The organism is Bacillus sp. OTU530, from assembly GCF_038440375.1.
Genome location: NZ_JASATP010000015.1, coordinates 1 through 115,343, shown reverse-complemented (window position 1 = coordinate 115,343; position 115,343 = coordinate 1). Strand labels below are relative to the sequence as shown.

Below are 115,343 nucleotides of genomic sequence, written 5' to 3'. Positions count from 1 at the left end.
CAAAATTTGCATCCGTGTTTGCATAACAGGTAGCAGATCAGGCAACAATTTTTTTGCATGTTGAATCCATGAATTCATGTTCTTTTCCTCGCAATACTTACCTTCGCTAAATGGTCAATATACGTCCCGTGGTGACGTATTTTGTCCCACCTGCTATAAAAAAAAGAATTCCTGCTACAGATAGTATTGTAACAGGAAGCAAACATTTATTCAACACCTGAAAACATTGTTAAGCGCTTTCTTATCACATCTTTCTGAATAATTCCACATTGGATTTCTTTCCCATCAATTTCGACTACAGGAATCATGATCTGATATTTTTCAAGTAGAGCGTCATCCTTATAAATGTCTACTTCTTCTACTTGAAATGAGAATTCCTTCTGCAACTCCCGCAAAATTGCCTTTGCGTTATCACAAAGACAGCACTCATCCTTTGAATACAACACCACTTTCATTTGTCACACACCTATCCAATCGTTTTTCGAAGCGAGGATGCAGGAATATGAAGCTGTTCCCGATACTTCGCTACCGTTCTTCTTGATACTAAAATATCATACTGCTGCGTAAGCAAATCGCAAATCTTTTGATCTGAAAGCGGCTTTTTCTTATTTTCTTTATCTATAAGCGTCTGAATAAGCCCTTTTACCCGCTTAGATGAAATACCTTCTTCTCCTGCTGATACAGCGTTGCTGAAGAAATATTTCATCTCCATTAAGCCATACGGAGTTTGCACGTATTTACCGCGTGCCGCCCGACTAATCGTCGATTCATGAAACCCAAGCTCCTCAGCCACTTCCTTTAACTGCAACGGTTTTAAAAAAAGCGGTCCATTCAAAAAGAATTCACGCTGCCTATCAACAATTACATCCATCACCTGAAGCAGCGTCCGTTTACGTTGCTCCAAGCTGCGTACAAGCCATTGCAGCTGCTGATGCTTCTCTGATATGTAAGAGGCCACCTCGTGCTCCGCTTCTCGCAGCAACGCGCTGTATTGTACATGCGCCTCAATCTTCGGCATGTGCTCCTCATTCAATTGAATTACAAGCTGATTATTTATCTTTGTTACATTTAAGTCAGGTACAATGTAAAATGGCTTTTCTGTGGAAAACGCCAGCCCAGGCCTCGGTTGAAGAGCCATTATACACTGTACTGCTCCCTGCAAATCCTCCGTTGTGCATTTTAACGCTTGCACTAGCTGCTTCCAATCCTTTTTTGCAAGAAGATCAAAGTAGTTTTCAATAATACATTCAGCCATTTCGCTTCCCTTTTGTAAACGCTTCAATTGGATTGTAAGACATTCCTGCAGCGTCCGTGCACCTACCCCTGTCGGCTCTAACTTCTGCACAAGCTGGATACAATTCTCGATTTCTTCTACAGAAACAGACAACCACTTCGCCATCTCGTCTGTTCCCTCTTGCAAGTATCCATTTTCATCAATATTAGAAATCACAAAAGAAGCAATCCGTTTCTCAGCAGAGCTTAATTTCCAATCATGAAGCTGCTCAAGTAAATGCTGCTGAAGACTTACAGAAACATCCCCATAAATTTCAATACTATTCGCTATTTGCTTATGCGTTTTTCTTCGTTTATCACGGTCAAAACTCTTCAACTCAATAAGAGGATTATCAAGCGATTGTTCATATAAAAACTCTGTTAATTCCTGTGCGTTATATTGCAACATCGTAATTGCTTGTCTCAATTCTTGTGTCATCGCTAAACGCATTGTTTGTTCCTGTAAAAGCCCCATCTTCACTTCCATCTCCCCCTTGCTTCCTATTGTACAATATATTTTCCACAAACAAACTGTAAAAAAGTTCCCCTACAGAACTGATTATTTTATTCTTATTAAGCAAGAAAAAAAAATACGACAAAAATATGTAAAAAAGACTGTCCTAAAGATGACAGCCTTAGATTCGACAAACTATTGCAGCTGATAATATGATCAGTTCCGCAGAACCTCATCTCTTCCGTCAGCAGCCTCATCATCAACTATGAAAAGCCTCCTTGCACCATTTTGATTTGTCCCATTGAAAATACGTAGGGCTGATCCATATGGTGGTGCTGACGCAGGGAAAGTATCGACACCTCCAAAGTTACTTGGCTGGAACTTTACACCTTAATTAAAGTGCAACAAAAAGACCCCTCATCCGAAATAATTCTCAGATGAGGGGTCTTAAAATGCCGTTGTATCAAACTAGGACGCGCTCGGAGGGACTCGAACCCCCGCAAGACGTGGTACCGGAAACCACCGCTCTATCCGACTGAGCTACGAGCGCATATTACATACACTGCAAACAACAAAGGTTCGCATGTGACACATGAAATATTATACCCTTTCTTCTCACTATACGCAAGGGGGGCATGCAGGAAAAAATATTCTTAACACTGTCATATAAAAGTTTAAAAACTTCATACATATAGTGTGTATATCTTTGATTAAAAAGAAATAGATCAGGCAATGATGAAAAGTGTTCTAAAGAAAACTCGCCGATTGGCGAGCCGGCAGGCGAAGACAGAGGCGTAGTTGCACTTATACTGTATTCCTAAAATTTCTCGCTACGTCGAATTGGCTTCCTGCTAGAAATTTATACTTTTACAGTGTAAAGAAAACTCGCCGATTGGCGAGCCGGTAGGCGAAGACAGAGGCGTAGTTGCACTTATACTGTATTCCTAAAATTTCTCGCTACGTCGAATTGGCTTCCTGCTAGAAATTTATACTTTTACAGTGTAAAGAAAACTCGCCGATTGGCGAGCCCTGCCTTTAGGTGAAGACAGAGGCGTAGTTGCACTTATACTGTATTCTTAAAATTTCTCGCTACGTCGAATTGGCTTCCTGCTAGAAATTTATACTTTCTTGAAGTGCAATAAAGAAGGTAATTTTCCTTTTACAACGAATACAAAAAGTATGGCTTAATTATTTCAGATGAGCCATAAGTGTTTTTATTTGACCTTTCTTGACCATAATTGTATCATAAAAAGTAAGTTCTAAATAAGGAGGAATACATAATGAATTTAATTCCTACAGTTATTGAGCAAACAAATCGTGGTGAACGTGCATACGACATTTACTCCCGTCTTTTAAAGGATCGCATTATTATGCTTGGAAGCGGAATTGACGATAACGTTGCAAACTCCATCGTTGCGCAGCTCCTATTCTTAGAAGCGCAAGATCCTGAGAAGGACATCCATCTATACATCAACAGCCCAGGCGGTTCCATTACAGCCGGCATGGCGATCTATGATACGATGCAATTTATTAAGCCGCAAGTTTCTACTATCTGCATGGGCATGGCAGCGTCTATGGGCGCTTTCTTGCTAGCGGCAGGTGCAAAAGGGAAGCGTTTGGCCCTGCCAAACAGTGAAGTCATGATCCACCAACCGCTTGGCGGCGCACAAGGACAAGCGACAGAGATCGAAATTGCAGCAAAGCGTATTCTATTCTTGCGTGATAAATTAAACACGATTTTAGCTGAAAGAACAGGCCAGCCGCTTGAAGTAATTGAGCGCGATACAGAACGTGATAACTTTATGACTGCTGAGAAAGCAAAGGAATATGGTCTTATCGACCAAATTGTTACTGAACGTAAATAATAAAAAACAAGCAACCGAATTCGGTTGCTTGTTTTTTATTGCGGAGCGAATTTATCTAGCTATTCTTAAGACGTCCTGGTTCCTTCTCCATTTTAACTATTATAAGCAAGTACCGCTCCATTCCTCATGGCATACGATCCTTAACGATGTTTAATCCACTCCAACACTTTGCTCTATCCTTCTTTTTTTACATATTTTACGAGAGCATCTAAGGCTTCCACCTCATCAGATCCCTCTGTCACAATAGTAATGGTAGTGTTGGCACTTACAGCTAAGCTCATTAAACCCATGATGCTTTTTGCATTTACTTTCTTTCCGTCTTTTTCAATAAAAACATCTGATTGAAAACGGTTTGCTTCCTGAACAAACAACGCAGCTGGACGAGCCTGCAATCCGGACTTTAATAAAACCTCTACTTGCTTCTGAACCAATTTCGTTTCCCCCTTTATTAATTTCCTTATATTTCACCAGCCCGCAATTTATCAGCAATCTCATCGATTTTACGCAAACGGTGATTAATACCTGATTTACTAATTTTTCCGCCTGATACCATTTCTCCGAGCTCCTTCAAAGTTACATCTTGAAAGTTTACTCGTAGCTCAGCAATTTCACGCAGTTTCCCTGGAAGAAAATCCAGTCCGACAGTGCGGTCAATGTAACGAATATTTTCAATCTGACGCAATGCGGCTCCAATCGTTTTATTTAGGTTCGCTGTCTCACAGTTCACGAGACGATTCACAGAATTACGCATATCGCGTACAATACGAATGTCCTCAAAACGAAGCAGCGCATTATGTGCACCAATAATATTCAGGAATTCTGTAATTTTTTCTGCTTCCTTCAAATACGTAATATAGCCTTTTTTTCTCTCCAATGTCTTGCTATTTAAGTCAAACTCGTTCATGAGTTCACATATCGCATCGTTATGTTCCTTGTACAGGGAAAAGATCTCGAGGTGATAAGAAGATGTCTCCGGATTGTTAACCGATCCTCCCGCCAAAAATGCGCCGCGCAAGTAAGAACGCTTGCAGCATTTCTTTTTAATAAGCTCCTTTGAGATATCATGGATGAGGGTAAAATCGTTGTGGATAATATGCAAGTCTTCCAAAACCTCTTTTGTCTTTTCAACAAGGCGGACGATATAGACATTATTTTTCTTCAGACGCATTTTCTTTCGAACAAGCAATTCTACCGTAACTTCATAACTTTTTTTCAAGAGCGTATAAATACGGCGAGCAATAGCTGCATTTTCCGTTTGGATATCAATCACAAAGTGTCGGTTGGAAAATGAAAGGGAACCGTTCATGCGAATTAACGCCGATAGCTCCGCCTTCACACAGCAGCCCTTACTTTCTAAATTTGTTAATTCCTTTTTTGTTTCAGATGCAAAGGACACCTCACTTACCTCCTGCCTCTTATGAGTTACACACGAGAGACAGCAATGCATGTGCTATAGCAGCGAACATAAAATAGATGCAAGCCTTAACGTGTCATGACGAACAACATCATCATCATACTTCACGAGCTCCGCTTCAATAATGTCAATTCCAAGCTGCTGCAGACGCTCGCTGTCGCATAAAACCGGCGTTGATAATTCTTGTTTATATTTCTCAAGCAATTCTTCCGGGATGTCTCCATTATTTACAATAATCGTATTCACAAAATTTGTGCCAAGATGGTCGTGCAGTGCCTGAACATGGTCGGCTGCAGTATAGCCAAGCGTTTCTCCTGCCTGTGTCATCACATTACATACATACACTTTTTTCGCTTGTGCCTCCACAACTGCCTGCCCGATTTTTTCGACAAGCAGATTTGGCAGGATGCTTGTATATAAGCTTCCAGGACCACACACAATTAAATCTGCTCTTCGTATTTCATTCAATGTTTCGTTCAGAGGCTCGACCTGCTCTGGTGTTAAAAATACTCGATGAATACGTTTTCCAAAATAAGGAATTTTCGATTCCCCTGTTACAATTCGGCCATCCTCAAGCTCCGCATGCAGGACGGTACTCTGATTTGCCGCAGGAAGCACACGCCCCCGCACATTGAGTACCTTACTCATTTCTGTAATCGCATGAAAAAAATCACCTGTAATGGAAATCATGCCTGCCAGCAGCAAATTACCGAGTGCATGACCGGACAAACCATCTCCAGTCTTAAAACGATGCTGAAAGAGCGCTTCCACGAGAGGCTCAACATCCGACAGCGCAACAAGTACATTGCGCACATCACCCGGCGGCGGGATCTCCAGCTCGTCGCGAAGACGCCCAGAGCTTCCACCGTCATCTGCCACTGTGACGATAGCTGTAATATCGACTGGATACTTTTTTAAACCTCTTAACAAAACAGATAGCCCTGTACCTCCGCCTATAATGACAATTTTCGGCTTTCTATGTCGCGTTCTCTCCATCTATTAATGTCCCTTTCTTTTTTCCACATCACGGTGAGATATATGCGTTTTATAGTCATTCCCCAATTTTTTCGCCAGGTATTCAGCAAGCGTGACAGAACGGTGCTGTCCTCCAGTACAGCCGATGGCAATAACAAGCTGGCTTTTTCCTTCTCTTTTATAATGCGGCAACATAAAGGAAAGTAAATCCGTTAGCTTTTCCAAAAACTTATGAGTTTCATTAAATTTGAGAACATAAGAGGATACTTCTTCATCAAGCCCCGTTAACGGCTTCATGTTAGGAATATAGTACGGATTTGGTAAAAAACGCACATCAAACACAAGATCCGCATCAATAGGGATGCCGTATTTGAAGCCAAATGACATTACGTTTACACGGAATGTATGCTGATCATTTGTAGAAAACTGCTCTGTAATTTTTTCACGTAGCTCCTTTGGCTTTAAATCAGATGTATCTAATACCAAATTAGCACGTGCCTTCATATCAGCTAATAACTCACGCTCCAGTTCGATCCCCTTTAAAGGAAGGCCTGTAGGAGCAAGCGGATGGGACCGTCTCGTTTCCTTATAGCGTGACACAAGAGTGCTATCCTTTGCGTCAAGAAATAAAATGTTGGGGATAATCCACGTGCGTTCTGTTAAGTCATCAAGCGCTCCCCACAAATGGTCAAAAAACTCACGACCGCGTAAATCCACACCAAGTGCTACCTTATCCATTTTATTAGTTGTTTCGCTCATGAGCTCCACAAATTTCGGAAGGAGTGTAGGCGGCAAGTTGTCTACACAAAAGTAACCTAAGTCTTCGAAACTTTGCAACGCTACTGTTTTTCCAGCGCCAGACATACCTGTAATGATGACCATTTTAATATCATTTTGCTGTTTCATAACCGATTCCCTCCTTTTTAGACTCAACTAGGGTCTAAGCGATATGACAGCAGTTCAAAATTAGGCGTATATACAAACGTTCCATAAATCATGCCGCTTCCTTGAAGCAAGTAATCAATAATATGATAATCACCCGGAGCCATCGGCAAGGAGTCAACATCAGCCAAAAGATGCCACTGCAGAATCCCTTCCTCGCTTTGCGGCTTGTTCCCGCCAGTAAAATCAGTAGCAAGAAAGGAAAACATCATCCACTCCGAGACAACCTTATCGTTCTCCTTGATAACAAATGTGAATACACCCTTTAAAGAAGGATTCTTTAAATAGATACCGGTTTCCTCCCTGTATTCACGCACGACAGCTTCACGAATGGTTTCACCGCGCTCCATCTTTCCTCCCGGAGCCACCCACCAGTTGCGGCGCGGCTTTTGCAGCAAAAGTATTTGATTGTCTTTTAATAATACGCAGTTCGCTACTCTTTGCAAGCTCATTCACCTCAGTTGTATAAGCGGCAAACCGCACCGCTTTCTGCCTATGCTTACGTTCCATTATACTATCAATTCCGGTTTGTCACAATGAATGGAGAGGGTACCGAGAGAATAAGTAAAAATGCAAATAAATATAAAAATTGAACATTTTCTGCTTAATATGTAATTGTACCCCTCACTTTCAAGCAAGCTCCCGATAAAATTGTAAGATAATAAAGAAAACTCGCCGATTGGCGAGCCCTGCCCTTGGGCGAAGACAGCGGCGTAGCCCTACTTATACTGTATTCCTAAAATTTCCGACTACGTCGAATTCACTTCCAGCTGGAAATTTATACTTTCTTACAGTGTTAAAGAAAACTCGCTAATTGGCGAGCCCTGCCCTTGGGCGAAGACAGCGGCGTAGCCCTACTTATACTGTATTCCTAAAATTTCCGACTGTGTTGAATTGGCTTCCAGCTGGAAATTTATACTTTCTTACAGTGCAAAAAAAAAAGAGCATAAGCGTTATTGCCTATGCTCTGCATATAATAAAATAAGTGGGGGTACTTGCCATCTATACTATACCCTATTTATATTGCGTTACATTTACAGCAGCATGATAGAACTATTACCAATATACTACTGTTTCGTTACTTTCAATTCTTCCTTAAGCTCTTCAATATAATGTTGCGCTGTCTGTGCCGCGATGCTGCCATCGCCTGTTGCTGTTACAATTTGACGAAGTGCCTTCTCACGCACATCTCCCGCCGCAAAAATACCTGGTACACGTGTTTCCATGCGGTCATTTGTTTCGATGTAGCCATTTTCATTTGTAATACCTAACGCTTCAAACGGCTTGGATAGCGGCAGCATGCCAACATAGACAAACACACCGTCCGCCTTGAATTCTCGTTCTGCTCCCGTGTTAACATCTGTTAATGTGAGGCTGCCAACCTTTCCGCCCGCTTCGTTGATTTCCTTGACAGTATGATTCCAAACGAAGGAGATTTTGTCATTGGCAAAAGCGCGGTCCTGCAAAATCTTTTGCGCACGCAGCTTATCGCGACGATGGACAATTGTAACCTTTGTTGCAAAGCGTGTTAAGTACACACCTTCCTCAACAGCAGAATCCCCACCGCCAACAACAACAAGCTCTCTTCCTTTAAAGAATGCACCGTCGCATACTGCGCAATACGATACCCCGCGACCTCCTAGCTCTTTTTCACCAGGAACACCGATTTTCTTATACTCTGCACCACTTGTGATAATCACCGCACGTGCCTTATATTCTTTCTTGCCTGCAACCACGGTTTTATATTCCTTACCGTCGATGATTTCCTTCACATCACCGTAGCCATACTCCGCACCGAATTTTTTCGCATGCTCGAACATTTTGTTCGACAACTCCGGTCCTAAAATATGATCATAGCCAGGATAGTTTTCTACTTCCTCTGTGTTAGCCATTTGCCCGCCTGGAATACCGCGTTCAATCATTAATGTAGACAAATTCGCCCGGGACGTATACAGCGCAGCAGTCATTCCTGCTGGTCCAGCTCCGATAATAATAACGTCATAAATCTTTTCTTCAGCCACTTTGTTCACTCCTTATTCCGACATCAAGGTCATACACTTCTTCTGTGCTCTCCATTTACAGGTTCATTATACTGCCATGCCATATCTTTTTTCTACTGATTTGTCTCCCTAAAGACCTGTTTTAACGCCTGCACATATTTACGGACAGTTGATACTGACACATTATATATATTTCCAATTTCGGCTTGCGTCATGTTTTTCTTTTGGTCACTGCGTACAAGATACTCAACAGCGGCTGACCAGGCAGATGCATTAGACACTCTTGTACTCTTCTCATAAAGATGCAAAAACGTATAAAACCAAAACTGCAAGCACTCCTCAATTAACTCATCATCTTTTCGTGTATAGCTGTATAAGACATTCGCAACCTGTGCACACTGCTCAAACATTTCTAAATCTCTATCTACTGTTTGACCAACCGTCTTTAAGAAGAAATAATGTGCCCACCGAGAAAGAATCCCAAATTCAGAAGATAATTGTGCAATACGCAAAAAAACATCCGCCTTTTCTTCCGTCTGCAGCTCATTCATTAAATAGAGTGCAAGCATTTTCCCCTGCGTCGTTTCCTCTTCCTCAAACGAATATTTCAGCTGCATGAGTAAAGCCTGCTGGTGAGGTCCGTCCTCTGTAAAATCGGCGGCTCTCCAAGGCTCCTTGCCTTCTCTTTCCGGATACAGGTCAATCACCTGCTTCCATACCTTTTCAGCCATCTGCTCATCGCCAACCATATAAGCGGAATATGCAAGCCAGTAATAATAGCTAACATCTCCTTCATAACCACGACGTCTGAGCAGCTTCAACCATTTATATGCAAGCTCAAAATGTCCGATTGTCGCAAACGTTGTTCCTAATTTAAAGCGATGCTCCGTCAAAATCGGGTACACACGCTCCAGTCCCTTCGCCAGTTCCTCAACCTGCTTTTGACGGCCGATGGCATAAAAGAAAATAACGTTATTGCACAAAGCATGCAAATTCCCCGGATTTTTTTCCAATACTTCCTCGCAAATTTGAAGTGCTCCCTCAACATCCCCAAGCTGAAAGCGAACGATCGCCAAGTTGTTATAAGCAGCCCAAAATTCCGGATATCCAGCGATGATATCCTGTAAAACCGCAATCGCCTCCTCTAACCTTCCATTGCGGATATATCCATTTGCTTCTTCCTGCATAAGAATAAGCTCGTCCTCGTCCTCGAACTCTGCTCCGCCTTCTTCCTCAGCAATCAAATCGAGCAAATCCAATGCTTCCTCGACGAATTCTTCCTCTTCCGCCGTCTCCAAATAACGCTGAGCATATTTCTTTGCCTGCTGAAACAACCCAAGATATGCATAATTATTTGCCATAAAATAATGGCATTCCTTCACAGTAGAATCCGCACGTAACACCGCCGAGAAAATTTGATTAGACTCGTGGTACTCTCCAACCTCGGATAAAGTAATGGCCAACTGACATAACATAAATGGCTCCTTCTTCACGTCCACTGCTCTCTTTAAATATTTAACTGCCTCTTGCAGATTATTGCGCCGATATGCTTTCATGCCTCTTTCATAAAAAAATTCGGCAGACTGATGGAAGGTCACAACTTGTCCCTTCACTTCTCGCACTCTTTCATTTTTCCCCATAAAACCTCCACTTTTCTCTTTGTCCCACACGAAATCCACAGTATCTTTAATTATAAGTATAAACGATTCCTAAGAAAACAAAACAATATATTATATACAGATTATGGAGTTTTATACAATACGTGCAGATACCGCCCTAGGAGGCTCTTTTACCTCACTTCGTCGAATCGTCCCCCGGCTAAAAATGTATCCTCTCAGAAAATGATAAAAGCAATCGACTACCTGCCGATTGCTTTATTATGTACGCCTAGCCATCTCTTCTCTTGTATAAATGATTTGCATCGGATTCCCGCCGACAAACGCTCCTGCTGGAACATCCTTATGTACAAGTGTACCAGCTGATACAACAGCGCCGTCACCAATCACGACACCCGGCAAAATCGTTGTATTCGCTCCAATCATTACCTCATCGCCAATGATTACATCTCCCAGACGATATTCGGTCACTAAATACTCATGCGCCAAAATCGTTGTATTGTAGCCAATGATTGTATTGCGGCCAACCTTAATTTTTTCTGGAAACATCGTATCAGGCATAGCCATAAGCGCAAAGGCTGTTTGCTCACCAATTTCCATACGCAAGAAGGTGCGGTACAGCCAGTTTTTCACATTCAAAAACGGCGTATACCGCGCTATTTGAATAATGATAAAGGTTTTGACCACCTTCCAAAAGGATACAGTTTGATATATCTGCCATAGCGAGTTCGCACCATTTACAGGGTACCGCGTCGTCCGCCTCACAGCCTTCTCTCCTCGTTATAAAATAGTCAACAAGTCGCTCATTTTCTCCAGCATATAATCCGGCTTATACGCAGCTAGATAATCGCGCCCTTTAATTGTCCAGGCTACACCCGCAGTTTTGGTACCAGCGTTTTTGCCTCCTAAAACATCATGATGATTATCCCCAACCATGAGCGTAGTAGCAGGATTGGCATCCAAAAGACGCAGTGCCTTTTCAATCGGCTCCGGATGCGGCTTCACATGCTCGACATCATCAATCGTGACAATGACATCAAAAAATTGATGTAACTTTGTCAAATTCAAGCCCATTTCTACCGTTTTTCGCGCTTTTGTTGTAACAATACCTAGCTTATAGCCTTGTTTTGCGAGCTGCTCTACTGTTTCATAGACCGTCTCATACTCTTGCACAAGCTCATCATGATGCGCATGATTGAATTCGCGGTACGCCTGAATCATTTCCTCTGTACGCTCCAGATCCATAGATGAAAAAGTTTCACGCAGCGAAGGACCGATAAATGCGAGCACATCCTCCCGTTTATATGTATCCGGATAATACGTATCCAACGTATGCAAAAATGAAGCAATAATCAACTCATTCGTATTAATCAACGTTCCATCCAAATCAAATAATACAGTATTAATTTTCATAAGCCCATTCCTTTCATTCAACTCTTCTTCAGATGATTGAAACCAAAATCTTGCGTACAATTGCTGTAAAACTTAAAGAAAACTCGCTGATTGGCAAGCCGCCACACGCAGACAGAGGCGTAGCCCTACTTATCCTGTATTCCTAAAATTTCTCGCTACGTCGAATTGGCTTCCGGCTAGAAATTTATACTTTCTTACAGTGTAAAAAAACATAGCACCCTCTACAAGGCGCTATGCTCACTCGAATGCATCTCCCGCGGACTTACGCCTCTAGGTAACGTTTATTAGCATACCCCATTTTCCTGCGAACGAAGATGAGTACAATAGCTAAAACAATCAGCACGATCGACATCACCTGCGCAATGCGGAGCGGACCAAGCATTAAACTATCCGTTCGCAGCCCTTCAATGAAGAAACGACCAGCAGAATACCAAATCAAATATGTTAAAAACAGCTCGCCGCGGCGAAGGTTGGCTTTTCGTAATAATAATAAAACAATGACCCCTGCAAAATTCCAAAGTGATTCATATAAAAAGGTCGGCTGATAATACACACCGTCAATATACATTTGATTAATAATAAAGTCAGGTAAATGTAGACCTTCCAAAAACCCGCGCGTCACTTCCCCGCCGTGCGCTTCCTGATTCATGAAGTTGCCCCAGCGGCCTATCGCCTGTCCTAGCAAAATGCTCGGCGCTGCAATATCAGTCAGTTTCCAAAATGACAAACCTCTCATTCTTGCAAAAACAACACCGGTTATCATGGCACCAATTAAGCCGCCATGAATCGCCAGGCCGCCCTGACGGATATTAATAATTTGACTAGGGTTAGCAGAATAATAACTCCATTCGAACAACACATAATACGCACGTGCACATAAAATCGCAATCGGTACCGCAAACAATACAACATCAACAAATGTATCCTTTGGCAAACCCCGTCTCTCCGACTCCCGAACAGCAAGCCATAACCCAAGCAGTACACCTGAGCCAATAATTAGACCGTACCAGTAAATCGGAAAAGGCCCGAGCTGAAGGGCAACGCGATCTAAATGCGGAATACTTCCAAGCAGCATCTTCTCCGCTCCTCTCTCTTTCTCGGTTTGTGATTAGGCTTAAGACGAGACAGCTCGTCCCCAGACCGAATCAATCCTGATTGCTCATCTCAATCGCACTCATAAGGCGTTCAGAAAATTGCTGCGCTGCGTTGACACCCATGCGTTTCAAACGGAAGTTCATCGCGGCCACCTCGATAATAACTGCAAGGTTTCGACCTGGACGAACAGGAAGCGTAATTCTTGTTACTTCCGTATCAATAATTTTCATTTTTTCCTCATCTAGACCAAGACGATCATAGTTCTTCTTTTGATCCCATAACTCAAGATTGATAACTAACGAAATACGTTTATGATTGCGGACTGCTCCTGCTCCGAACAATGTCATAACATTAATGATGCCCAAACCGCGAATTTCAAGCAAATGCTCGATTAACTCTGGCGAACTACCAACAAGTGTATCATCATCCTCCTGACGAATCTCCACACTGTCATCGGCAACAAGACGATGTCCGCGCTTCACTAGCTCCAGCGCTGTTTCACTTTTTCCGACACCGCTTGAACCCATAATAAGTACGCCAACCCCGTATATATCAACCAATACACCATGAATTGCTGTTGTTGGCGCAAGCTTGCTTTCTAAATAATTTGTCAGTCGGCTGGACAACCTTGTTGTTTTCAAAGAAGACTGCAAAATTGGTACATCCGTCTCACGCGAAGCTGTAATCAGCTCCTCTGGCACTTCCTGACCGCGCGTAACAATAATGCAAGGTGTTGTTGGTGTACAAAGCGCGTTCATCCGCTCCGCCTTTTGCTCTGGACTAAGCGTATGAAAGAACGTTAACTCCGTTTTCCCAAGCAACTGTACACGCTCCGCCGGATAATATGTGAAGAAGCCGGCCATTTCAATCCCCGGTCTCGATAAATCGCTCGTTTGAATTGGGCGGTTTACACCCTCTTCTCCGCTGACAAGCTGCAGCTGAAATTGCTCAATTAAATCTCTTGCGCGAACCTTCGGCATATCGCTACCTCCATCTTAAGTATACGTTGTTCATTGTATCATTTTTTTGAAGAAACAAAAAATAAAGATTGGATAAAAATAAGGAACACTACCATTTAGGAAAATAAGCCGCTTCTCACTTCAGCTGCCGGACAACTGCTCCTTAGTCTGCTGGTTAACTCGAAATCAGCTAGCCTTGCTTACTCCATAATTACAATGCTGCCTCTAGACTAGATCCTTTCAGCTGTTCTTCCTCTATGCTTAGTCCTTCCTTGAAAGAGGCTCTACTATCACCTTATCAATAAGCATATTCAAAACAGAGATGCATACAGCTACCGCTACCGCTGTGCCGAAGCCTTTAATATCAAAGGATGCCCCAAGAAGGCTGTCCGCAATCTTTAACGTAATCGCATTAATAACAATGAGAAATAGTCCAAACGTAACAACTGTAATCGGCAGTGTCACTACAATGAGCAGCGGTTTAATAAACGCATTCAAAAGAGCCAATACAATACTCGCTGCGACGGCCGTCGTAACATTTTCTATATAAAAAGAAGACGGCACCAAAATTTTAAAAATCCCTGCTATCACAATGAGTACAATGCTGTTGCTTATAATTGAGATGATCCATCTCATTCTTTTACACATCCTTTAAAACTTATGTATGGAAAAGCTCCAAAAGAAAAGCTTTTCTTTTGGAGCTTTTTGTATGGATAGGAAGGTATAAATTCCTAATTAAGAACCATTCGACACAGTCAGAAATTTTAAGAATATAGTATAAGAGCACTACGCCTCGGGCTTCGCCCAAGAGCGGGACTCGCCAATCGGCGAGTTTTCTTTACAAGATAAGAAAGGATAACTTTTCGGGGTGACGTCTAGCTCCCAAGACCCCAAATGGCAGACTCCGGTCCGCCCCTACGCTGCCATAAAAGGCGGGCCTTGTCCGCTTTTCTTACACTGTAGGAAAGTATAAAATTCCAGCTAGAAGTGAATTCGACGTAGTCGGAAATTTTAGGAATACAGTATAAGGGCAACTACGCCTCGGGCTTCGCCCAAAAGCAGGGCTCGCCAGTCGGCGAGTTTTCTTTATCTACTTCATCAATTCGACTTCCTCTACCCGCTGCTTCATCCGGGCCTTATCACGTTCTAAAATCGTTTTTAAATACTTTGCCGTATACGACTTCTCCTCGTGCATTACCTGCTCAGGCGTACCGGTCGCAACAATTTGTCCTCCCTTGTCACCGCCTTCTGGGCCGAGGTCAATGATATAATCTGCAGCCTTGATCACATCCAAGTTATGCTCGATTATAAGTACCGTGTCCCCATTTTCTACAAGCCGCTGCAGCACTTTAAGCAAACGTGCGATATCATCCACATGAAGACCTGTTGTCGGCTCATCTAAAATATAGATCGTACGCCCGCTTGAACGACGATGCAGTTCTGATGCCAGCTTCACACGCTGCGCCTCACCGCCCGAAAGTGTTGTTGCCGGCTGGCCTAGCTTCATATAATCAAGACCAACATCAGCAATCGTCTGCAGCTTCCTTCTAATCTTAGGAATATTTTCAAAGAACACAAGCGCATCCTCAATCGTCATATCGAGTACGTCAGCAATATTTTTATCCTTATATTTTACTTCCAGCGTTTCACGATTATACCGCTGGCCATGACAAACTTCACACGGTACATATACGTCCGGCAAGAAATGCATCTCAATTTTGATAATACCGTCACCTCGGCAAGCCTCACACCGCCCGCCTTTGACGTTAAAGCTGAAGCGCCCTTTTTGATAGCCACGCACCTTCGCTTCATTTGTTTGCGCAAATACATCGCGAATATCATCGAACACACCTGTATAAGTAGCAGGATTTGAGCGCGGTGTTCTGCCGATTGGTGATTGGTCAATATCAATGACTTTATCAAGATGCTCAAGACCTTTAATATCCTTATGCTGACCAGGCTTGCTTTTCGCATGATGCAGCTTTTGTGCGAGCGTTTTGTAAAGCACCTCATTAATCAACGTACTTTTCCCGGAACCGGACACACCTGTTACTGCAATAAACGTACCGAGCGGGAAGGACACCTTCACACTCTTTAAATTATTCTCCTTCGCACCAACAATTTCAATTTTGCGCCCATCGCCTTTGCGACGTTCCAGAGGTATCGGAATGAATTTTTTACCAGCTAAGTATTGTCCTGTCAGCGAGTTCTCATCCTCCATCACTTCACGAGGCGTACCAGCTGAGACAACCCGTCCGCCGTGAATGCCTGCACCTGGCCCGATATCGATCAGATAATCCGCCGCCATCATTGTATCCTCATCATGTTCTACAACAATGAGGGTATTACCAAGGTCACGCATATTTTGCAGCGTTTGAATGAGACGGTCATTATCCCGCTGATGCAAACCGATTGAAGGTTCATCAAGAATATATAATACTCCCGTTAATCGAGAGCCAATTTGTGTGGCTAGACGAATGCGCTGTGCCTCTCCACCTGACAGTGTGCCTGCTGATCGGTTTAACGTTAAGTAATCTAATCCAACATTCAGTAAAAAACTGAGACGTTCTTTAATTTCTCGCAAAACTAACCGGGCAATCGCTTCTTGCTTATCTGTTAGCGACAATGTATTAAAAAATTCATAAGCTTCTGTTACTGAGAACTTAGTTGTATCCGCAATCGTATTGCCGCCGACAAACACAGCAAGAGTTTCCGGCTTTAAGCGGGCACCCTTACATTTCGGACATGGCTGCTGCGCCATGTATTTTTCCATTTGCTCACGAATGTAGTCAGAGCTTGTCTCGCGATAGCGGCGTTCAATATTCGGGATCACACCTTCAAAGAAGATTTCGCCTTCCTTGAGTTGGCCAAAGTCGTTTACATAGCGGAAATAGACCTTCTCATCCCCGCTTCCATATAGCACCTTATCCAACAAATGCTTTGGAATGTCCTTCACCGGGATATCCATTTCAATGCCGTAATGATTACAAACTGCTTCAAGCAGCTGCGGATAATATTGTGAGCTGGTCGGTTCCCACGGTGCAATTGCATGATTGCGCAGCGTCAAATCCGGATTCGGAATCACGAGCTCGTAATCAACCTCAAGCTTCGCGCCAAGCCCATCACAAGATGGACATGCTCCAAATGGACTGTTGAAGGAGAACATCCGCGGCTCCAACTCACCAATGGAAAAGCCGCAAAGCGGGCAAGCATGATGCTCGCTAAACAGCAACTCCTCCTCTTCGATAACGTCGATCAACACACGCCCTTCTCCAAGCTTAAGAGCTGTTTCAAGCGAATCTGCAAGACGAGAGGCAATGCCTTCCTTCATTACGATGCGATCCACTACAACCTCAATCGAGTGCTTTTTATTTTTATCAAGCTGAATATCATCAGATAGCTCGCGCATTTCCCCATCAATCCGAACGCGTACATAGCCCTGCTTTTTAATATCCTCCAGCACCTTGACATGTGTTCCCTTTCGTCCTGAAACAATTGGCGAGAGCACCTGCAGCTTTGTTCGCTCCGGATACTCCAAGATGCGGTCGACCATCTGCTGAATCGTTTGGGATGTAATTTCGATGCCATGATTCGGACAAATCGGGGTACCAATGCGTGCAAACAACAAACGCAAATAATCATAGATTTCTGTCACTGTTCCGACTGTGGAACGCGGGTTGCGGCTCGTTGTTTTTTGGTCAATGGAAATTGCAGGCGACAACCCTTCAATTGCATCTACATCCGGCTTATCCATTTGTCCGAGAAACTGGCGGGCGTACGCTGAAAGGGATTCAACATAGCGCCGCTGCCCCTCTGCATAAATCGTATCAAATGCGAGAGAGGACTTTCCCGAACCGGACAATCCCGTTACAACAACAAGCTCATTTCTCGGGATGGTGACATCAATATTTTTTAAATTATGGGCTCGTGCACCCTTTACAATAATTTTATCGTTCATCCTTGTCACCCCTCTGCTTTTAATTCCAACAGCAAATCACGAAGCTCGGCAGCACGTTCGAAATCGAGTGCTTTGGCCGCTTCCTTCATTTCGATTTCGAGTCTGGCAATCATATTGACGCGCTCTTCCTTTGTCATTTTCTTACGGGACAGCTGTTCTGCTTCATATGACGGTGTTTCCTCAGCAACCTGCGTTGCACGGATAATGTCGCGTACCTCCTTGCGAATCGTCTGCGGCGTAATGCCATGACGTTTGTTATACGCCTCTTGAATTTCTCGGCGGCGCTGCGTCTCAGTTATGGCAATCTCCATGGATCTCGTAATTTTATCAGCGTACATAATGACGCGGCCATTCTCATTCCGCGCAGCGCGGCCAATCGTCTGAATGAGCGAACGTTCCGAACGAAGAAAGCCTTCCTTATCGGCATCTAGTATGGCGACAAGCGACACTTCAGGAAGATCAAGGCCCTCCCGCAAGAGATTAATGCCAACAAGCACATCATATTTTCCTAACCGCAAATCGCGGAGAATTTCGATTCGTTCAAGCGTCTTAATTTCCGAATGCAGATAATTGACTTTAATCCCAATATCCTTTAAATAATCCGTTAAATCCTCGGACATTTTTTTCGTGAGCGTCGTAATTAACACCCGTTCATTTTTCTCGACGCGATCTCTGATTTCGCCGATTAAATCATCAATTTGCCCCTCAATCGGACGGACATCGATGTTTGGATCCAACAGGCCAGTCGGGCGGATAATCTGCTCAACAGGCTGCGGCTCATGCTCCAGCTCATAAGGTCCTGGTGTCGCTGAGACGTAGACCAGCTGATGCGTAGTTCTCTCAAACTCATCAAATGTTAACGGACGGTTGTCGAGAGCAGACGGCAAACGAAAGCCATGGTCTACAAGCACCTGCTTGCGCGCTTGGTCACCATTATACATGGCACGAACCTGCGGAAGCGTCACATGCGATTCGTCAATCACCATCAAAAAGTCTTCCGGAAAATAATGAAGCAATGTGTATGGTGTCGATCCAGGAGGCCTTAATGTCAAATGCCGTGAATAGTTTTCAATGCCCGAACAAAAGCCCATCTCACGCATCATCTCTAAATCATAACGCGTTCGCTGCTCCAGGCGCTGTGCTTCCAGCAGCTTTCCGTTCTCACGCAGCTTCTTTAGCTGCTCATCAAGCTCTTTTTCAATATTTTCAATCGCAACGGTTAGCTTTTCTTCCCTTGTGACAAAGTGAGATGCTGGAAAGATCGCAACATGCTCACGCTCTGCAAGCACTTCGCCTGTTAATGCATCCACCTCACGGATACGGTCAATTTCATCGCCAAAAAACTCGATGCGAATGCAGTGCTCATCACGAGAAGCAGGGAAAATCTCCACCACATCGCCTCGTACGCGAAACGTTCCCCGCTGAAAATTTATGTCGTTGCGCGCGTACTGCACATCTACAAGCTGACGAAGCAGTGCATCACGTCCCTTCTCCATCCCAACGCGAAGGGAAACTACAAGCTCCTTATACTCCTCCGGTGAACCTAAGCCATAAATGCATGACACACTCGCTACAACAATAACATCCCTTCGCTCAAATAACGCGGATGTCGCAGAGTGGCGCAGCTTATCAATTTCATCGTTCGTCTGTGCATCCTTTTCAATATACGTATCCGTCTGCGGCACATATGCCTCTGGCTGATAATAATCGTAATAACTAACAAAATACTCAACAGCGTTATTCGGAAAAAACTCTTTGAATTCGCTGTACAGCTGCCCGGCAAGTGTTTTATTATGAGCAAGCACAAGCGTAGGCTTGTTCACCTCTTTGATCACATTAGACATTGTAAAAGTTTTTCCTGTACCTGTCGCACCGAGCAGCACCTGATGGCGTTTTCCTTGCCGAATTCCCTCCGTTAGCTGTTGAATCGCTTTCGGCTGATCGCCTTGCGGAGAGTACGATGAAACAACTTCAAATGGACGTTCCAGCATGTCTAACCTCCAGAAAACAAATTTACCCTTATTGTACCATGAAGACAGGAAAAAACACCAAGAAAACGAACAAGTATTCGATAAGAGTTTTGAAGTTTAGGGGCATAAAAACAGTTTAATTAAAATGAATCAAATCTACTCGGTTCTAACTTTTCTTTGAGTAGAATTTCTAGAGCGGATAATATGTGCAGTGATAAGCTGTTAATTAATAAAAGTATACAATATGATGAACAATGCAAAGCTGGACAAGGACGCCTTCATCAATAAATCATATATGAACCTGGAGGCAAACAAAAACACGGGCGAAGCGATGTTCACCCGTGCTGACAGTTCGTTATTCTTCATATTCTTTTTCGTACTTAGCTGATCGGATGTCCTGTTCCTCACCAAATTCGGTTCCATATGCCAGTCTTGGATTAAAGACAGCTGATTGTCTATCTCTTGTCTCTCGCTCAGGGGAAATATGGTCAAGAAGACGCGCATGAACGAAAATTTCCGCGGCTCCTATAATCACTGCCGATAAAATACTGCCCCAAGCAATTTGGATATAGCTGTGCAGGAGCACACTGCCAAAAATCCAGACACTTAAATACACTAAAAGGAAATCCACCACAGTAGCGGCTGCACGTCCCCAGTTTGGCAGGACAATTCTGTCTCCTAGCATATACGAAACAACAGTAACGAACAAACTGAATGACAGAATGTCAACAATGTTCGCATCAAAAAATAAATCTAAACCAACCGCAAAAGCAATGATGCAGCTTATAAATTTAACAAGCAATACAGTTATATGCTTCATACTTTAAACCTCCCTCTCTTCTCTAGTTTGAATAAAAAGAGGCAGATTCATACATGCAGTGCCCAAATTTTCAGGAATTTATTTCCGAAATCGATAATTATTTTCCCCTCTTTTCTTCGTCTGATGCATTACAGCATCCACATGCTTCAACAGTCCCCCATATCTATCATGCTATCCCGATTGCCGGTCCCAAATCAGCACTCCATCCTGGATGAGGTGCGCCGGGCTTAACACAACAAAATCAGCAAGGGCAGATAGTTCTTCCTCGGAGCCAACGCCGCATAATACACTAATGCCACAGCCTGCACCGCTATTTTTCGCTAACTGTAAATCCTTCTCCGTATCTCCTACAATAGCCACCTCATGCGGCTGTAATCCAAACTGCCTGCAAAAGGCGTACACTACAGCAGGATCCGGCTTTTTTGGATATAATTCAGCCGTGCCAACAAATGAAATATACTCTTCAATATGAAGTGCCTCGATACAAAGCCTTGTAATTTCATTATCATCAGACGTAGCAATACCAATCGTGAGCCCCTTTTCCTTCATCTGCGAAAACAGCGTCTGTAAGTCACATGTCGGCTGCACATTCTGAATGTGTTCCTTCGTCTTTAGAGTAGCTTGCTCCATAAGCCACCCGTGCAAGTCGGGGATATCATAAGGAAGCACAGCTTGAAATGCACGTGAAATATCGAGAGAGGTACCGCTGGCAAAGTATCCTTTCTCATCTACCTGACCATTATGGAGGCCAATGGAGGCACATAACGCCTCCTTCAGCTCATTATTTCTTGCTTCTCCCACTTTTTCCAGCAATGCATCAATTACTTCATATTCAATTGCCACCCACAGCATGCCAAAATTTAAAAGCGTACCGTCCTTATCGAATAAAACTCCTTTAATCCCCATTTCCTGAACCACCGCTTTCTTTGCTAATAGCTCCATCATACACGCAGTAGTATGCTCCACAAAATCATTCAGCTCCATTTTCACTCTCTTTTCACCATTCGTCCGTATAGTAAAACCTGTAGCAAATAAAGAAAACTCGCCGATTGGAGAGCCCTGCTCTTGGGCGAAGCCAGAGGCGTAGTTGCACTTATACTGTGTACCTAAAATTTCCGGCTACGTCGAATTCACTTCCAGCTGGAAATTTATATATTCTCACAGTGTAAGAAAAGCGGACAATGCCCACCCTTGGGCGAAGACAGAGGCGTAGTTGCACTTATACTGTATTCCTAAAATTTCCTGCTACGTCGAATTCACTTCCAGCTGGAAATTTATACTTTCTTACAGTGCAACGAAACCACATACACATACATATCAACACTATAGGAGGAAAAGGTCATGAAAAGACGCACATTAGGAATCGTAGCTGCAGGAACTCTCGCCTTCGGAATCGGACTTGTAAACGGTATGCCGGCATTTGCAGCGCAAAGCACTACAACGCAAACAACACAAGCAGCGGAACAGAAATATGGTCATGGAAAAGAACTAAGCACGGAGGCTGTTACACAAAAGGCAAAGGAATTAGGAATTGCAACAGATGGTAAAGATACACAAACTTTAGCTAAAGAAGTGCGCGATGTCCAGTTAAAGCAGGAAGCAAAGGAGCTTGGCATTTCCACTGACGGTAAAGACAGTGAAACACTCCAAAAAGAAATTCGTGATACAAAGGTGAAGGCTGAAGCAAAGGAGCTCGGCATTTCCACCGACGGTAAAGACAGTGAAACACTCCAAAAAGAAATTCGTGATACAAAGGTGAAGGCTGAAGCAAAGAAGCTTGGCATTTCCACCGACGGTAAGGACAGTGAAACACTCCAAAAAGAAATTCGTGATACGAAGGTGAAGGCTGAAGCAAAGGAGCTTGGCATTTCCACTGACGATAAAGACAGTGAAACACTCCAAAAGGAAATTCGTGATACAAAGGTGAAGGCTGAAGCAAAGGAGCTTGGCATTTCCACCGACGGTAAGGACAGTGAAACACTCCAAAAAGAAATTCGTGATACAAAGGTGAAGGCTGAAGCAAAGGAGCTTGGCATTTCCACCGACGGTAAAGACAGTGAAACACTCCAAAAAGAAATTCGTGATACAAAGGTGAAGGCTGAAGCAAAGGAGCTTGGCATTTCCACCGACGGTAAGGACAGTGAAACACTCCAAAAAGAAATTCGTAATACAAAGGTGAAAGCTGAAGCAAAAGAGCTCGGCATCTCTACTGACGGCAAAGACACAGAAACTTTAGTCAGTGAGGTGCGTGACGCGCAGGTGAAAAAAGATGCAAAAGAGCTTGGCATCTCCACCGATGATAAGGACACCCAAACATTAGCTAAGGAAGTCCAAGATGCGAAAGTGTTAAAGGCAGCAAAAGAGCTCGGTATTGATACAGCCAATAAAACAACAAAAGAGCTTATGAAGGAGATTTCTACTAAATCCCCTGAAACAGCAAAAACATTATTTCAAGATAACTATCATAACTTTGGCTATGATAAGGGAATAGGCGGCAAAGGCAGAGGAATGCGTTAATCTTCTGATAGCCTATGTATAAAAAGGGATTTCAAACAGACCGATACGGTCTTTGAAATCCCTTTTGCATATGTTTATCTCTCACATTTTGCAGCCTTTGTATACATATGTTGAAAATTTTTTGCTTTTCTCTCCCGGTAGTTTAGAATTCCCTTTAGTTTTTTATAAAGAAAACTCGCCGATTGGCAGGCTCTGCCCTTGAGTGAAGACAGAGGTGTAGTTGCACTTACACTATATTCCTAAAATTCCGGACTGCGTCGAATTTGCCTCCGAAATTTATACTTTCCTACAGTGTAAAAGAACTAATAATTTGTCGAATATTGGTTTATTTTATTCAGAATACGTGATAAATTATATTTAAATTTATTGAAAAGCGGATTTTCCAATTGTTTTACATGAATTTAGGAGCAATGTCACGCCACCTTGCAGCGTTAATTTGCAGCAGGAAAAATGAAATCTAAATAGGGCAAACTCGTCGAAAGTCGAGGACGCAAAGCCTACAGATCTACGGCAGTTGTGCTATGATGGCTGGGTTGCATAAATTTTTTGTTTACGCCCTATTTATGTCTATATAGGGTGTTTTTTGTATTTGCCAGTCCGCAAAATGAAACGGTTCCTAAATAATACATAAGTTAACGCCCATATAGATATATAGCATATTTAAATCGTGATACGAAGCGTTATATTTTTATGTCCTAAAGTACTGATAATAAATTTTAATTCGTAACAGGAAACAGCTAAATCTATATGAGGCAAACCCGTCCCAAGTCGAGGACGTAAAGCCTACAGGTCTACGGCAGTTGTACTATGATGGCTGGGTTACATAAATCTTTATTTTCACCCCATTTATGTCTATACAGGGGTTTTTTTATATTTGCTGAATCTCAAGCGAAAGGAATTTTAATGACATGAGAAAAGTTGCAGAAATCCTTGCTATTAATCTTAAGAATATGGGTGTACGTCATGCATTTGGTGTTCCTGGAAAACCTATTGTTCCAATTTTACTCGAATTAGAGAACCATGGTATTCAATTCAATCTAACTAGGCATGAAACTGGAGCTGGTTATATTGCTTCTGGTTATTCCTTAATGAATGATTCTATTGGAGTCGCAATAGGTACTTCTGGTCCAGGCGGCACCAATTTGCTGACGGCTGCGGCACAAGCAAAAGCATGGCATTTACCAGTTGTTTTTATTACAGGGCACCCCTCTGCTAAAGATATGGGTAAACCGTTTGGACAAGACTCTTCAGCATTTGGGACAGACTTAATAAAAATGTTTGAGCCAGTAACAAAATTTAGCGCACGCATAGACCGAGCTGAATCATTTAAAAGTATTTTTTCTCATGCTATTGAGAGCGCATTATATGGAGTGAAGGGACCTGTTCACCTTTCACTCCCTATGGATGTATTGGATGAGCAGGCAGAATCTTTTATTTTAGACATACCCGATGAAGCTCCACATGTGATAGCGACCCAAAAGGAGTTACAACAAGCCTTAGATTGTATTTTAACTTCTAAGCGGCCTGTCATGATTTTAGGAAAAGGTGTGCATTCCTCCAGAGCCTATGAGGAAGTCATTCGTTTAGCGGAAACCTTTAACATACCAGTCATGACAACACCTGGCGGAAAAGGAACATTTCCAACAACACATGATCTGTCCCTAGATGGGTTTGGACTAGGCGGCTCTGCAAAAGCTAGTGAGTATTTAAAGAATAAGAGTGATCTCATAATTGTAATAGGATCTAAGTTATCTGATATGTCTATTGTTGGACTGGATCCCGCTTTGTATCCAGATAAAATTATTCATTTTGATTACGACTATACGTTTATTGGCAAATCAATTCCTGTTGCAACACAGCTTGTTCTTGGTGACGCTAAGCATAATCTTGAGAGTTTATTAAAATTAATTAAGACAGATAGATTAGCTAAACCTTTTTCAAAGCCGCAGATACATATTAGTGCAGAGCTACAAAAGGAAACACCGATTACAGTTGAAAGGCTACTAGCAAAGCAAGTCATTGCTGCCCTAAGAGAGAATTTTCCCGCAGATACTGTTTTCTTTGGTGATGATGGCAGCCATTCCTTTTATGCTATTCAGCACCTAACACTGACAAAGCAGGCCACATTCTATTTTGATGATGTTTTTGGCGCAATGGGACATGCTATTGGTTTTAGTATTGGTGCGAAGTTAAGCAATCCTACTAAGCCTATCGTCTGTTTAACAGGTGATGGATGCTTTTTTATGCATGGAAATGAGGTTTCAACAGCAGTTGACAGCAATGCAGCTACTATCTTTATTGTTTTGAATAATGGAAGACTTGATATGGTCGATAAAGGTATGTCAAACAATGCTGGAAAAGCTGTTGGCACTATTTTCAAAAATGAACTCAACGTTAAAAAATATAGTGAAGCAATGGGAGCATTATCCTTTAAGTGTTGGACTATTGAAGACTTACACCTGGCTCTCAAGGAAGCTCTGAACAATCACAACGGACCGACAGTAGTTGAGGTAATGGTTGATCAAGAAGAAATCCCACCAACGCTGTTGAGAGGATAGCACTATAAGAAGATGAAACGAATGCTTAAAGCATTAAGAAAAGCAGACAAGGCCCGCCTTTTATGGCAGCGTAGGGGTGGGCCGGAGTAAAAGACGCTTTTTTCCTTTTGCGGAGGTTCAGCCCTATGCTGCCACTTTGGCCTTGGGAGCTAGACATCGCCCCGAAAAGTTATCCTTTCTTACAGTAACCGATTGGCAAGCCGTTAGGCGAAGACAGAGGTGTAGTTGCACTTATACTTTGTTCCTAAAATTTCTCACTACGTCGAATGGTCTTCCTGCTAGAAATTTATACTTTCTTAAAGTATAAAAAAAATCCCCCCAAACGGAGGGACAACAATTTATATTAAATAAGGGGGGTAAGGCATAACATGAGAAAGGGTTTAGCTAAGTCGAGCAGCTTGTCCTTCCTTAGGACTTCGCTGCTTTTAACTGTTCCAATTGCTGTTCCACTTCAGCCTGCAAGAGGGGGTTCATGCTCGGTTGATGTGGAGCTGCAATTTCTTGGCTTGCTTTTGCTTCAGCTTCTAACGCCCAGATGCGCTCTTCCATTCTGGCAAAGCCGCGCATTGCGTTATCTGCACTAAAAGACGCAATTGTTGTATTGATTTCCTTCACAGCCCTCGCAGCATGCGCTCTGGCGATCAGCTCCTGCTGCTTCAGCTTCAGCTCTTCATACTTTTCCTGCAGAGCCTTTACCTTTTCATACAAATTAGTAGTTTGTACTTGCATCGCTTCATACTGTTGCTTGTACGATGCTAGCTTGCGTTCCTGTACAATCTTATCCTGCAGCGCTAATTTTGCAATTTCGTCCTCATTTCGCTCCACTGCAAGGTTTGCTTGTCTAAGGCGCTTTTCAACAGCTTCCTGCGTTTGCAAAGTAAGCATTTCATACTTTTTCTCCAAAAACAGCTGCTCAGACAGTGCCTGCTGCGCCTTTACGAGCTGCTCCTCCATCTCGCGCAAGTATTGCTTGATCATGCTGAGTGGATCTTCCGCTTTATCAAGCACACCATGCACATCAGCAAGTGCGATATTTTTTATTCGTCTAAAAATCCCCATCTTACTGCTCCTCCTTATGGATTTTATTTTCCCATTCGTCTAAGTAATCAAGTTTATGTGAATCCAAGCTAGAAACGCCTGCTGCTTCTGCTTGTACATAATTTGCAGAAGAGGCGTCCTCATTTCGGCCGTTTTTATAAGCAAGATAAGCTGCTACAAGAATAATCGGAAGAATCAGCACCTTTGGCAATAACAGAATAGCTGCCCATACCATGAGTGCAATTCCAATCCATTTACGGATTCGATTGCCCGCGGCAAGCTTCCATGTTACCCATCCGATTATGAAAAGACCGGCTTGTATCAGAATATGGATAATCCCAAATCCATGCATATGACCATGTCTACCCATTCCAGAAGAAAACTCTGTGCCGCCACGGAAATGTCCTCCTGGAGCAAATCCGCCGCCTTGGAACTGATGCATGCCTTGTGATCCGAGGCCTCCTCCAAACACGTTAAGCTGCTGGAATGTGATGCGCGCAATTACAAACACTGCTACAGTAATAAACGCCCACACAAGCCATTTTCCTTTTTTCATCACTGTCACCTCCTTTTCGATAAGCTACCTTGTCTACACTTTGAATTGTAGTAGAGAAAAGAGAAAATACAGTGAAAATCCTAAAGAACATAAATATTTTCTTAATAAAAAAAACTCGCCGATTGGCGAGCCCTACCTTTGGGCGAAGACAGAGGCGTAGCCCTACTTATACTGTATTCCTAAAATTTCTCGCTACGTCGAATTGTCTTCTAGCTAGAACTTTATACTTTCTGAAAGTGTAAAAAAGAAAAAAGCTACAGTAACGAGGAATCGTACGTAGCTTTTTTGATAAGTATATTTACCTCTGCCAGGATTCTAAACTTTTATCACCAAGCACAAAATTACACCGCTTCTATATCCAAATCATAATCACGCTGTACAAAAATAATCCCTAGCTCATGGTGGTCATTCTCGAAAATGGCGCGCTGCAGGATACGCGGCTCGGCGTTGACATCAATCACCTCAAGCTTGCAAAAAGCTCCCGATGTATTGTGCTGAAGCGCTTGATAAAACTCGCGAAGCGATTTTGGTACAACACCGTTTACCTTTGAGATAATCTCTCCTGGCTTAAGGCCCATTTCCTCAGCAGGCGAATTCGGAAGCGTATCTAAAATCATTAAGCCGGCACCTTTCGGCGAGAAGAATGCCGGATGTTTTTCATCCTCTATTTGCTCGCGAATCGTAATGGAAAGCCGGCCAAGCATTGCGGCACCTGCAGCTGCAATCGCAATCCCCGGCAGCCAGTAACTAATGACCGCTAACAGTAGCACAAAAAGGCCTAAACCAGCTACACGTCGTCCAGTATAAAAGATTGCCCGGCTAGGAAGCTGTCCTTTTATCGATTTAGAAAATCCGATGCTAAATGGCACAAGGAAAAGAGAAAACACATTAGTATCAATCGTGATTACCGGCCACCAAGCAAACACCTTCGTCATTGCATCCCCTGGCACCAAGATAAAAATCGGGACGAACCAAAGCCTCTTGCAAACATGCATGCCAATAGACATACCACGCTTTCCTTTTAAGACCTTTGGCGTAGAGATACGCGAAGCTCGTCCTAAAATGAGCAGACCCTCTACAATAAGCAGAGACGCCATTAGCACCGCAAGCGCCGTTAAATTGGTAGCGCTGCTGTCTGCCAGCCATGCATCCAACAGAGGCTGCCCTGTCTTCCATGATGGAGAAAGCAAAAAATAAAAAATAGCAATGCCAAAGCTGTAGGCTGCTGATAAATAACGATATTGCGTGAGAAGCGCAAACAAAACGGTCCAACAAGCGATGATGAGAAGACTTGCTTTCGAAAGGATGATACCGACGCCAATAAAGATAACAGATATTATCATCCCAAAACCAATACCTGACGTGGCAGATGTACGAAGCTCGTACCAAACATCATACACTTTAAATGAAAAATCCTTGCGCTCCCGCTTTACGCGCCAATACCCAGCTAATAAGCTGCTGATAAAGAATATATAAAAAACAGGATGCATAAAAAAGCGCCCAAATGCGTTGAGTATCTCTGAAACAACTATACTCATTGCTACACCACCTTACTTATAAGCTTTCTTTTTTAATTTTATCATACTCACGGCTTTTTTCGTTTTTGTTCATACAAAAAAGTATACAGACACTCTGTCTGTATACTTTTCGACAATTTCTATGAAATCCCTGTCTTACTTCGCCAGTAATTTCACTGCTGCTTGCAGCTGTAAGTCATTTTCACTGGAGCGAATTTTTTCTATTACTTTGTTTTGAATCGCTTCTGCCGTCTGTTTATCAATTTTACCAGTTGCTTCGAGCTTATTTGTCTGCTGGAATGTTTTCACCGCTGATTCTGTTTCCTTGCTAAAGTAGCCGTCCTTGCGTCCTGTCTCATAGCCAAGATCATTTAAGAGCTGCTGTGCACTTTTCACCTGCTCATTGTTATCGTTAAAGGACAAGGTCTTTTCAAACTGAATTGGTGTAGCATAGTAGTAGGCAGGCTGCTTCACTTCCAGCGTCGGCTCAATTCCCTTTTGATGAATCCAATTTCCGTCTGGTGTCAGCCATTTGAACATTGTAAGCTTAATATTGCTGCCATCAGCCATCGGCACTGCCTGCTGAACCGTTCCTTTTCCGAATGATTTTACGCCAATAAGCGGGTAGCCTTCCGCTTCCTTGAGCGCTCCTGCTAAAATTTCGGATGCGGATGCGCTGCCGTTATCAATTAAGACAGCAATTGGATATGGCTTACGTTCTTTTAAATCTGTAAAATACTTTTGCTTCTTACCGTCTCGATCTTCGATTTGCAGCATTGGCTTTTTATCCGTTACAAGCTCCTTCAAAATCGATTCCACACTTTCTAAATATCCGCCTGGATTCCCGCGCACGTCAATGATAAGACCTGAGATATCCTTCTTTTCCAGTGCCCCAAGCTTGCTTGCAAATTCCTTCGCTGTATCTTCTGAGAAGGAGGTAATTTGCAGGTACCCGATATCCTTTCCATTCTCCTTCTTAACCGAACTAAACACTGTTAGCATTGGAATTGTATCGCGTTTAATTTTAAACGTAATTGTCCCATCTGTTCCTGGACGTTTAATATCAAGGGTCACAAAAGTCCCTTTCTTCCCGCGGATTTTGAGTACGGCCTCTTCGCGTGTTAAATCGGCTACGCTTTTTCCATCTACCGCTACAATTTGATCATTTGGTTTGATCCCCGCCTTCTCAGCAGGTGAATCCTTAATAGGAGAAATAATAATAAGCTTGTCGTCAACCTTGTTCACCTCTGCACCGATGCCTTCCAGCGATGAATCTAAAGATTGCTGGAATTGAGTCGCTGTTTCCTTATCCATATAAGCAGAGTATGGATCCTTCAGCGTTCCAAGCATCCCCTGAATAGCCCCTTCTACAAGCTTACGATCATCCACATCCTTTACATACCGGGAATCAATGAGGTCATATGCCTGTTCAATCTTCTGTAAATCAGATTCCTTGGTCGCCGAGTCGGATTGACCCAATTGTCCTGCTCCAAGCCAATAACGTCCGCCGGCAAACATTCCGCCTGCTCCTAACAAAAATGCCGCAATAATCCAAACGATAGCCACTTTACGTTTCAATGCGGAACTCTCCTTTCCGGTTCGCATAATATTTCGGTCCTTCAACCGCATTTGTAGATACGAGAAAAATTAGCCGAGTAATATGTATGTGTATGAAAAGGCATCACACTACTGTGCGATGCCCAACCTATACCTACTATATGATAAGCTTGTACGAAATATGTTTGCAACTTTTTTATCGAGTCATTGTTACACTTTCAAGAATCTGCGTACCGACATTACACTTCCCCACATCCCAATAACCGCACCAATCAACAGAAGAAGCGCAGAAAGTTGGAACACAAATGGGTTATAAGGAAGCATTTCAAAAATTGTACCTGTTAATTTTTCATTCAGCACACTAAGCGCAGAATTGTATGCCGTTAAAATTAAGGCAATCGGAAGGATTGAACCAAGCACACCGAGGAACAAGCCTTCAAGCAAAAATGGCCAGCGAATGAACCAATTCGTCGCACCGACAAGCTTCATAATCTCAATTTCTGTACGTCTTGCATAAATTGTAATCTTAATTGTATTTGAAATCAAAAACATAGCTGTGAACAACAAACCGGCAATTAAAACCACTCCGATGTTACGCCCGATTTTCACTGTGCTGAAAAGCTTTTCAACCTGACCTTTACCATACTGTACCATGCTTACAAATTGCATCTTTTCGATTTTTTTGGCTGCTTTTACTGTATCAGTAGGTTTCTTCGTTTTTAAAATATATACATCCTTCAGCGGATTGTCCTGTTCAAATAGCTCAAACGACTTGCCGCTATCTCCAAAACTTTTAATTACACGTTTTAATTCATCTTGTTTAGAAGAAAACTTGATAGAATCAACTTCTGGGAGGCTTTGAATACTTGCTTTTAAGGCCTCCTGATCCTCCTTAGTGGCAGCCGGATCAATGTGCACACGAATCTCTACATCCTTTTCAACCTTTGAAGCAAAGTGGTTCATATTCATAATAACTGCCAAAAATACCCCGACAAGTAAGAGTGTAATCGTCACAGCACTGATAGAAGCAAATGTCATCCAGCCATTTCGTGCCAGACTTTTCGCTCCCTCACGCAAGTGCCGGGAAAAGGTTTTAATCTTCATAGCCGTATCCTCCCTCAGCCTCATCGCGCACAATTGTTCCGCCTTCGATTGCAATTACGCGGTGGCGAATTGTATTCACAATATCAGCATTATGAGTTGCCATAATAACTGTTGCACCTTGTTCATTAATCTCTTTAAAAATATCCATAATCTCCCAAGAGGTATTCATATCCAAGTTTCCTGTTGGCTCGTCCGCAATTACAACCTTGGGTTTATTCACAATAGCGCGGGCAATCGCTACGCGCTGCTGTTCGCCTCCAGAAAGCTCAGTTGGAAAAGATTGCACTTTATGTTCAAGTTTCACGAGCTTTAATACTTCCATCACGCGTTTTTCAATCACTGCTGGCTCCTCTTCAATAACCTCTAAGGCAAATGCCACATTTTCATAGACTGTCATTTTTGGAAGAAGACGATAGTTCTGAAAGACTACGCCAATTTGACGACGGAAATGTGGAACATCCCGCTCGCGCAGTGACTCTATTGAAATAGTATTTACATTAATAGAACCCGTGGTCGGCTTTTCCTCACGGTACATCATCTTAATAAAGGTTGATTTCCCTGCTCCGCTCGGTCCGACTACATAAAGAAATTCACCCTGCTTAATGTTCACGGAAATCCCATTGATAGCTTTTACGCCGTTTGAATATGTTTTATATACATTGTTCATTCTTATCATTTACATCACCCGATCAAACATATTTTCCCTTCGACACTGTTCAAATCTATACGACAAATTCCCTGAAAATCTACGCAAAAAAATAAACGCTTTTAGCTACGCTCCTCATTGTAACATCATTATTTTTCAAATGTGTCTACATTTTTATTACATTTTTGTTACAAACAAGAAAAAGAGTACCTTTTGTCAGATATAGAAAACTCGCTGATTGGCAAGCCGTTAGGCGCAGACAGAGGCGTAGTTGCACTTATACTTTATTCCTAAAATTTCCGACTACGTCGAATTCGCCTCCAGCTGGAAATTTATACTTTCCTAAAGTGCATAGAAAACTCGCTGATTGGCGAGACGTTAGGTAAAAACAGCAGCTTCATTACATTTAACATCTCTACTACGTTGAATGGTTTCTGAGGTGGAAATTACACTAAAAGAAGTGACTTAAGCCTAGAGAGGGTATATAGAACCTTCTGCTCTAAGCAGCAAAAGGTTCCTGCGTCTTTATTTTTTTTGGGAAAGCCATTCTGCAAGCTTCGTTGCATCCTCGCCCTCAACAACTCCGGCCGGCATACTGCCGCGTCCATTTAAAATAATTTTCTCAATTTCTTCTTGGCTGTATTTATTGCCAACCTTCTGTAGGTTTGGTCCAATCTGCCCTTGAAGATCATTGCCGTGACAGCTTGCACAGCTTTGCTGAAACACCTTATCCGGATCTGCACCACTACTTGCCGTTTGATTGGAGTTTGAATTAGAAGATGTGTTTTCTTCTGTTTTTCCACATGCACCTAAGCTTAAAAGAAGAGTTGCCCCTGCCACAACAGCTAACAATTTCTTATTCATTTTTCTCACCTCCTACTTGGAAAGAATTTCATACCATTTTTTATTATAATAACCCTTCCGTGATTTGGAAAAAAATTATGCTCTGCTAAAGCCTTCCCCAAGTACCTCTGAGGCATCCATTACGATAACAAAGGCTGAAGGATCAAGACGTCGCACAAGTTGTTTCAATTTTGTGAACTCCCTTTGGTGTACAACGCACATCAGTACAGGACGCTCATCATCTGTAAAGCCGCCCTTCCCTGGAAACGTTGTTACACCGCGGTCAATTTCCTCAAAAATACCGCGCCGCACTTCCTGCTCGTGATTCGTAATAATCAGCGCTGTTTTCGAGCGGCTAAAGCCGACCTGGATAATATCAATTGTTTTGCTTGTCACATATAAACTCAATAGAGCATACATTCCACTCTCTAGACTAAATACAATTGCAGACGTTACTACAATCAAGCCATCGATGACCGCAACACACATCCCCAAGCTCAGCCCTGTATACTTATGAACAATTTGTGCCGCTAAATCCGTTCCGCCTGTAGAAGCCTTCCCGCGAAAGACAATCCCAAGGCCAATGCCAACTCCAACACCGCCAAATAAAGCGCCAAGCAATGGTTCATGTGTCGCTGGCTGCCAATCCCGTGTTAAATACACAACAAAGGGTAAAAACAAAGTGCCTATAAGCGTTTTGGCGCCAAACTTCTTACCAAGAAAGATAACCCCGGCAATAAACAAAGGAATATTAAAGCACCATTGTACATAAGCAGGCTGCCAGTTAAATACTGCATACAAAATCGTACTAATGCCGCTTACACCGCCTGAAGCAATTTTGTTTGGCAATAAAACTACATTAAAAACAATTGCAATAACCGCCGAGCCAAGAAGAATGTACAAATATTCTAAGATGATTCCTACACTTGGATGATAATCTACTTCGTTCCGTTTCACTTTTAAATCCCCCAAAACACGCTATATCTTTTTTTATTTACAGTAATACTTTTCTATTTTCTGTACTATCGAAAGCAAACATTATAAGAAGGGTTTTTATAAGCCCTCTCTATATATTCCTTAATTTTCGACTTTTTACAGCAAATATGTATATCGATTATGATATACATGCCATTCATAAAAAGAGAAGCTGCTATACAACTTCTCTTCCCCTTATATTCCCCAATAGAGAGAATACAAAGACATTCTCCGTTTTCTCCCCATTCGCCAACATCGCGTTGGCATTTTTTTATACTGTAGGAAAGTATAAATTTCCAGCAAGAAGTGAATTCGACGTGGTCGGAAATTTTAGGAACACAGTATAAGTAGGGCTCGCCAATCGGCGAGTTTTCTTTATGATCTTTAATCTTTCCTCAGCCTTATGAAGTGGCAGCCTAAAGCTAGGTGAAAGAGTCTCATCTATAGAGATTCCTTATTCATAAGAGAACCCCGCCACCAAAAGAAAACTACCTTTTGTGACGAGGATCATAAGGGCTACTTCCCTGCATTATCTTTTGCAGAACCACATGTTTTGCTTTTATGCCATGCGGGAACGCAGGTATGCGTCAATAAATGTATCAATTTCTCCGTCCATGACTGCCTGTACGTTTCCAATCTCGGTATTTGTACGATGATCCTTTACAAGGGAGTATGGATGGAACACGTAGGAGCGGATTTGGCTGCCCCAGCCGATCTCCTTTTGTTCACCGCGAATCTCGTCCAGTTCCGCCTGCTGCTCTTCTAATTTCTTTTGATAGAGCTTCGCCTGGAGCATTTTCATCGCACGCTCACGGTTTTTAATTTGAGAACGCTCTGTCTGACATGTTACAACCGTGTTTGTAGGAACGTGTGTAATCCGAACAGCAGAGTCCGTCGTGTTAATATGCTGTCCACCCGCACCACTTGCTCGGTACGTGTCAATTTTCAAATCCTCAGTGCGGATGTCAATTTCAATACTGTCGTCAAACTCCGGCATAACCTCGCAGGATACAAATGATGTATGCCGGCGGCCCGAAGAGTCGAATGGAGAAATACGTACAAGGCGGTGTACACCTTTTTCGGCTTTTAAATATCCATACGCATTATGCCCTTTGATTGAAAGCGTGACGCTCTTAATACCTGCTTCATCACCCGGCAAGTAATCCAGTGTTTCTACTTTAAAGCCGCGTTTTTCTGCCCAGCGTGTATACATACGCAGCAGCATACTGCCCCAGTCCTGCGACTCTGTTCCACCTGCACCTGGATGCAATTCTAAAATCGCATTATTTTTGTCATATGGATCGCTTAGCAGCTGCTGAAGCTCGAATTCGTTCATGCTTTGTAAAAGCGTGCGAACCTCACGCTCAAGCTCCTGCTTCAGTTCTTCATCGTATTCTTCTTTCACAAGCTCATGTGTTACTTCCAAGTTTTCGTGCATTTCATTCATTTCGTTAAACTGCCCAACCTGTTCCTTTAACACATTCGCTTCATTAATAACAACCTGTGCGCTTTTTTGATCATCCCAAAAGCTAGGGTCAGACATCATTTCATCTAGTTCTTCAATACGCTGCTCTTTGCCAGCGAGGTCAAAGAGACCCCCTAAAGTCCGCTAATCGCTTAGCCATTTTCTCTAACTCTTGTCGAATTTCTGTTAATTCCATGTTATCCACCTCTATATTGTATTTGAAGATAGCTTATTCACAAAGCAAACTCTCTCTGCCTAAGCAGAGAGAGTTTGCCCGCATGACGTGTATATGTTGTATCTTCCCTCAAATCCCTGCTTGAAGTCAACCATTCATATAAGAAAAGCGAGAAAAAGCTGACAGCACCCAAAAAGGAATGCTTTCTTAATCTAAGGAACAAGGGAGATTAGTCCTAATTTTATTCAAATGCACCGTGACAAGCCTTATATTTCTTACCACTGCCACATGGGCATGGAGTATTGCGGCCAACTTGTTCACCCTTCACAACAGGCTTCTTCTTTACGTCAGCGCCGTCATCTTTTGGATGAACAGCCTCTCCTTGTGCAACCTCTTGACGCTCTAAGTTGTTCTCAATTTGCGCCTTCATAATGTAACGAGATACTTCTTCCTCGATAGCCGCAACCATTGCTTCGAACATCGCGAACCCTTCCATTTGGTACTCACGAAGCGGGTCAATTTGGCCATACGCACGCAAGTGAATGCCTTCGCGTAAATGATCCATCGCATCAATATGCTCCATCCACTTTGAATCAACAACGCGCAGCACAACTACCTTCTCGAATTCACGAAGCTGTTCATATGGAAGCTGCTCCTCTTTCGCATCATAATGCTCTTTCACCTTTTGGGTGATGACCTCGCTCATCTCCTCCGGAGCGAGGCGGCGCAGCTCGTCCTCTTTTATATCGCCTTCTTCAAGAACCGTTGTCTCAAGGAAAGTAATTAAACCTTTTATGTTCCATTCTTCCTCAAGATCTTCTGCCGTATGAGCTGCTACGGATCTTTCGATCGTACCCTGCATCATCCCTTCAATAATCGTACGAAGATTTTCTGCTTCAAGTACATCTTGACGCTGCTTATAAATCACCTCGCGCTGCTGACGAAGCACATCATCATATTGTAATAGCTGCTTACGTGCATCAAAGTTATTTCCTTCTACACGTTTTTGGGCCGATTCTACTGCACGAGAAACCATTTTACTTTCAATCGGCTGTGTATCATCCATACCAAGACGATCCATCATCGCTTTCATATTATCAGAGCCGAAGCGGCGCATAAGCTCGTCCTCCATGGACAAGTAGAACTGGGTGACACCTGGGTCACCTTGACGCCCCGAACGACCGCGCAGCTGATTGTCAATACGTCGGCTTTCATGGCGCTCTGTACCAATAACCGCAAGACCGCCAACTTCCTTCACGCCTTCTCCTAGCTTAATATCCGTACCGCGCCCCGCCATATTTGTTGCAATGGTTACGGCTCCCTTTTGTCCAGCATCCGCAATAATATCAGCTTCACGCGCATGATTTTTGGCGTTTAGGACGTTGTGACGCACGCCCTTGCGCGTAAGGATTTTGGAAATCAGCTCCGATGTTTCAATTGCAACTGTACCAACAAGAACAGGCTGTCCTTTACGATGGCGCTCCACAATGTCCCCCACAACAGCGTTAAACTTGCCCTCCATAGATTTGAAAATCAAATCTGGACGGTCATCACGCTGCACATCGCGATTCGTAGGGATGACAAGGACGTTCATATTATAAATATTACGGAATTCCTCTTCTTCCGTCTTCGCTGTACCAGTCATACCAGCAAGCTTTTCGTACATCCGGAAGTAGTTTTGGAATGTAATCGTCGCAAGCGTCATGCTTTCATTTTGAATTTCGACGCCTTCCTTTGCCTCAATTGCCTGATGCAAGCCTTCGCTATAACGACGCCCTTTCATTAAGCGGCCTGTGAATTGGTCAACAATTACAATTTCACCGTCCTGCACCACGTAGTCAATATCGCGCTGCATGACAACATGTGCGCGAAGCGCCTGATTAATATGATGCAGCAGCGTTACATGTTTTAAATCGAATAGGTTTTCAATATGAAACGCCTTTTCCGCTTTTGTGATGCCCTCTTCTGTCAGCATGACATTTTTTGTTTTTTCATCGTAAGAAAAATCGGCTTCCTTATTGAGCGTGCGCACAAATGCATTCGCGAATATATACAGATCTGCTGACTTTTTCGCTTGTCCGGAGATAATAAGAGGTGTACGTGCTTCGTCAATTAAAATTGAGTCTACCTCATCTATAATCGCAAAGGAAAGCGGGCGTTGTACACACTGTTCCTTGTACAGCACCATGTTATCGCGCAAATAATCGAAACCAAGCTCATTATTTGTCGTATACGTAATATCAGCTGCATAAGCCACTTGCTTTTCCTCACGAGATAGCGAGTTCAGGTTTAGACCAACTGTCAGGCCAAGAAACTCATGAAGCCTTCCCATCTCGGTTGCATCACGATGTGCTAGGTATTCATTGACCGTCACGACATGCACGCCTTTTCCTGTTAAAGCATTCAGATATACCGGGAGCGCAGAAGTTAAGGTTTTCCCTTCCCCTGTTTTCATCTCAGCGATGTTTCCTTCATGAAGGGCAAGGCCCCCCGTGAGCTGAACCTGATACGGACGCATACCAAGTACGCGCTTCGCAGCCTCACGAACAACTGCGAAAGCTTCTGGAAGCAAATCATCCAACGTTTCACCTTTTGTGAGACGCTCCTTAAATGCTGGTGTCTTTGCCTGCAGCTGTTCATCGGATAAGGCAGAAATCTGCGGCTCTAATTCTTCTATCTGATCCACGATTTTTTGCATACGGTTAATTTGACGTTGATTCGTATCAAATACCTTTTTTAAAATCCCAATCATGGCATACGCTCCTCTTTTACCGAAAAATTTTTCAAATGAACTGAAAATGCTATTTCATTATTGCTTTCATTATAGAAAGCCTAAAACTTTCTTAGTAGTTCTTTATTTATATACATAATACGAGGACTTTTAAAAGTAAGAAAGAAAAGTCAAGATAGGCTAATTGTAACACTTGCATTATAAATATGCCAATACTATAGCAAAAGGACAGACACGAGGGCAGGGCGGGGAGCCTCTCTAAGATTAACAATTTGCAGAACTGGGCGCGCACACAAAAGGCACGATCCGTTCGGAACGCGCCTCGCATAAATCATTATTTTGTCTCAATTAAGCCGTATTTTCCATCCCTACGTGTATACACAACACTTGTTTCATTTGTTTCAGAATTTGTAAACACGAAGAAATTATGTCCTAGCATGTTCATTTGTAAAATGGCTTCCTCAATGTCCATTGGCTTGAGGTCAAATCGCTTCGTACGCACAAGCTCAATATCATCCTCATCAAGAACGTCTTGGGATGGGGCTTCTGTCGCTGCCACGGCAACCTTTTCACGCACTTTGCGATTTACTTTTGTTTTATGCTTGCGAATTTGTCTCTCTAATTTATCAACGACCAAATCAATTGCTGCGTACATATCTGTGTGAGCTTCCTCGGCACGAAGCAATAAATCTGGAAACGGAATATTCACTTCCACACGCTGCTGATCAGAGTACACCTTAAGATTTACTTTGATTTCCGGAAAGGTATCAAAATAGCGCTCAAGCTTGCTGAGCTTCTTCTCCACATACTCTCTTAGTGCTGGAGTTACCTCAATATTTTCACCGCGAATGTTGAATTTCATAGATGAACTCCTCCTTTCAAGCTATGTAGTACTATATTCGACGGGATGTCGAATATCCCTTCCACAAATCGCAAAATGTAGAAAAAAACACTTCCTTTTTCACGAATTTTGTTGAAAGAGAGAGTGTACCTGACACTTATAGTATATCCCTCAGACAAAGCAAAAGCCAAACCAAAATATGAATAATTCGTTACATGTGAAGAAAAGCGGCTTTCAATGATTTGACCACACTAGAGGAGTATGATAAATTTACCTAGGTAACTAATTTAACAAACAGGGAGAGATATCATGTCAAATCATCACCATTTATTTCACTCTATTAACCAGTTGTCCCGACAACTGACAAAAAGAATAAACGAAGCCTTACAGCCTTTCGGATTGTATAGCGCACAATGGTCCGTTTTGTACACTCTACATATCAAGGGCACACTAACACAAACGGAGCTATGCGAATATTTATCTGTAGAAGCCCCTCCTATGACCCGGACCATTCAGCGGCTCATTAAGCAAGGGTACGTAAAGCAAATTCCCTGCAAGGACAAACGTGCGAAGCAAATTGTGCTAACGGACGAAGCAATTGCATCTTTTCCGGAGTGGGAGCAGGCTGTTCTTCATACACATCAATCACTGCTTAACTCTCTGTCCGGTCTTTCACAAACGCAGCTACAAATGCTTCTCTCTGATTGGCTTAAGGATCTCATGCTTGAGGAGGAGAGAATGTGAACTCAGAAAAGTTATGGACAAGAAACTTTATTAGCATTTCCGCCAGTACATTGTTTTTGTTTTTAACATTTTACTGCTTGCTTGTCATTTTGCCGCTGTATGCGCTAGAAGACCTGCACGGTCAGGCGACAGATGCAGGTCTTGTTGTTACAGTGTTTCTGCTTGCAGCTATTCTGATCCGGCCGATTGCCGGTCAGTGGCTTGGACGAATCGAAAAACGATCACTGCTGCTCCTCTCTTTATGTCTATTTCTAATCTCTGACCTATTTTATTTCTTTATGCATTCTATAGGCAGCCTGCTCGTACTCCGCTTTATGCATGGCATTAGCTTTGGAATTGTAACCACGGTATGCGGCACAATTGTGGCTGATTTAATTCCAAATTCGCGCAAAGGGGAAGGTATGGGCTATTATGCCATGGCAATGAACCTGGCGATGGTTATTGGCCCATTTGTCGGGCTCACTACCTTTTATAAATGGGGCGCAACCACTTCCTTTATCATAAGCAGCATCTTTGCGCTTTTCGCCTTGATTCTCGGCGGCTCCCTCCGATTGCCCAAGGAACAACAGACTGTAGCGACGAAAACACAAGCAGCCTTTCACATTAAGCAATTATTTGAGGTCTCCGCCGTCCGCATCTCCGTGACCGCAGCCTTTTTCTCATTTGTGTATGCCTCCATACTTTCCTTTGTATCGGTATACGCAAAGGACATTGGTTTAGCAAAAGCAGCGAGCTACTTTTTTGTTGTCTATGCCGTTGTTATGCTGCTATCGAGACCGTTTACGGGAAAACTGTTTGACAAGCGCGGTGCAAATGTCATTATTTATCCGGCGATTATTTTCTTTGCAATCGGCATGCTGCTGCTTAGTATGGCACATACAACCTTTCTGTTTCTGCTTTCGGCAGCTTGTATCGGTCTCGGATGGGGCACGCTATTCCCATGCTTTCAAACAATTGCTGTTCAAAACGCTGCTCCCCAGCGAAGAGGAGTGGCTACCGCAACCTTTCTTTCCATCTTTGACAGCGGAGTTGGTCTTGGTTCATTTGTAATCGGCTTGGCTGCGGTTCATATTCATTTAAGCTCTTTATATTTATACTGTTCTCTTCTTGTTTTGATCGGCGTTGGCGTCTATTATACATTGAACAGGGATCACGCTGCTGCATCCACTCGTTCAAAACAGTATGGGAACGAAAATCCTAGCGGCCAGCACAATCAAGCTGTTTAGAAATTTTATTAGCTGTCTGAATAAGAAGCTTTACTAGCTTTCGGTATACTGATTGATGCGCTGCATCGGGCCGGCTAGAAATTTATACTTTCTTACAGTGAAATATGAAAAACCCCCGTTTTGCAAAACGGGGGTTGGTGTGCTTTTTCCCTGATTTATGTAAAGCACGAGCTGCTTATAAACGGGTTATTATAGCTTTACTACGTTCGCTGCTTGCGGACCGCGTGCGCCTTCAACGATATCGAATTCTACTTCTTGGCCTTCTTCTAAAGACTTGTAGCCGTCTGTTTGGATTGCAGAGAAGTGTACGAATACGTCGTCTCCATTTTCACGCTCGATAAAACCAAATCCTTTTTCTGCATTAAACCATTTTACTTTTCCTTGCATGCCTTCCATTCCCTTCAATCTTAAATCTTGTGGTTTAGCCCACAACTTGAATATAATGGATTAACCATCAAAAAGTCAAAAATGGACTCCATTTTTCTGCAAATAACCAGAGCTCTATACAAATGCACTAGTAATTGTTATAGCTTTACTACGTTTGCTGCCTGTGGGCCGCGTGCACCCTGTACAATTTCAAACTCTACCTTTGCACCCTCTTCTAGTGTTTTAAAGCCTGATCCTTGAATCGCACTGAAATGAACGAAGACATCGTCTCCGCCCTCAACTTGAATAAACCCGAATCCTTTTTCGGCATTAAACCATTTCACTGTACCTTGTTGCATGCTTTCCCATTCCCTTCAATCGTAAACTCATATACCAATGCATACCCTAACTATAATATATAAAAAAGCTTAGTGTCTAAGTTATTTCATCGTAATTTTATCTAAAGATTCGACATGTATATCATCAATATAAATCTTTAAGACAATCACATGTAAACCCTTTCATTTTTCCTCACTCTTCGGCCTCAGCTAAGTATGCTGGGGATTCAATTCTTATTTCACCCACAAAAAGCAAGCGCTTACGATAAAACCTCCATTAAAGAATGGAGGTGGCATTGCGTTTCCCTATTTTATATGAAGCGTATGCCGCTTATAAACTGGGCTCTTATAGCTTCACAACGTTTGCAGCTTGTGCGCCGCGGTTTCCTTCTGTAACATCGAAGGATACACGTTGTCCTTCTTCTAGTGTCTTGAAGCCATCTGTTTGAATCGCAGAAAAGTGTACAAAGATATCTTCTCCACCTTCTACTGTGATAAAGCCATATCCTTTTTCTGCGTTAAACCATTTTACTGTACCTTGTTGCATGATTCCCATTCCCTTCAATCATAAACTCGTGGGAAAAACCCCACAATTTGACTATAACGGATAAAGAGAGGGAAAGTCCAAACTGTCTTGTCGTGTTTTTATGCCATTATTCGACATTCGAAAGCGATTTCTGTTGATTTTTAAAGAAAACTCGCCGATTGGCGAGCCGTTAGGCGAAGACAGAGGCGTAGTTGCACTTACACTGTATTCCTAAAATTTCCGACTACGTCGAATCGACTTCTTGCTAGAAATTTATACCTTCTTACAGTGTAAAGAAAACTTGCTGATTGGCGAGCCGTTAGGCGAAGACAGAAGCGTAGTTGCACTTACACTGCACTCCTAAAATTTCTAACTACGTCGAATCCACCTCCATCTGGAAATTTACACCTCACTAAAATACAAGGATAGTAGATATATACTTTCACTATCCTGGCAATTTTCATCCCCGAAATACAGTCAAAGCGTACACAGCAGCTGCTCCCTGTTCCCGCAACACCTTTCCTATTTGGCGTAACGTTGTACCTGTCGTGTATACATCATCAACCAGCAAAATATGCTCACCTTCCAATTGAATACGGGAGGACAACAAAAATGGGGACTGTGTCTGCAGACGCTCCATCCGAGTCTTTTTGCTTTGTTTTTCAGTGTGAACACGCGTAATAAGAGGTGATTTCATGTACGGTAAGCAAGCTGCAAGCAGCTCAGCCTGATTAAAACCGCGCTCATATTGCCTTTCGCTGCTAAGCGGCACTGGAATTACCCGGCAGGATTGCGGGAGATGCTTATACAGCTGCCGTATCTCCTTGTGAAAAATTTCAGAAAGGATCGCATCGCCGCGAAACTTATAGCGGGCCAATACCGCCTTCGCCCAATCATCGTAGACATATAAGGAGCGATTTTGCAGCAATGCTCCCCGCATCGGCCCCTCCTCCCAGCGCAAGCAATCCTTGCACATCCCTTTTTCTTGATGCGAAGGGGCAAGGCGTTCCAGCGAACGTCCACATATTGCGCACAGCTCTCCCTCTATCCTTTCAAATTTCTCTTCACACTCCTGGCAAATCAGCTGTTCTTCTCCCTTTACGAGAAATGAAAACCAGCCAAGGGCGTATGACAGATTCTCAAAGCAAAGTAAACAATGTCCTGTCATACAAGCCATCCCTTTCGCTCGGCTTCTTTATTCATTGTTTCAATATGCCGCCTCGCCGCTGCCATTTCCTCTGTTTTGCCGTAGTGAAAATAAATCACATCCCCCTTCGGGTAAGCTGCATTCCGCCCAGCTCTTCCCGCAATTTGCACAAGCGCACTTTCCGTAAACACATTCTCCTCAGCTCCAAGTACAGCCACCTGCACATCAGTTATTGTAACGCCTCGCTCTAAAATAGTTGTCGTAACTAACAGCGGAATATCCCCTGTCCGAAATAAACGAATCTTTTCTTTTCTCAGCGGGTCCTCTGCATGCACGCCTTCGATTCGGTTATCTAGCTGCTTTAGAATAGCTGCAACAGGCTCAACCTGCCGAATATGCGGCACGAATAACAGGATGGGACGCCCGGCAGCTGCATGCTTCTCTATCCAATGCATAATGTTTTTCGGAAGCACGTGCCTCTTGAGCTTCCCCTTCCAGTTGCCGCACCAAGAGAAGGAGGGAATCGGCAAAGGATGGCGATGATATCGCACTGGAATAATAACAGCCTTCCGCGTTCCAGCTCGCGCTTCCTTCTTCCAGCGCCGATTCGGTGTAGCCGTCACATAAATAATAGCTGCAGCTGCTTTTTTCGCGTTCTCTACCGCATATTGCAAAGAGGCATCAGCCGAATATGGAAATGCATCTACCTCATCAATAATGACTGTATCAAAGGCATGGAAATAGCGAAGCAGCTGATGTGTTGTAGCAATTGTTAACGGAGCTTGCGTATGTCGATCCGAACTGCCGCCATATAATGCTGCGATCGGAATATTCGTAAACACCTGCCTGAGCCGCGGTTCGAGCTCCAGCACAACATCCGTACGCGGCGTCGCAATACAAACACGCTCTCCCTTTGCAAGAGAAGCATAGATACCGGCAAATAGCATCTCTGTTTTCCCGGCACCGCACACTGCCCAAATCAGACACTCCTCCTTATGCTCAATTGCATGTAAGACTGCTTCTGAAGCGGTACGCTGTCCATCTGAAAGAACACCCTTCCAGACAAACTTTACCTGCATCCCTCCCCTGTCTGCTGATGGCCCTTTCCAGTAAAACAGCGGTGTGCATTCACTCGTTCTGCCCATCGTGATGCAGCGACGACAATATGTACAAATTGTTTGGCAGCGCGAACAAGAAAAACGCGCGAAAAACAGTGAATCTCCATTACCGCACCGTGTACAATGATATCCCTGGTTCACCCGTTTTACACTTGACTCTGCTGCAAGAAACCCCTCTCTTTGATGCTGACGCAGTAATTCCTCTGAAAAAGGCAGTTCTCCCGGCAGAAGCCGTCTTCCCTCCAAAAATGCGCAAAGCTCAGCTGAGTACATGTTAATCCCCCTTTTTCTGCCCATTGTAGCAATGCCAGCTAAAGCTGGCAAAACGCAAAAAAGCTGATAACCCGCTATGAAAATAGCAAGTTATCAGCTTAAAGTGTGCTGTTTCATTGGAAAGCCTGTTTATTTTTAGAATCTGCCGTACCCTAGGAGGTGTGATTGATTATAGCTGCTGCTAAGATTAGAATATGCAATGCCACTATCGCCTGCATGAATCATTGTGTTGTTTCCAACGTAAATTCCGATATGAGATGGACCAGGTTTATATGTATTTTGGAAAAAGATAAGATCTCCTGGCTGTAATTGATCACGGCTAATGCGAGATACAGAATTCCAGTAGCCACTTACGTCCGTACGTGCTTTACCATATACATAAGAGATGAATCCACTGCAGTCAAAACCGCTTGGAGATGCGCCGCCGAATACATAAGGAACACCTAAGTATTGCTGTGCCTTAGCTACAACACCGCCTGATGTTGGCGCTGGAGCTGGTTTTGCCGGTGCTGGTTTTGCCGGTGCAGTCTGTGCCGGTGCAGTCTGCGCTGGTTTTGCCGCTTCCTGTGCTGGTTTTGCCGCTGCTGTCTGTGCTGGTGCCGCTGCTTCCTGCGCTGGTGCTGCTGCTTCCTGCGCTGGTGCCGCCTGTTCATCTGTAGTAATAGACGTTTCATTAGCCATACGCTGTGCAAACATAGCTGCTTCTTCTAGTTCTTTTCTTGCTTTCTCATCTAGGTCTTCTTGAACAAGCTGTTGAATTTTCCCTTCAAGCTCATCAACAGCCCCTTGCTTCGCTTGGCGAGCTGCCTCTATTTCCGCACTTACCTTATCTAAAGAAGCAGCAACCTCAGTAAGCTCTTTTTGTTTTTGCACAACAAGTTCTTGCGCTGCCTTCACTGCATCTTCATCACGCTGCTGTGCTTCTAAAATATCCTTGTCCGATTGGAAAATTAAACTTACAGAACTGATGCGGTCGAGCAAATCTGACAAACTCTCTGCGTCTACAATAACGTCCGTTACCATATTTGATCTCTGTTGAGATTGAAGTGCAACCAGACGATTTTTAATTACATACTCACGCTGCTCAATCTTCTTCTCAAGCGCTGCAATTTCCTCATTTTTTTGCACAATCAGCTGCTGCGTTTCTGTTAAGTTCTTTTGCGTTTCCGCTTTCTTTTGCTCATTCTCAATCCGGTCTTGTTCGTACTTTTCAATTTCTTTCTTCACGTCACTAATTTGCTTTTGATACTCTTGAATCTGCTGCGCTCTCACAGTGGACTCTACTTGGATGTTGTCTTCGGCCATTACTGCTGGAGCTGTTGTCGTAAATATCATCAATCCTGCGGCGATCGCGCAAGATACGGCTTTCCAATTGTTCATAATATTCACACCTTCCCTTTCCCAAATAAATTTATACCATATTTACCAATAAAATTTGGCGTTGTTACAAATTTGTAAAATAAATGTAACACGTAGATTGTAGAATCATGAAATATTGCTCCTAACCTTGTCAATCTATGTTGAAAAGCGCTTACATAGTAAGCGCCTCTCGACATTCTCTTATAAATTACCAGTATATGTTTGTTACAATTTGTCGTAAAAAAACTCGCCGACTGGCGAGCCCTGCCCTTGGTGAAAACAGCGGCATAGCTGCACTAATACTGTATCCCTAAAGTTTCTGACTACGTCGAATCCACTCCCGGATGGAAATTCATACCTTTTTACAATGTAAAAAAGGTGTAACAAAATGCGAACATTTTGTTACACCTTCACAAACTCCTCTTATACCCATTGCTCTGCCCATTTTTGCACTTCCTGCATAACGGTTTCAAGAGCTGTTCCTTTTTCGGATAATGCGTACTCAATACGTACCGGAACCTCTGGATATACCGTTCGCACGACAATTCCTTCAGTTTCCAGCTCCTTTAATCTCTCAGACAGCATCCTATCACTCATATTCGGAATGATATCCGCCATTTCACGAAAACGCTTCGGCCCCGCCAACAGCGATTGGATAATTAAGCCCGTCCATTTCTTGCTAAGAAGCGTAAAGGCAGACTCAAATTTCGGACATAACGCTGAATTGTGTTCCATATGCCTTCACCTCCATTTCATTATAAAATAGCTTCTTATAAAAAGTAAGTAGGAGTATATGATAAATTATATCCAAAATAAGCTGTTTTTTACAAAAACAAAAAAAATTATCTTCCATTTTTACATTGACTAAAAGATACTACGGTTTGAAGGGAAGCCAGCTTCTCAGGCCATGCATCCACCGACCGTATTACTTCTTATACCATCCTAAGCCAATCGTTCCCTCGCCTAAATGAGTACCAATCACAGCTCCAAAATAGCCTACACCCACTTCAACATGCGGATAGGCTTCCCTTAGCTGCTGCGCAAATTCCTGTGCCTCTTCCTCTCGGTTGGCGTGAATCACAACGGCCTCCATCGGCAAACCTTGACGGGCATCCTCGTCAAACAATTCTATCACTCGCTTTAGTGCTTTTTTACGTGTCCGGATCTTTTCCAGCGGTACAATCACTTTATTTTCGAAGTGCAGTAACGGTTTGACTTGAAGCAAACTCCCGATGAATGCTTGTGCACTGCTTAAACGTCCTCCCCGCTGCAGGTGGTTTAAATCATCCACAACAAAAAGCGCATTAGCTGATTGTTTTATCTCGTCCATACGCGGCAAAATTTCCTCCGGCGTCTTGCCTGCTATGGCCATTCGCGCTGCTTCCAATACATAGAACGCTTGGATCGCACAGCTAATTTCTGAATCATATGTATAAATGCGTGCACCGTCCACCATTTGAGCAGCTGCCGTAGCAGTTTGATATGTCCCACTAATCCCGCTTGATAAATGAATGCTGATAATGGCGTCATACTCACGGGACAAATCCTCAAACAACTTAACAAACAAACCGATTGCAGGCTGTGAGGTTTTCGGAAGTGCCGCCTGCTCATTCACCTTTATATAAAATTGATCAGCCTGTAATTCCAGCTCCTCCTGATAAGAAGCATCGCCAAAAATAACATTCAGAGGGATCATCTGAATGTCCAGCTGCCGCCTTATTTCTTCCGGTATGTATGCTGTGCTGTCCGTCACAATCGCGGTTCTCATCATGTTACCATCCTTATAAAGCAAATTTCCCTTCATTCTGTACATTGTACACGAAAATAAGAAAAGCGGACAAGACCTGCCATTTTGGGTCTTGGGAGCTAGACGTCACCCGGAAGGTTATACTTTCTTAATATTGCCAAAAAGAAGTATCTTCCCTGGGCAGCGAAAGATACACATTATAATGATTTATTTTGCAAGTTTCAACAAAAAATATAGAATCCTTCGATATTTTCACTTCATTCGACTGACAAAAAATGAGAAAATGTTTGAAACTCGAAAAGTTCCCTTTTAGAATAAGGCTTATAGGTAATTTTAATGAATAGGGGCGTATAGCATTGTTAGCACAATACTTTACTGTTAAAGGGTACGGAGAACATGAAATTATTATAGAGAAATCCCGCTTTATTTGCTATGTAGGCCGTGCGACTACCGAGGAAGAAGCACAGAGCTTTATTCAAGAAATAAAAAAGAAACATTGGAACGCTAACCACAATTGCTCCGCTTATTTAATCGGGGCGCACGATCAGATTCAAAAAGCAAATGATGACGGTGAGCCGAGCGGTACAGCTGGTGTTCCTATGCTAGAGGTATTAAAAAAGCGCAAACTAAAAGATACCGTTGTTGTCGTTACCCGTTACTTCGGCGGCATTAAGCTCGGGGCTGGCGGCTTAATACGGGCTTACGGCAAAAGTACAAGTGAAGGCTTGAATCATACTGGAATTGTCGAGCGAAAGCTGATGCGCGTCATGCAGACAAAGGTGGACTATACACTGTTGGGGAAGATCGAAAATGAATTGCGCCAGTCTCACTATACAATCAAGGATATTCACTATTTGGAGGATGTTACCTTTGATGCTTACGTAGAGGAAGGCGGAAAGGAAGCATTCCAGGAATGGATCGTAGAACTAACAAATGGTCGCTGCATAATTGCTGAAGGAGACATGCTATACCTTGAACAAGATGTATCGGCTGCTTCAATCTAAGCTTAAAGGAGTTGCCTTATGAAGGATCGTCATCAATATATACAAGAGCGCAAGAGGGTGAAGCGGAGAAGGCGGCGCATAGCTCTTGTAACTATTCTACTCTTAATCATTGGCGGAGTAGGATACGGTGCTTATTCCTACCTTCGTCCGTTCTTATCCTTAGCTAATATTTACAGCGGGTCAGATCGGGAAAAATCAAAGCTTCGGACAGAAGAGGCGGAAATTACAAAAAAACCGTTTAGTATCCTGTTAACAGGTGTTGAGGATTATGCTACAGGCGGAAAGAATGGAAGAACTGACTCGATTATCTTTGCTACCATCAACCCAAAAACAAAGCATGTCACAATCCTAAGTATTCCGCGTGATACACGCGTAAACATCTCAGGGCGTGATAAGCTTGATAAAATTAACGCTGCCCATGCCTACGGCGGCATAGATATGACAATGAACACCGTAGAGGACTTTTTAAACGTTCCAGTCGATCATTATGTTGAAATTGGCTTTGAGGGCTTTAAAAAAATTGTCGACGCTGTAAATGGTGTTACAGTAGACGTTCCATTTGATTTCGTCGAGGGCTCTGATTTAAACCCAAGAAAAGGGATTTCCTTCCACAAAGGATCGCAGCACTTAAACGGGGAAGAAGCGCTCGCCTATGTAAGAATGAGAAAGCATGATCCAATGGGCGACTTCGGCCGCGCACAGCGACAACGACAAGTCTTAGGCGCCCTCGTTGAGAAGCTGAATTCCCCTTCTGTCGTGACAAAGCTAGACGACATTGCCGAAATTATTGGAAAGCATGTAAAAACCGATATCCCAGTTTCTGACGGCTTGGCTTTATATCAAAAATTCTCTGGCTTTAAAGCATCCAGCATTGAAACACTTCGCCTTGACGGTGATGATGACTATATTAACGGAATTTACTACTATATTCCAAAAAAAGAAAGCCAACAGGAAATACACGATAAACTATGGAAAACACTTGACTTGCCACCAGAGAGTTCAAGTTCGAGTTCGAGTTCGAGTTCGAGTTCGAGTTCTTCAGATGACTCTGAATCAAACGAGGAAGAATAAAAAGCTTGGGACACAGCTCCCAAGCTTTTTATTTTTAGAAGTTGAACAAACTGATTTTTACTGCTCCTATAGAGGAGATATACGATCAAGTACTGTCTCAAATAGGCATTACAGCATACTCCAGAGAAGGCTGCATTCTATAGCAATGCTATTCAAGATTGCTTCATTACAAGCTTTCGCAATAGGCTCAGTATTGGCTGCCTTCGCTTGCCAATAAGTCCGACAATTTCAGCAAACAGCTCCACCAGCACTAAAAAGATAATAAATAGCACAACCGCAGAACGGTAATTATCATACGGAAAAAAGAAGGCGAACACGCCTGACAAAGCGCCCACTCCGTACAAAATCAACACGCTCGTGCGGTGGCTGTAGCCTAGCCTCATCAAGCAATGATGAAGATGAAACTTGTCAGGTGCCATAATATTTTGGCGGTTTAACAAGCGCCGAATGACAGCAAAAAACGTATCTGACAATGGAATAGCTAAAATAATAATCGGAACAAGCACGCTTGTTAAAGCAATCCCTTTAAAAAAGCCGACAATGGAAATAAGCGAGACGGAATATCCTAAAAAAAGGGAGCCCACATCCCCCATGAAAATCTTAGCTGGGTGAAAATTAAATACAAGAAAACCTAGGTTGCTTGCCATTAAAATAACGATATAGCCGATGAGGAAATACTGCTGTTGCGCGACTGCGATGGACAGCATAATAGTAAGCGCAATTGTTGATACACCAACGGCTAAGCCATCGAGACCATCAATGAGGTTGATGGAATTGGTAACAAGAATAATCCAAAGAAATGTAATGATATAGCTTGTTACATCCAAATTAATTTCCCCATAAAATGGAAGCATAAACTTATTAATCGAGATGCCAGATGCAATCGGCACAACCGCAGCAGCCATCTGTCCAATTAGCTTATATAAGGCGGGAAGCGTATATATATCATCAAGCAGCCCCGTCGCAATAATAATAATGGACCCTAACAAAATACCGGAAAATCCGGGAAATGAAATCGGCAAAAACAACAGTCCAGCTACAGCGCCCGCTAAAATAGCCAATCCCCCTATGCGCGGCATCACACGCGTATGCACCTTCCGCTCATTCGGCTTGTCTACGATTCCCAAGCGGCATGAAAGCCAAATCACGAAAGGAGTCGCAAAAAAGGCGATAAGAAAACAGAGAATAAATGCCTCCGCATATATAGAAAATGAAAGCATCGTCACACCTACTTTTACAAAAATACGTATCGTTATTTTTCTTCAAACGTCCTGAATTATGCTCCTCTCTTTACGTATAATATCAAAAAAGCACGGATCTGCTCCTCATTGTTAGCGCTATCCTATCAGAAGTGAAAAAAACACCGCTGCTCCATTGGCAGTGGTGTTTTTAGATGTGTATGAAATGAGTACAGTATTACAAAGCGGACGATATTACACCGAAATCTGCCTGCGTAGCACCGGTACACGTCCGATCGAATAATAATCTATCGCATATTGCCTTACCCTCTCCAGCTCAAAACAATTTCGGCCATCAAATATGACAGGCTGCCTCATAAGCTCCACATATTGCTCTAACGGATACTGCTTAATTTCAGCCCACTCTGTCACAAGAAATACAGCATCTGCCTCTGAAATTGCCTCATCAATGCTGCCGACATATTGAATATGAGGTAACAGGAGCTTTGCATTTTCCTTAGCCTGTGGGTCATATGCAACAACATATGCTCCCTCTGTAAGCAGCTGATCAGCAATTACGAGCGAAGGTGCTTCCCGCATATCATCTGTATTTGGCTTAAATGCCAGCCCAAGCATCGCAATCCTTTTTCCACTTAGATCCATCAACTGCTTTGCCTTCTGCACAAGCGAGGTCTGCTGCTTATTGTTTACTTCAATCACTGCCTTTAGCAGCTGAAAATCATGCTTCACATTACCAGCAATTTGGACAAGCGCATCGGTATCCTTTGGAAAACATGAGCCGCCGTAGCCAATGCCCGCCTTCAAAAACTGACTTCCAATCCGCTTATCAAGCCCCATCCCGGCTGCTACATCCTCAATATTGGCATGAAGCTTCTCGCATATATTTGAAATCTCATTAATAAAGCTTATTTTTGTTGCCAGGAACGCATTAGAAGCGTATTTAATCATCTCCGCGCTACGAATATCGGTTTTAAAAATAGGAATTGCGAGCGGTTTGAACAGCTCTTCAAGCACACTCGCTGTCGGCTCATCAGCTGTTCCGATTACAATACGATCTCCCTGAAAAAAGTCATGCACACCTGAGCCCTCCCGCAAAAATTCAGGGTTAGAAGCCATACTAATCGCTACATCTGAGCATAGATGCCGCTCGATGGTTTCCTTTATATAATCATTTGTCCCAACAGGAACCGTGCTTTTTGTTACTACAATCATATCCTGCCTGGCGTACATTCCAATCTCAGCGCATACTTGCGTAATATACGTTAAATTTGCGGACCCATCTGGGTTTGACGGCGTTCCCACCGCAATAAAAACAACCTTTCCCCTCGCATACGCCTCCTGCGCATTTGTTGTAAACGTAAGCAATTCTTGCGCCATTTGCTCCCTCATCAATTCAGCAAGACCAGGTTCGTAAATTGGCACCTCTCCACTTTGCAGACGCGTCACCTTCTCCTTATCAATGTCCAGACAGGTGACGCGATGTCCGATTGTCGCCAGCCCGACTCCCGTCACAAGACCAACATACCCTGTTCCCACAACTGTAATGTGCATCTTACACCTCTCTAAAGGAAGTTATTTTCTTTACTGGATTCTACCACATTTTCTCCGTCCAACTATGTTGCTTGTTTCGCTTTCCTTCTAGAGTATAAGGAACCTTAGCCCAGTACAACAAAACAGAGGATATTTTACCTAATCTTTACACAATCCACTCCTTGGCTGGCGGAGCTGCACCGATATTGCCTTCTCGAAATTGACATCTCCTTAAAGCATAAAGAAAACTCGCCGATTGGTGAGCCCTGCCTTTGGGCGCAGACAGAGGTGTAGCCCTACTTATACTGTGTTCCTAAAATTTCCGACTACGTCGAATTTTTTTCCAGCTGAAAATTTATCCTTTCTTACAGTGCAAAAAACCCTCTTTACACAAGAGGGTTAATATTTTCTATAGGGAATAGGGGGAAAGCAATGTTTTTTCATTAAACAGCTGTTTACTTCGCTGCTTTTAACCGTTCCAATTCTTGTTCTGCCTCAGCCTGCAAAAGGGAATTCCCGCTTGGCTGAAACGGTGCGGCAAGGGCTTGGCTTGCCTTTGTTTTAGCCTCTAGCGCCCAGATACGTTCCTCCATTCGTGAAAAGCCTTGTACCGCACTGTCGGCACCAAAAGACGAAACGGTTGTTTGAATCGCTTGTACTGCTTGTGCCGTATGCGCCCGAGAAGCTAATTCGTGCTGTTTCAGCTTTAATTCCTCATGCTTTTCCTGCAGAGCCTTCACCTTGCTTTGCAAGTCGGCTGTTTGTGCCTGAACTGCTTCATATTGCTGCTTATATGCTAACAGCTTGCGTTCATTTACAATTTTATCCTGCAATGCTAGCTTCGCAACCTCGTCCTCATTGCGCTCGATCGCGAGGTTTGCTTGCTGAAGACGCTTCTCCACAGCAGCCTGCGTTTGGGAGACAAGGGCCTCACATTGCTTTTCTAAGGCTAGCTGATCTACTAAAGCCTGCTGCGCCTTTACAAGCTGCTCCTCCAGATCACGGATATACTGCTTCAACATACTTACTGGATTCTCCGCCTTATCCAGCACCTCATGAACATCCGCAATTGCAATACGTTTCAATCGTTTAAAAATACCCATTGTATTTAACACTCCTTTATTTATCCATTCTGTTTTTCCCATTCATCTAAATAATCAGCTGTATGTGAACCAAAGCCGGAAGCATCCGCCGTAAAAGACGCGGCTGAAGCTTGTCCGTTTCTCGCAATTTTGTAAGTAAAGTACGCGATCGTAAGGATAAACGGAACAAGCAGGATCTTCGGCAGCAAAAGAGCGGCTCCCCACACCATCAAAAGCGCACCTAGCCATCTGCCGAGTTTATTGCCCGTTGACAGCTTCCAGACCACCCAGCCGATTATGAAAAGGCTGGCTTGTACAAGGAAGGAGTCCATACTTAAGCGCCACATATATCCATCATGTCCGAGACCTCTCATCTGGCGGGAACCATCAAAAATTTGCTGCATCGACTCTTTTGCCGGTACATTTGCAAACCAGCCTTGTACATCCGGGATCATGCTCTTCACATGCAATAGCCCTCCCTGTACATCAGGAACGAAGCTCTGAAGATTTGAGAGCCAGCCTTGCACATTAGGGATAAAACCCTGAATGCTCAGAATTGCACCTTGAAGATTGGAAGCTATCCCTCGAAAGCTTGCAGCTACACCCTGCATGCCCAATCCGCCAAGCTGCCGAACGATAGCATAAGCCGCAAACACAACTGCAGCCGCAAAAAGCGCCCAGAGTAACCATTTTCCTTTTTTCATTCTTTCACCTCCTTATTGATAAGCTATCCTCTCTACACTTTGCATTCTAATGAGCAAAAGAGAAAATACAGTGAAAAAGGACCCACTAATTTGTGGGTCCCTCAAAAAAGAAAATTCCTAGCAATAGGAAGTATGAACTTTTATCTAGCTTATTGCCCGTATCCATCCGGATGAGCTTGGTGCCAGTTCCACGCCGTTTCAATCATTTTTTCCAGAGAATACTTTGCCTTCCAACCAAGCTCTTTATAAATCTTCTCTGAAGAGGCAACCAGCTGCGCGGGATCCCCAGCGCGACGCTCTGTATACACAATGCTGGCTTGCTTGTCAGTTACTTTCTCACACACCTCAATGACTTGCTTGACAGAGAAGCCTGTTCCATTGCCCAAATTATAGATTTCGTTTGTTTTTGATCCATTGCGCAGACTTTCCAGCGCTAGAATATGTGCTTCTGCCAAGTCTGTTACATGGATATAATCGCGGATACATGTTCCATCCGATGTAGGATAGTCTGTTCCGAAGACAGAAATCGTTTCCCGCTTCCCTAGCAAATGCTGTAAAACAAGCGGAATTAAATGGGTTTCCGGGCTGTGATCTTCACCAATCTCTCCTGATTCATGCGCACCTGCCGCATTAAAATAACGAAGAATCACATGCTTCATACCGTACGCATCATAGAAGTTTTGCAAAATCTGCTCAATCATAAGCTTGGAACGACCGTACGGATTGATCGGATTCGTTGGATTTGATTCGTCAATCATATTCGTTTCAGGTATACCGTATGTAGCTGCGGTAGAAGAAAAAATGAATTTATCCACTTGATGTTCCATCATCTTTTCAAGCAGCGTTAGTGTTGCGGCAACGTTATTTTTATAATACTTTAACGGATTGCTGACCGATTCGCCAACAAGGCTGCTTGCCGCAAAGTGCATTACCGCTTCAACAGGATATGTTCCAAATACACGATCTAAATCTGTCGGGCTGCTTAAATCTCCTTCAACAAACGCCGCTCTTGTATCAATGCTTTCTGAATGCCCTGTTGAAAGATTATCAAGCACAACAACCTCATGCCCTTTATCTAATAACTGCTTTACTGTATGGCTGCCGATATAACCAGCGCCTCCTACCACCAAAATCATCTGGTTCCCTCCATGTAGTATGCTGTATAGCATTCATTATACAAAAAAGTTCTGTGCCTTAGCTGAATGTTTTCTGAAACATCAGCCAGCTAGACTCCATGCTATAGGTATCCGACAAAAAGCGCAACCTAAATAAGCATTTTTTACAAGACCTCGTTTGATCTCTCATGCTCCTTCAGCTTATGCTTCATAAAGTCTAGGAGCGGGCGTCGCAACTCTTCATTTTGCAAAGCAAATTCGAGAGTCGTTTCTACGAAGCCAAGCTTCTCCCCAACATCATAGCGTCTTCCTTCGAACTCATAGGCAAATACGCGCTGAATACCATTTAAGCTTTCAATCGCATCTGTTAATTGAATCTCGCCGCCAGTGCCAATTTGCTGACGCTCCAGAAACAAGAAGATTTCCGGTGTTAAAATATAGCGCCCGATAATCGCCAAACTCGAAGGCGCAGTTCCTGGACTTGGCTTTTCAACAAATTTACGAACCTGATAGCGGCGGCCTGTTTGCTCAACCGGATCAATAACACCATAACGATGCGTTTCCTCTTCATCCACCTGCATGACGCCAATCACAGAGGAAAATGTTCGCTCGTATTCATCCATCAGCTGTCGCAAGCAGGGCGTCTCCGATTGTACAATGTCATCGCCGAGCAAAATCGCAAATGGCTCGTCACCGACGAAGTTACGCGCACACCAAACCGCATGCCCGAGCCCCTTTGGCTCCTTTTGGCGGATATAGTGGATATTCGCCATTCTGGAGGATGCCTGCACCTTTTCTAGCAAATCATACTTTTCCTTCTCCAACAGATTTTGCTCTAGCTCAAATGCATGATCGAAATGATCTTCAATTGCCCGTTTCCCTTTTCCGGTTACGATAATAATATCCTCAATACCTGAATCAATTGCTTCCTCCACAATATACTGAATAGTCGGCTTTTCAACAATCGGAAGCATTTCCTTTGGCATTGCCTTTGTTGCAGGCAAAAAGCGTGTACCAAGACCAGCTGCTGGGATAATAGCTTTACGAATTTTTTTCAAACATATTCCCTCCTATTCACGATCTATATAAATCTATTCAACTCCAAGGATTGTAAATATTCCATTTCATGATAATTATACCATATTCAGTCTTTTCATACCTGCAGTTGCTGAAACTCCAGGCAGTTTACCATATAAAAATTTCCTGATTTTAAAAAAACAACCTATATCTATGTTTACATTGTTTTTTTACATTGTTACAAGAAGGTAATAAAATTCATAATAAAAAAAGATTGAATTCTAGATTTTTTATGATACGATATGTTATGAGTTGAGGAACGTATATATTAATAGCCTATAAATAGTTTTGTGAAAACCATTTTAAAACTATACTTAAGGGTGGGGTATGAGTGAACTCGCAAATTATTTTTGCGTTTGTAATATCCCTGATCACAGCAGTGATCGCGACCCCTGTTGTTATGAAGCTGGCTTTTAAGATCGGTGCCATCGATAAGCCGAATGCCCGCAAAGTACATCAGCGAATTATGCCTCGCCTTGGAGGATTAGCGATTTTTATCGGGGTTGCAGCAGGATATTTTGCAAGCGGATTGTATCACCAACAAATGACAACGATCATCGTCGGCGCCCTCATTATTGTTGGCATCGGAATTTTAGATGACGTACATGAATTATCAGCAAAGGTTAAACTGATTGGTCAAATTGCCGCTGCCCTTCTCATTGTGAAAAGCGGACTTACCATTGACCATCTTACCATTCCGCTTCTTGACAAATATGAGCTTGGCGTATGGGCATATCCAGTTACAGTAATTTGGATTGTTGCTATCACAAACGCTATTAATCTCATTGACGGACTAGACGGCTTATCCGGAGGCATCTCTTCCATCGCCTTAGCAACAATCGCTACCATGGGATTTTTAGAAGGCAGATTGCTGATTGCCACTCTTGCCATTATTGCATTGGCAAGTACACTAGGATTTTTGTTCTATAACTTCCATCCAGCAAAAATTTTCATGGGGGATACCGGTGCATTATTTCTAGGATACTGCATTGCGATTCTTTCATTGCTGGGCTTATACAAAAGTGTAACGATGTTTAGCTTCATCGTTCCGATTATCATCTTGGGTGTACCAATTTTTGATACTACATTTGCTATTATTCGCAGAATTGTCAACAAAAAGCCGATTTCTGCGCCAGATAAATCACATTTGCATCATCGTTTACTAGCAATGGGATTTTCCCATCGTACAACGGTTTTACTCATTTACACATTTGGGATTTTCTTCAGCTTAATCGCTGTCTTATTTAAAAGCGCAACTGTATGGGTATCTATCATCATTATCTTCGGCTTGATTTTACTCATGGAGATTGTAGCAGAAATTATTGGAATTGTGCACGAGCGATATAGACCGATTTTATCGTTCTTTAAGAAGGTAAAGACACGTCAGCAATCTCGCTATCAGGATATGTAAACGTCATTCCCTTTTGGGAATGGCGTTTTTTTGCTGTTATAGCCCATCAGCCTGCTGCCGTAAAGCCCTTTTCGTATAAAGACTCCTATCTGGAAATTTATACCTTCCTGCAGTGTGAAAAACTGTCTCCTTTATAAGCAGAATAGCTCGATTCCGTTTTTCTGATTTCCATAATCTGCTCGGTTTAGGCAGAATCTATTCGAACACACTAATAATATAACTCCATCATATGCAAGGTGATGAACAATATGAGAAAACAGCTTCTGCTCATTTACTTTCTTTGTGTGAGCATAGTCATCTCGCTTTTCTGCTTTTCGCCATCTGCTAGGGCTTTTCCGTTTGCTTCACCTGTTCATACACACCGAGAGCGACAATCAAGCTTATCGCCTAAACCACTCTCACCAGAGCAATCTCGCTTCGTAAAGGAATGCGTTAACGTCGAAATTCATTATCCTAAAAAAGTTGCCTACCTGACCTTTGATGACGGACCAAACAAATACACACCCCACATTTTAAGTATATTAAAAAAGGAAAAAGCAAAAGCAACCTTCTTTGTCATCGGCAGTCAAGTATCCCGCTACCCACAAACCATGCGCCTCATTCTGCAGCATGGTCACTATCTCGGTCTACATAGCATGTCACACAACGCTGGAAAATTATACAATAGCGATCCTGCAATTTTACTAACAGAGATGGAGCAAGCAAAAAACATTGTTGCGTCTGTCACTGGCGTACAAACACATTTAGTCCGCGTGCCATACGGAAGCAAGCCCTATTTAAAACAGCCCTATCGAGATGCTCTTGCCAACTCCCATTTCAAGCTATGGGATTGGACTGTTGACACAGATGATTGGAAGCAAACACAAACTGCCTCTTCCTTAGTGAAAAATGTAATGAATCAAAGCAGACATAATGTAGAAGTTATTCTAATGCATGACTCTGCTGTAACCGTCAAAGCATTGCCTAACATTATCGCTTTCCTGCGCAACAGCGGCTATGAGCTGCTTCCTTACAGTCCGGACCACCATGTCGAGGTAAACTTCTGGAGTGATGCACGTTTTTGAGCTCTTCGGGCGAAAAACATAAAGAAAATATACTGTCTTAAAGTGTAAGAAAAGCGGACAAGGCTCGAAAGGTTATACTTTCTGATTTTGCGAAAAACACAAAAAAGTCGATTCAATAATCGACTTTTTTGTGCAGGAACGCTCTCGTTCCCTTCTCTCTCCCTGACCTGCTTACTGCTTACACTTGCAAGAACCGCAACAGCCTGTACAATTGCAGGACTTACAATTGCAGCCTGTACAACTACAGGACTTACAACTGCAACCTGTACAACTATAGGACTTACAACTGCAACCTGTACAGCTATAAGACTTACAACCGCAGCATGTACAACTATAGGACTTACAACCGCAGCATGTACAACCACAGCAAGACTCAGTTGGGTTAGGGCAACACGGTAATGAGAGACATCCTACATAGTAACCGAGCGGAACCATTAAATGCTCGAGGTACTTTTTGTAATATGCCAATCCATTCACCTGGTTCACAAAACTTACTAAAAGTTACAATTCAACATTGAACTTACAAGCTTTGCATCTCCTTTCGGAAACGTGTGCCTCACAGGATTCGCACACTAGAGGACCGCTCTCGCTCAGTCAATAAGGGATATTCTTGTTCCTTATTATAGGTGTAACCTATCTCTGTAAAGATAACCGCAACCTTCTTCACGATGTTCCAGTTAAACGGTAATCGTATTATACATCCTGTATCCACAAGCTATCAATTCTTTTGTATAATTCTTCCACTTTTAGTGTTGTTTTGCAACCAGTCTTCACCTCCTTTTGAAATCATATTTCATCATTTTTGCGAACTTCCAGCAGCTTATTTGCAGCTGTTGTAACCTCCTACTATAGTAAATGAGCGCTTGTCCGAAAGGGTGAATTCTTTTTTTATATAATTTTTTCACCTATTGTATATCTCTGCAATCATGTTAAAAACTTCATAAATATGTCGTGTCTTCTAATAAAGAAAACTCGACGATTGGCGAGCCCCGCTCTTGGGCGAAGACAGAAGCGTAGTTGCACTTATACTTTATTCCTAAAATTTCTCACTATGTCGAATTGGCATCCAGTTAGAAATTTATACTTTCTGAAAGTGTGGAAAATCAATAAAAAAACAGACTCAACGCAAAAGCCGGATGTCCTGAGACATCCGGCTTTTATTACAGCAGTTTATCATTACCGTTCTACTGCTTCATGCTTTCTCTTAATATGTTTTATCTTATTCCTTTACTCCCGCAAACCGCTTCGCCATTCCAATCATGCTTCGCAGGTCCTCAATTGGAATCTGTCCAGGAGCCGAGCTGTTCGCGCCAACCGCAAAGGTCATCACCGATCCGTACATCCAGCCCATCACTCTGCTCATTGAACCAAGCGCACCCATCGAAATCGTAAGAACAGGAATCGTTAGCATGTCTACTGCCTCTCTTGTTACCTCTAATAAAGTAAGCACATCCTGTTTGTCTACAGGCATAACAGATGCCTTGGCTACATCAGCACCGTAAAACTCCGCCAAAAGAATTTGCTTTAAAATCTCTGGCTTTTTAGGTGTACATCCGAAATTATGGTAAGACATGACAAGCGCCTTCCCATACTCTCTAGAAACCTCACGAACACGCTGAATATTGCTCGGTTCATTCGAAAGCTCATAATCAACCATAGCTATAAAACGACTTTTGCATAATTCACTAATCAGCTCAACCTTGTCCTCTTCTGATAAAGAGATTGACTCACCGCCTTCTCGATCAGAACGAATGGTAAACAAGATTGGAATACCATCGCTGTTTTCATAAATCGCTTGAGCTGCCGCTAGGACTTCATTAAAATCAGCAATATTTTCATAAAAATCAACGCGCCATTCAATTACATCTGGCTTTTTCGAGACAATACTTGTTAACTCACCAATCAGCTCATCTGTATTCCTTCCTATCAACGGCGTACATATATACGGAAGCTTTTCCTCATTAAACCATCTGCTCTTCATAATTCTCCCTCACGGCTCTAGATGCATTTGGCATCATTTTTTACCTTCATTATGGCATACCTTCGTATACCATGTATAGAGTATTCTGTATTTATCCACCTCTTCTTAGTACGCAACAAAGCTTATCGGAATAGTCCCGCGGTCAGCTTTCTTCGTGAAAGTAACCCATTTTGGAAGATATTAAAATAGCCGCATCTTTAACAATTTTTTGGTAATTTTCTATGTTTTCTTGAGAAAATCTACTCGTTGGTCCCGAAATTGATAGGGACGCCTTGACCACTCCATCTAGATTAAAAATCGGTGCTGAAACAGCGGAAGATCCAATTTCTTCTTCATCAATACTACTACAGGAGTATGTTGTTTTTATTTCGTTCAATTCATTTATTAACTCTGCTCTCGGATTGACTGCAGTTTCTAAAACCGTTTTGATAAATTCGTCATCCTGAAAAGCAAGAATTGCTTTTCCTCCAGCCCCCGCCCATAAAGGGTGCTTTGCTCCAATTTTTATGCTATGACTGATAGTATTAAGTCCTAGAGATTGCTCAATACAGACTCTATGAGTACCATCCAAAATGTGTAAGTTAATGGTTTCCTTTGTTTCATCCCGTAATTGATCCATAATAGGCTTTGCAACAGTTTTTAACTCAATGGATTTACCAGCTATATGGCCCAAATAATAAATGGTTTTACCGAGCTTATATTTAAGCGTTGATAAATTCTTTTCTACATACCCGTTCTGCTCTAAGGTTGCCAAAAGCCTAGTTGTTGTAGATTTAGCTAATCCTATCTTTTCCGAAATTTGCGTAAGATTTAATTCAGATTGCGCTTCACTAAAGCAAGCCAGAATATCCAATGCTCTTTGAACGGTTCGTATTCCTTGCCCTCCATTTTCTTTTTCAGCCGGCATCTTTTCATCATCCTTTTATAGTTAATAAAATGGTTTATTGATCAAAATAGATTCCACTGGATGGAATTCATTTACATCCTACACTGAATTTACTTTGCAATCAAGCTTTTTAGGTGTCATCCTCTCTTATCAGGAAAACAATCATAAGTTCAAATTGCGTTACGGAACTTATTTAATTTTTCGATGCTATGGTCTATGTAAGACGTATATTGTTGTTATAGATAAATATTTAGATAGATTCATGAAGGGGTCATAAGGAATTTCGGGAGTTATAGTGCCAAATTTGCAGGATACGATTTAACAATCGAGGGTTAAAGTGGTTAAATTAAGAAAAAAACTCGTCGAATAGTCTTCCATTTGAAAATCTATATTTTCCTCCAGTGTAAAAAATGATACCAAACAGCCAAGGCTAAAAAAATCCTTGGCTGCTTGGGATCTCATAATGCACTGAAATAAGAGGCACTCATATTTCCTTCTAAATCTATTGTCAGAGATAGATATGTTCTATTATCCCAATCTATTTAACTTCCTAGCTTCTCTTGAACCTTTGGTTTAGCATGCAGTTGTGAACATGGACCAGCTTGAAGCATATAGCTTCCCCCGTCATGGCCAATAGTTTGCTTTACGTCCTTTGCTACGTCAATAAGAGCCGTGAGATCAATCCCTGTCCCAACTCCCATCTCTTCTAATGCATGAACAACGTCTTCTGTGGCAATGTTTCCAGTTGCATTAGGTGCATATGGACAGCCGCCCAATCCAGCAATTGAACTGTCAAAGTGGACAACTCCTTGCTGCAAGGCTGCTATAACATTTGCAAGGGCCATTCCTCTTGTATTATGCAGATGCATAGAAAACGTCATGCTTGGAAAACCTGCTTTTAATTGCCCTAACATATCGTACACCTGCTTAGGATTGGCCATTCCCGTTGTATCAGCCAATGAGATTTCGTCGATTCCCATCGTAGTGTAACGTTCAACGATGGCAGCGATCCGCTCCACTGGTACCTTCCCCTCGTACGGACAGCCAAAAGCTACAGAAATTGAACCGCCGACTTTAACTCCATGCTTTTCTGCCAGTTCAATAATTGGATAAAAGCCATTTTGCGCTTCCTCCACGAGGCAGTTTGCATTGGATAAACTATGAGAATCTGTTGCAGAAAGCATGAGCTTTAGCTTCTTAATCCCTGCATCAATGGCACGCTGTGTACCTTTCACGTTAGGGACTAGTGCACGGAATTTAATATTGGTTAAATCTTGAACGCTTTTAACAACTTCTTCGGCATCCTTTAATTGCGGGATTGCCCTTGGATGCACAAAGGATGTAATTTCCATCGATTGAATGCCTGTTTTTGCTAATTCGCGGATAATTCGAATTTTTTGCTCCGTCGGAATCCATTCCATTTCCGCTTGAAACCCATCACGTGGCGCGACCTCACAAATTGTAACCTTAGGAGGCAGTACCATCTCCTGTAATCTACTCATCTTAAATAACCCCCTTCTCTTTCAGTACAGCCAATTCTTCTGCCGATAACCCCAGTTTTCCGCCTAAAATTTCTTCATTATGCTCCCCTAATTCCGGCGCGCGGTGGCGAATAGCTCCTGGCGTGCTCGAAAACTTCGGAACAACCCCAGGCACTTTAATGGTTCCTAAACGCGGATGTTCCACCTCGACGATGTTTTCCCTCGCCTGGTAATGAGGATCGTTAAAAATATCTTCAATTGTGTAAATCGGGCTGACTGGCACACCGAATAAGTCTAATTTCTCCTGTAGTTCCTTTTGTGTATATTGACGAATCCAATTGATTACGATTTCCTGCACCTCATGGTCATTCTTTAAACGTTCAGAATTCGTGTGATAACGAGGATCTGTCAGCATATCTGTTCGTTCCATCGCTTCTGCCAAGCGGTTAAAGGTGGAATCTGTACTGCAAACAAGAACAACAAACTTGCCATCCTTCGTCTCATATGTGCCAGCTGGACTTGAATGGCCTGCTAAGCCTGGACTTCTTTCTCTCACCTTGCCATTTTGGTCATACTCAGCAACTAGGAACTCTAGCATACGGAAGAGGGATTCATACAGACCCATTTCCACTACTTGTCCTTCTGATTCGCCATTTGCCTCACGGTTATAGAGAGCGCTTACAGCAGCGAACGCCGCATATACACCTGTAATATAGTCAAGCAGAGAGTATGAAGGACTAACAGGAGGGCGATCAGGATAGCCCTGGATTGCTGTATGTCCGCTAAATGCCGTGCCCGGAGTCCCGAAGCCGGCTTTTTCTCGATATGGGCCTGTTTGTCCGTATCCGGAAACACGCACCATAATCAAGCGAGGATTGACTTTTTTCAGCTCTTCATAGCCTAAATTCCACTTTTCTAATGTACCTGGACGAAAATTCTCAATAAGAAGGTCTACCTGACTAATTAATTTTTTAAAGATTTCTCGCCCCTCATCTGTACGAATATCTAACGTAACCGACTTCTTATTGCGCGCTAACCCCGGCCATCTCAAAGGCTCTGTTCCCTTCCATGGTCCGACCGTCCGGAGTGTGTCCCCTTTTCCAGGCAGCTCCACCTTGGTCACTTCCGCTCCTAAATCTGCTAATAAGGTTGCCCCGAAAGGAGCAGCGATCATTGTTGAGATATCTAAGATTTGAACACCTGTTAAAGGTCCGTAATTTTGTTTAAACATTGTTTTCCCCTCCTATAAAACTAGTTCTCTTCTTTTTTTTAATAATTCCTCAAGACATGATCCCGAATATGTTGAAGGTGAATAAGAGTAGCTTTAACAGCCTCTGAAGCATTACGATCTTTTACTGCCGCTAAAATAGCTCGATGCTCTGCTAAAGATTGAAGGTAACGTTCTTGTGAACGTAACGTTTGCTTTCGAACCTGGCGGCTCATATTTAATTTCGTTTCCATCATCGAGACAAACACAAAGTTTTGCGTAGCTTCCGCTAAAGCTAAATGAAAACTGCTGTCTGCTTCAACCATTTCATCGGGTTGTTTTAGTTTTTCTTCCATTTTCAATAAGACCTGTTCCATCTTTTCGATGTTTTCTTCGGTAGCTCTTTGACTGGCTAATTCTGCAATTTTTGGTTCAAGCGTCTCTCTTGCCTCCAAAAAGTAAATGATGGCCGTCTTTTCAAGCATGTCTACTGTATTAAAACGATACTCCAACGTCATATTCTGGTCGGCCTGCTGAATAAATCTTCCTCCTCCAGGCTTTGAAACGATGAGCCCTTCTGCCTCTAACACTCGGCATGCTTCCCGTAATGAGGTGCGGCTGCATCCTAAAGTTTGGGCCAGCTCACGCTCACCTGGTAAACGATCACCTGGTTTTAACTTCCCGCCCTCTATTAATTGTCTAATTTGCACCACTATTTTTTCGTATATTCTTTCGTTACGTACGCCTAAAAACATTTCACTATTCATAAGCAGACCTCCTACCCAACTGGTCTATTGGACTATTGGTTAGTCCGGTTAATTTGAAGTATAGTCAGATAAATCTGAACCGTCAAGATATTTATTTACTTTTTTACTAAATGAATTTTGCTTATACCTGCTTTAACATATCGAGAGAAACGAAAAAGAGAAGTCTAATATTTTTAAAGAAAACTCGCTGATTGGCGAGCCCTGCCCTTGGGCGAAGACAGAGGCGTAGTTGCACTTACACTGTATTCCTAACATTTCCGACTATGTCGAATTCACTTCTAGCTGGAAATTTATATTTTTCTACAGTGTAAAGAAAACTCGCTGATTGGCGAGCCCTGCCCTTGGGCGAAGACAGAGGCGTAGTTGCACTTACACTGTATTCCTAGCATTTCCGACTACATCGAACTCACTTCTAGCTGGAAATTTATTTTTCCTACAGTGTAAAGAAAACTCGCTGATTAGCGAGCCCTGCCCTTGGGCGAAGACAGAGGCGTAGTTGCACTTACACTGTATTCCTAACATTTCCGACTACATCGAACTCACTTCTAGCTGGAAATTTATATTTTCCTACAGTGTAAAGAAAACTTGCCGATTGGTGAGCCCTGCCCCTGGGCGAAGACAGAGGCGTAGTTGCACTTACACTGTATTCCTAACATTTCCGACTACATCGAATTCATTTCTAGCTGGAAATTTATGTTTTCCTACAGTGTAAAGAAAACTTGCCGATTGACGAGCCCTGCCCCTGGGCGAAGACAGGGGCTAGTTGCATTTATACTTGATTCCTAACATTTCTCACTACGTCGACTGTCTTCTAGCCAGAAATTGATACTTTTCTTAAAGTGTAAAAAAACCTTTGATTTTCATCTAATATTCTGATAATATCAACATGAAATCAATTGGGCTAACCAGTAGTCCAAAAATCTTTTTAAACGTGATGGGTATCTTATAAGTTCTGCAAAAGCGATAGCAAAAAAAAATACCGAATATTATGAGGAGGTATGGCCAAATGGCGATTGAGAAAGTAAATAAGAACAATCCATGGGCAAAGTTTCATGGCCCTAATCTTGGCTATGTGATCGAGCAATACGAGCAATACGTAAATGGGACCGACTCCGTTGATCCGGAATTAACGGAGCTTTTTGTAAAGTGGGGCTCTCCTTTATCCTTTGAAGCAAGCCCATTCCAAGAAAACATCGAAAGCTCAGCTTCTGTGCTTAGCAATGCAGCAGATACGGAAAAAATAATAAAAACAGTAAAGCTGCTTGATGACATTCGCTCATACGGACATTTATCAGCTCACATGAATCCGCTCGAGAAACAGGATATTAATCACTCTTTGCTAATTCCCGAAAAATATGGTTTAAGCAAGGATGATTTGCAAACAATTCCTGCTAAATTGGTATGGAAGGACGCACCAGAGAACATTCAAACCGCATTCGATGCGCTAAACCAGTTACAAGAAATGTACATGGGCTCTTTAGCTTATGAGTTCGCCCACGTCCATCATATAGAAGAACGAACATGGTTACATCAGATAGTAGAAAATGGCTCTTTAAGTCGGGCACTATCAAAAGCAGAACGAAGCAATCTGCTGAAGCAGCTGACAGAGGTCGAAGGGTTTGAACAGTTTTTACATAAAACCTTTGTCGGTCAGAAGCGATTTTCCATTGAAGGAGTCGACATGCTTGTACCAATGCTTGATGAAATGATTCGTGAAGGAGTCGAAGCTGGAGTACACAATGTGTTGATTGGCATGGCCCACCGGGGACGCTTAAGTGTGCTGGCACATGTGTTAGAAAAACCATACAGTAAGATTTTCTCTGAATTTCAACACGCTTCCACCAAACAACAAGATCCATCCGGCAAGCCTGTTAACATCAGTGAGGGCTGGACAGGAGATGTGAAATATCACTTAGGGCGCGACCGATTGATCGACGGTTCCTCTGCGATTCGCACCCGGATTACCTTAGCCAATAATCCGAGCCATCTTGAATTTGTCGATCCGGTGGTCGAAGGATTTGCAAGAGCAGCCCAGGAGGAACGACATAAAGCCGGTTGCCCTGAACAGGATATTATGAAAGCGTTCTCTATTTTAATCCATGGTGACGCTGCCTTTCCTGGCCAGGGAATTGTAGCGGAAACCTTGAATTTGAGCAAATTAAAAGGCTATCAAACCGGAGGAACGATCCATATCATTGTGAACAACATGGTCGGCTTTACGACAGATAGCCACGATTCCCGTTCTACGAGATATGCGAGTGATCTGGCAAAGGGATTTGAAATTCCGATTGTGCATGTGAATGCAGATGATCCAGAAGCATGCCTGGCTGCTGCCTATCTTGCGTACCAATATCGTGTCCGTTTTAAAAAGGATTTTTTGATTGACTTAGTAGGCTATCGACGCTTTGGCCACAATGAGATGGATGATCCAGCGGTTACGCAGCCACAGGTGTACAAGAAAATCGTAAAGCATCCAACTGTCCGGGCCTTGTATGCCGATCAATTACAAACAAAGGGCATTCTCAGCGAGGAAGACGTAGCACAAATTCAGCGCAGCGTGCAAGAAATATTGCAGGCTGAGTACGACAAGGTTGCAGAGAAAAAGCAGGCTACAACCGCTGAAGTAAAGGTACCAGAAATTATTGCCAATGGAATTCCAAGTATAGAAACGGGCGTGCCGCTCGATACTCTTCGTGAGTTAAATCGTGAATTGCTGAAGTGGCCAGAAGGATTTAATGTTTATCCAAAATTAAAGCGCATTCTTGAGCGCCGTGAAACCGCGTTAGCGGAAAATGGCAAAGTGGAATGGGCAGTAGCGGAAGCCTTGGCATTCGCGACAATGCTAAAAGAAGGCACACCAATTCGCCTAACCGGTCAAGATTCGGAACGTGGAACATTTGCGCAACGTCACATTGTCTTGCATGACACCGAGACGAATGAGACCTTTTCACCATTGCACCGTCTGCCGCAAGCCCGCGCTTCATTTGCGGTTCATAATAGTCCGCTGTCAGAAGCAGCTGTTGTTGGCTTTGAATACGGTTATAATGTCTTCGCTCCTGAAACACTCGTGATGTGGGAAGCGCAGTATGGTGATTTTGCCAATACCGCCCAAGCGCTCTTTGACCAATTTGTTTCAGCGGCAAGAGCGAAATGGGGTCAAAAATCAGGCCTTGTTCTCCTATTGCCTCACGGTTATGAAGGACAAGGTCCAGAACACTCAAGCGCCCGTCCAGAACGCTTTTTACAGCTGGCAGCTGAAAATAACTGGACAGTCGCGAACTTAACGAGTGCGGCCCAATATTTTCATATTTTACGTCGTCAGGCGTCAATTTTAGGAACAGAGTATGTGCGGCCGCTAGTCATCATGACACCAAAAAGTCTGTTGCGTCATCCACTGACCGCTTCTGTTGGCACAGAGCTTAGCGAAGGACATTTCCAAACAGCAGTGGAACAGCCACAGCTTGGCGGAAAGGTCGACAAAGTAAAGCGTTTAGTATTAACAACAGGAAAAATGGCCATCGATTTGGCAACGGAGATCGAATCGGGTAAGGAAAATCGAAATTTGGATGAGATACACATCGTTCGGATCGAACAGTTATATCCATTTCCGAAGCAAAAGGTAGAGGCTATTATGCAACGTTATCCTAATCTAGAAGAGATGATTTGGGTGCAGGAAGAGCCGAAAAATATGGGAGCATGGCACTATATCGCTCCACTTCTCCTGGAACTAGCTTCCGGAAGCCTAAAGGTGGACTATATTGGACGGCCGGAACGTTCAAGCCCTTCAGGCGGTGACCCAGCTGTTCATAAAAAAGAACAAGAACGGATTGTCCAGCAAGCATTGAGAATTGAAGATCCAGCAGATAGTCAGAAGCAAGAAAAAGTGTTAGTGACAAGCTGACAATGGCAATCAGCGAAACGCTCAGTTAAAAGGTTTCTTTAAAGTAGAAAGACTCAAAAAACAGGAGGGTGCAACACATGATTGAAATTAAAGTGCCAGAGCTTGCAGAATCTATTACAGAGGGAACTATTTCAAGCTGGCTTATCAAGGTTGGAGACAGAGTAAACAAAGGGGAAAGTGTCGTTGAGCTTGAAACAGATAAAGTAAATATTGAAGTAAACGCAGATGATGCCGGAGTATTAACACAGCTATTAAAACAGCCTGGTGACATCGTAGAGGTTGGAGATGTTATTGCTATTTTAGAAGAAAATGCAGATGTCAGCGCACCTGCTGCCGAGCCTGTCGCCCAACAAGCTCCTGCCCCAAGCGCACCTGCTGCGCCAGTTCATAATCAAGCTGTACATCGCTTTCCAAGCACAGGTCAGCCTGTTGCTTCACCGGCAGCTAGAAAGCTAGCACGTGAAACAGGAATTGATTTAAATGACGTACGAAGCGCTGATCCACTGGGCAGAATTAGAACGTCTGATGTGAAGGCAGCAATCTCTCCAGCTCCTGCGGCAGAAGCACCAAAAACAGAAAAACCTGCTCAAAAGCCTGCAGCTGCACAGATGGAAACAGAGTTTGCAAAGCCGGTAGAACGTGTGAAAATGTCCCGCCGCCGCCAAACCATTGCCAAGCGTCTTGTGGAAGTGCAGCATACAGCAGCGATGCTAACTACATTTAATGAAGTAGATATGTCTGCAGTAATGAAACTGCGTGCAAAACGTAAGGATGCATTCTTTGAAAAGCATGGTGTCCGCCTTGGCTTCATGTCATTCTTTACAAAAGCTGTAGTAGCAGCACTTAAGAAGTACCCGCTGCTCAATGCAGAAATTCAAGCTGATGAAATTATCGTAAAGAAATTTTATGATATCGGCATCGCAGTGGCAGCACCAGAAGGATTAGTGGTACCAGTTGTACGCGATGCAAACCAAAAAAACTTTGCTGAAATCGAAGGTGAAATTAGCCAGCTCGGCAAAAAAGCACGTGATAATGCTCTTACCTTGAAAGAGCTGCAAGGAGGCACATTTACGATCACAAATGGCGGCGTTTTCGGTTCCTTAATGTCAACACCGATCTTAAACAGCCCGCAGGTTGGAATTCTCGGGATGCATAAGATCCAAACAAGACCAATCGCAATTGATGAGGAGCGGATCGAAAACCGGCCAATGATGTACATTGCTCTTTCTTATGACCACCGCATTGTTGACGGAAAAGAAGCAGTCAGCTTCCTAGCTACCGTAAAAGAATTATTAGAAAACCCTGAATCCTTATTATTAGAAGGATAATAACTTTATATAGTGCTAGTGTAAAGAAAGGGCAGGTTTCCAAAAAAGGAAACCTGCCCTAATTAAAAATGATCCATGAACTACCTGTTCGACACGTCATCCTCGTTAACAGAAGCGTCCAAATTGAATGCAACTAATTGGTTTATTAGTTCATGTTGTTTGTTATTCACCTTAGTATATCGACAAAAAGTATCTGCTTTATGGTCAAACATTGTGTCGCATCCTGTTTGTATAGCGTTAGGATATATAGCCAGTTTATCATACCTTACTTTCATACACATGGAGGATTAAACAATGAAGCAATTCATAAATATGCGTTATCCAGTGGAATTATTAAGACGTATTGATGATTTTAAGGAAAAGAATGATTTTACAACTCGTACACAAGCTATTATTTATCTTATTCAATTCTCGCTTAAGAAATTGGAAAAATCAGATGTAAAATAATTATTTTTCTCGAAAGTAATTCATCCCTGTTTATTTATAGTTTTTTGTAGAGCTGCAGCAGGGATGAATCCATCGTGTAATCCAAAGGAGGGAACATAAGAAAATTGAAAAAGAAATGGATCGGCTCATTGATTTGTATGATTCTCCTTGTGGCCTTCATCAGCTTTATCGTTCGCTTTCTTAAAGAAGATGACAGGCCTAAAGTGGTTGTGGTGTTAAAAACCTTAGATAAAGAATATTGGAGAATCTTTAAAGCAGGTACAGAAAAGGCGTTTCATGATTTTGATATAGATGGTAAAGTAGTAGCTCCAGATTCCGCATACCCAATTACAAAGCAATTAAATATGTTAAAAGCTGTTGTGAAGGAAAACCCAGATGCATTAATCGTTACTCCATCTAATCCATCTCTTACCATTCCTGTATTGGAAGAATTTAAGCAAAAACACATTCCAGTGCTGCTTGCAGATACGGATTTCAAGTGGACGGACAAAACCGCTTATATAGGAACAGATAATCTTGAATTAGGAAAAACAGCAGGCGCACTGTTAGGTTCGATGTTACAACCTGGGGACCAAGTGGCCCTTATTGGCGGAAATTCAGACGAGCCCGTCTTCAATGATCGAATCAAAGGGGCGAAACAGACTTTAGCGGATGCTGGAATCGAAATTGCCGCAGAGCAGTCAGGGTATGACGATACGGGCCACGTAAAATCAGTGATGGAAAACATATTACAGACTTATCCTGATATCAAGGGCGTAATTGCTGTTAATGATCTAATAGCTCTAGATGCCTTAAAAACCATAGAGAAACAAGGGACAAAAATTCCTGTTATCGGGGCTGATGGCATTACTGAAATGGTTAAGTATATTGAAAAGGGAAATGTAGATGCTACCGTAGCGCAGAATCCTTACGATATGGGTTATTTAAGCGTTAAACAAGCGCTGAAAGCAATTAAGGGAGAAGCTGTCGAGAAAAGAATTGATAGCGGGATTGATCTGATAACTCAGGATAATGCAAAAGATAAATTAGATTTTTTGGCAAACGCAGTGAATTTGCGATAATGATTTTTTTAAGACTTTAGGGGCTTTTGGTCACCCTTTTTCCAAAGCCCCTTGTTTATTTCATAAAAATTTTACTAGGCTGTTGAAAACAGACTCTATCATTTGTGCTGGGCGTGGCAAATCCGGGAAGAAAAGCAGAAGGATGGCCAGTACCCATTCCATCGCTACCAATATGACAAAGATTGACTTCTCCTTTTTCTGGTTCGGGTTCATTCTAGGCCATTCATACAGAAACATAAGAGCAACCACTAGTGTTACACCTATAACAAAAAACCATTTCAATTTTCTTCACCTCACTGTTGAGCACTTCCCATACCAGTTCTAAGAATATGAGCCTTGATATCAAACGTCACCTCAACCTCAGGGAATTGCTCCTTCCAGTCATCCTTCATTTCAGTCCATTTGTGGGGATATTTTTGCTCAAAGGCGTGTGCGAAGCCGAAAATATCGGCTTTCATTTCTTTTTGCACTTGATCTATCGTTTTTGTTAAACGTGCCTTTATCTTTTTATCTACCGCTCTCTCCAACACCTTCCCATTTTTCGGATCCTCCAGCTTCAAACTACTTTCGTTTAAAATCACTTCAGCCTCCATTACCGCTTTAACAGTCAGCTCCAATTTTCCATCCTTGATTTTCGGGTTAAGCTTCGTGTACGCCTGAATGATATGCATTGAAATATATCCATTTACCTCTTTGGGATTCACTGTAATGTTGGCGTCCTCAATTTCGTTTCTTATCCAAAGCACCCCCCTCGTTACTTCATCATTAAGAGAGCCGACCATTTTGTCCTGCTTAAAAACAGCGGTACGATTAATATACGCAATGGTTTGTAAGGAATTTTGGCCCTTTTCTGCTGATAATCGATCAATCATCGGAAGAGCTGCTGCATCTTTTTTCAACATTTGCAGTAACTCAATTAATGTCACGTGCATCAGGACCTTAGATGCAGCCAATTCCCGCAGCACTTCAGATGAGCTTTTTTCAAGAGGAGGATGCAGGACTAGCACATCCTTTGCACTTCCCTTTGCGACAAACACATAAGCTCTGAGTCGAGGCTCCGAATACCGGATAAAGAAATCGATTTGATCACGGATCCCCTCTTTCGCCAATTTCTCACCAATCACAATCACTTCTGAATGACCCCAAAAGACCTTTCGTGGAATTTTTTCTTTCAGGTCCTCGAGAGCCTCTGCGATAGTGACTCCCTGTCCAGTTCTGATCATAGTTGAACCTCCGCCTCCACCGCCTCCGCCACTGCTTTCTTGATTAAGCTGTGCTGCAGGAATAGCAATTTCAACGGTCACTTCGATTACATTGTCTTTCTTTTTATCTAATCCAATTCCCCTGATAAGGGCGATATCATTTAGTTCTGTTCGATCCCAACAACCGCTAAGAAGCAGCATACTTGTACAAGCGAAAATCAACAGGAGGATTCTCATCCGTTTGCTTCCTCCTTATTTTGCTGCTTCCCTTTTCGTATGTAAGCAACAAGCAGGAGAAATAACGGGATAGCCGTTTGCATAACTGGGTCCATAAAATGGGCAATCTGATTATGACTAGTTAATACCCATTTATTGGGTACTTGCCAGATCGACATCAGAATCATTAGAAAGCCGACCGGAAAGACAATTGGACGATAGTCTGACAGGTTTAGCCACTGAGCAAGTCCCAATACCAATGCATAATAAATGACGCCAATTTTCATAAACGCCCCCGCAATCCAACATGCCATGACGAGAGATTCAAGATGGGAAAGGAAATCAGCAATACTAATATATGTAACAGCAGCCATTAACGGAGCCTCAAAATTTCCCGTGGACTCTCCAAACACCAAAAGAGTAATGAGGTTTGTCACTACCATCGTCAGCACTACGGCAAATAACGAAATCACCGCCCATTTCCTTCCCTTTGTTCGGTCCGTTACCATAGGGAGAAAAAAGGAGATGTAAAAAAATTGACAAAACCAAATATTCAGGAAGATAGTTGCCCTTATCGATGGCATAATTCCGTTTCCCATGATGGGAAATACATGTTTCATTTCTAAATCTGGAAGCAGAAGGATTACGATGAGGATAAGGGCCACTAGTAAAATGGGCACAATCATTTCCGCCAGCCTTCCCAGTACCTCCAGCCCCCCTCTTATCGCAAAAGCACAAGTCATGATCATACTTGCTAGAATGACAACTTTCGGGGTTTTGGGAAGAAAGTTACCCATCATAAACTCCCCATATTGAAAGATAACATAGCTGCTTGAGTGTAAGTAAAACAGCAAAAGGATTCCCCCGAGGATCTTTCCTAAAACGGGCCCTAAAATATTACAGCTGTATTGGATAACAGTCTCTTTTGGATAGAATCGGTGCAAACGGTACGCTATAAATATCGTCAATGCCCCCGTAACAGAGGCTAAAATAGGGGGAATCCAGAGATCGCGTCCTGCATATTCAAACATAGAAGCTGGCAAAAAAAGAATCCCAGTTGCGATGATCGTAGGATAAATCATCAGCCCCATTTGTAACGAAGATATTTTTCCTTTCTCCATCAGTCTGTTTCCCCCCCATTTTTAGGGCCTGGTTTTTGCTGAGGTGCTTGACGGTATTGATTGTATTTCCCTGTTAAATGCGGGCGTGTGTTTAATGCCCACCAAGGGGCTCTTATGAGTACATCCTTCATATCTCTTCCTTTCATCGGAGCCATTGGGGAAAGGTATGGAACACCGAAGGAACGTAAGGTGCATAAGTGGATGAGAATGTTGATAAGGCCTAGCATCACTCCGAGTAATCCCAGTATACCCGCCATAAATATCATCGGAAAGCGCAACAACCTTATAGAGGCTCCAAAGTTGTAGCGGGGAATAGTAAAAGAAGCGATTCCCGTAAGAGCGACCACCATAACCATTGGAGCTGAAACTAAACCTGCCTCAATGGCTGCCTGACCAATTACTAAGGCCCCTACAATACTAACGGCAGCCCCCACCTGCTTCGGCAGCCTGACTCCAGCCTCACGTAAAGCTTCAAAGGTAACCTCCATTAATAACGCTTCTACGAACGCCGGAAAAGGGACATTTTCCCGAGAAGCTGCCATACTAAGGATCAGCTTCGTAGGTACCATCTCCTGGTGGTAGCTTAAAACCGCTACATAGATTGAAGGAAGGAAAAGGGCTAGCAGCATAAGTAAATAGCGTAACCAGCGGATTACTGAACCTAACGTAAAATGTTGGTAATAATCTTCACTAGCTTGAAGCAATGCATAAAGAGTCGTGGGCGCAATCAATGCAAAAGGACTGCCATCGACAAGAATAACAACACGGCCCTCCAGCAAATTGGCAACAGCTGTATCAGGTCGTTCGGTACTCATAATCTGGGGAAATATAGAAAACGGATTATCCTGTATCATTTCTTCCACATACCCGCTGTCGACTATTCCATCGATGTCGATTCGCTGCAGACGATTTGTCACCTCTTCGATCAGGGTTGTATCTGCAATTCCTTCCACATAGGAAATGATAATATCCGTTTCGGTATATCGCCCAATTTTTATGGATTTCATTTTTAATTGAGGACTTTTGATCCTTCTTCGCAGCAGTGATGTATTCACTCCTAGTGTTTCGATAAATCCTTCACGCGGTCCTTTTACAACCGATTCCGAAGTGGGTTCCTCAATCGAACGCTTCTCCCATTGAGCCAGTCCTAAGGCCGCCCCCTGACCTTCTCCATCAATTAATATGACTGGATTGCCTCTAGATATTTGTCCGATACAATCATCCAAGGTTTTCACTTCTGTTACCTTTGAAACAGATACTGTTTCCTTCAGCCATTCGGTAAGCTGCTGTCGCTCTCCTTTTGCCTCGTGCATTAATGGCGAAAGCACATTTATATCCATCTCTTGCACATTCGATAAACCCTCAATATAAATTAGTTTTGCCTGTATTTGTCCGCCAATCAAGAAAGGCCGAAACACGACATCCGAGCAATCTGTATAGAGAGAACGAAGAAGCTGGAGATTTTGATCCAAGTCCGAAGAAAGCAATTCCTGCTGCTTCTCCTCCTGCTGATCTTGATCTATTCTATTATCCTTAGACCTCCTAAACATCATTTACATCCCTCTTTTTTTCTATATAACATCCATCTTTACACTTCAATTTCAGCTAATTATTCGTGTACCATTATGGACAAAATAAAAGAGATTTAAACGACACCTTGCCTCTACCCCTATATACGGATATACAAGTCAACTGCATAGCCAGGGACAAACTGTTGCTCTTATACTTTATTGCTAAAATTTCTCACTACGTCGAATGGGCTTCCTGTTAGAAATTTATCCTTTCTTAAAATGCAAAAAATCACCATTCTCATCAATTCATTGACTAGTCAACGCATTAATGAAAACGGTGATTCCTTTAGGGTGTATAACTCAAAAACATGTTTTTGCACTTCGAGCAACCCTCTCTTCGTTGGTAGATACAAGTCTGATAAAGTCTGTGTATCATTACTAATAGCTAAAGAAACCAATTAATAAATTTCCTTAATACCAGATAAACGAATGGAGAAGATCTTTTGCTGTTCATCCTTTAAGGAAAGGGTTTGTTGATGCAGATCAAGCTTGCAAACACGACCCTTACATGTTTGTAACAACCCATTTTTATAGTAATTAATAGTGAGCAAGTGATTTTTTATTAATGCTTTTAGAATCATTTTATTTATCTCCTTTCTAACAAATGGTCTGTGTCGATAACACTCTTCAAATGAGTGACTACTTATAAAAAGTTACAGGAAGCTATGCAGCTTTAAGATATCGGTTACTACACTTTTATTATAGCTCAGAATTTAGGCAGCGTTTACAATCACATTTGAACACTTTGTGAAAATTTGCACAAGATGCAATTATCGCAATATGAAAGTGCAAGCACACACATTCTCAGCAAAGTCTTATGGATTGTTCGACCCGTTCATAATGTTCGTAAAAGTGACTTGTATGAACGAAGAACTCCTAGCTTATTAGAAGATGGGAGTTCTTCATTGGTTCTAGCCCAAAATGAGCCCGGTATTCAAAACTACATTCTTCAGTAAACTTGATCAGGATAAAATCATATAGGTAGCAGTCCCCATTGCCACTAATTTCCCATCCGGATTTACTATCTCGGCCTGTCCTACTGCCAGAGTTCTTCCTCGATGAGAAAGTTTAGCTTTAGCAATCAAATAGCTTCCTTTGGCGGGACGAAGATAGTTGATTTTCAGCTCAACTGTGGTCGAGACCTGATCCTGTGATAGTGTAGAACGTACGGCAGAACCGACAGCACCATCAATAAGGGAGGCAAGAACTCCTCCATGAACGGAGCCTCTCCTTTGGTGTAGGTTTGGTGTTATATTTATCCTTAACTCAGCATACCCTTCTTCAATTACTTGCTCTTCCATCCCAATATAATCCCAAAAAGGGCTCATTCCCGGTTCAGTTTTCTTCATAGAGTAAGTCCCCCCTTTCTTTTGTTATTCATTACAATAGCCAAGGGCTTATTGCGACTGAATCCTTTATGAAATTAACTCATTCTGACGTGACTCTGGGTCAGCACTTTCAATTGGCTCTAGATCTGTCAGCAGGAATGTATAGCTCAAAATCCCAGCGATGAGAAAGGCTGCTGCTAATAGGAACGCATACATAAAAGAGCCGGTGGCCTGAACGATAAATCCTGTAGTAATTGGCGCTATAATTGCCATCGAATTGTTTCCAAAGGTTAAAAGTCCTGTCAATGTTCCCACACTTCCCTTAGGTGCAATAAAGGTTGGGATGCTATAGGCAACCGCCGACGTAACTACAAGACCACCAAGAGCCAGTGAAATCCAAAATACAGCCATATTTACACTATGAGTGAACGCTGCACCAATGATTGATAGGCCGAAAATCATCCCCGTAACTAAAAATGTTTTGCATACGCGCGTTCGATTGTAGCCCTTATTAATGAGACGATCTACGAGCCAGCCACCAATGACAAGCTCTGTGATTGTACCAACAATCCACGGAATCGCCGAGTACCATCCAGATTTCAATATTGACATGCCCATTTCTGTTGCAAGGTAACCTGGAAGCCAGGTGAGGAATAAAAACCATGAATATCCATAGGATGCAAATCCAATAAAGACTGCCCACACTTTTCGTTTTGTTAATAAGTAACGCATGTTTTTCATTGTACTGCCTGAAGCTTCTTTTGAACTTTGTGAACCGCCCTCGGTAATATATTGATATTCTTCCTTCGTCAAACGTTTATCTTCATGCGGTTCACGGTACCATATCCAAAACACAACGGCATAGACCAAGCTGAGAATAGCAGTTGCCAAAAAGCCGCCGCGCCATCCCCATTCAGTCACGACCAAGGCTAGTATCGGAGCACCAATTGCATTGGAAAGCTTAGACTGCGAATCATAAGTAGCGATGGCCCTCCCTCGTTCATTTCGCGGAACCCATTGACTGACTGCCTTGGCAGCAGACGGGAAAAATGGAGCCTCTCCCACACCCAATAAGACCCTGGATAAGATAATCAATCCCCATCCATTAGCCACTGCGGTTAAAAGGCAAGCTCCTGCCCAGATAACCGTAGCCACCCGCGTTATCCATTTAACGCCGATCTTGTCCAATAAAGGCCCGATAGGAAGTTGAAGAAGAGCGTACGACCAAGCAAAGGCAGATAAGAAAATCCCCATCTGACCTGCTGTCAAATCAAATTCCTTTTGTAATAACGGCATTGCGATCGACATATTGATTCGGTCGAAATAGTTCACGATCACACCAAAAGCAATTAAGATTACAATTGACCAACGATGTTTTTTCATACTTTCCCCCATTTATTCGAATGTTTTATCCATCCACCCGTAAGTATGCGCTTTCATTTCCGTTCGGAATTACTACTAACAACACGCTGCTCCTGCCTCATGTGTTAGTTTTAAGTATTGAGATGAGATAAGGAAAAGCTCCTCATCTCATTGTTCTTAATCGTTAGACAGCTATCCTTGAAGGCGATAGCACCATAACAACCAAGGCGGATCATCACCTGAGTTTACCTGCTGATGAAATTCTCCCCCGAGACTGAACATGAGCCGCTATCGCATGCTATTCGATTGCCGCTACGGCAGCTCTCAGGCCAAGGAGGTAGCTTTCGACTCCGAATCCGCAGATTTGCCCCTTTGCAATATCTGCAAAAACTGAATGATGTCGAAACTCTTCTCTTGCGTGAATATTAGACATATGAATCTCAATAATTGGTACCGTAAGAATGGCAAGAGCATCACGCAAGCCATAACTATAATGGGTCCATGCACCGGCGTTAATAATCACGGCATCCTTATTCTCTAAAAAGGCTTGATGAATTCTTTCGCACATCTCGCCTTCATGATTAGTCTGAAAGCTTTCTATCTCAACATCTAGCTCATTTGCCAGTTCATTTAGGCGCTCGTTGATCTGATCAAGAGTGATTGTACCATATTGCACAGGATCCCTCTTCCCAAACATGTTGTGATTGATTCCGTGCAGCATCAGAATTTTTTTCATATGATCTCCCCCTTTGTTTTAATAGAATGGAGATTTCCACCATCCTATGGCACTAAGCAAATATCTTGCGAATACAAGTAAGCGCTATCTTATAGCTCGGCATAACTTCCACCTGATGCCACGTAGCATTTTCCTAAGCGTTCAGTTAATATTATCTATCTATAGAAGTAGCCTTTATCTAGATTCATCAGGCCTTTGCGAAATGAGTCTGCGTTCTCGAAGTCCATGTACGTTTACTAACACATGTGAAACGAGTAAGCCTCAAGATACGTCTTCGCAGTCTGCAGGCAACGTCGTGCATGTTCCTCATACCCTAGTTCCTGAGCGCGTTTGTCGTGGGGCAGCTCAATTGAGTAAGGAATCTCAGGAAGCCGATTCACGATATTCGCAATATCAATGCCGCCTTCTCCTATATACAAACGTGCCTCGCGAAGAATTTTGGTCATCTCTTCTTTTGAGGTTGGAATTTCCGCAGGCGCATCGCAAAGATGAAGGAAACGGAACCATTCGCGCGGCACCGCGTCCAAATCCTCAGCCTTATCTCCTGCGCGATGGAAATGATGGATATCGATCATCAGGCCAGCGTTTTCCTGGTTTGCGGTACGAAGAACATCAAGAGTTCCCGCAAGATTGGTTACACTCGCAATCGGAACATACTCTAATTCAATTGTCAGTCCAAATGGTTTAGCTAGCTCGCAAAGCTCAATAAAACGCTCCATATACAAATTGCGATCGTTCGTCCAGATACTGCTAAGAACATGGCGTCCGCCGAGTTCAGCCGCTGCTTCCATAGCAGGTACATATTTCTTTGGATCAACGTCCGCACAAATACGTGCCAGTTCGATGTCAAGAAGCTTCACTCCCGTTTCAGCAAGTGCAGCTTTCGTTTCCCGCATCATCTGTTTATTCTCGGCTAACGCATAGTTCGGCTCGCCGGGCAGACCCATATAAATGGGTCTGAGGCTGATGAAATCATAGCCAGCTCTTGCGGCAAGGTAAGCCATCTCTGGTGGTGTACAACCAAGCACTGTAAGATGGGCTAGGGAGAATTGTTTAGTCATCTTCTTTTATTCCTCCAATCATATAGTGCTTTTTAGCTTTAAACAGATACGTGGTGAACCTTCTTACCTGGAGAATAAATATCCATGATGTTCCAGTGTCCAGCAGTTGGTACCGGGTTGTTTAGCATCGCAACATCGATAACGACCGGTTTATTGGACGCAATGGCCCGTTGTAAAGCAGGCTTAAATTCCTCCGCCGCTTCGATTTTAATTCCTTCCACGCCGTAAGCTCTTGCGATAGCTGCATAGTCAGGAGAATAAGGTTTTCCGTCTTTTTCAAACAATGTCCCAAGAGTTGTGCCGTAGTGGGCCTTTTGCAAGCCGGCAATCGTACCGAACGCATAATTATTCATGATGATCCACACAACCGGGATATTTTCCTCAGCCGCTGTTGCAAGCAAGGCAGGATTTTGTCCAAAACCACCATCGCCTACCAACGAAACCACCACTTTATCCGGCCGCGCAATTTTTGCCCCTAAGGCTGCTGGAGCGCCAAATCCCATTGTGGCGAAACCGCCAGGCGTTAAAATGCTGCCTGCTTCATAAATTGGGAACTGCTGTCCCACCCCGTTTTTATTCCAGCCTACATCTGTTGTAATGTACGCATCTTTTGGCAGGACTTCACGAACTTCTTCTAAAATGCGCTGAGGCTGCATTGGGAAAGAGTTGTCGGTAATAAATTTTTGATTGCTGTTTTTGAATTCTTCTCGATATGCAGCAATTTCTTGTTTAAGCTCCTCATTTTGCAAGCCTTCTGGTACCAATTCTTTTGCCACACGATTCAGAACCGTTAATGCTTGTTTTAAATCCGCGACCACCCCGATTTCGACTGGATAGTTCCGGCCGATTTCGCTTGGATCGATATCAATTTGAATTAATTTCGTCGGCGGGAAGTTAAAGGTATATTCTGACTCCCATGAACTGCTGTCGGCTTCGGCAAAGCGAGTGCCTAACGCAAAGATATAGTCCGCTTCTTTACATTTATTATTAATAAACTTCGTTCCCCAGAAGCCTGTCATTCCTAATGTGAATGGATGGTCATCAGAAACGGCGCCTTTTCCCATAAGCGAATGGGCAACCGGAATACTCAAATGGTTAACAAGTTCTCTCAGCTCTTGCGCTGCATCTGCTAGCATAATCCCTCCACCCACATAGAAGAGCGGATTTTGGGCATTCACAAGGGCCTGAATGATTTTTTTCGCTGTAGCATCATCAATCGAAGGCTTATGAAGCGCTTTCGTATTGTGGTTTAGCTTCTCAAATAACGCCGGATCCACTTCCTTCGAGAAGATATCCATTGGTACAGATACTAAAACTGGTCCCGGATTTCCGCTTTCCGCCAGTTGGAAGGCCTTCTCCATAATTTCCGGGAATAAATCTGGACGATCTACGCGCCAGGCACGCTTAACAAATGGACGATAAATTTCATACTGCGAAGCATCCGCATGTAGGTTGACTTCCTGATGTGGATGTTTGCCGTAGTAGTGACTTGGAACATCCCCAGCAATCACGACCATTGGAATAGAATCTAAGGCTGCATTGGCAACCCCTGTAGCAGCATTGGTTAGGCCAGGCCCTAAATGACTTAATAAAACAGAAGTTTGTTTTTTCGCTCTCGCATATCCATCAGCCATATGAGCGGAGATTTGTTCGTGTCTGACATTGACAAATTTGATTGAGCTGTTTTCCAAGGCAGTTAAAACCGCAATATTTGTATGCCCGCAAAGACCAAAAATGTGTTCAACTCCTCTGTCCTCCAAATACTTAACTAACTGATGAGAAATGAGATTGTTCATTCGCTTTGTTCCTCCTTAAAGTTCAAAATAATTTCTCCATACTGTCCTGAAACAGCCGCTTCAGCTATTCTCTCGTCTCTTGTAAATGTTCCTATAATAATAGAAGCAATTGATTATGAACGCTTTAACTGTTCATTGTTTTTATTCACTAACAGGAAGCTGCAATACGATCATTTTGGTTTCTGTCATATCCTCAATCGCATAACGAGGACCCTCACGTCCAATTCCACTATTCTTCACTCCGCCATAAGGCCAGTGATCCAGTCTGAAGTTCGACGTGCCATTAATCACGACACCACCGACTTCCAATGAATGAGCGACTTTATAAGCCAAATCCATTTGATTTGTAAACAATCCTGCCTGAAGTCCAAAGGAAGAGTCATTAGTCTCTGTAATGGCTTCTTCAATAGTTTCATAAGGAATGATACTCACAATCGGTCCAAACACTTCCTGACAAACGACCTTGCTCTGTTTAGGAGGATTTAATAGAAGCGTTGGTTCTACTGTTGCGCCATGCTGTTTACCGCCACATACAACGGTTGCACCTAACTGAACGGATTCATCAATCCAATCCATTACCCGTTTTGCTGCATTTGTATCGACTAAACAGCCGACATCCGTATCAGGTAATAAAGGATCCCCGATGTTAAGCTTTAATATCTCTTCTTTTAAAAGGTCTGTAAACGCTGGAACAACGGAGTGATGCACATAAATTCTTTGGACGGAAATACAGCTTTGTCCTGAATTACTGAAGCCTGTTCTCGCACACATTGTGGCAGCTCGCTTTAAATCGGCATCTTCATGGACGATAGTAGAAGCATTTCCGCCCAATTCAAGAAGGACTTTTTTCATATTGGCTAATTCGCATATATTTCTGGCAGCCACTACCCCGCCAGTAAAGGAAATCACATTAATCCGGTCATCCTTGATAATTTGCTGTCCGACTTCTACTCCACCAAGCACCATGTTGACAGCGCTTTCGGGTAAACCAGCCTCTAGTAATAACTTTAAAAGTTCAGTAGCAATCAGCGCTGTTTGCGGCGCCGGTTTTAAAATCACACTATTACCTGCTGCAAACGCTGGACCAACTTTATGGCAAACAAGATTAAGCGGCGCATTAAACGGTGTAACGGCTGCGATCACACCAACCGGTACACGGAAAGTAGCTGCAATCGCTTTTGTTCCTCTTTCAGAGGCATCACCAGGTAATGTTTCCCCCATTAATCGTTTCGCTTCTTCACCTGATAGCTCTAAAGTTTCAATGGAACGGGATACTTCATCAAGCGTGTTTTTTAATGGTTTTCCTAATTCAAGAGAAATAAGCCTAGCAAATCTCTCCTTCTCTTGTTCTAGTAAGCTGGCAGCTCGCTTTAAAATCTTGGCACGTTCATGGGAAGGAATATTAGCAATTTGTTTTTTAGCTGCATAAGCAGCTGCCAGTGCTCTTTCAACATCGTCTGGCGTTGCAAGTACTTGCTCACCAATGACTTCCCCAGAATAAGGGCTTTTGATCAAAGCAGTTTCACGCTCTGAAGAAATCCATTCCCCATTAATATAAGGTTGCGCTTTTTTTATACTCATGTTTTATCACCTATCCTTCTAAATGATAGCTCTTCAATCCCTTTAGGTTTAAATCAGCAATAGTATAAACGCTTTCATTTTTATTGCTTTCTGACAATAGAGAGTCAATATTTGCTGAATTCCCCCTCGTTGTTTATTCTTACCATGATCTTTGTTTCATACAGTGGAACGTGATTACATTGTGTGAAACTTTAAGTTGATTGTATCTCAATTTTTTTTAAGTTTCAATAGTTGATAAAGATAAAATTTTCAAAAAATTCCTTTACTATATTTCCGATTATTTAAACTTTGTGATTCGAATAGAACGGAGAATTGTTCATTTTTTATCCAAGAACTTGTTGTTTAAAATTAAGAAATGGAATCATGCTCTTGTTCCATACTCTTATTAAGGTGTCATGCTTGTAGCTTAAAAGTGTGTATTAAAACCGAAAATTTCTTACAAATGGATAGATATTAAAATTATAATCTGATACTATTCAACATATAGTTCCATTTACAGAAAATAAATTCCACTCAATGGAATATGAGTTATTTGCGCAAATCACATAGATCCAGCCAAATGTTTCGTTTCAAAAGTTAAAAATAATGCAAACTGCAAGCTTCATACATTCATTCTTTTTAAAAAGGGGGAAGGCTTAATGCGTGTTTACATCTACACTGCCCTGATTGTTTTATACGTTATTTCCAACTTTACATCAGGGATGATTCTGCATTTTAGTATTGGAATTATGGCAACAATCGCATTAATACTTTCATTTTTTTATGCAAAGGGATTATATCTAGTATCCGGGATTATTTTTTTTATGAGTGGAATTCTTTTGCTAATCTATAATAACGCCCCATGGTATACATTTTTGTTACATTTTGAACAAATGTTAGGGCTGCTTTCTTTATTTTTGGTTTTACCTTTTATTAATTCGCTCATTCGGTTTGGTCGCTATGATAAAAACCTTAACCTGCTACTACAAGATCAGGTAACATCCTTACCTAAGCTATACAGACGTAGCTATGTTGTTTGTCACTTTCTTGGGCTCTTCTTAAATATTGCAACGCTACCCTTATTAACCAATTCCTTAAAGGGGGCATTACAGAAGTTTCCAGAAAAAACACAAAACAAGTTCTACACTCAAAACCTATTACGAGCCTATGCCTTATGTCTTACTTGGAGTCCCATGGAGGTAATGGTTAGCACGACTATAGACATAACTCGAGTTCATTATTACAAAATTTTTCCGATCCTGATTTCTTTAGCCATTCTAACGATTTGTTTTGATTGGATTCTTTCAGCCTTCAAGTACAAAAATACCCATTTGTTGATTGAAAACCAACAGAAAATCAATTCGAAAAAGGTCTATAAAAAAATACTGCAGCTGCTGTGTATGCTACTCATCTTTACTTTAGCAGCTTCAGGGCTTCAGCATTTTCTTAATAAAGGATTTCTATTTTCCGTTGTTCTGTTAATCATTCCGTTTTCCATTATCTGGACTTTGTTTATTGGGGGAGTCAAAAGATATTTCATAATTACAATACCGCATTGGAAGAAACGAACAGAGGGATTGTCTAATTATTTTTTTATGTTTTTAAGTGCAGGATTTTTTGTAGAAATGCTCTCACTTTCAGGGTTATTATCCTTTTTAAAGCCCGTGTTCAGCTTAGCATCTGAAAAGACCTTATTATTTTATCTAATTATTGGAGCATATTTTCTTGTTACATCGCTCATTGGGTTTCATCCCTTAATTTCGCTTACATTTCTTGCAGAATTATTACAGCCTATTTTACCTATAGTAGATCCTATACCTTTGTCTATTGTCCTCATCTCTTGTAGTTTATCGACTGTTATGTATAGCCCTTACAACCTATCAGTTTCTATTTTGGCTAGTCAATTAACAATGAATCCATTTCAATTGGGCAGATGGAATATTGGCTTCGCGATATTCTATATGCTCTTAAGTATTTGTACGGCACATATACTTGGATATTTCTTGTAAGGACAGTACCACATCGCCATCGAGGTAAAATTCTATGGTACCTCCAAAATGAAAATTTTGTGTCTTTTATAGTAATGAAGCCCACTTTTATTGTTTTGGAGGTAATCAATCTCATTAGCTTAATGGGCATGAGGGAACAACAATGTACCACCCAAATCGGATACAGTTGTGTTTCACAATTAGAATAAGTTAAAAAAACGGATGCATTTTGCAACCGTCAGGATTTAATAATGAAAGCTATATAACTAGCAGATACTTTCTTCATACTTACACAGTATTTATTTTAATTTGGCTGTAAAGACTTTTGTTTCTCCAGCTTCTACTTGTTTTGAATTTTCCCACTCGAACTTAAACTTATCTTCTGCACTGTTTGTCACAACCATCGGAATGATTGTATTACATCCACTTTTCTCTATAAAGTTAAGATCTGCTTCAATGACTGTTTGTCCCCTTGTCACTTTATCTCCAAGTTTCATAAGGACATTAATCCCTCACCCTTAAGTCCAACCGTTTCTAGCCCAATATGAACAAGAATCTCTTCTCCTAGTTCTGTTCTAATTCCAAACGCATGCTTCGTATCAGCGACTAAAGTAATTTCACCATCCACAGGTGCAACAACTCGACCGTTTGACGGTTTAATCGCGATACCTTCACCCATAAATTTTTGACCAAAAACAGGATCTGGAACATTTTCTAACTGAACTAGTTCTCCTGAAACACATGCAAAAATTTCTTCGTTACTTTTATCTTTTTTAAATAATTTCTTAAACATGTATATAATCTCCAATCACTATTTATTAAGTAGCCAAACAACTACTTCGATATCCTTTCCTGTATAGACTTGCTTACACTTATTGCCTTAAGAGAAAATTCTTCCGCTAGCTGTGTTGAAAGGCCAATATAATTTTTAGGATCCAGCATCTCCCTGATTTGTTCTTCTGTAAAGGTTCCTGCTATTATTGGATTTTCACTCAGCACGTCAAAGTAACTCTTTCCCTCTAAATATGATTTCATGACTAATTCATATACTAAAGAATGTGCTGCATCCTTCCCCAATTCCCTAGCTATTTCCATCATGACAAACTCACTATTATCAAGACCATTATTTATTAAAACATTTTTGTACATTTTTTCCTTATTAATAGTCAATGTTCTAGTTAATTCCTCTCCTCTTAAGAGTATCTCTGTTGTTAAGGAGAGAGCTTCTTCTAAAGCTGCATCAAATAACATATATGAAGTACTATCACCTTCAAAAGGTCTTGAACATGAATAAAGGCCCATTGAAACTAACGAATATAACTTTTGAGAGTTTGCTATAATTCCTTTCGACAATTTTGGATTGATTTTATGGGGCATTGTACTACTACCTACTGTACCCTCTTGGAAACCTTCTGACACCTCGCCAAACTCTTCAATTGAAGTATAATAAACTTCTTCCGCTATTTTGTGGCAGGTACTTGCTAGCAAAGAGAGAGTCATGATATATTCCATTTTATGAGTACTCATATTTCTAGATGGAATATCCATGGAATGCATATTTAATAATGCAGCTACCCTATGCTGTACTTTTCTTCCTACTTCTCCTGATGAATTAAAAGCTCCTACAGCTCCACCCATCATTACAGTGAATACCCTTTTCTGTACTTCCTCCATTCTTTCGACGGAGGCTATTAACTCGCTTATCCAAACAGATACTTTATATCCATATGTTATGGGAATAGCATGTTTACCATGGGTCCTTCCAGGTAAAACAGTATCTTTATTATCTTCGGCCAATTTAGCTAAGTTTTTTAAAATTTCACCAACTACTTCTAAGAACTTATCATGTATTCTTTTCATGATAAGTAGTTGAGCCGTCTGCTGAATATTTTGAGTAGTTACTCCATAATGAACATATTTTCCACTTTCCTGATCACATGCTTGAACCAAAACTTTTAAAAATGGAACAAATCCGTGCCCAATTTTCTGCTGAATTTTATCCATTTGTTCCAAGTCTATATTTTCTAATTTACAGGCTAATTCTATATTTTTTGCTGCTTCACTCGGAATAATATCAAACTCAGCCTGAGCCTTAGCAAGAGCTGCTTCTACATCAAGCCAAGCTTGATATTTAGCTTCATTTGTTAACAGATATTTGATTCCTCTGTCATTCATCGTTTTACTTTTTGAATCATATAGTGCTCTCATATTTTCACTCCTACAAGAAGTCCTTTTATTATTTGATTATCTGTATAAATTTCAGAAAATAATGTAGCATCGGGACTATCCTGCTACTTCTACCGCATTTCTAACAAATTCCACATGCGGTCCAAAAACAATATGAATATGATTTTTTTGTGGGAAAAATACCCCAGCCGCGCCTGAATCTTTTAATTTTTCTACATCAACTGCACCTTGATCGTTCAAGTCAATTCTCAGTCTCGTTATACAGTTATCAATATTTTTAATATTAGCTTTTCCTCCAAGAGCATCCACGAGAATTGCAGCAATTTCGTTATATTTTTTTTCTTTTAGAAGCGTACTATTTCTAACGTCTTCTTCTCTTCCTGGAGTTTTTAAGTTGAACTTAAGAATTGCATATCTAAATACAAAGTAAAATATAATAAAGTTGAAGATACCCAATAGAATCAGGTTCAGCCAATTCGTATGTTCATATAGTAAGCCGAATATTCCAAAATCGAATATAGTTCCTCTGATATAGCTTGTTGATATATGCAAAAGGTTAAGCGGAAGAGCTGTAATTCCACTAAGCAATGCATATACAAAATATAACTGTGGTGCAATGAATAGGAATGAGAATTCCATTGGTTCAGTTACATTTCCTAAGAAAGCAGTTAAAACAACAGTTATAATAGTTCCTTTAGCTATTTGCTTATTTCCTTTATATGCAGTATGATACATAGCTAAACCGATAGCGGGAATTCTAAACAATGTGCATAACATTTGGCCAGAACCCATATAGCTTGTAAGCATCGGCATTAAACTCCAGCTTTCATGGTTTGGTCCTAATTCAAATAATATCTTGTTTACAGCATTAAGTATTCCAGTGTATTCTTGTCCATCTATTACATAAACTCCACCCGCTGCTGTTAATCTAAGTAGTTCGTTTAGTACATGGTGTAGTCCAAAAGGAATAAGAAGTTTTTCAACGAACCAATACAACCCAACACCGATATATTCATTCATAAAAATAAAAGAAATACTGATCAAGAATTTAGTTAGAGCCTCCCAAATAATCGGGATAACTAGTCCAACTGGAATCATAGCCAAAAATGTAAGAATAGGAACCGACTTTTTCCCACTGAAGAAGGCGAATGCTAACGGAAGTTCCAGCTTATAAAACCTATCTGTTAACTTTGCAGCTACAAGACCAGCTATGATTCCTCCTACAGCTTCTGTTTTAAGCGTCTGAATCCCAAGAACGATTCCTTGCCCTACTTCCGATAAATGTTCAGTAGCCAAATTTCCGGTTACTGTAAGCCAAATATTCATAACGATCAATAAAGTTAAATACCCTAAGACAGATGAAAAAACTGCTATTCCTTTCTCTTTTTTAGACATTCCATAAGCAACGCCCATAGCAAAAAGTAACGGGATATTATCAAAAACAACTCCGGTTATAGCTCTTAGATTTTTGATAATAGTTTGAAGTACTTCATTTCCTAAGAAAGGAAACTTGCTAATCATGTAGGTTTGAGCTAATGCTCCTGATAATCCCAAAATCAATCCTATAGGTGCCAACACTGCGATTGGTAATAGTAAGGATCTACCAAAGGTTTGGATTCCATCTTTCATTTTTTGTTTCATTATAAGCCTCCTTGCTTAGTAGCTATTATTTTTCGTGGATATTCTCATCTAATAGCTGGCTTTCTCTCCCTTTGGACTTATTTTTGTCATTCTACTTTTAATTTTATTCTTCATCCTCAATCCCTCCCCCTCACTTTCCTTGTTGCCTCACTATGAGTTTATTTTTATTAAGCGCTTTCTTCAAGGTAACTTTATGAGCTGAAAACGTTTCGAAAAGTTACCTCAATCCTTTAAACGACTTTCAATACGTAATACTTTCTCCTAAAACTCGTATGAAACTTTAATCAACAATACATAAATGCAGATAAAACATCTTATATTCTTAATCATTTAGGCTATACTAGCAATAGGGTCTCCTCTTCATAATATAAAGGACTGATTATATGAGCATTAATAATCTTGACTTGAAAATAATAAGTTTTCTACAAGAAAAAGGTAAGTTGGATCTTACATATTCGGATGAGTTTTTTGGCAGAAGTGCCAATAGCCTAAAAAGACACATAGCGAATATTAACTTGTATCTCCCGACTGAAAAACAGATAAAAATCTTAGGAAACATGGTTTTAAGTACTCTAAAATACAATGATTATCTTAATTTCGTAAGTAACCTTTCACTAGATGAATATATCTCTTCTCAAAGAGAACGTAACTTTATAATTATTGTTTCAGCTTTTTTAAATGAATCTCTAAATACGACAAAATTATACGAGGAAATGGGTATTAGCTTAACTACAAAGAAAAAAGATAATAAAGCTCTTACTGGGTATCTAAAGATAAGAAAGCTAGACGTGAAAGTTATCCCCAAAAAAGGAATTGAAATAGTAGGCCATGAAAGATCTTATCGTATTTTAACTACATCTATTTTAGCTTCTTTACTAGAAATAGATTCTTTTGGTAATCTTATCAACCGAAAAGCAAACAATCCCTTACAAAAGATGATTATTAAGATCTTTTCTGAAAAGACACAAGTTGAAATACATGAGGCAAAAAAGTTACTGGAGGAGTTCATCGAAACCAATGAAATGAGAATGTCTTATCCATCTAAAAAGTTTTGTTATATCTACCTAATTCTAAGCCTATATAGAATTCAGAAAGGTAGTATATTAAAAGGCGATGAAGAACCTAATCTGAAGGTACGTAAGTATCAATTATTAAAAGAACAAGACCCTAACGAAAATTTATTCTTAGATTATCTAGTCTCATCCCTAGATTATACGTTCCATCCACAACTGCCTATAGATAAACAGCTTCAAGAAGTAACTATAGCTTTCATAGATGAAATTCAAAAGAATATAATTACGACATTTTATAATTATGAACTCGTCTTTAATGAGGTTTACCAGTACATATACAAAAGCATTATTCGAAATAAATATGAATACAACTTCTACGACAATAAGTTAGATGATACCCATAAGGAATTGTCTAAACTGTTTGGCATTATTAATAAGGCTCTACCAGTTATTGAAAACAAAATAGACCTTCAATTTTCAAGGCTACAGATTTCAACACTGACCTTAATATTTAGAAAATTTATCATGGGAAATAAAGTTATTGGGAGGAATAGTAGAAAAATCGTTATAGTTACTAATTCTACAGTGGAAAAAACTAATTTTTTTGTTGAGAACTTAAAGCATTACGTGGATGTAACAATTGTTGGAAATATTAATATTAATGAATTTCATCAGCTTAAAAATCTAGAGTATGACTCAATTATTACCTTCTCTAACAGAATTACTACCTTATTAGAAGAAGAAAATTACTCATGTATTAAGTTGAATTTTTACCTACATCAAAGCGACATTAAAAAACTTTTAGATCTAGGATTTTCTAGTAGTTCAAGAAGAAAAATTTTATCTGATGTCTTTCTCAAAGAAATATCAAATAAATCTCCAGATGAAATCAAAAGAATTTTACTTAAGAAATATTCATCACATTTCTTATAAAACGTATATGGCTTATTGAAAGGGAGTGAGATTCCCCAAGAATCCGTTCCAATACTGACTTTCTCCTAAACCCACGAATACAATTAAATATATAGGAGTTCATATATCCCATTACTGATACCCTAAAAGAAGCTGTCTCAAAAGATCGTTGAAAACAGCTTTTGTTATGTATAGTCCATTTCATCTCTTTGTATTAATTCTGTCTGAACAGTTAAGACTAACTTCAGATAAAATGAGAATGTGGAACATTGCATTTGCAGTATTTTATATAACGCTTGACCTCTGTAATGCGCCTTTACTCCATACATTTTCCTAAAAATTGAAAATATTTTTTTTACAAATCAAACGAGGTATATTATAATTTTAATGATTTTAGGCTTGAGAAAAACATAAGAGAGAGTGCTTGCGAATGATAAACGATCGTATATCCCTCAGAGAAAAAAGCATCGTTTTTATCGGCTTTATGGGGGTAGGAAAGACTGCCATTGGAGAGAGCGTGGCAAAGAAATTATATAGAGATTTTATCGACATTGATAAAGAAATTGAGAAAGAATTTAATATGCCCGTTCGGGAAATATTTAATAGTATTGGCGAAAAAGCCTTTCGAGAAAAAGAAAAAAGTATGATTAAGGATATTTGCCAGCAGAAGCTCAAAATCATTTCATTAGGCGGCGGCGCCTTTCTGCAGGATGAAATCCGAGAATTCTGCTTAGCTCATTGCATCGTTTTCTTTCTCGATATCTCTTGGGAATCCTGGAAGGAGCGCTTAAACATCATTATCGACAGCCGCCCTGTTTTACAAGGACTTTCCCTTGAGGAGATTGAGCAGCTATTCTATAAACGTCAAGGCATCTACTCAGCTCATCATTCTAAGATGGGGACAGATAATCTTGAGATTGAGGAAGCCGCAGATTATATCGTTGATTCCTTAAAGCTGGCTTGGGATATGTACGAACCGAGATGATACTTTATTCTTAAAATTTTCGGCTGCATTGAATAGTTTTTCAGCTGGAATTTTATACGTTCTTAAAGTATACAAGCGCAACAACCAGCCGAGCATTTACAAGATGCTCGGCTGGTTGTTATGCAAAAAGACCCATTCTCCCAATGTATAATAGTAAAGTATCGTTTCCTTTTACTGCGCAGTGTACCCTCCATCTAAGACAACAGCCTGACCTGTAACTCCTTTAGCTTTTTCGCTCGCTAGAAAGACTGCATAATCAGCCACCTCTTCAGCAGACAACAAACGCTTTTGCGGAACAAGCGGATAGATAACCTCCTCCAGCACTCGTTCGATCGGAACACCTCTCGTCGCTGCTAAGTCCTTTAGCTGATTTCTTACAAGCGGCGTATCTATATAGCTTGGACAAAGAGCATTTACAGTAACTCCATACTCAGCTGCTTCCAAGGCTGCAACCTTCGTGAGGCCAATCACTCCATGTTTGGCGCTATTATAGGCAGCCTTCCCCGCGAATCCAATTAGCCCATTAATGGAGCTCATATTGATGACTCTACCGTACCTCTGTTTCTTCATAATCGGAAGTGCGTGTTTCATTCCAATAAAAGGCGCTGTTAGCATAACCTTTATTAACAGCTCAAACTTCTCTGTAGAAAACTCCTCAATAGGCGCGACATGCTGAAGCCCCGCATTATTAACTAATATATCGAGACCTCCAAAGGATTGAATCGCATAATTGAGACTATCTTTAAATTGCTGTTCATCAGTCACATCGCAAGGAGCTGCTAATACTTCATAACCACGTGCTTGTAATTCCTTGGCCGCATTTTTGCACCCCTGCTCATTGATATCAGAAAGAATTACTTTCGCCCCTTCAGCGGCAAATGTTTCTACTATCTGTAACCCAACACCACTTGCAGCACCTGTCACAAATGCTACCTTTCCCTCTAAGATTTTTCCCATATCTTCTCCCCCTCTCATAAAGTCTACCTTGTTTAACAATTCAATCGAACCTATTTCACTAGTTCTTTAGCTTGCCGATCCTTCTTCAGCCAGTAAATAAGCTCCCCTTCACGTTCTTCATTGATCCTCTCTGATTGTTCAGGTTCCCATTGATAAAAGCCTGCACCTGTTTTTTGTCCATATTTTCCTTCATCCACTAGATTTCTCATCCTTGAGAAGGACTCTTGATGGCTGCTTAAATCGGGAAATAGATAGCTAGAGATAGAGTCAAATACATCTAGTCCTCCCATATCGGCCGACATAAACGGCCCTGTTACCGGCAGACGGCGACCGATACTGTAACGTACAGCCGCGTCAATATCCTCTACGGTAGCAACGCCTTGCTCTAAAATATACTGTGCTTCGCGGAATAGGGCATACTGCAGACGGTTCACGATAGAACCTAAAATATCCTTTTTCACAACAACTGGTTTCTTGTCCATACATTGAAGCAGTTGGACTGCCCGCTCAACAGTTCCAGCTGCAGTCTTCTCTCCCCGCACCACTTCTACTAATGGAATTAAGTGTCCTGGATTCCAAAAGTGGGTAACGAGCGTTCTTTCCGGAGATAATGTTAAGGATGCGATAGCAGTTGGGCTTAAGCCCGACGTATTGCTAGCTAAAATAACATCTGGCTGGCAAAGGCGATCCAGCTCTTGAAAAAGCTTCTGCTTTAATGCAAGGTTTTCTGGTACAGCCTCAATGATAAATGTTGCTCCCGAAATACACTCTTCTAAGGAATCTGTAAATCCAATTCGAGCTGCAATGACGTTAGCTTCCGTTGAATCGATTACATCATGCTTCCTTAGAATCATTATTTTCTCTGTAACTCCTAGTCTGCCTCGCTCAATATCCTGGTTACCCGTTCCCCAAACCCTCACTTCCATACCAGCTAAAGCAGCTGCCAAGGCAATAGAATGTCCCATTGTACCTGAGCCAAGAATTGATAGTTTTTCGCTAAAGGTCATCATATAGCTGTCCATCCCCCATCTACCTTAATCGTTTCTCCCGTAACAAAGTTAGCCATATCAGAAGCAAGAAATAGCACAGCTCCTGTAACATCAGCAGGCTGAGCTAACTTTCCGAGCGGTATACGCTGCAGTACATCGTGATAAAACTCTTTATCATCAAACATCTTTCTCGTAAAATCCGTCTCGATAAATGTAGGGGCAACAGCATTGACCTTGACGTTGTAAGGTGCCCATTCAACCGCCAAAGCTTTTGTCAATTGGACGGCGCCTCCCTTGCTTGCACAATAGGCGGCACGTTTTACATACCCGACAAACGCCATTTGCGAAACAATATGTATTACTTTTCCTTTATTCTGCTCCGTCATATACTTTCCTGCACGCTGTGTACAAAAAAATACCCCTTTTAAATTTGTATCTAATACTTGATCCCACTCCTCTTCCGTTACTTCTAATGCTGGTTTTGGAATGTTAACTCCTGCATTGTTAATCAATATATCAATTCCGTCCATTCTCGCTACCGCTTCATCAACCATGTGATAAACCTGCTGCACATTTTGCATATCTGCTGCAATATAAGAGCACTCTGAATGGATTTGCTTCAGCTCCTCTGTTGCGGTAACCAAATCAGCTTCATTCCGGCCAGTAATGACAACATCTGCTCCTAGCTCTGCAAAGGCAATCGCAATATCCTTCCCAATTCCTTTACTTCCCCCTGTAATTAAAACCTTTTTCCCCTTTATTTCTTGAAAATACGTCATAATATCCTCCCTACTACACTCCACTTTGCAAAAAAGACACCGAGCAACAAATCGGTGTCTTCATTTTAGTTTTCATACGCTCCCTAAGGGATCCTTCATTAATAACGGGCTGTGACCATTTTCTTTCTTGTATAGAACTCCACGCCGTCTGTGCCGTTTGCATGAAGATCGCCGTAGAAGGAATCCTTCCAGCCGGAGAATGGGAAGAACGCCATTGGTGCTGGTACACCTACGTTTACTCCTAGCATCCCTGCTTCGATTGTTTCACGGAATTGACGAACGCTTGCGCCGGAGTCTGTGTAAATGCATGCTCCGTTTGCGAAGCGGGAGTTATTTGCAATTTCAATCGCTTCATCTAATGATTTCACACGAATCACTGATAAAACCGGTGCGAAAATTTCTTCCTGCCAAATTTTCATTTCTTGGGTTACTTCATCAAAAATCGTTGGTCCTACGAAATAACCGTCTCCTTGTGCCGCTTCGTCGTTTCTGCCATCACGGATTAAGCGAGCACCTTCTTGAATGCCGGACTCGATATAACCAAGTGTACGTGCTTTATGACCTTCACGAATAACAGGACCTAAGAACACATTCTCATCCATACCGTTTCCGATTCTCATACTGTTTGCTTCCTCTACCAAACGTGCAATTAGCGCATCTGCAATTTCTTCTTGTACCGTTACAACAGCTGCCGCCATACAACGCTCACCTGCAGAACCGAATGCCGCGCCGATAATTTGCGCTGTTGCTACATCAAGATCTGCATCGTTTAATACGATGGAATGGTTTTTCGCACCCGCTAAGGCTTGTACACGCTTTCCATTTTCAGATCCTTTTTTGTATACATACTCTGCAACCGGCTGAGATCCTACGAAGGAAATCGCTTTAACAAGCTTGTGCTCAAGCAAGCCGTTGACGACGTCATGCGCACCGTTTACGATGTTTAGTACGCCTTTTGGAAGACCTGCTTGTTCAAACAATTCCGCAAGACGAGCTGCAAGAAGCGGTGTACGTTCAGATGGCTTTAATACAAATGTGTTACCGCATGCGATCGCAAGCGGGAACATCCAGCAAGGTACCATCATTGGAAAGTTAAACGGCGTAATTCCGCCGATCACCCCGATTGGATAACGGTACATCCCAGACTCAATGCCTGTTGCGATGTCAGGAAGCTGACGGCCCATCATGAGCGTTGGCGCTCCTGCAGCAAACTCTACACACTCAATGCCGCGTTGCACTTCTCCATAAGCCTCTTTATAGCTTTTACCATTTTCAATGGTTACAAGCTTTGCAAGCTCTTCCCAGTTCTCAACTAATAATTGTTGATATTTAAAGAGGATCCGTGCACGTCTTGGCACAGCGACCTTTGACCATGTTTTAAATGCCTCATTTGCTGCCTGAACCGCCTTATCCACATCTTCCTTTGTTGAAAGAGGAACCTCAGCAATCACTTCTCCTGTTGCCGGATTGTACACAGGCTCCGTTGCTGTTGTTGATGCCTCAACCCATTCGCCGCCAATATAATTTTTTACTGTTTTTGCTGTCGTTGTTGTCATTGTATATCCTTCTTTCCTATTGATTTTTTAAATGATTAAACTATACCAGTTAAGCTATAAACTCCGATAATGAAGAAGCTAGCAAGTGTTTTAATAACAGTAACTGCAAAAATATCGCGGTAAGACTGTTTATGCGTTAATCCGGTTACAGCAAGGAGTGTAATAACTGCCCCGTTGTGAGGTAAAGAATCCATTCCGCCAGATGCCATCGCAACAACACGGTGCATGACCTCAGGAGGGATATTGTACTGAAGAGCATCCTGCATGTACTTTTCTCCCATTGCACTTAAGGCAATTCCCATTCCGCCGGATGCTGAACCAGTAATCCCGGCTAATACATTCGTTGTTACTGCACTATTTACTAAAGGATTTGTAAACGTATGTGAAATATGATCTCGCACGACCCCAAATCCAGGAAGAGCTGCAATGACCCCACCAAAGCCATATTCAGAGCCTGTATTCATAGCCGCTAGCAAGGCCCCTCCAATACTTGCATTCATACCTGCTTGGAATCCGGAAGCTACAGCTTTCCAGTTATATGCAACCGTCGCTGCAATCCCTAATAGCAACGCAAGCTCTACTGACCAAATACCAGTTACCTTCGAAAGATCGACAACACCAAATTCCTTTAAACCAATTGCGGAAAAATCAAACCCGTTCGGATACCATTTAGGAATAAAAACTGTAAAGAATTTATTTCCTACCCCTACAAGAATAAGCGGGACAAATGCCAACACTTGACGAAAACCGCTTACTGAAGCAGTTGTATCCACTACTGAAGTGTCAATTTTCTCAGCGGCAGCTGCAGCAATTTCTCCGCTTGCATCACCAAAGCCGAAATAACCTTCACCTGCTGCTTGCGCTTTTTTACGTCGACTTTCTAAATAAATCATCCCTAGAACAAAGACAAAGATCGCCCCGATAATTCCTAGTGTTGGTGCTGCGTAAATATCCGTTTTAAAAACAGTAGTAGGAATAACGTTTTGAATTTGCGGAGTTCCCGGCATTGCATCCATTGTGAATGATAATGACCCTAAAGCAAGCGCACCTGGAATAAGGCGCTTCGGTATGTTTGCCTGACGGAAAAGGTTCGCAGCAAATGGATAAACTGCAAATGCTACTACGAATAAGCTCACACCGCTATAAGTTAAAATTGCACACATTAAGACAATTGCAAGGATAGCTCTTTTTGCTCCTACGATTTTTACAATTGTTTTGGCAATTGAATCAGCTACACCTGACATTTCAACGAGCTTGCCAAAAACAGCGCCTAATAGAAACACAGGAAAGTATTGTTTGATAAATCCGACCATTTTCTCCATAAAAATACTTGAAAAGAATGGTAAAGCATAATTAGGCTCAGTTAAGATGACTGCAAGCAATGCACAAAGCGGTGCAAATAAAATAACGGAAAAACCCCGGTAGGCAATAAGCATTAGAAGCCCTAAAGCTAATATAATAATGAGTAAATCCATTGCTGTTTCCCCCTCTTGCTGATTTAGATAAATGATTTAGCTACTTGCTGTCTGACTGAAAGCTCGTATTCGTAACAAACATAATACAGATTTACAATTTCATCATGCGTAGGTACCTTCGGATTATTCGCCGGACTTCCGCTGATGATTGCATCCTCGGCCATCTTAGCAACAACCGCATCAAGCTTGTCCTTATCGATTCCCCACGACTTTAAATTTGGGATACTCAAATCCTTGCATAATTGTTTAACTTCATTAATAAATTCTGCTACTAATTCATTTTCTGAAAGTCCAACTTGTTCCTTCAATACCTTTCTTGCTACTTCAGCTAATCTAGCAGCAGCTTCTTCCTTCGTGAACTCCAGTACAGCTGGAAGGAGCATTGCGTTAGATATACCGTGAGGCACATGAAACATAGCACCAATTGGACGCGACATCCCGTGTACTAATGTAACGGAAGCATTTGAAAATGCTATCCCCGCCAGCATCGAGCCCAACGCCATTTTGTCTCTTGCTTCAATATTCTCCCCATCTGTATACGCAGTACGAATATTGCCCATGATGAGCTCAATCGCCTGTAAAGCGAGCGTATCTGTTACTGGCTGCGCCCGCCGGGAGATAAATGCCTCCAGTGCATGACATAAAGCGTCTACTCCTGTTGCAGCTGTTACTGGCGGTGGACAAGAAATTGTCAGTGTTGGATCAACAATTGCAACCGTAGGTAATAATTCTGGCTGCTTGAGCATCATTTTTACGTCATGCTTTGTATCCGTAATAACCGTTACTGACGTTACTTCTGATCCAGTCCCTGCAGTAGTTGGGGCAACAATGAGCGGTAACGGCTTTGTATCAAATAATTTTTTACTAGCATAGTAATCTCTTATATGTCCGCCATTTGTCATGATAACCGCTACGGCCTTTGCAGTATCAATACAGCTGCCGCCACCTACCGTAACAATGACGTCACACTGCTCTTCCCTGCAAAGCGCAAGTGCTTCATCTACATGAATATCTGTAGGTTCAGAATCTACTCCTAAATACTTCGCATATGGAAGTCCTTCATTTTGCAAGTACGTTTCACAGAGCTTTACATTTCCGATCTTATCCATAATCGGATCACTAATAATTAAGACCTTTTTCCCTAGAGCCTTTGCCTGTTTACCAACCTCAGTGAAGGAATCTTTCCCATACAAAACCTGACTTGGCATGAGTAATTGATGAAATGTCATCTCTAGCATCCCCTTACTTCTATATAATCTCTGTTTTCCAGCCCTTCCATTTATTTTTCTGGAATATAAGTTTTTAACACCTTCATATGTAAACGTTATCAAATATCCTTATAAATATATCTATCTCCATGCAGTCGTCCAGAAAGAGCATTAGCATTTTTAAAGAAAACTTGCCGATTGGCAAGCCCTGCCTTTGGGCGAAGATGGAGGCGTAGTTGCATTTATAAGTGAGCTATTAGGAGAGGATCGATATATGGTTGCGCTTACACTATATTCCTAAAATTTTTTACTACGTCAAATTCACTTCCGGCTGGAAATTTGTATTTTCTTAAAGCCTGAAATATCGTTAACGTCTTCATTTTAAGCTTAGCATTAGGATCTCTTAGTTTCTATACATAAACTGGTTAAACCCCTTGGTTATTATATCCAAATAGCAAAACCCACAAATTTTTACTATGTTTTAGTGAGAGGGACCCCCTCTTGATGATCAGAGCGTCCCCCATAATCTATTAAACTGTTACTTTTCCGTATCGTTTAACACGCAATAAGGCTTGCTCGGCATGGCCTGCAAAATTCTCTAGCTGACATAACCGGGCAGCATACTCGCCAATAAAGGCACTTGCTTCTTCTGTAACCTTTTGATATGTGCATGTTTTCAAGAATTTCCCTACCCAAAGACCTCCTGTGTAGCGTGCTGCACCTTTTGTCGGAAGTGTGTGATTTGTACCAATTACTTTATCACCGTATGCGACATTTGTTTCTGGTCCTAAGAACAAGCATCCATAGTTCGTCATATTAGTTAGGAAATAATCTGGATCCTTTGTTAAAATTTCAACATGCTCAAAAGCTAGCTTATCAGCTTCAATTAATGCCTCCTCCTCATTTTCCACGAGGATGATGATGCCATTTTCTTCCCACGCCACGCGTGCTACATCCGCAGTTGGTAGCGTTTGCAATTGACGTTCAATTTCTACTACAGTTTCCTGTGCCAGCTTTTCTGATGTAGTGATTAAAGCTCCTGGTGATGTTGGACCATGCTCTGCCTGTCCTAAAATATCACATGCAATCATTTCTGCATCTGCTGTTTCGTCCGCAACTACCAGCGTCTCTGTCGGTCCTGCAAAAAGGTCGATACCAACACGTCCATATAACTGGCGTTTCGCTTCCGCTACAAAGGCATTTCCAGGTCCTACAAGCATGTCAACCGGTTGAATTGTTTCTGTACCGACGGCCATTGCTACCATCGCCTGTACACCGCCAAGAATATAAATCTCATCGGCCCCTGCCAAATGCATCGCAGCTACGGTTGCAGCAGGAATTTCACCTTTAATAGGAGGAGTGCACGCGATGACACGTTTTACACCAGCTACCTTTGCTGTTAGAACACTCATATGTGCGGACGCAACCATCGGATAACGTCCTCCCGGAATATAACATCCGACACTATTTACCGGAATATTTTTATGACCAAGAACAACACCTGGCAATGTTTCAACTTCAATATCAGTCATAGATTTGCGTTGTGCTTCTGCAAATTTTCGTACTTGAGCTTGTGCAAATTTAATATCTTCAATTGTTTGTTCTGGCACCTCACTAATGATCTGCTCGATTTGCTCTTGGGTAAGCTTAAAGCTCTCCGGTGACCATTTATCAAATTGCTCAGACAAGGATCTTACAGCTTGATCCCCTTCTGTTTCAACACGACGAATAATTTGTCTTACTGTTTCAGATACCTTCGCATCATTCTCTGCAATTTCTGCTTGGCTTTTCCCCGTTTTCAAATATCTTGCCACAACAACTTCCCCCTTTTATGTTTTTGCATACGTACCCAAAATGTTTCTTTAAAAAATTGCATACGTATGCAATTTTTCGGAATGAAAAAAGATATACAGCATATCTTTTTTACGAAACTATAAAATTGATTTCTGTTGAAGCTTTAGACTAGAATAGTTTGGTTTGTTCTACCTGTTATTAGGATATTCGATACGCATTCTACTGTCAACTATTTTTTGAAAGTGCTTACAGATTGTCTTTCAATTAGTTTTCCGGGAAGCAGTATGGAAACTGGCCCCTCGTTTTCACCGGAAATTTCACCCAGCAGGATGTTAATACTTGCTTCAATCATTTCATCAACTGGTTGCTGCCAGGTTGTTAAGCTATATGGAGGCAAAGAAGCCATTACAATATCATCAACCCCCATAATAGATACATCCTTAGGGATTGTTAATCCTAAAGACTTAACTGCATCAACTGCCCCTAATGCCATAATATCGTTTGCACAAAAAATAGCATCGAGCTGAGGATCCGACTTTAAAAGCTGTAAAGCTGCTTGATATCCTCCTTCGTATGTGTAGTTTCCTACCTCAACCTTAGGCTCAATCCCCTCGTGGCAAAGTGCCTCTCGAAATCCCCTTTCCCGGTCACGGCTCGTTGATGTATTTGTATCTCCTGCAATATAAGCAAATTGACGATGCCCGTTTTCAACTAGGTATTCCCCAATCTTCTTGCCTGCAGAATAGTTGTCACAGCAAACAACATGTCCGGAAAAATCCTTAGCATAGCGATTAAACAAGAGAACTGGGATACTATTTTCAGTGAAATGTGAGACAACCTTAGAAGATAATAAAGCATCTGTCACAATAACACCCTCTACGTTGTACTCCAGAAATTGGGAGATATCATCATGCTGAAGTTCATCCTTTTCGGCGTAAACAAATAAGACCTGATAGCCTCTTTTACGCAGCCCTTTCGTAAACTTCTCCAAAACCTCCGGATAGAATGGATTTTGAATTTCCCTCATAACAAGACCAATAATATTTGTCTTATTCGTAATTAACCCTCTCGCTAGGGCATTGGGACGATATCCTAGCTCCTTTGCCGTCTCTAATACACGGCGCCGTGCCTTTTCAGACACACTTGCACCAGGAGTAAAAACCCTTGATACAGTCGACTGTGACACACCAGCGTGTTTCGCAACCTCTATCGCATTAATCTGCTTTTTCTTCAAAAATAGCACCTCCTGACCAAATGTAAGTTACCCTTTAAAAAACCTGCTCTCGGACGAAGACAGAGGCGTAGTTGCACCTATACTGTATTCCTAAAATTTCTCACTAAGTCAAATTGTCTTCCAGTTAGAAATTTATACTTTCAGTGCAAAAAGAACAGCGTCTTAGACAAGGTATATGCCCTTATTGTAATCGTTTGGAGCTTATTTGAATACTGATGATTGTAAAAATGAATGACCAACTCAAAAGGAAAATCATCTTTTTCTACATCTAAACTGTAAATAACAAGGAAAGGAACTGACCCCAACATTCCACGTGCAGCAGATTGTTAGGGCAGTTCCTTTTTCTTTAGTCCTGATATGTACGTTCTTCCTTCGCTGGTCGATAAAGCACTTGCACGAGCTGGTCGTACTCACGTCTTGTAATTTCTTTATTATAAAGCTTTAACAGCAAATCCTTATGTTCCTTGGAAAAAGCCATCTTGTTGATTACCTCTGGATACATGAAAATTACCTCCTAGTTTCTCACCACGCGCAAAAAAGAACTTATGTTCGTATCATAATATAAATTGCCCTTAATTGCAAAGTAAAAATACGAGAAGGAACAATATAATATTTTTTCTAGCAATCGTAACATTATGATAGCAAAATTTCAAAATCTGTCAATATAGATAAGATTTTGTAGAATCATTGTATAAATCCACCCTTTCTGTAAGAAAATACTGGAAAAAGGTGAAGGAGATAACAAAAATGGATACAGTCACTTTGTCGCGGTCATTTTTTGGAACATCATTAGCATTCCACATTATTTTCGCGACACTTGGAATTGGTCTTTCGCTTATGATTTTACTTATGGAGGTTCTATACCAGTGGAAAAAAGACCCCGATTACGCAGTAATGGCGAAGCGCTGGACGAAGGCGTTTGCTATTTTGCTTGGAGTCGCAATTCCAACTGGTACGATTGTTGGCGTTCAGCTTGCCCTGCTTTGGCCCGGCTTTGTCAAAATTGTTGGGCAAGTCATTTCTGTACCCTTTCAAATTGAGATTTTCGCCTTCTTTTTAGAAGCGCTATTTATGTCTATTTATGTATATGCAGCGGATAAATTATCACCATTTATGCGCCTGCTTTCTGTTTTTTTTGTTATGCTTGGGGCAACCGCCTCCGCCGTGTTAATCACAGCGGCAAATACATGGATGAACACACCGGCTGGCTTCTCTATGCGTGAGGACGGTACCATTTTCAATGTAAATCCATGGGAAGCCTTCTTTAATCCGAGCTTCTTTAGCGGTTCGTTTCACGTTGTCATCACGGCCTATCTATCAGGCGGTGCTGTTATCGCTGCAATTGCCGGCTACAAGCTGCTAAAGCGGAATCAAACCGCTCATGAAATTGCCTATCATAAAAAAGGGCTGATGCTTGCTTTAATCGTTACGCTCATCTCTGGTCTTATTATGGGAATGTCCGGTCACGAATCTGCGATTAATCTATATGAACACTCGCCGGAAAAACTGGCGGCAGCCGAGGGGTTATTTGAAACAACCTCGCACGCACCTCTTACCATCGGCGGCATCGTTGACCCGGATACGCAAGAGGTTAAATACGGTCTTGAGATTCCTTGGGCGCTCAGTATTTTGGCCGATTGGAAGCCGTCTACCGTTGTGAAGGGATTAGAAGAGTTTCCGCGTGAAACTTGGCCGCCTGCATATACGCATTTATTTTTTAACCTAATGGTATTTGCCGGTATGCTGCAGCTTGCCATTGCAGCAATCGCGCTCGCATATTGGTATTTGATTGCTAAAAAACGAAACGCACAGTTTCCGAGCTGGCTCCTGTGGGCAATTGTCGCACTTGGTCCTCTTGCTTTTATCGGAATTGAAACAGGCTGGATTTTCAGCTGCAGCGGCCGTCAGCCTTGGACGATTTATCAATTCCAACGAACAACTGAGGCAGCGACACAGGCAGACTACGTGGGACCGCTATTCTTCGTGTTTATTTGCTTATACGCATTTTTAGGAGTGTTAACAGTAATTGTGCTTCGCACCTTCTTTAGACGGAATCCGCTGAATCGGGATCTTAAGGCATATGGGGGTAAGTCAAATGCATGAAGAAAGCATTGCGATTCTCATTTTATGGGCGCTTGTTTTTGCTTACAGTATTCTTGGCTCCATTGACTTTGGAACGGGCTTTTGGTCGATGATCTATATGAAACGCAACTCGACTGCTGGCGATATCGCGAACCGATATTTATCTCCTACCTGGGAATTGACGAATACATTTCTTGTCTTTGTCGTCGTTGCCTTTATCGGCTTTTTCCCAAATGCAGCTTATTCATTAGCTACTGCTATGTTCGTTCCGGTTACCTTAATTCTTGCTTTAATCGCTGTACGCAGTTCGTTCATGGTATTTTCCCATTCCTTTCCAAGCAGTGAAAAGCAGCTGCGTTTCACTGCAGGCATCACCGGGCTGCTCGTCCCGGCACTGCTTATCACTGTCCTGCCAGTTACGGAAGGATCCTTTGTGAAAATGATCGGCGGAAAGGAAACGCTTATGTATAAGCAGCTGCTAAGCAGTCCGTCTGTATACAGCTATATGCTGTTCGGATTAACATCTGCATTGTTTTTATCCGCACTCTTTTTAGCAGACTTCTCTCGTGAACGCGGCGATGAGGGGGCGTACCGCATATACAGAATAAACGCAATTATTCTCGGACCGGCTACTCTCCTGAGTGCAGTGATTGCGCTCGTCTCGGTCTCAATCCAAGGCAATGCCCGCTGGCTGCTATCGAATTTAGCGGACGAGATTCTTTGGTTTGCAGTCTCGCTTGGTCTGTTTGTTATTGGGTATGCAGCGCTTTGGTGGAGCAACAAGGGGTACAAAGAACTCGGCTGGCCCCGTGTTGCGGTTCTCTCTGTCGTTGCCCAATACGCCTTTGCAAGCTATGCCTACGGAAAGGCGCATCTGCCATACATCATTTTCCCTGACGTTACGATGTATACGAGCTTTACCCAAAAGACAACCTTCTACTCCCTGCTGATTTTGTACGCTGTCGGCATCGCCATTTTACTTCCAGGATTTATTATGTTTTGGAATTTATTTTTGAAAGACCGCACCTTTGCGGGCGATAAAAAGGAATAAGCTCCACTGTGAATACAGAGGAGCTTTCCTATCTCGCCGCTATCACTGATTCCCGCCCGCCAATAGACAGACAACGCCAGCCGCGGCTAAGTACAGATTATTACAGAAATTGCTTTTCTTACTTATATAACTCAGAGCCTTGTTCCTTAAACTCCTGCGCTTTTTCCTTCATACCTTCTTCTATCGCACTTGTTTCATTCAGCCCTTTTTCCTCCGCATATTGACGGATGTCGTGCGAAATTCTCATGCTGCAGAACTTCGGTCCACACATCGAACAGAAATGAGCTGTTTTTGCGCCTTCTGCCGGAAGGGTTTCATCATGATATTCCATCGCACGTTCAGGATCAAGCGCCAGATGGAATTGATCGCGCCAACGGAATTCAAAGCGCGCCTTAGACAATGCATCGTCACGCTGCTGCGCGCGCGGATGGCCCTTTGCAAGATCCGCTGCATGAGCCGCAATCTTATAGGCAATTACACCCTCACGTACATCGTTTTTATTCGGTAGGCCAAGATGCTCCTTCGGCGTCACGTAGCAAAGCATAGATGTACCAAACCAGCCGATCATTGCCGCGCCGATCGCTGAGGTAATGTGGTCGTATCCTGGCGCAATATCCGTCGTTAACGGACCAAGCGTATAGAATGGCGCCCCGTGACAGATTTCAATTTCCTTGTCGATATTTTCTTTAATCAAATGCATTGGCACATGTCCAGGACCTTCAATCATAACCTGGATATCATGCTTCCAAGCAATCGTTGTTAGTTCACCAAGCGTCTGTAATTCAGAAAATTGCGCTTCATCATTTGCATCAGCAATAGAGCCTGGACGCAGTCCATCTCCTAGTGAGAAGGAGATATCGTACTGCTTCATAATCTCGCAAATCTCTTCAAAATGTGTATATAAGAAGTTTTCCTGATGATGATATAAACACCACTGCGCCATAATCGAGCCGCCTCGTGAAACGATACCTGTTACACGCTTTGCTGTCATCGGAATATATCGAAGCAGCACACCAGCATGGATTGTAAAGTAATCTACACCCTGCTCCGCCTGCTCGATGAGCGTATCACGGTAAATCTCCCATGTTAGATTTTCCGCAATTCCATTTACCTTCTCAAGCGCTTGATACAATGGAACTGTGCCGACTGGAACAGGTGAATTACGCATAATCCATTCACGTGTTGTATGAATATTCTTTCCTGTGGAAAGGTCCATAATCGTATCGGCTCCCCAACGAGTTGCCCATGTCATCTTTTCAACCTCTTCCACAATGGAGGAACTAACCGCAGAGTTTCCAATATTGGCATTTACCTTCACGTGGAAATTACGGCCAATGATCATTGGCTCCAATTCTGGATGGTTGATGTTAGCAGGAAGAATCGCGCGTCCCTCAGCAATTTCCTGTCTCACGAAGTCAGGCGTTACACCTTCACGAATGGCAACAAACTCCATTTCAGGCGTAATGATCCCTTTTCGAGCATAGTGCATTTGGGTAACATTCTGTCCTGGCTTCGCACGAAGCGGCTTCCGGCTTAATCCTGGGAATATAGACGCTTTGTCTATGTCCTTGTAGCCATTATCCTCAGGCTTAATTTCCCGGCCGTCATACTCTTCTACATCTCCACGTTCAACAACCCATGCATAGCGCGGCGCTGGAATCCCTTTTTCTACATTTACTTCATAATCACATGCTGTATATGGACCGCTTGTGTCATAGACCCGAACCGGCTCATTTTCCACTTCGTTTGTTGGACTTAATGCGATTTCACGCATCGGTACCTGTACATCGGGACGTGATCCCTGTACAAATACCTTTTCACTTCCTGGAAGACTTGTTTTTAGCTCCAATTGCTTAATTGAGTCTGTTTGCGACATAATACCTTTCCCCTTTTCTTTATGTGACAAGGACATCAGTAAAACGCGCCAGCGCAACGTGCATACGAAAGCTCTCACAGTCGGCTACTGGCAGACTGCAGGCTAACATGTATAAAACAAAAAACGCCAGATCCTTATAGCAAAACAGGACCTGGCGTAAGCAGCATATGTACATGATGCAACACGTCTAAAAACTTCCCCACGCTGGTACGAGCCAGATCAGGTCCAAAGGGTTAAGAAGCATATCGCGCTTCCCTCTCAGCCTCACATACGAGGCACCCCTAGTATCACTTATAAATTTAATTTATATCCTTATTATACAGAAAGTAGTGGAAAGATAAAGCATTTTCTGAATATATTTTCTGAACGGGGACAGTGGACACGTCCTTCCCTTGCTTCCGCAGCAAAACATCCCGCATGTAAAGCGCGCAGCTTAGTAGCTGCTTTATGGAAGCTTTCTGTGTGTTCTCCCCGACGCAAGGCGCTTCTTTCCTATTATTATAAAAGCAGCCTTTCCTTGCAATAAGATCCACTTATCGTCTGCTTCTCTTTGATCGAAACATCCGTTTCCGTTTTGTATTCAATGTATCAAGTATAATATGAAGAGCGCTTGTCGTGAAAATCCCCAGCACCGCCGCACCAAGCACCGGCTTATGCGCACGGACAAGCCCTGGTAGTGCACCGTCTAATATTTGCACATTTAATATGTATAGAAACGGAAGAAAAATCACAAATAAATACAGTAGCCGGATCAAATCTCCAAGCACAATTGTATGTGTGAGGAAGGATCGGTGCGGCATGACAGCTCGATATGGGCGCCAAATGATGCGCAGCGGTCCCCAATTTCGATACGCTGAACTTACAGTATCTAAATCCGGCGTCAAAAAGTATGTGCCAAACACAAATCCTCCCGCAAACCACAGTAAAAAACCCCAGCTCGTCATCCCGTATGAAATGAGCAAACAAATAACAACGGGCAGACTTAATAAATTGAATCTTGTATGTGTTCTTCCTGATGGCATCTAAATTTCCCCTCACCTATCTACTGGCAAGCTTACTTTTCTTCGCTTGCTTCTTCTATTTTACGATCAATCTGGGAAGTGTCGGCATCTGAGCCAAACCATTGCGCAAGCTTAGCCTTCGCCTTTTGCTTCACTTCCTCATCAACATACTCGGCAGATTGCAGCAGCGCCGCGCTCAATACACCTAGATCATCCGTATACCCAAGACCGGCCATGATATCTGGAATCGCATCAACAGGTGCAATGAAATAAGCCAACGCTCCAACAATTGTGAACTTTACCCGCTTTGGAACATCTGGCCGCTGCAGGACATAAAACAAAAGCAAGCCCGTATACACCACGAAATGACCAGCCTTCTTTGCAGCCCCCTTCGTCTTATCCCAAAATGCTTCTACAGAAAATTTTTGTTCCATCTTAAAAACCTCCAATCTCATTCCCCATACTTTGTATTATATGGAGCAGTATGATTTTCCTCAAAATTACCCATCAATCCGCTGTAATTGTAAACATTCCTTCTCAGCACCAAACTAAATAAGCATGTTATATTTAATTGTTGACGAGCATATAAACGTAGTGATAAAGTTTTGTGTGATTGATGTAAATCATTTGTAAAAATTTTCAACCTATTATATAGTTTCTAAACAACCATGTTTATAGTATAATACAAAAATGACATTTGATAAAATTCCCATATCCCATATAAATTAGGAAAAACCGGGAATGACGCAATAGGAACGTAATTGCCCACTTTACATTGAGCATGCTTATGCCTCCGTGAAAAGATACACAATGCGACTCCATTGCGGAACTCCTTTTTTCTTTTTGTATAAAAGGCTATGTAAGGTGAGAAAGAGAAAGGGTGAGGGTGAATGAAGGAATCCCTGAAAGCACAATTCCAAAACGCCAAATTTACTTTATTAGCTGCTCTGTTCATATGGCTCAAAACCTATATCGTCACTCGTGTAAGCTTTGACCTAAAATTAGAGTCACCGATGCAGGAGTTTATTTTGTTTATTAGTCCGCTTGCATCGTCCTTGCTGCTAGTTGGCTTATCACTGTTTCTGACAGGCAAAAGGCGCAACTATATGGCAATCTTTATGGACTTCCTTTTAACAGTTATTTTAATTGGAAACGTAATGTTTTACGGCTTCTTTAATGACTTTGTGACACTGCCTGTTTTAATGCAAACGTCCAACTTCGGAAGCCTTGGTTCTAGTATAAAGGAATTATTCAACTACAAAATTTTATTAATGTTTGCAGATATTTTCTTCCTATTATACATAGCTAGGAAGGCACGCAGCTCTGTACGTGTCGAACGATTGAGCCGTCCATTTAAAGCATTGTATTTTCTTGTAACAGCTGCAGTATTCTTAGTGAATCTTGGACTTGCTGAAATGGAGCGTCCCGAATTGCTAACGCGTTCCTTCGACCGTGTTATGCTTGTCAAAAACTTAGGATTATATGTGCATCAGGTATATGATTTAGGCTTACAAGCTAGATCAAGCTCACAAAAAGCTTTCGCTGATGGCAGCAAGCTTCAGGAAACAGAAAACTATGTGAAAGCAAATGCTGTACATTCGGATCCCGCATTATTCGGCAGTGCAAAAGGAAAGAATGTAATTATAGTATCTCTTGAATCAACACAATCCTTCTTACTTGGGGCAAAGGTAAATGGACAGGAGGTTACTCCATTCCTGAACCAATTTATGAAGGAGAGCTATTATTTTGAAAACTTCTTCCACCAAACGGGTCAGGGTAAAACGTCCGATGCAGAGTTTTTAATTGATAACTCCCTTTATCCATTAGATCGCGGTGCTGTATACTTTACGCATTCAAATAATGAATTTGTAGCAACACCAGAAATATTGCGTCAGCAAGGCTACTATACAGCAGTATTTCATGCGAATAATGCAACGTTCTGGAACCGTAACATGATGTATCCGGCATTAGGATATGACCGTTACTTCAACGAATTAGATTATAAAACTACGCCAGAAACAAAAATTGGCTGGGGTTTAAAAGATATCGAATACTTTGATCAATCTGTTGAGATGTTAAAAACAATCAAGCAGCCGTTCTATACTCGCTTCCTGACGTTAACGAACCACTATCCGTTTACGTACAGTGATGACATGAAAATGATTGAGCCATTTAATTCTGGTGACGGCGTCTTGGACCGTTATTTTGTAACAGCTCGCTATCTGGATGAAGCATTAAAGAACTTTGTTGAGAAATTAAAAGCTGAAGGTCTTTATGACAACTCAATCCTTGTGTTCTACGGCGACCATTACGGTATTTCTGAAAACCATGACAAAGCCATGGCACAATTCTTAGGCAAAGAAGAAATTACGACATTTGACCATGTGAACCTACAGCGCACACCGCTATTCATTCACGTTCCAGGTCAAACAGAAGGAAAAACAATTTCTGCTCCTGCTGGTCAAGTGGATGTAAAGCCGACGATTTTAAGCTTACTTGGCGTTGATACATCAAACGATATCGAGTTTGGCCATGACTTATTTGCGCCAGATCGTAAACCATTTGTTGTATTCCGTGATGGTAACTTCGTAACAGACAAGTATTACTACTACGAAAACACATTCTACGACCGCAACACTGGTGAAGTAGTAACAGTTCCTGCAGCAGAAGCAAAAGCACTTATTGACCGTGCGCAAAATGAATTACGCATGTCTGATACAATCATTTCAGGTGACTTGCTTCGATTCTTTGATGGAAATAAGATCAAGACCGGAACTGTGAAAACAGCTATTAAAGAAGCAGAAAAAGAAGAATAAGCAAAAAGGCGGATTGATTCATCCGCCTTTTTTTATTTTTATTACGGTACATTATGTCCAAGAGAGCTAATATAAATCCGGAACCACTGCTGACGGCTGAGTGTAAGCTTTACTGCCTGCGCAGCTGTACGGACGCGTTCTATTTTCCCAGATCCTACGATTGGCATCATCTTTGCCGGATGCGCCAATAGCCAGGCATACATTACCTCATCGATGGAGTCCGCACCGATTTCCTCTTTTATTTCTTCTAAAGTGTTCTTAACCCGCGTTGCCCGTTCTGTTGAAGCAGAGAAAATGCTTCCGCCAGCAAGCGGGGACCATGCCATTGGTGCAATGCGCTTCTCTTGGCATTTCTCAATTGTCCCTTTTTCAAAATGCTCAAATTGCATAACCGAAATTTCCAACTGATTGGTTACAAGCGGCATGCTAAGGTAAGAAGCAAGCATCTCCATTTGTGACGGCAAGAAGTTAGAAACACCAAATTCAAGCACCTTTCCCTCCTGCTTGAGCTGAGCAAATGCCTCTGCTACCTCTGCCGGGTCCATAAACGGATCCGGACGGTGGATCAAAAGCGTGTCCACATAATCTGTTCCGAAGTGGCGCAGCGAATTTTCCACACTTCGGATGATATGCTCTTTGCTTGTATCATAATGATTCACGAGATGCTCAGGATATGCAGCCGAACGAAGCTTAATGCCACATTTTGTGACAATTTGCATCGAGGAACGCAAAGCTGGCTTCTCACGTAATGCTTGACCAAACAAAGCCTCACAGCTATAATCGCCATAGATGTCTGCATGGTCAAAGGTGGTAATCCCCATCTCCAGACATTCCTCAATCAATCGAAGCAGCTCCTGCTTGTCCATCCCCCACTCCCGCAGCCGCCACATCCCGTGCACAATCCGGGAAAATGATACCTGTTCTGAAAGCTGTACTGTTTGCATATGTATAGTCCCCTCTCTATTAAAGACTTCTGTTCTATTATAACAAAATATGTCTGCTGTTCTTGCAGCAAAAATCCGCTTCCCTCTTCATTCCTACAAAAGCTTCACATTCAATTTACAGTAGCTTTATATTTATAGCCTATACTAAACCTGTCTAGATGATGTTCCTAGCATAAACCCTCTTTATGCGGCGATGTATCGACACGGCGCACAACGTTTCTCGTTGAAACGTTGTTTTTTTTTGTGACAAATAAGCAGGATTCTTAAAAAAAATGCCTAATTGTATTCAAAAGAGCCTTATTTCATCCTAACGCAAATAGAAATGGGGAGAAAATACATATGAGCTACGAACCAATTGTATTATTCGAAGAACAATTTGTAGATACGAGACAAGCAAAGCCTTCTATTGACATGGAGGAACGCGGTTTGCAGTTTGGTGATGGTGTGTATGAGGTAATCCGATTATATGAAGGTACATTTCATTTATTAGGGCCTCATTTAGCACGCTTATACCGTTCCATGGAGGAAATTGAACTTATCCCTCATTTTTCAAAAGCACTGCTTGTGAAGTGGTTATACGAGCTAGTGGAGCATAACGAATTTACCGGAAATGGCAGTGTCTATTTACAGGTAACACGCGGCGTTCAATCCCGCAGCCACGCATATGCTGCAAACACTAAGCCGACGCTCTATGCATACCTCACGAAAAAGGAACGCCCAACTGATGAGATGCTCCGTGGTATTCACGCTTGTACAGAGCAGGATATCCGTTGGCTTCGCTGCGATATTAAATCGCTCAATTTGCTTCCCAATGTTATGGCAAAAACAAATGCGGAACGAAAAAACTGCCAGGAGGCCCTGCTCGTTCGGAGCGGCATTGTTACGGAAGGAAGCAGTTCAAACTGCTTTATCGTCAAAAACGGAACACTCTATACCCACCCTGCCAATCACCTGATTTTAAATGGGATCGTCCGGCAATACATCCTCTCCCTCGCCGTAAAGCTTGGTATTTCTGTACGGGAGGAAGTATTTAGCGTCCGGGATGTGCTACAGGCAGATGAATGCTTTATTACCGGAACAACATCGGAAATTACCCCGGTCACGCATCTTGATGGTACTGCGATCTCTCATGGGATTGTTGGTCGAGTTACAAGGCAGCTGCAAACAAGCTTCCAAGAAAGCCTGCCTGGGGATCGAATTGCCTTTCAATTATAAGGTCGCCTACAGCGGCCTTTTTTTACACCTTAAAGAAAACTCGCCGATTGGCGAGCCCTGCTCTTGGGCGAAGACAGAGGCGTAGTTGCACTTATACTGTATTCCTAAAATTTCCGACTACGTCGAATCGGCTTCCGGCTGGAAATTTATACTTTCTTACAGTGTAAAAGTAAGCTGTAAATTTCTCACTACGTCGAATGGTCTCCCAGCTAGAAATTTATACTTTCTTACAGTGTTAACAAAGCTACAAGCTCCTATCATTTATAGAGCTTCCCACAGTGCAACTCAAAAAGCCTCCCCCTCCTTTCCTATCACCAGCTCATTTCTCATATACGGATTAAAGAATAAACATTGACAGTACTACGTATCCAATTTAAGATTTTTAACGTTGGTAAATTTTACATCAACTGAATTTTATAAAAGAGAGGATACGAAGAAAATGAAGAAAGTTCTCGGCAGCATAGCCGCCCTGTCCGCCTTAGGAGCCACAGCGGCTATTGACCATGCAGAAGCATCGGCGTCAGAGCCATCCGTACCAAGCGAGACAAGCGTTGCCCACCACACGGTGGAAGCAGATGCCCTCCGCGTACGTACTGGTCCTAGCACCTCCCATGGCATACTTGGCCTTGTAAGAGAAGGGCAGGAGCTAGAAGTCACAGGTGAACAGCAAGGCTGGTATGAAATTGATTATAATGGGGAAACGGCATATGTAAGTAAAGATTATGTTAGCAGCACCTCCTATACTGTTAATGTATCATCATTGCGTGTTCGCGTCGGTCCTAGCAACGCTCACCCTGTTATCGGATATGTTCAAAAGGGACAAGAGGTTACGGTAGTATCAGAACTGGAGCATTGGTATAAAATTAACTTTAACGGACAAACAGCATATGTAGGTAAGGATTATATTTCTGCTGGAAGCGACAGCCAAGCAGAAACAAGTTCCCCTGTCACTGTGCAACAAGACGGTACATACGTTGTAGATGCTGCCTCCTTGCGTGTCAGAACAGGAGCTGGGACCTACCACCCTATCATCGGCGGTGTCTTGGAAGGACAAGCATTGCAGGTAACCGGCGTAGAAAACGGCTGGTATCAAGTCACATATAAGGGTGCAACAGGTTATGTTAGCAGTGAATATGTCCGCTTTGTACAAGGTGGTACAAATGTTGAAAATACTGTAGCTGCAGCCCCTGCGGCACCAACAACGCAAAGCCTTTATGTAGACACGGCTTCCTTAAACGTCCGTAGCGGAGC

The 115,343-nt window shown here is 42.2% G+C and carries 96 protein-coding genes, 1 tRNA gene, 1 pseudogene and 3 riboswitches (1 of these 101 running past the window's edge); of the genes and pseudogenes, 20 read left to right on the top strand and 78 right to left on the bottom strand.

Features of this window, described 5'->3' with window-relative positions:
- From AAHB12_RS13450 to AAHB12_RS13435, 4 genes are all read right to left on the bottom strand, one after another.
- Positions 1-78, bottom strand: the start of a protein-coding gene (locus tag AAHB12_RS13450; RefSeq protein ID WP_129730043.1) for a sugar-binding transcriptional regulator. 951 nt of this gene lie to the left of the window's left edge; the window shows 78 of its 1,029 coding nt (coding positions 1-78); its start codon is at positions 76-78; its stop codon lies off the left edge, out of view.
- Positions 79-206: 128 nt separating this feature from the next.
- Positions 207-455 (bottom strand): glutaredoxin family protein, encoded by a 249-nt coding sequence (locus tag AAHB12_RS13445; RefSeq protein WP_129730041.1) that lies wholly within the window; start codon positions 453-455, stop codon positions 207-209.
- A gap of 11 nt (positions 456-466) precedes the next feature.
- Positions 467-1,753: an RNA polymerase factor sigma-54 gene (rpoN, locus tag AAHB12_RS13440; protein WP_342045646.1), complete on the bottom strand. Its 1,287-nt coding sequence runs from the start codon at positions 1,751-1,753 to the stop codon at positions 467-469.
- A gap of 447 nt (positions 1,754-2,200) precedes the next feature.
- A tRNA-Arg gene (locus AAHB12_RS13435) sits at positions 2,201-2,276 on the bottom strand.
- A 730-nt stretch (positions 2,277-3,006) separates the two neighbouring features.
- Between AAHB12_RS13435 and clpP the strand changes: the two genes are divergently transcribed.
- Positions 3,007-3,591: an ATP-dependent Clp endopeptidase proteolytic subunit ClpP gene (gene clpP / locus AAHB12_RS13430; RefSeq protein WP_129730037.1), complete on the top strand. Its 585-nt coding sequence runs from the start codon at positions 3,007-3,009 to the stop codon at positions 3,589-3,591.
- 173 nt (positions 3,592-3,764) lie between these two features.
- On the opposite strand, the gene AAHB12_RS13425 is transcribed toward clpP, so the two are convergent.
- The 17 genes from AAHB12_RS13425 to AAHB12_RS31780 all read right to left on the bottom strand — a co-directional run bounded on the left by AAHB12_RS13425 (position 3,765) and on the right by AAHB12_RS31780 (position 22,957).
- Entirely contained in the window at positions 3,765-4,022 is a 258-nt protein-coding gene (locus tag AAHB12_RS13425; RefSeq protein WP_129730035.1) for an HPr family phosphocarrier protein, read from the bottom strand.
- A 26-nt stretch (positions 4,023-4,048) separates the two neighbouring features.
- Positions 4,049-4,987, bottom strand: coding sequence for a DNA-binding protein WhiA (gene whiA, locus AAHB12_RS13420; protein WP_129730033.1), 939 nt, complete (start codon positions 4,985-4,987; stop codon positions 4,049-4,051).
- A 54-nt stretch (positions 4,988-5,041) separates the two neighbouring features.
- Complete coding sequence (locus AAHB12_RS13415) at positions 5,042-6,001, bottom strand: gluconeogenesis factor YvcK family protein (protein ID WP_129730031.1); 960 nt, start codon at positions 5,999-6,001, stop codon at positions 5,042-5,044.
- 3 nt (positions 6,002-6,004) lie between these two features.
- Positions 6,005-6,886, bottom strand: coding sequence for an RNase adapter RapZ (gene rapZ / locus AAHB12_RS13410; protein ID WP_342045645.1), 882 nt, complete (start codon positions 6,884-6,886; stop codon positions 6,005-6,007).
- Between the two features lie 23 nt (positions 6,887-6,909).
- A complete protein-coding gene (locus AAHB12_RS13405; RefSeq protein ID WP_129730027.1) occupies positions 6,910-7,368 on the bottom strand; it encodes an NUDIX hydrolase in 459 nt (152 codons plus the stop codon).
- Positions 7,369-7,989: 621 nt separating this feature from the next.
- Positions 7,990-8,943 (bottom strand): thioredoxin-disulfide reductase, encoded by a 954-nt coding sequence (gene trxB, locus AAHB12_RS13400; protein ID WP_342045644.1) that lies wholly within the window; start codon positions 8,941-8,943, stop codon positions 7,990-7,992.
- 92 nt (positions 8,944-9,035) lie between these two features.
- Positions 9,036-10,562 carry a tetratricopeptide repeat protein gene (locus tag AAHB12_RS13395; RefSeq protein ID WP_342045643.1) on the bottom strand — a complete coding sequence of 509 codons (1,527 nt, stop codon included), beginning with the start codon at positions 10,560-10,562 and terminating at the stop codon, positions 9,036-9,038.
- A 237-nt stretch (positions 10,563-10,799) separates the two neighbouring features.
- Entirely contained in the window at positions 10,800-11,303 is a 504-nt protein-coding gene (locus AAHB12_RS13390) for an acyltransferase (RefSeq protein WP_342045642.1), read from the bottom strand.
- 15 nt (positions 11,304-11,318) lie between these two features.
- On the bottom strand, positions 11,319-11,951 hold the full coding sequence (gene ppaX / locus AAHB12_RS13385) for a pyrophosphatase PpaX (RefSeq protein WP_129730019.1): 633 nt from the start codon (positions 11,949-11,951) through the stop codon (positions 11,319-11,321).
- 262 nt (positions 11,952-12,213) lie between these two features.
- Complete coding sequence (lgt, locus tag AAHB12_RS13380) at positions 12,214-13,026, bottom strand: prolipoprotein diacylglyceryl transferase (RefSeq protein WP_342045641.1); 813 nt, start codon at positions 13,024-13,026, stop codon at positions 12,214-12,216.
- A gap of 70 nt (positions 13,027-13,096) precedes the next feature.
- Entirely contained in the window at positions 13,097-14,026 is a 930-nt protein-coding gene (gene hprK, locus AAHB12_RS13375) for an HPr(Ser) kinase/phosphatase (protein ID WP_342045640.1), read from the bottom strand.
- A 240-nt stretch (positions 14,027-14,266) separates the two neighbouring features.
- A complete protein-coding gene (locus tag AAHB12_RS13370) occupies positions 14,267-14,641 on the bottom strand; it encodes a phage holin family protein (protein ID WP_129730013.1) in 375 nt (124 codons plus the stop codon).
- Positions 14,642-15,095: 454 nt separating this feature from the next.
- Entirely contained in the window at positions 15,096-17,963 is a 2,868-nt protein-coding gene (gene uvrA, locus AAHB12_RS13365; protein ID WP_342045639.1) for an excinuclease ABC subunit UvrA, read from the bottom strand.
- A 5-nt stretch (positions 17,964-17,968) separates the two neighbouring features.
- Positions 17,969-19,954, bottom strand: coding sequence for an excinuclease ABC subunit UvrB (uvrB, locus tag AAHB12_RS13360; protein WP_446715556.1), 1,986 nt, complete (start codon positions 19,952-19,954; stop codon positions 17,969-17,971).
- Positions 19,955-20,288: 334 nt separating this feature from the next.
- Positions 20,289-20,753 carry a YndM family protein gene (locus AAHB12_RS13355; protein ID WP_342045638.1) on the bottom strand — a complete coding sequence of 155 codons (465 nt, stop codon included), beginning with the start codon at positions 20,751-20,753 and terminating at the stop codon, positions 20,289-20,291.
- Between the two features lie 171 nt (positions 20,754-20,924).
- On the bottom strand, positions 20,925-21,737 hold the full coding sequence (locus AAHB12_RS13350; RefSeq protein ID WP_342045637.1) for an HAD family hydrolase: 813 nt from the start codon (positions 21,735-21,737) through the stop codon (positions 20,925-20,927).
- Between the two features lie 491 nt (positions 21,738-22,228).
- A complete protein-coding gene (locus AAHB12_RS31780) occupies positions 22,229-22,957 on the bottom strand; it encodes a BspA family leucine-rich repeat surface protein (RefSeq protein WP_446715557.1) in 729 nt (242 codons plus the stop codon).
- A gap of 768 nt (positions 22,958-23,725) precedes the next feature.
- Positions 23,726-23,811: riboswitch (cyclic di-GMP riboswitch) on the top strand.
- A gap of 200 nt (positions 23,812-24,011) precedes the next feature.
- Positions 24,012-24,097, top strand: a riboswitch (cyclic di-GMP riboswitch).
- Between the two features lie 81 nt (positions 24,098-24,178).
- Here AAHB12_RS31780 and AAHB12_RS13340 point away from each other — a divergent pair.
- The gene (locus tag AAHB12_RS13340) at positions 24,179-25,828 is read left to right on the top strand and encodes a thiamine pyrophosphate-binding protein (protein ID WP_342045635.1); all 1,650 of its coding nucleotides are present in this window, start codon (positions 24,179-24,181) and stop codon (positions 25,826-25,828) included.
- 408 nt (positions 25,829-26,236) lie between these two features.
- On the opposite strand, the gene AAHB12_RS13335 is transcribed toward AAHB12_RS13340, so the two are convergent.
- The 11 genes from AAHB12_RS13335 to hpf form a co-directional block, all read right to left on the bottom strand.
- The gene (locus tag AAHB12_RS13335) at positions 26,237-26,887 is read right to left on the bottom strand and encodes a PspA/IM30 family protein (protein WP_342045634.1); all 651 of its coding nucleotides are present in this window, start codon (positions 26,885-26,887) and stop codon (positions 26,237-26,239) included.
- Position 26,888: 1 nt separating this feature from the next.
- The gene (locus AAHB12_RS13330) at positions 26,889-27,422 is read right to left on the bottom strand and encodes a hypothetical protein (RefSeq protein ID WP_342045633.1); all 534 of its coding nucleotides are present in this window, start codon (positions 27,420-27,422) and stop codon (positions 26,889-26,891) included.
- Between the two features lie 341 nt (positions 27,423-27,763).
- Positions 27,764-28,960: a PDZ domain-containing protein gene (locus AAHB12_RS13325; RefSeq protein WP_342045632.1), complete on the bottom strand. Its 1,197-nt coding sequence runs from the start codon at positions 28,958-28,960 to the stop codon at positions 27,764-27,766.
- A 135-nt stretch (positions 28,961-29,095) separates the two neighbouring features.
- On the bottom strand, positions 29,096-30,517 hold the full coding sequence (locus AAHB12_RS13320) for a S41 family peptidase (protein WP_446715555.1): 1,422 nt from the start codon (positions 30,515-30,517) through the stop codon (positions 29,096-29,098).
- 189 nt (positions 30,518-30,706) lie between these two features.
- The gene (gene ftsX, locus AAHB12_RS13315) at positions 30,707-31,600 is read right to left on the bottom strand and encodes a permease-like cell division protein FtsX (RefSeq protein WP_129729993.1); all 894 of its coding nucleotides are present in this window, start codon (positions 31,598-31,600) and stop codon (positions 30,707-30,709) included.
- Positions 31,590-32,276: a cell division ATP-binding protein FtsE gene (ftsE, locus tag AAHB12_RS13310; RefSeq protein WP_342045630.1), complete on the bottom strand. Its 687-nt coding sequence runs from the start codon at positions 32,274-32,276 to the stop codon at positions 31,590-31,592. Before ftsE ends, ftsX begins: the two co-directional genes overlap by 11 nt.
- A gap of 495 nt (positions 32,277-32,771) precedes the next feature.
- Positions 32,772-33,110 carry a cytochrome c551 gene (cccB, locus tag AAHB12_RS13305; RefSeq protein WP_342045629.1) on the bottom strand — a complete coding sequence of 113 codons (339 nt, stop codon included), beginning with the start codon at positions 33,108-33,110 and terminating at the stop codon, positions 32,772-32,774.
- Between the two features lie 75 nt (positions 33,111-33,185).
- A complete protein-coding gene (locus AAHB12_RS13300; RefSeq protein ID WP_246040311.1) occupies positions 33,186-34,046 on the bottom strand; it encodes a YitT family protein in 861 nt (286 codons plus the stop codon).
- A 577-nt stretch (positions 34,047-34,623) separates the two neighbouring features.
- Positions 34,624-35,725 (bottom strand): peptide chain release factor 2 gene (gene prfB / locus AAHB12_RS13295; RefSeq protein WP_342045628.1). Its coding sequence is split into 2 segments (ribosomal slippage): positions 34,624-35,652 and positions 35,654-35,725, totalling 1,101 coding nucleotides; the frame shifts between segments, so codons are not numbered across the junction.
- Positions 35,726-35,945: 220 nt separating this feature from the next.
- On the bottom strand, positions 35,946-38,456 hold the full coding sequence (secA, locus tag AAHB12_RS13290; RefSeq protein WP_342045627.1) for a preprotein translocase subunit SecA: 2,511 nt from the start codon (positions 38,454-38,456) through the stop codon (positions 35,946-35,948).
- 313 nt (positions 38,457-38,769) lie between these two features.
- Positions 38,770-39,297 (bottom strand): ribosome hibernation-promoting factor, HPF/YfiA family, encoded by a 528-nt coding sequence (gene hpf, locus AAHB12_RS13285; protein WP_129729981.1) that lies wholly within the window; start codon positions 39,295-39,297, stop codon positions 38,770-38,772.
- 288 nt (positions 39,298-39,585) lie between these two features.
- On the opposite strand from hpf, the gene AAHB12_RS13280 reads away from it, so the two are divergent.
- On the top strand, positions 39,586-40,020 hold the full coding sequence (locus AAHB12_RS13280; protein ID WP_342045626.1) for a MarR family winged helix-turn-helix transcriptional regulator: 435 nt from the start codon (positions 39,586-39,588) through the stop codon (positions 40,018-40,020).
- Positions 40,017-41,246, top strand: coding sequence for an MFS transporter (locus AAHB12_RS13275; protein WP_342045625.1), 1,230 nt, complete (start codon positions 40,017-40,019; stop codon positions 41,244-41,246). Before AAHB12_RS13280 ends, AAHB12_RS13275 begins: the two co-directional genes overlap by 4 nt.
- A gap of 189 nt (positions 41,247-41,435) precedes the next feature.
- On the opposite strand, the gene cspD is transcribed toward AAHB12_RS13275, so the two are convergent.
- From cspD to AAHB12_RS13235, 8 genes are all read right to left on the bottom strand, one after another.
- A complete protein-coding gene (gene cspD, locus AAHB12_RS13270) occupies positions 41,436-41,633 on the bottom strand; it encodes a cold-shock protein CspD (RefSeq protein ID WP_129729975.1) in 198 nt (65 codons plus the stop codon).
- Between the two features lie 137 nt (positions 41,634-41,770).
- The gene (locus tag AAHB12_RS13265) at positions 41,771-41,971 is read right to left on the bottom strand and encodes a cold-shock protein (RefSeq protein ID WP_129729973.1); all 201 of its coding nucleotides are present in this window, start codon (positions 41,969-41,971) and stop codon (positions 41,771-41,773) included.
- 325 nt (positions 41,972-42,296) lie between these two features.
- A complete protein-coding gene (locus tag AAHB12_RS13260; protein ID WP_129729971.1) occupies positions 42,297-42,497 on the bottom strand; it encodes a cold-shock protein in 201 nt (66 codons plus the stop codon).
- 439 nt (positions 42,498-42,936) lie between these two features.
- Entirely contained in the window at positions 42,937-43,644 is a 708-nt protein-coding gene (locus AAHB12_RS13255; protein ID WP_129729969.1) for a ComF family protein, read from the bottom strand.
- Positions 43,641-45,014, bottom strand: coding sequence for a DEAD/DEAH box helicase (locus AAHB12_RS13250; RefSeq protein WP_342045624.1), 1,374 nt, complete (start codon positions 45,012-45,014; stop codon positions 43,641-43,643). The genes AAHB12_RS13255 and AAHB12_RS13250 overlap by 4 nt, the downstream gene beginning before the upstream one ends.
- Before the next feature lie 135 nt (positions 45,015-45,149).
- On the bottom strand, positions 45,150-46,394 hold the full coding sequence (locus AAHB12_RS13245; RefSeq protein WP_342045623.1) for a C40 family peptidase: 1,245 nt from the start codon (positions 46,392-46,394) through the stop codon (positions 45,150-45,152).
- Positions 46,395-46,796: 402 nt separating this feature from the next.
- Entirely contained in the window at positions 46,797-47,108 is a 312-nt protein-coding gene (locus tag AAHB12_RS13240; protein ID WP_129729963.1) for a winged helix-turn-helix transcriptional regulator, read from the bottom strand.
- Between the two features lie 190 nt (positions 47,109-47,298).
- Positions 47,299-48,141: a DegV family protein gene (locus AAHB12_RS13235; RefSeq protein WP_342045652.1), complete on the bottom strand. Its 843-nt coding sequence runs from the start codon at positions 48,139-48,141 to the stop codon at positions 47,299-47,301.
- A gap of 335 nt (positions 48,142-48,476) precedes the next feature.
- Between AAHB12_RS13235 and AAHB12_RS13230 the strand changes: the two genes are divergently transcribed.
- Together AAHB12_RS13230 and AAHB12_RS13225 are read left to right on the top strand one after the other, a co-directional pair.
- On the top strand, positions 48,477-49,124 hold the full coding sequence (locus AAHB12_RS13230) for a YigZ family protein (RefSeq protein ID WP_342045622.1): 648 nt from the start codon (positions 48,477-48,479) through the stop codon (positions 49,122-49,124).
- A gap of 18 nt (positions 49,125-49,142) precedes the next feature.
- Complete coding sequence (locus AAHB12_RS13225) at positions 49,143-50,195, top strand: LCP family protein (protein ID WP_342045621.1); 1,053 nt, start codon at positions 49,143-49,145, stop codon at positions 50,193-50,195.
- 152 nt (positions 50,196-50,347) lie between these two features.
- Here AAHB12_RS13225 and AAHB12_RS13220 read toward each other — a convergent pair whose 3' ends face one another.
- From AAHB12_RS13220 to galU, 6 genes are all read right to left on the bottom strand, one after another.
- Entirely contained in the window at positions 50,348-51,415 is a 1,068-nt protein-coding gene (locus tag AAHB12_RS13220) for an MraY family glycosyltransferase (RefSeq protein WP_129729957.1), read from the bottom strand.
- 213 nt (positions 51,416-51,628) lie between these two features.
- Positions 51,629-52,945 carry a UDP-glucose dehydrogenase family protein gene (locus AAHB12_RS13215; protein ID WP_342045620.1) on the bottom strand — a complete coding sequence of 439 codons (1,317 nt, stop codon included), beginning with the start codon at positions 52,943-52,945 and terminating at the stop codon, positions 51,629-51,631.
- 434 nt (positions 52,946-53,379) lie between these two features.
- Positions 53,380-54,027: a PspA/IM30 family protein gene (locus AAHB12_RS13210; protein ID WP_342045619.1), complete on the bottom strand. Its 648-nt coding sequence runs from the start codon at positions 54,025-54,027 to the stop codon at positions 53,380-53,382.
- Positions 54,028-54,047: 20 nt separating this feature from the next.
- The gene (locus tag AAHB12_RS13205; protein ID WP_342045618.1) at positions 54,048-54,710 is read right to left on the bottom strand and encodes a hypothetical protein; all 663 of its coding nucleotides are present in this window, start codon (positions 54,708-54,710) and stop codon (positions 54,048-54,050) included.
- A gap of 149 nt (positions 54,711-54,859) precedes the next feature.
- Positions 54,860-55,846, bottom strand: a complete 987-nt coding sequence (gene galE, locus AAHB12_RS13200) for a UDP-glucose 4-epimerase GalE (protein WP_129729953.1) — start codon at positions 55,844-55,846, stop codon at positions 54,860-54,862.
- Between the two features lie 143 nt (positions 55,847-55,989).
- On the bottom strand, positions 55,990-56,883 hold the full coding sequence (gene galU, locus AAHB12_RS13195; protein ID WP_129729951.1) for a UTP--glucose-1-phosphate uridylyltransferase GalU: 894 nt from the start codon (positions 56,881-56,883) through the stop codon (positions 55,990-55,992).
- Positions 56,884-57,233: 350 nt separating this feature from the next.
- Between galU and AAHB12_RS13190 the strand changes: the two genes are divergently transcribed.
- Together AAHB12_RS13190 and AAHB12_RS13185 are read left to right on the top strand one after the other, a co-directional pair.
- On the top strand, positions 57,234-58,313 hold the full coding sequence (locus AAHB12_RS13190; protein ID WP_129729949.1) for a glycosyltransferase family 4 protein: 1,080 nt from the start codon (positions 57,234-57,236) through the stop codon (positions 58,311-58,313).
- Positions 58,314-58,561: 248 nt separating this feature from the next.
- Entirely contained in the window at positions 58,562-59,377 is an 816-nt protein-coding gene (locus AAHB12_RS13185) for a polysaccharide deacetylase family protein (protein ID WP_342045617.1), read from the top strand.
- On the opposite strand, the gene AAHB12_RS13180 is transcribed toward AAHB12_RS13185, so the two are convergent.
- The 6 genes from AAHB12_RS13180 to AAHB12_RS13155 form a co-directional block, all read right to left on the bottom strand.
- On the bottom strand, positions 59,323-59,742 hold the full coding sequence (locus AAHB12_RS13180; protein ID WP_342045616.1) for a hypothetical protein: 420 nt from the start codon (positions 59,740-59,742) through the stop codon (positions 59,323-59,325). The genes AAHB12_RS13185 and AAHB12_RS13180 overlap by 55 nt on opposite strands.
- An 854-nt stretch (positions 59,743-60,596) precedes the next feature.
- Positions 60,597-61,358 (bottom strand): type I 3-dehydroquinate dehydratase, encoded by a 762-nt coding sequence (gene aroD, locus AAHB12_RS13175; RefSeq protein ID WP_342045615.1) that lies wholly within the window; start codon positions 61,356-61,358, stop codon positions 60,597-60,599.
- A 142-nt stretch (positions 61,359-61,500) separates the two neighbouring features.
- On the bottom strand, positions 61,501-62,265 hold the full coding sequence (locus tag AAHB12_RS13170; RefSeq protein ID WP_342045614.1) for an IclR family transcriptional regulator: 765 nt from the start codon (positions 62,263-62,265) through the stop codon (positions 61,501-61,503).
- A 521-nt stretch (positions 62,266-62,786) separates the two neighbouring features.
- Positions 62,787-63,746 (bottom strand): hydroxymethylglutaryl-CoA lyase, encoded by a 960-nt coding sequence (locus AAHB12_RS13165; RefSeq protein WP_342045613.1) that lies wholly within the window; start codon positions 63,744-63,746, stop codon positions 62,787-62,789.
- Between the two features lies 1 nt (position 63,747).
- The gene (locus AAHB12_RS13160) at positions 63,748-64,956 is read right to left on the bottom strand and encodes a CaiB/BaiF CoA transferase family protein (protein ID WP_129732077.1); all 1,209 of its coding nucleotides are present in this window, start codon (positions 64,954-64,956) and stop codon (positions 63,748-63,750) included.
- 38 nt (positions 64,957-64,994) lie between these two features.
- On the bottom strand, positions 64,995-65,699 hold the full coding sequence (locus AAHB12_RS13155) for a FadR/GntR family transcriptional regulator (protein WP_342045612.1): 705 nt from the start codon (positions 65,697-65,699) through the stop codon (positions 64,995-64,997).
- A 1,006-nt stretch (positions 65,700-66,705) separates the two neighbouring features.
- On the opposite strand from AAHB12_RS13155, the gene AAHB12_RS13150 reads away from it, so the two are divergent.
- The 4 genes from AAHB12_RS13150 (at position 66,706) to AAHB12_RS13135 (ending at position 72,436) form a co-directional block, all read left to right on the top strand.
- Entirely contained in the window at positions 66,706-69,600 is a 2,895-nt protein-coding gene (locus AAHB12_RS13150) for a 2-oxoglutarate dehydrogenase E1 component (protein WP_342045611.1), read from the top strand.
- A 77-nt stretch (positions 69,601-69,677) separates the two neighbouring features.
- On the top strand, positions 69,678-70,928 hold the full coding sequence (gene odhB, locus AAHB12_RS13145; protein WP_342045610.1) for a 2-oxoglutarate dehydrogenase complex dihydrolipoyllysine-residue succinyltransferase: 1,251 nt from the start codon (positions 69,678-69,680) through the stop codon (positions 70,926-70,928).
- A gap of 294 nt (positions 70,929-71,222) precedes the next feature.
- A complete protein-coding gene (locus AAHB12_RS13140; protein WP_342045609.1) occupies positions 71,223-71,375 on the top strand; it encodes a hypothetical protein in 153 nt (50 codons plus the stop codon).
- Between the two features lie 104 nt (positions 71,376-71,479).
- The gene (locus tag AAHB12_RS13135) at positions 71,480-72,436 is read left to right on the top strand and encodes a sugar ABC transporter substrate-binding protein (RefSeq protein WP_342045608.1); all 957 of its coding nucleotides are present in this window, start codon (positions 71,480-71,482) and stop codon (positions 72,434-72,436) included.
- 293 nt (positions 72,437-72,729) lie between these two features.
- Here the strand turns inward: AAHB12_RS13135 and AAHB12_RS13130 are convergent, their stop codons facing one another.
- From AAHB12_RS13130 to AAHB12_RS13085, 10 genes are all read right to left on the bottom strand, one after another.
- Positions 72,730-73,875 carry a Ger(x)C family spore germination protein gene (locus tag AAHB12_RS13130; RefSeq protein WP_342045607.1) on the bottom strand — a complete coding sequence of 382 codons (1,146 nt, stop codon included), beginning with the start codon at positions 73,873-73,875 and terminating at the stop codon, positions 72,730-72,732.
- On the bottom strand, positions 73,872-74,975 hold the full coding sequence (locus AAHB12_RS13125) for a GerAB/ArcD/ProY family transporter (protein ID WP_342045606.1): 1,104 nt from the start codon (positions 74,973-74,975) through the stop codon (positions 73,872-73,874). The genes AAHB12_RS13130 and AAHB12_RS13125 overlap by 4 nt, the downstream gene beginning before the upstream one ends.
- Positions 74,975-76,528 (bottom strand): spore germination protein, encoded by a 1,554-nt coding sequence (locus tag AAHB12_RS13120; RefSeq protein WP_446715554.1) that lies wholly within the window; start codon positions 76,526-76,528, stop codon positions 74,975-74,977. The genes AAHB12_RS13125 and AAHB12_RS13120 overlap by 1 nt, the downstream gene beginning before the upstream one ends.
- A gap of 416 nt (positions 76,529-76,944) precedes the next feature.
- Positions 76,945-77,136, bottom strand: a complete 192-nt coding sequence (locus AAHB12_RS13115) for a YolD-like family protein (protein ID WP_342045650.1) — start codon at positions 77,134-77,136, stop codon at positions 76,945-76,947.
- Positions 77,137-77,508: 372 nt separating this feature from the next.
- Positions 77,509-77,895 carry a PaaI family thioesterase gene (locus AAHB12_RS13110; RefSeq protein WP_342045605.1) on the bottom strand — a complete coding sequence of 129 codons (387 nt, stop codon included), beginning with the start codon at positions 77,893-77,895 and terminating at the stop codon, positions 77,509-77,511.
- Positions 77,896-77,961: 66 nt separating this feature from the next.
- A complete protein-coding gene (locus AAHB12_RS13105; protein WP_342045604.1) occupies positions 77,962-79,257 on the bottom strand; it encodes an MFS transporter in 1,296 nt (431 codons plus the stop codon).
- A 277-nt stretch (positions 79,258-79,534) separates the two neighbouring features.
- The gene (aroQ, locus tag AAHB12_RS13100; protein WP_129727649.1) at positions 79,535-79,972 is read right to left on the bottom strand and encodes a type II 3-dehydroquinate dehydratase; all 438 of its coding nucleotides are present in this window, start codon (positions 79,970-79,972) and stop codon (positions 79,535-79,537) included.
- A 236-nt stretch (positions 79,973-80,208) separates the two neighbouring features.
- Positions 80,209-81,033 carry a sugar phosphate isomerase/epimerase family protein gene (locus tag AAHB12_RS13095; RefSeq protein WP_342045603.1) on the bottom strand — a complete coding sequence of 275 codons (825 nt, stop codon included), beginning with the start codon at positions 81,031-81,033 and terminating at the stop codon, positions 80,209-80,211.
- Between the two features lie 38 nt (positions 81,034-81,071).
- Positions 81,072-82,829, bottom strand: a complete 1,758-nt coding sequence (locus tag AAHB12_RS13090) for a thiamine pyrophosphate-binding protein (protein WP_342045602.1) — start codon at positions 82,827-82,829, stop codon at positions 81,072-81,074.
- Between the two features lie 141 nt (positions 82,830-82,970).
- A complete protein-coding gene (locus AAHB12_RS13085) occupies positions 82,971-84,410 on the bottom strand; it encodes an aldehyde dehydrogenase family protein (protein WP_342045601.1) in 1,440 nt (479 codons plus the stop codon).
- 638 nt (positions 84,411-85,048) lie between these two features.
- On the opposite strand from AAHB12_RS13085, the gene AAHB12_RS13080 reads away from it, so the two are divergent.
- On the top strand, positions 85,049-86,398 hold the full coding sequence (locus AAHB12_RS13080; RefSeq protein ID WP_129727637.1) for a hypothetical protein: 1,350 nt from the start codon (positions 85,049-85,051) through the stop codon (positions 86,396-86,398).
- A gap of 278 nt (positions 86,399-86,676) precedes the next feature.
- Here the strand turns inward: AAHB12_RS13080 and AAHB12_RS13075 are convergent.
- The 3 genes and pseudogenes from AAHB12_RS13075 to AAHB12_RS13065 form a co-directional block, all read right to left on the bottom strand.
- Positions 86,677-87,170: pseudogene (locus AAHB12_RS13075) on the bottom strand (PTS sugar transporter subunit IIA).
- Positions 87,171-87,211: 41 nt separating this feature from the next.
- On the bottom strand, positions 87,212-88,585 hold the full coding sequence (locus tag AAHB12_RS13070; protein ID WP_342045600.1) for a class-II fumarase/aspartase family protein: 1,374 nt from the start codon (positions 88,583-88,585) through the stop codon (positions 87,212-87,214).
- Positions 88,586-88,660: 75 nt separating this feature from the next.
- The gene (locus tag AAHB12_RS13065; RefSeq protein WP_342045599.1) at positions 88,661-90,205 is read right to left on the bottom strand and encodes a PTS transporter subunit EIIC; all 1,545 of its coding nucleotides are present in this window, start codon (positions 90,203-90,205) and stop codon (positions 88,661-88,663) included.
- A gap of 383 nt (positions 90,206-90,588) precedes the next feature.
- On the opposite strand from AAHB12_RS13065, the gene AAHB12_RS13060 reads away from it, so the two are divergent.
- Together AAHB12_RS13060 and AAHB12_RS13055 are read left to right on the top strand one after the other, a co-directional pair.
- Positions 90,589-92,151, top strand: coding sequence for a helix-turn-helix domain-containing protein (locus AAHB12_RS13060; RefSeq protein ID WP_342045598.1), 1,563 nt, complete (start codon positions 90,589-90,591; stop codon positions 92,149-92,151).
- Positions 92,152-92,560: 409 nt separating this feature from the next.
- Positions 92,561-93,115: a shikimate kinase gene (locus AAHB12_RS13055; RefSeq protein WP_129727631.1), complete on the top strand. Its 555-nt coding sequence runs from the start codon at positions 92,561-92,563 to the stop codon at positions 93,113-93,115.
- A gap of 171 nt (positions 93,116-93,286) precedes the next feature.
- Here the strand turns inward: AAHB12_RS13055 and AAHB12_RS13050 are convergent, their stop codons facing one another.
- The 9 genes from AAHB12_RS13050 to AAHB12_RS13010 form a co-directional block, all read right to left on the bottom strand.
- Entirely contained in the window at positions 93,287-94,072 is a 786-nt protein-coding gene (locus tag AAHB12_RS13050; protein WP_342045597.1) for a 3-hydroxybutyrate dehydrogenase, read from the bottom strand.
- 50 nt (positions 94,073-94,122) lie between these two features.
- Positions 94,123-95,082, bottom strand: a complete 960-nt coding sequence (locus AAHB12_RS13045; protein ID WP_342045596.1) for a 3-hydroxyacyl-CoA dehydrogenase family protein — start codon at positions 95,080-95,082, stop codon at positions 94,123-94,125.
- Complete coding sequence (locus AAHB12_RS13040; protein WP_342045595.1) at positions 95,079-95,840, bottom strand: SDR family NAD(P)-dependent oxidoreductase; 762 nt, start codon at positions 95,838-95,840, stop codon at positions 95,079-95,081. The genes AAHB12_RS13045 and AAHB12_RS13040 overlap by 4 nt, the downstream gene beginning before the upstream one ends.
- Positions 95,841-95,938: 98 nt before the next feature.
- Positions 95,939-97,396 (bottom strand): CoA-acylating methylmalonate-semialdehyde dehydrogenase, encoded by a 1,458-nt coding sequence (locus AAHB12_RS13035; RefSeq protein ID WP_342045594.1) that lies wholly within the window; start codon positions 97,394-97,396, stop codon positions 95,939-95,941.
- A gap of 35 nt (positions 97,397-97,431) precedes the next feature.
- Positions 97,432-98,871 carry a GntP family permease gene (locus tag AAHB12_RS13030; protein ID WP_342045593.1) on the bottom strand — a complete coding sequence of 480 codons (1,440 nt, stop codon included), beginning with the start codon at positions 98,869-98,871 and terminating at the stop codon, positions 97,432-97,434.
- A gap of 23 nt (positions 98,872-98,894) precedes the next feature.
- A complete protein-coding gene (locus AAHB12_RS13025; RefSeq protein ID WP_342045592.1) occupies positions 98,895-100,100 on the bottom strand; it encodes an iron-containing alcohol dehydrogenase in 1,206 nt (401 codons plus the stop codon).
- A gap of 509 nt (positions 100,101-100,609) precedes the next feature.
- On the bottom strand, positions 100,610-101,893 hold the full coding sequence (hisD, locus tag AAHB12_RS13020; protein WP_129727625.1) for a histidinol dehydrogenase: 1,284 nt from the start codon (positions 101,891-101,893) through the stop codon (positions 100,610-100,612).
- 209 nt (positions 101,894-102,102) lie between these two features.
- A complete protein-coding gene (locus AAHB12_RS13015; protein WP_342045591.1) occupies positions 102,103-103,116 on the bottom strand; it encodes a LacI family DNA-binding transcriptional regulator in 1,014 nt (337 codons plus the stop codon).
- Positions 103,117-103,453: 337 nt separating this feature from the next.
- Positions 103,454-103,609, bottom strand: a complete 156-nt coding sequence (locus AAHB12_RS13010; protein ID WP_342045590.1) for a hypothetical protein — start codon at positions 103,607-103,609, stop codon at positions 103,454-103,456.
- 245 nt (positions 103,610-103,854) lie between these two features.
- Between AAHB12_RS13010 and AAHB12_RS13005 the strand changes: the two genes are divergently transcribed.
- On the top strand, positions 103,855-105,210 hold the full coding sequence (locus AAHB12_RS13005) for a cytochrome ubiquinol oxidase subunit I (protein ID WP_342045589.1): 1,356 nt from the start codon (positions 103,855-103,857) through the stop codon (positions 105,208-105,210).
- Complete coding sequence (locus tag AAHB12_RS13000; RefSeq protein ID WP_342045588.1) at positions 105,203-106,240, top strand: cytochrome d ubiquinol oxidase subunit II; 1,038 nt, start codon at positions 105,203-105,205, stop codon at positions 106,238-106,240. Before AAHB12_RS13005 ends, AAHB12_RS13000 begins: the two co-directional genes overlap by 8 nt.
- Before the next feature lie 118 nt (positions 106,241-106,358).
- Here the strand turns inward: AAHB12_RS13000 and thiC are convergent, their stop codons facing one another.
- From thiC to AAHB12_RS12985, 3 genes are all read right to left on the bottom strand, one after another.
- A complete protein-coding gene (thiC, locus tag AAHB12_RS12995; protein WP_342045587.1) occupies positions 106,359-108,116 on the bottom strand; it encodes a phosphomethylpyrimidine synthase ThiC in 1,758 nt (585 codons plus the stop codon).
- Positions 108,117-108,295: 179 nt separating this feature from the next.
- A riboswitch (TPP riboswitch) is annotated at positions 108,296-108,409 on the bottom strand.
- A gap of 240 nt (positions 108,410-108,649) precedes the next feature.
- Positions 108,650-109,138: a metal-binding protein gene (locus AAHB12_RS12990; protein ID WP_129727620.1), complete on the bottom strand. Its 489-nt coding sequence runs from the start codon at positions 109,136-109,138 to the stop codon at positions 108,650-108,652.
- A gap of 32 nt (positions 109,139-109,170) precedes the next feature.
- Positions 109,171-109,551 carry a YkvA family protein gene (locus tag AAHB12_RS12985; protein WP_129727619.1) on the bottom strand — a complete coding sequence of 127 codons (381 nt, stop codon included), beginning with the start codon at positions 109,549-109,551 and terminating at the stop codon, positions 109,171-109,173.
- A gap of 456 nt (positions 109,552-110,007) precedes the next feature.
- On the opposite strand from AAHB12_RS12985, the gene AAHB12_RS12980 reads away from it, so the two are divergent.
- On the top strand, positions 110,008-111,933 hold the full coding sequence (locus tag AAHB12_RS12980) for an LTA synthase family protein (protein WP_342045586.1): 1,926 nt from the start codon (positions 110,008-110,010) through the stop codon (positions 111,931-111,933).
- Positions 111,934-111,974: 41 nt separating this feature from the next.
- On the opposite strand, the gene AAHB12_RS12975 is transcribed toward AAHB12_RS12980, so the two are convergent.
- Complete coding sequence (locus AAHB12_RS12975; protein ID WP_342045585.1) at positions 111,975-112,877, bottom strand: aldo/keto reductase; 903 nt, start codon at positions 112,875-112,877, stop codon at positions 111,975-111,977.
- 339 nt (positions 112,878-113,216) lie between these two features.
- Here AAHB12_RS12975 and dat point away from each other — a divergent pair, with 339 nt between their 5' ends.
- Together dat and AAHB12_RS12965 are read left to right on the top strand one after the other, a co-directional pair.
- Entirely contained in the window at positions 113,217-114,092 is an 876-nt protein-coding gene (dat, locus tag AAHB12_RS12970) for a D-amino-acid transaminase (protein WP_342045584.1), read from the top strand.
- 439 nt (positions 114,093-114,531) lie between these two features.
- On the top strand, positions 114,532-115,343 hold an 812-nt coding region (locus AAHB12_RS12965), incomplete at its 3' end, for an SH3 domain-containing protein (protein ID WP_342045583.1).

Coding starts and splice junctions, on each gene's coding strand:
- AAHB12_RS13005 (WP_342045589.1), top strand. CDS start 103,855: ATGGATACAGTCACTTTGTCGCGGTCATTTTTTGGAACATCATTAGCA.
- AAHB12_RS13085 (WP_342045601.1), bottom strand. CDS start 84,410: ATGAGTATAAAAAAAGCGCAACCTTATATTAATGGGGAATGGATTTCT.
- AAHB12_RS13000 (WP_342045588.1), top strand. CDS start 105,203: ATGCATGAAGAAAGCATTGCGATTCTCATTTTATGGGCGCTTGTTTTT.
- thiC (WP_342045587.1), bottom strand. CDS start 108,116: ATGTCGCAAACAGACTCAATTAAGCAATTGGAGCTAAAAACAAGTCTT.
- AAHB12_RS13280 (WP_342045626.1), top strand. CDS start 39,586: ATGTCAAATCATCACCATTTATTTCACTCTATTAACCAGTTGTCCCGA.
- AAHB12_RS13205 (WP_342045618.1), bottom strand. CDS start 54,710: ATGAAAAAAGGAAAATGGTTACTCTGGGCGCTTTTTGCGGCTGCAGTT.
- galE (WP_129729953.1), bottom strand. CDS start 55,846: ATGATTTTGGTGGTAGGAGGCGCTGGTTATATCGGCAGCCATACAGTA.
- AAHB12_RS13370 (WP_129730013.1), bottom strand. CDS start 14,641: ATGAGATGGATCATCTCAATTATAAGCAACAGCATTGTACTCATTGTG.
- AAHB12_RS13110 (WP_342045605.1), bottom strand. CDS start 77,895: ATGAAGAAAACTGAACCGGGAATGAGCCCTTTTTGGGATTATATTGGG.
- AAHB12_RS13235 (WP_342045652.1), bottom strand. CDS start 48,141: ATGAGAACCGCGATTGTGACGGACAGCACAGCATACATACCGGAAGAA.
- AAHB12_RS12985 (WP_129727619.1), bottom strand. CDS start 109,551: ATGGAACAAAAATTTTCTGTAGAAGCATTTTGGGATAAGACGAAGGGG.
- AAHB12_RS13165 (WP_342045613.1), bottom strand. CDS start 63,746: ATGAGTAGATTACAGGAGATGGTACTGCCTCCTAAGGTTACAATTTGT.
- AAHB12_RS13010 (WP_342045590.1), bottom strand. CDS start 103,609: ATGTATCCAGAGGTAATCAACAAGATGGCTTTTTCCAAGGAACATAAG.
- AAHB12_RS13185 (WP_342045617.1), top strand. CDS start 58,562: ATGAGAAAACAGCTTCTGCTCATTTACTTTCTTTGTGTGAGCATAGTC.
- AAHB12_RS13250 (WP_342045624.1), bottom strand. CDS start 45,014: ATGTACTCAGCTGAGCTTTGCGCATTTTTGGAGGGAAGACGGCTTCTG.
- AAHB12_RS13330 (WP_342045633.1), bottom strand. CDS start 27,422: ATGAAAAAAGGAAAATGGCTTGTGTGGGCGTTTATTACTGTAGCAGTG.
- ftsE (WP_342045630.1), bottom strand. CDS start 32,276: ATGATAAGAATGAACAATGTATATAAAACATATTCAAACGGCGTAAAA.
- AAHB12_RS13155 (WP_342045612.1), bottom strand. CDS start 65,699: ATGAATAGTGAAATGTTTTTAGGCGTACGTAACGAAAGAATATACGAA.
- cccB (WP_342045629.1), bottom strand. CDS start 33,110: ATGAATAAGAAATTGTTAGCTGTTGTGGCAGGGGCAACTCTTCTTTTA.
- AAHB12_RS13260 (WP_129729971.1), bottom strand. CDS start 42,497: ATGCAACAAGGTACAGTAAAATGGTTTAACGCAGAAAAAGGATATGGC.
- AAHB12_RS13210 (WP_342045619.1), bottom strand. CDS start 54,027: ATGGGTATTTTTAAACGATTGAAACGTATTGCAATTGCGGATGTTCAT.
- AAHB12_RS13265 (WP_129729973.1), bottom strand. CDS start 41,971: ATGCAACAAGGTACAGTGAAATGGTTTAATGCCGAAAAAGGATTCGGG.
- AAHB12_RS13055 (WP_129727631.1), top strand. CDS start 92,561: ATGATAAACGATCGTATATCCCTCAGAGAAAAAAGCATCGTTTTTATC.
- AAHB12_RS13025 (WP_342045592.1), bottom strand. CDS start 100,100: ATGACATTTCATCAATTACTCATGCCAAGTCAGGTTTTGTATGGGAAA.
- AAHB12_RS13395 (WP_342045643.1), bottom strand. CDS start 10,562: ATGGGGAAAAATGAAAGAGTGCGAGAAGTGAAGGGACAAGTTGTGACC.
- AAHB12_RS13140 (WP_342045609.1), top strand. CDS start 71,223: ATGAAGCAATTCATAAATATGCGTTATCCAGTGGAATTATTAAGACGT.
- AAHB12_RS13225 (WP_342045621.1), top strand. CDS start 49,143: ATGAAGGATCGTCATCAATATATACAAGAGCGCAAGAGGGTGAAGCGG.
- AAHB12_RS13070 (WP_342045600.1), bottom strand. CDS start 88,585: ATGAGAGCACTATATGATTCAAAAAGTAAAACGATGAATGACAGAGGA.
- AAHB12_RS12980 (WP_342045586.1), top strand. CDS start 110,008: ATGAAGGAATCCCTGAAAGCACAATTCCAAAACGCCAAATTTACTTTA.
- clpP (WP_129730037.1), top strand. CDS start 3,007: ATGAATTTAATTCCTACAGTTATTGAGCAAACAAATCGTGGTGAACGT.
- AAHB12_RS13080 (WP_129727637.1), top strand. CDS start 85,049: ATGCGTGTTTACATCTACACTGCCCTGATTGTTTTATACGTTATTTCC.
- AAHB12_RS13335 (WP_342045634.1), bottom strand. CDS start 26,887: ATGGGGATTTTTAGACGAATAAAAAATATCGCACTTGCTGATGTGCAT.
- AAHB12_RS13065 (WP_342045599.1), bottom strand. CDS start 90,205: ATGAAACAAAAAATGAAAGATGGAATCCAAACCTTTGGTAGATCCTTA.
- AAHB12_RS13325 (WP_342045632.1), bottom strand. CDS start 28,960: ATGAGTATAGTTGTTTCAGAGATACTCAACGCATTTGGGCGCTTTTTT.
- AAHB12_RS13170 (WP_342045614.1), bottom strand. CDS start 62,265: ATGCCGGCTGAAAAAGAAAATGGAGGGCAAGGAATACGAACCGTTCAA.
- AAHB12_RS13040 (WP_342045595.1), bottom strand. CDS start 95,840: ATGACGTATTTTCAAGAAATAAAGGGGAAAAAGGTTTTAATTACAGGG.
- dat (WP_342045584.1), top strand. CDS start 113,217: ATGAGCTACGAACCAATTGTATTATTCGAAGAACAATTTGTAGATACG.
- lgt (WP_342045641.1), bottom strand. CDS start 13,026: ATGCTGCTTGGAAGTATTCCGCATTTAGATCGCGTTGCCCTTCAGCTC.
- AAHB12_RS13445 (WP_129730041.1), bottom strand. CDS start 455: ATGAAAGTGGTGTTGTATTCAAAGGATGAGTGCTGTCTTTGTGATAAC.
- ftsX (WP_129729993.1), bottom strand. CDS start 31,600: ATGAAGATTAAAACCTTTTCCCGGCACTTGCGTGAGGGAGCGAAAAGT.
- ppaX (WP_129730019.1), bottom strand. CDS start 11,951: ATGAAAATTAATACTGTATTATTTGATTTGGATGGAACGTTGATTAAT.
- AAHB12_RS13030 (WP_342045593.1), bottom strand. CDS start 98,871: ATGGATTTACTCATTATTATATTAGCTTTAGGGCTTCTAATGCTTATT.
- AAHB12_RS13350 (WP_342045637.1), bottom strand. CDS start 21,737: ATGGAGCTGAATGATTTTGTGGAGCATACTACTGCGTGTATGATGGAG.
- AAHB12_RS13130 (WP_342045607.1), bottom strand. CDS start 73,875: ATGAGAATCCTCCTGTTGATTTTCGCTTGTACAAGTATGCTGCTTCTT.
- AAHB12_RS13355 (WP_342045638.1), bottom strand. CDS start 20,753: ATGAAGCATATAACTGTATTGCTTGTTAAATTTATAAGCTGCATCATT.
- AAHB12_RS13215 (WP_342045620.1), bottom strand. CDS start 52,945: ATGCACATTACAGTTGTGGGAACAGGGTATGTTGGTCTTGTGACGGGA.
- AAHB12_RS12990 (WP_129727620.1), bottom strand. CDS start 109,138: ATGCCATCAGGAAGAACACATACAAGATTCAATTTATTAAGTCTGCCC.
- AAHB12_RS13245 (WP_342045623.1), bottom strand. CDS start 46,394: ATGAACAATTGGAAAGCCGTATCTTGCGCGATCGCCGCAGGATTGATG.
- rapZ (WP_342045645.1), bottom strand. CDS start 6,886: ATGAAACAGCAAAATGATATTAAAATGGTCATCATTACAGGTATGTCT.
- hprK (WP_342045640.1), bottom strand. CDS start 14,026: ATGCCGAAGGTTCGCGCAAGAGATTTAATTGAGCAATTTCAGCTGCAG.
- AAHB12_RS13105 (WP_342045604.1), bottom strand. CDS start 79,257: ATGAAAAAACATCGTTGGTCAATTGTAATCTTAATTGCTTTTGGTGTG.
- AAHB12_RS13415 (WP_129730031.1), bottom strand. CDS start 6,001: ATGGAGAGAACGCGACATAGAAAGCCGAAAATTGTCATTATAGGCGGA.
- AAHB12_RS13045 (WP_342045596.1), bottom strand. CDS start 95,082: ATGATGACCTTTAGCGAAAAACTATCAATTCTTGGCTCAGGTACAATG.
- AAHB12_RS13050 (WP_342045597.1), bottom strand. CDS start 94,072: ATGGGAAAAATCTTAGAGGGAAAGGTAGCATTTGTGACAGGTGCTGCA.
- AAHB12_RS31780 (WP_446715557.1), bottom strand. CDS start 22,957: ATGCCGAGCTCTTTTGCTTCAGCTTTCACCTTTGTATTACGAATTTCT.
- AAHB12_RS13060 (WP_342045598.1), top strand. CDS start 90,589: ATGAGCATTAATAATCTTGACTTGAAAATAATAAGTTTTCTACAAGAA.
- AAHB12_RS13090 (WP_342045602.1), bottom strand. CDS start 82,829: ATGAACAATCTCATTTCTCATCAGTTAGTTAAGTATTTGGAGGACAGA.
- odhB (WP_342045610.1), top strand. CDS start 69,678: ATGATTGAAATTAAAGTGCCAGAGCTTGCAGAATCTATTACAGAGGGA.
- aroQ (WP_129727649.1), bottom strand. CDS start 79,972: ATGAAAAAAATTCTGATGCTGCACGGAATCAATCACAACATGTTTGGG.
- AAHB12_RS13120 (WP_446715554.1), bottom strand. CDS start 76,528: ATGATGTTTAGGAGGTCTAAGGATAATAGAATAGATCAAGATCAGCAG.
- hpf (WP_129729981.1), bottom strand. CDS start 39,297: ATGAAATTCAACATTCGCGGTGAAAATATTGAGGTAACTCCAGCACTA.
- AAHB12_RS12975 (WP_342045585.1), bottom strand. CDS start 112,877: ATGCAAACAGTACAGCTTTCAGAACAGGTATCATTTTCCCGGATTGTG.
- AAHB12_RS13240 (WP_129729963.1), bottom strand. CDS start 47,108: ATGGAACACAATTCAGCGTTATGTCCGAAATTTGAGTCTGCCTTTACG.
- AAHB12_RS13125 (WP_342045606.1), bottom strand. CDS start 74,975: ATGGAGAAAGGAAAAATATCTTCGTTACAAATGGGGCTGATGATTTAT.
- aroD (WP_342045615.1), bottom strand. CDS start 61,358: ATGAAGAGCAGATGGTTTAATGAGGAAAAGCTTCCGTATATATGTACG.
- AAHB12_RS13150 (WP_342045611.1), top strand. CDS start 66,706: ATGGCGATTGAGAAAGTAAATAAGAACAATCCATGGGCAAAGTTTCAT.
- uvrA (WP_342045639.1), bottom strand. CDS start 17,963: ATGAACGATAAAATTATTGTAAAGGGTGCACGAGCCCATAATTTAAAA.
- AAHB12_RS13095 (WP_342045603.1), bottom strand. CDS start 81,033: ATGACTAAACAATTCTCCCTAGCCCATCTTACAGTGCTTGGTTGTACA.
- AAHB12_RS13255 (WP_129729969.1), bottom strand. CDS start 43,644: ATGACAGGACATTGTTTACTTTGCTTTGAGAATCTGTCATACGCCCTT.
- secA (WP_342045627.1), bottom strand. CDS start 38,456: ATGATTGGGATTTTAAAAAAGGTATTTGATACGAATCAACGTCAAATT.
- AAHB12_RS13340 (WP_342045635.1), top strand. CDS start 24,179: ATGAGAAAAGTTGCAGAAATCCTTGCTATTAATCTTAAGAATATGGGT.
- uvrB (WP_446715556.1), bottom strand. CDS start 19,954: ATGCTGGAACGTCCATTTGAAGTTGTTTCATCGTACTCTCCGCAAGGC.
- AAHB12_RS13220 (WP_129729957.1), bottom strand. CDS start 51,415: ATGCTTTCATTTTCTATATATGCGGAGGCATTTATTCTCTGTTTTCTT.
- AAHB12_RS13160 (WP_129732077.1), bottom strand. CDS start 64,956: ATGTTTAAACAAAATTACGGACCTTTAACAGGTGTTCAAATCTTAGAT.
- cspD (WP_129729975.1), bottom strand. CDS start 41,633: ATGCAAGGAAAAGTAAAATGGTTTAATGCAGAAAAAGGATTTGGTTTT.
- AAHB12_RS13035 (WP_342045594.1), bottom strand. CDS start 97,396: ATGACAACAACGACAGCAAAAACAGTAAAAAATTATATTGGCGGCGAA.